Origin of the sequence: Nosocomiicoccus sp. HMSC09A07 (genome assembly GCF_001808485.1) — a bacterium.
GTDB lineage: Bacteria > Bacillota > Bacilli > Staphylococcales > Salinicoccaceae > Nosocomiicoccus > Nosocomiicoccus ampullae_A.
The window spans coordinates 226,444-307,305 of the sequence record NZ_KV793634.1; the positions used below are offsets into that span (position 1 = coordinate 226,444).

General features: G+C 37.6%; 84 protein-coding genes and 1 pseudogene. 72 read left to right on the forward strand and 13 right to left on the reverse strand.

The window, feature by feature from the left end; translation table 11 throughout:
* Positions 1 to 243: 243 nt before the first annotated feature.
* A complete protein-coding gene (gene folD, locus HMPREF3177_RS05405; protein WP_040929293.1) occupies positions 244 to 1,095 on the reverse strand; it encodes a bifunctional methylenetetrahydrofolate dehydrogenase/methenyltetrahydrofolate cyclohydrolase FolD in 852 nt (283 codons plus the stop codon).
* Positions 1,096 to 1,249: 154 nt separating this feature from the next.
* Between folD and purD the strand changes: the two genes are divergently transcribed.
* From purD to HMPREF3177_RS05450, 9 genes are all read left to right on the forward strand, one after another.
* The gene (gene purD, locus HMPREF3177_RS05410; protein WP_070457520.1) at positions 1,250 to 2,545 is read left to right on the forward strand and encodes a phosphoribosylamine--glycine ligase; all 1,296 of its coding nucleotides are present in this window, start codon (positions 1,250 to 1,252) and stop codon (positions 2,543 to 2,545) included.
* A 63-nt stretch (positions 2,546 to 2,608) separates the two neighbouring features.
* Complete coding sequence (gene auxA, locus HMPREF3177_RS05415) at positions 2,609 to 3,856, forward strand: lipoteichoic acid stability factor AuxA (protein WP_070457523.1); 1,248 nt, start codon at positions 2,609 to 2,611, stop codon at positions 3,854 to 3,856.
* The gene (gene hutG, locus HMPREF3177_RS05420; protein ID WP_068127990.1) at positions 3,849 to 4,733 is read left to right on the forward strand and encodes a formimidoylglutamase; all 885 of its coding nucleotides are present in this window, start codon (positions 3,849 to 3,851) and stop codon (positions 4,731 to 4,733) included. The genes auxA and hutG overlap by 8 nt, the downstream gene beginning before the upstream one ends.
* 15 nt (positions 4,734 to 4,748) lie before the next feature.
* A complete protein-coding gene (locus HMPREF3177_RS05425) occupies positions 4,749 to 5,186 on the forward strand; it encodes a hypothetical protein (RefSeq protein ID WP_068127995.1) in 438 nt (145 codons plus the stop codon).
* An 89-nt stretch (positions 5,187 to 5,275) separates the two neighbouring features.
* Positions 5,276 to 5,548 (forward strand): phosphocarrier protein HPr, encoded by a 273-nt coding sequence (locus HMPREF3177_RS05430; RefSeq protein WP_070457525.1) that lies wholly within the window; start codon positions 5,276 to 5,278, stop codon positions 5,546 to 5,548.
* A complete protein-coding gene (ptsP, locus tag HMPREF3177_RS05435; protein WP_070457527.1) occupies positions 5,541 to 7,229 on the forward strand; it encodes a phosphoenolpyruvate--protein phosphotransferase in 1,689 nt (562 codons plus the stop codon). The genes HMPREF3177_RS05430 and ptsP overlap by 8 nt, the downstream gene beginning before the upstream one ends.
* A gap of 109 nt (positions 7,230 to 7,338) precedes the next feature.
* A complete protein-coding gene (locus tag HMPREF3177_RS05440; protein WP_070457529.1) occupies positions 7,339 to 8,703 on the forward strand; it encodes a cytochrome ubiquinol oxidase subunit I in 1,365 nt (454 codons plus the stop codon).
* Positions 8,703 to 9,716, forward strand: coding sequence for a cytochrome d ubiquinol oxidase subunit II (locus HMPREF3177_RS05445; RefSeq protein ID WP_070457531.1), 1,014 nt, complete (start codon positions 8,703 to 8,705; stop codon positions 9,714 to 9,716). The genes HMPREF3177_RS05440 and HMPREF3177_RS05445 overlap by 1 nt, the downstream gene beginning before the upstream one ends.
* Before the next feature lie 3 nt (positions 9,717 to 9,719).
* The gene (locus HMPREF3177_RS05450; RefSeq protein WP_070457533.1) at positions 9,720 to 10,382 is read left to right on the forward strand and encodes a potassium channel family protein; all 663 of its coding nucleotides are present in this window, start codon (positions 9,720 to 9,722) and stop codon (positions 10,380 to 10,382) included.
* Between the two features lie 39 nt (positions 10,383 to 10,421).
* On the opposite strand, the gene rnjA is transcribed toward HMPREF3177_RS05450, so the two are convergent.
* On the reverse strand, positions 10,422 to 12,107 hold the full coding sequence (rnjA, locus tag HMPREF3177_RS05455) for a ribonuclease J1 (RefSeq protein ID WP_070457535.1): 1,686 nt from the start codon (positions 12,105 to 12,107) through the stop codon (positions 10,422 to 10,424).
* Positions 12,107 to 12,322: an RNA polymerase epsilon subunit gene (locus HMPREF3177_RS05460; protein WP_068128017.1), complete on the reverse strand. Its 216-nt coding sequence runs from the start codon at positions 12,320 to 12,322 to the stop codon at positions 12,107 to 12,109. The genes rnjA and HMPREF3177_RS05460 overlap by 1 nt, the downstream gene beginning before the upstream one ends.
* A gap of 248 nt (positions 12,323 to 12,570) precedes the next feature.
* Between HMPREF3177_RS05460 and HMPREF3177_RS05465 the strand changes: the two genes are divergently transcribed.
* A complete protein-coding gene (locus HMPREF3177_RS05465) occupies positions 12,571 to 12,837 on the forward strand; it encodes a hypothetical protein (protein ID WP_070457537.1) in 267 nt (88 codons plus the stop codon).
* Here the strand turns inward: HMPREF3177_RS05465 and def are convergent.
* On the reverse strand, positions 12,834 to 13,388 hold the full coding sequence (def, locus tag HMPREF3177_RS05470) for a peptide deformylase (RefSeq protein WP_068128020.1): 555 nt from the start codon (positions 13,386 to 13,388) through the stop codon (positions 12,834 to 12,836). The two genes, HMPREF3177_RS05465 and def, sit on opposite strands and share 4 nt — an antisense overlap.
* Positions 13,389 to 13,585: 197 nt before the next feature.
* Here def and pdhA point away from each other — a divergent pair, with 197 nt between their 5' ends.
* The 6 genes from pdhA to HMPREF3177_RS05500 all read left to right on the forward strand — a co-directional run bounded on the left by pdhA (position 13,586) and on the right by HMPREF3177_RS05500 (position 19,492).
* The gene (gene pdhA, locus HMPREF3177_RS05475; RefSeq protein WP_070457539.1) at positions 13,586 to 14,692 is read left to right on the forward strand and encodes a pyruvate dehydrogenase (acetyl-transferring) E1 component subunit alpha; all 1,107 of its coding nucleotides are present in this window, start codon (positions 13,586 to 13,588) and stop codon (positions 14,690 to 14,692) included.
* A 3-nt stretch (positions 14,693 to 14,695) separates the two neighbouring features.
* On the forward strand, positions 14,696 to 15,673 hold the full coding sequence (locus HMPREF3177_RS05480; protein WP_040929276.1) for an alpha-ketoacid dehydrogenase subunit beta: 978 nt from the start codon (positions 14,696 to 14,698) through the stop codon (positions 15,671 to 15,673).
* Positions 15,674 to 15,693: 20 nt separating this feature from the next.
* Complete coding sequence (locus HMPREF3177_RS05485) at positions 15,694 to 16,977, forward strand: dihydrolipoamide acetyltransferase family protein (RefSeq protein ID WP_070457541.1); 1,284 nt, start codon at positions 15,694 to 15,696, stop codon at positions 16,975 to 16,977.
* Positions 16,978 to 16,981: 4 nt separating this feature from the next.
* Complete coding sequence (lpdA, locus tag HMPREF3177_RS05490) at positions 16,982 to 18,391, forward strand: dihydrolipoyl dehydrogenase (RefSeq protein ID WP_070457543.1); 1,410 nt, start codon at positions 16,982 to 16,984, stop codon at positions 18,389 to 18,391.
* A 49-nt stretch (positions 18,392 to 18,440) separates the two neighbouring features.
* Entirely contained in the window at positions 18,441 to 18,710 is a 270-nt protein-coding gene (locus HMPREF3177_RS05495; RefSeq protein WP_070457545.1) for a UPF0223 family protein, read from the forward strand.
* 80 nt (positions 18,711 to 18,790) lie between these two features.
* Positions 18,791 to 19,492, forward strand: coding sequence for a DUF4064 domain-containing protein (locus HMPREF3177_RS05500; protein ID WP_070457548.1), 702 nt, complete (start codon positions 18,791 to 18,793; stop codon positions 19,490 to 19,492).
* 51 nt (positions 19,493 to 19,543) lie between these two features.
* Here HMPREF3177_RS05500 and HMPREF3177_RS05505 read toward each other — a convergent pair whose 3' ends face one another.
* A complete protein-coding gene (locus HMPREF3177_RS05505) occupies positions 19,544 to 20,167 on the reverse strand; it encodes a YktB family protein (protein ID WP_070457550.1) in 624 nt (207 codons plus the stop codon).
* Between the two features lie 77 nt (positions 20,168 to 20,244).
* Here HMPREF3177_RS05505 and HMPREF3177_RS05510 point away from each other — a divergent pair, with 77 nt between their 5' ends.
* On the forward strand, positions 20,245 to 21,054 hold the full coding sequence (locus HMPREF3177_RS05510; protein WP_070457552.1) for an inositol monophosphatase family protein: 810 nt from the start codon (positions 20,245 to 20,247) through the stop codon (positions 21,052 to 21,054).
* Between the two features lie 33 nt (positions 21,055 to 21,087).
* Here the strand turns inward: HMPREF3177_RS05510 and HMPREF3177_RS05515 are convergent, their stop codons facing one another.
* The gene (locus tag HMPREF3177_RS05515; protein ID WP_068128930.1) at positions 21,088 to 21,276 is read right to left on the reverse strand and encodes a DUF5325 family protein; all 189 of its coding nucleotides are present in this window, start codon (positions 21,274 to 21,276) and stop codon (positions 21,088 to 21,090) included.
* Between the two features lie 103 nt (positions 21,277 to 21,379).
* Here HMPREF3177_RS05515 and typA point away from each other — a divergent pair, with 103 nt between their 5' ends.
* On the forward strand, positions 21,380 to 23,212 hold the full coding sequence (typA, locus tag HMPREF3177_RS05520; protein ID WP_070457554.1) for a translational GTPase TypA: 1,833 nt from the start codon (positions 21,380 to 21,382) through the stop codon (positions 23,210 to 23,212).
* A 27-nt stretch (positions 23,213 to 23,239) separates the two neighbouring features.
* The gene (locus HMPREF3177_RS05525; protein ID WP_070457849.1) at positions 23,240 to 23,599 is read left to right on the forward strand and encodes a YlaH-like family protein; all 360 of its coding nucleotides are present in this window, start codon (positions 23,240 to 23,242) and stop codon (positions 23,597 to 23,599) included.
* 43 nt (positions 23,600 to 23,642) lie between these two features.
* Here HMPREF3177_RS05525 and HMPREF3177_RS05530 read toward each other — a convergent pair whose 3' ends face one another.
* Positions 23,643 to 24,113: a hypothetical protein gene (locus HMPREF3177_RS05530; RefSeq protein WP_083286884.1), complete on the reverse strand. Its 471-nt coding sequence runs from the start codon at positions 24,111 to 24,113 to the stop codon at positions 23,643 to 23,645.
* A 116-nt stretch (positions 24,114 to 24,229) separates the two neighbouring features.
* Between HMPREF3177_RS05530 and HMPREF3177_RS05535 the strand changes: the two genes are divergently transcribed.
* Together HMPREF3177_RS05535 and HMPREF3177_RS05540 are read left to right on the forward strand one after the other, a co-directional pair.
* A complete protein-coding gene (locus HMPREF3177_RS05535) occupies positions 24,230 to 24,532 on the forward strand; it encodes an Fpa/YlaN family protein (protein WP_040929268.1) in 303 nt (100 codons plus the stop codon).
* Between the two features lie 11 nt (positions 24,533 to 24,543).
* A complete protein-coding gene (locus HMPREF3177_RS05540; protein ID WP_070457851.1) occupies positions 24,544 to 25,740 on the forward strand; it encodes an FtsW/RodA/SpoVE family cell cycle protein in 1,197 nt (398 codons plus the stop codon).
* Positions 25,741 to 25,799: 59 nt separating this feature from the next.
* Here HMPREF3177_RS05540 and HMPREF3177_RS05545 read toward each other — a convergent pair whose 3' ends face one another.
* Positions 25,800 to 26,714: a COX15/CtaA family protein gene (locus HMPREF3177_RS05545; protein ID WP_336619816.1), complete on the reverse strand. Its 915-nt coding sequence runs from the start codon at positions 26,712 to 26,714 to the stop codon at positions 25,800 to 25,802.
* A 299-nt stretch (positions 26,715 to 27,013) separates the two neighbouring features.
* Here HMPREF3177_RS05545 and cyoE point away from each other — a divergent pair, with 299 nt between their 5' ends.
* The 7 genes from cyoE (at position 27,014) to HMPREF3177_RS05580 (ending at position 33,565) form a co-directional block, all read left to right on the forward strand.
* On the forward strand, positions 27,014 to 27,925 hold the full coding sequence (gene cyoE / locus HMPREF3177_RS05550) for a heme o synthase (RefSeq protein WP_068128924.1): 912 nt from the start codon (positions 27,014 to 27,016) through the stop codon (positions 27,923 to 27,925).
* A 28-nt stretch (positions 27,926 to 27,953) separates the two neighbouring features.
* Positions 27,954 to 29,102: a cytochrome c oxidase subunit II gene (coxB, locus tag HMPREF3177_RS05555; RefSeq protein ID WP_083286886.1), complete on the forward strand. Its 1,149-nt coding sequence runs from the start codon at positions 27,954 to 27,956 to the stop codon at positions 29,100 to 29,102.
* A gap of 2 nt (positions 29,103 to 29,104) precedes the next feature.
* Positions 29,105 to 31,036, forward strand: a complete 1,932-nt coding sequence (locus tag HMPREF3177_RS05560; protein ID WP_070457556.1) for a cytochrome c oxidase subunit I — start codon at positions 29,105 to 29,107, stop codon at positions 31,034 to 31,036.
* Entirely contained in the window at positions 31,036 to 31,662 is a 627-nt protein-coding gene (locus HMPREF3177_RS05565; RefSeq protein WP_070457558.1) for a cytochrome (ubi)quinol oxidase subunit III, read from the forward strand. Before HMPREF3177_RS05560 ends, HMPREF3177_RS05565 begins: the two co-directional genes overlap by 1 nt.
* The gene (locus tag HMPREF3177_RS05570; protein WP_070457560.1) at positions 31,663 to 32,010 is read left to right on the forward strand and encodes a cytochrome C oxidase subunit IV family protein; all 348 of its coding nucleotides are present in this window, start codon (positions 31,663 to 31,665) and stop codon (positions 32,008 to 32,010) included.
* A 113-nt stretch (positions 32,011 to 32,123) separates the two neighbouring features.
* Positions 32,124 to 33,086: a cytochrome c oxidase assembly factor CtaG gene (ctaG, locus tag HMPREF3177_RS05575; protein WP_246827398.1), complete on the forward strand. Its 963-nt coding sequence runs from the start codon at positions 32,124 to 32,126 to the stop codon at positions 33,084 to 33,086.
* A gap of 14 nt (positions 33,087 to 33,100) precedes the next feature.
* Entirely contained in the window at positions 33,101 to 33,565 is a 465-nt protein-coding gene (locus HMPREF3177_RS05580; RefSeq protein WP_070457562.1) for a DUF420 domain-containing protein, read from the forward strand.
* A gap of 36 nt (positions 33,566 to 33,601) precedes the next feature.
* Here the strand turns inward: HMPREF3177_RS05580 and HMPREF3177_RS05585 are convergent, their stop codons facing one another.
* Positions 33,602 to 33,958, reverse strand: coding sequence for a YugN family protein (locus HMPREF3177_RS05585; protein WP_068128914.1), 357 nt, complete (start codon positions 33,956 to 33,958; stop codon positions 33,602 to 33,604).
* 115 nt (positions 33,959 to 34,073) lie between these two features.
* Between HMPREF3177_RS05585 and HMPREF3177_RS05590 the strand changes: the two genes are divergently transcribed.
* Entirely contained in the window at positions 34,074 to 34,511 is a 438-nt protein-coding gene (locus tag HMPREF3177_RS05590) for a YlbF/YmcA family competence regulator (RefSeq protein WP_068128913.1), read from the forward strand.
* 40 nt (positions 34,512 to 34,551) lie between these two features.
* Here the strand turns inward: HMPREF3177_RS05590 and HMPREF3177_RS05595 are convergent, their stop codons facing one another.
* Positions 34,552 to 35,451 (reverse strand): glycerophosphodiester phosphodiesterase family protein, encoded by a 900-nt coding sequence (locus HMPREF3177_RS05595; RefSeq protein WP_070457565.1) that lies wholly within the window; start codon positions 35,449 to 35,451, stop codon positions 34,552 to 34,554.
* A 76-nt stretch (positions 35,452 to 35,527) separates the two neighbouring features.
* Between HMPREF3177_RS05595 and HMPREF3177_RS05600 the strand changes: the two genes are divergently transcribed.
* A complete protein-coding gene (locus HMPREF3177_RS05600) occupies positions 35,528 to 35,767 on the forward strand; it encodes a DUF2129 domain-containing protein (RefSeq protein ID WP_070457566.1) in 240 nt (79 codons plus the stop codon).
* On the opposite strand, the gene HMPREF3177_RS05605 is transcribed toward HMPREF3177_RS05600, so the two are convergent.
* Complete coding sequence (locus HMPREF3177_RS05605; RefSeq protein ID WP_070457569.1) at positions 35,768 to 36,136, reverse strand: DUF7147 family protein; 369 nt, start codon at positions 36,134 to 36,136, stop codon at positions 35,768 to 35,770.
* Positions 36,137 to 36,199: 63 nt separating this feature from the next.
* Here HMPREF3177_RS05605 and rsmD point away from each other — a divergent pair, with 63 nt between their 5' ends.
* Together rsmD and coaD are read left to right on the forward strand one after the other, a co-directional pair.
* A complete protein-coding gene (gene rsmD, locus HMPREF3177_RS05610; protein ID WP_068128903.1) occupies positions 36,200 to 36,748 on the forward strand; it encodes a 16S rRNA (guanine(966)-N(2))-methyltransferase RsmD in 549 nt (182 codons plus the stop codon).
* Positions 36,741 to 37,238 (forward strand): pantetheine-phosphate adenylyltransferase, encoded by a 498-nt coding sequence (gene coaD / locus HMPREF3177_RS05615; protein ID WP_070457571.1) that lies wholly within the window; start codon positions 36,741 to 36,743, stop codon positions 37,236 to 37,238. Before rsmD ends, coaD begins: the two co-directional genes overlap by 8 nt.
* Here the strand turns inward: coaD and HMPREF3177_RS05620 are convergent.
* Positions 37,219 to 38,349 carry a nucleotidyltransferase gene (locus HMPREF3177_RS05620; RefSeq protein WP_070457573.1) on the reverse strand — a complete coding sequence of 377 codons (1,131 nt, stop codon included), beginning with the start codon at positions 38,347 to 38,349 and terminating at the stop codon, positions 37,219 to 37,221. The genes coaD and HMPREF3177_RS05620 overlap by 20 nt on opposite strands.
* Before the next feature lie 148 nt (positions 38,350 to 38,497).
* Here HMPREF3177_RS05620 and HMPREF3177_RS05625 point away from each other — a divergent pair, with 148 nt between their 5' ends.
* The 27 genes and pseudogenes from HMPREF3177_RS05625 to pyrE all read left to right on the forward strand — a co-directional run bounded on the left by HMPREF3177_RS05625 (position 38,498) and on the right by pyrE (position 64,514).
* Complete coding sequence (locus HMPREF3177_RS05625) at positions 38,498 to 39,019, forward strand: YceD family protein (RefSeq protein ID WP_040929247.1); 522 nt, start codon at positions 38,498 to 38,500, stop codon at positions 39,017 to 39,019.
* A gap of 2 nt (positions 39,020 to 39,021) precedes the next feature.
* A complete protein-coding gene (gene rpmF / locus HMPREF3177_RS05630; RefSeq protein WP_040929246.1) occupies positions 39,022 to 39,195 on the forward strand; it encodes a 50S ribosomal protein L32 in 174 nt (57 codons plus the stop codon).
* Between the two features lie 110 nt (positions 39,196 to 39,305).
* A complete protein-coding gene (bshC, locus tag HMPREF3177_RS05635) occupies positions 39,306 to 40,883 on the forward strand; it encodes a bacillithiol biosynthesis cysteine-adding enzyme BshC (protein WP_070457575.1) in 1,578 nt (525 codons plus the stop codon).
* A gap of 121 nt (positions 40,884 to 41,004) precedes the next feature.
* Positions 41,005 to 41,436 carry a division/cell wall cluster transcriptional repressor MraZ gene (gene mraZ, locus HMPREF3177_RS05640; RefSeq protein ID WP_070457577.1) on the forward strand — a complete coding sequence of 144 codons (432 nt, stop codon included), beginning with the start codon at positions 41,005 to 41,007 and terminating at the stop codon, positions 41,434 to 41,436.
* A gap of 12 nt (positions 41,437 to 41,448) precedes the next feature.
* Positions 41,449 to 42,375: a 16S rRNA (cytosine(1402)-N(4))-methyltransferase RsmH gene (gene rsmH, locus HMPREF3177_RS05645; protein ID WP_070457580.1), complete on the forward strand. Its 927-nt coding sequence runs from the start codon at positions 41,449 to 41,451 to the stop codon at positions 42,373 to 42,375.
* Positions 42,376 to 42,390: 15 nt separating this feature from the next.
* Positions 42,391 to 42,765 (forward strand): cell division protein FtsL, encoded by a 375-nt coding sequence (ftsL, locus tag HMPREF3177_RS05650; RefSeq protein ID WP_070457581.1) that lies wholly within the window; start codon positions 42,391 to 42,393, stop codon positions 42,763 to 42,765.
* Positions 42,755 to 44,932 carry a penicillin-binding transpeptidase domain-containing protein gene (locus HMPREF3177_RS05655; RefSeq protein ID WP_210388788.1) on the forward strand — a complete coding sequence of 726 codons (2,178 nt, stop codon included), beginning with the start codon at positions 42,755 to 42,757 and terminating at the stop codon, positions 44,930 to 44,932. Before ftsL ends, HMPREF3177_RS05655 begins: the two co-directional genes overlap by 11 nt.
* Positions 44,933 to 44,941: 9 nt before the next feature.
* Positions 44,942 to 45,901, forward strand: a complete 960-nt coding sequence (gene mraY, locus HMPREF3177_RS05660) for a phospho-N-acetylmuramoyl-pentapeptide-transferase (RefSeq protein WP_070457584.1) — start codon at positions 44,942 to 44,944, stop codon at positions 45,899 to 45,901.
* Between the two features lie 3 nt (positions 45,902 to 45,904).
* Positions 45,905 to 47,236, forward strand: coding sequence for a UDP-N-acetylmuramoyl-L-alanine--D-glutamate ligase (gene murD / locus HMPREF3177_RS05665; protein ID WP_070457586.1), 1,332 nt, complete (start codon positions 45,905 to 45,907; stop codon positions 47,234 to 47,236).
* Between the two features lie 15 nt (positions 47,237 to 47,251).
* Positions 47,252 to 48,385: a cell division protein FtsQ/DivIB gene (locus tag HMPREF3177_RS05670; RefSeq protein ID WP_070457589.1), complete on the forward strand. Its 1,134-nt coding sequence runs from the start codon at positions 47,252 to 47,254 to the stop codon at positions 48,383 to 48,385.
* Positions 48,386 to 48,483: 98 nt separating this feature from the next.
* On the forward strand, positions 48,484 to 49,923 hold the full coding sequence (ftsA, locus tag HMPREF3177_RS05675) for a cell division protein FtsA (protein ID WP_070457591.1): 1,440 nt from the start codon (positions 48,484 to 48,486) through the stop codon (positions 49,921 to 49,923).
* Between the two features lie 25 nt (positions 49,924 to 49,948).
* Positions 49,949 to 50,903: pseudogene (ftsZ, locus tag HMPREF3177_RS05680) on the forward strand (cell division protein FtsZ); the annotation flags it as partial.
* A 274-nt stretch (positions 50,904 to 51,177) separates the two neighbouring features.
* The gene (locus tag HMPREF3177_RS05685; RefSeq protein ID WP_083286889.1) at positions 51,178 to 51,942 is read left to right on the forward strand and encodes a purine nucleoside phosphorylase YfiH/LACC1 family protein; all 765 of its coding nucleotides are present in this window, start codon (positions 51,178 to 51,180) and stop codon (positions 51,940 to 51,942) included.
* Entirely contained in the window at positions 51,943 to 52,572 is a 630-nt protein-coding gene (locus HMPREF3177_RS05690; RefSeq protein ID WP_070457595.1) for a YggS family pyridoxal phosphate-dependent enzyme, read from the forward strand.
* A gap of 9 nt (positions 52,573 to 52,581) precedes the next feature.
* Complete coding sequence (locus HMPREF3177_RS05695) at positions 52,582 to 53,097, forward strand: cell division protein SepF (protein WP_070457597.1); 516 nt, start codon at positions 52,582 to 52,584, stop codon at positions 53,095 to 53,097.
* Between the two features lie 12 nt (positions 53,098 to 53,109).
* On the forward strand, positions 53,110 to 53,415 hold the full coding sequence (locus tag HMPREF3177_RS05700; RefSeq protein ID WP_083286890.1) for a YggT family protein: 306 nt from the start codon (positions 53,110 to 53,112) through the stop codon (positions 53,413 to 53,415).
* 50 nt (positions 53,416 to 53,465) lie between these two features.
* Complete coding sequence (locus tag HMPREF3177_RS05705; protein WP_070457599.1) at positions 53,466 to 54,248, forward strand: YlmH family RNA-binding protein; 783 nt, start codon at positions 53,466 to 53,468, stop codon at positions 54,246 to 54,248.
* Positions 54,249 to 54,508: 260 nt separating this feature from the next.
* Positions 54,509 to 57,247, forward strand: a complete 2,739-nt coding sequence (ileS, locus tag HMPREF3177_RS05710; protein ID WP_070457601.1) for an isoleucine--tRNA ligase — start codon at positions 54,509 to 54,511, stop codon at positions 57,245 to 57,247.
* Between the two features lie 8 nt (positions 57,248 to 57,255).
* Positions 57,256 to 57,735, forward strand: coding sequence for a signal peptidase II (gene lspA / locus HMPREF3177_RS05715; RefSeq protein ID WP_070457603.1), 480 nt, complete (start codon positions 57,256 to 57,258; stop codon positions 57,733 to 57,735).
* Positions 57,716 to 58,630 carry an RluA family pseudouridine synthase gene (locus HMPREF3177_RS05720; RefSeq protein ID WP_070457859.1) on the forward strand — a complete coding sequence of 305 codons (915 nt, stop codon included), beginning with the start codon at positions 57,716 to 57,718 and terminating at the stop codon, positions 58,628 to 58,630. Before lspA ends, HMPREF3177_RS05720 begins: the two co-directional genes overlap by 20 nt.
* Before the next feature lie 205 nt (positions 58,631 to 58,835).
* The gene (gene pyrR, locus HMPREF3177_RS05725; protein ID WP_070457604.1) at positions 58,836 to 59,351 is read left to right on the forward strand and encodes a bifunctional pyr operon transcriptional regulator/uracil phosphoribosyltransferase PyrR; all 516 of its coding nucleotides are present in this window, start codon (positions 58,836 to 58,838) and stop codon (positions 59,349 to 59,351) included.
* A 45-nt stretch (positions 59,352 to 59,396) separates the two neighbouring features.
* Positions 59,397 to 60,314, forward strand: coding sequence for an aspartate carbamoyltransferase catalytic subunit (locus HMPREF3177_RS05730; protein ID WP_070457606.1), 918 nt, complete (start codon positions 59,397 to 59,399; stop codon positions 60,312 to 60,314).
* Positions 60,280 to 61,542: a dihydroorotase gene (locus HMPREF3177_RS05735; RefSeq protein WP_070457609.1), complete on the forward strand. Its 1,263-nt coding sequence runs from the start codon at positions 60,280 to 60,282 to the stop codon at positions 61,540 to 61,542. The genes HMPREF3177_RS05730 and HMPREF3177_RS05735 overlap by 35 nt, the downstream gene beginning before the upstream one ends.
* A 13-nt stretch (positions 61,543 to 61,555) precedes the next feature.
* The gene (locus HMPREF3177_RS05740) at positions 61,556 to 62,305 is read left to right on the forward strand and encodes a dihydroorotate dehydrogenase electron transfer subunit (protein WP_070457611.1); all 750 of its coding nucleotides are present in this window, start codon (positions 61,556 to 61,558) and stop codon (positions 62,303 to 62,305) included.
* Positions 62,302 to 63,204, forward strand: a complete 903-nt coding sequence (locus tag HMPREF3177_RS05745; RefSeq protein WP_068128860.1) for a dihydroorotate dehydrogenase — start codon at positions 62,302 to 62,304, stop codon at positions 63,202 to 63,204. The genes HMPREF3177_RS05740 and HMPREF3177_RS05745 overlap by 4 nt, the downstream gene beginning before the upstream one ends.
* A 9-nt stretch (positions 63,205 to 63,213) precedes the next feature.
* Positions 63,214 to 63,906, forward strand: a complete 693-nt coding sequence (pyrF, locus tag HMPREF3177_RS05750; RefSeq protein WP_070457614.1) for an orotidine-5'-phosphate decarboxylase — start codon at positions 63,214 to 63,216, stop codon at positions 63,904 to 63,906.
* A complete protein-coding gene (pyrE, locus tag HMPREF3177_RS05755; RefSeq protein ID WP_068128856.1) occupies positions 63,906 to 64,514 on the forward strand; it encodes an orotate phosphoribosyltransferase in 609 nt (202 codons plus the stop codon). The genes pyrF and pyrE overlap by 1 nt, the downstream gene beginning before the upstream one ends.
* 478 nt (positions 64,515 to 64,992) lie before the next feature.
* On the opposite strand, the gene HMPREF3177_RS05760 is transcribed toward pyrE, so the two are convergent.
* On the reverse strand, positions 64,993 to 66,693 hold the full coding sequence (locus HMPREF3177_RS05760; RefSeq protein ID WP_070457617.1) for an Rqc2 family fibronectin-binding protein: 1,701 nt from the start codon (positions 66,691 to 66,693) through the stop codon (positions 64,993 to 64,995).
* Between the two features lie 127 nt (positions 66,694 to 66,820).
* On the opposite strand from HMPREF3177_RS05760, the gene gmk reads away from it, so the two are divergent.
* The 13 genes from gmk to HMPREF3177_RS05825 all read left to right on the forward strand — a co-directional run bounded on the left by gmk (position 66,821) and on the right by HMPREF3177_RS05825 (position 80,455).
* Positions 66,821 to 67,444 (forward strand): guanylate kinase, encoded by a 624-nt coding sequence (gmk, locus tag HMPREF3177_RS05765; RefSeq protein ID WP_040929233.1) that lies wholly within the window; start codon positions 66,821 to 66,823, stop codon positions 67,442 to 67,444.
* Positions 67,444 to 67,647 carry a DNA-directed RNA polymerase subunit omega gene (gene rpoZ / locus HMPREF3177_RS05770; protein WP_068128850.1) on the forward strand — a complete coding sequence of 68 codons (204 nt, stop codon included), beginning with the start codon at positions 67,444 to 67,446 and terminating at the stop codon, positions 67,645 to 67,647. The genes gmk and rpoZ overlap by 1 nt, the downstream gene beginning before the upstream one ends.
* A gap of 54 nt (positions 67,648 to 67,701) precedes the next feature.
* Positions 67,702 to 68,889 carry a bifunctional phosphopantothenoylcysteine decarboxylase/phosphopantothenate--cysteine ligase CoaBC gene (coaBC, locus tag HMPREF3177_RS05775; RefSeq protein WP_068128848.1) on the forward strand — a complete coding sequence of 396 codons (1,188 nt, stop codon included), beginning with the start codon at positions 67,702 to 67,704 and terminating at the stop codon, positions 68,887 to 68,889.
* A complete protein-coding gene (gene priA, locus HMPREF3177_RS05780; protein ID WP_070457620.1) occupies positions 68,889 to 71,264 on the forward strand; it encodes a primosomal protein N' in 2,376 nt (791 codons plus the stop codon). Before coaBC ends, priA begins: the two co-directional genes overlap by 1 nt.
* A gap of 8 nt (positions 71,265 to 71,272) precedes the next feature.
* A complete protein-coding gene (gene fmt / locus HMPREF3177_RS05785) occupies positions 71,273 to 72,211 on the forward strand; it encodes a methionyl-tRNA formyltransferase (RefSeq protein WP_070457622.1) in 939 nt (312 codons plus the stop codon).
* Positions 72,208 to 73,500: a 16S rRNA (cytosine(967)-C(5))-methyltransferase RsmB gene (rsmB, locus tag HMPREF3177_RS05790; protein WP_070457625.1), complete on the forward strand. Its 1,293-nt coding sequence runs from the start codon at positions 72,208 to 72,210 to the stop codon at positions 73,498 to 73,500. Before fmt ends, rsmB begins: the two co-directional genes overlap by 4 nt.
* Before the next feature lie 12 nt (positions 73,501 to 73,512).
* Positions 73,513 to 74,241, forward strand: a complete 729-nt coding sequence (locus HMPREF3177_RS05795; protein WP_068128840.1) for a Stp1/IreP family PP2C-type Ser/Thr phosphatase — start codon at positions 73,513 to 73,515, stop codon at positions 74,239 to 74,241.
* Between the two features lie 2 nt (positions 74,242 to 74,243).
* Positions 74,244 to 76,172, forward strand: coding sequence for a Stk1 family PASTA domain-containing Ser/Thr kinase (gene pknB / locus HMPREF3177_RS05800; protein ID WP_070457627.1), 1,929 nt, complete (start codon positions 74,244 to 74,246; stop codon positions 76,170 to 76,172).
* A gap of 81 nt (positions 76,173 to 76,253) precedes the next feature.
* The gene (locus tag HMPREF3177_RS05805; RefSeq protein WP_070457629.1) at positions 76,254 to 77,522 is read left to right on the forward strand and encodes a cytochrome P450; all 1,269 of its coding nucleotides are present in this window, start codon (positions 76,254 to 76,256) and stop codon (positions 77,520 to 77,522) included.
* A 100-nt stretch (positions 77,523 to 77,622) separates the two neighbouring features.
* On the forward strand, positions 77,623 to 78,486 hold the full coding sequence (rsgA, locus tag HMPREF3177_RS05810; RefSeq protein ID WP_070457631.1) for a ribosome small subunit-dependent GTPase A: 864 nt from the start codon (positions 77,623 to 77,625) through the stop codon (positions 78,484 to 78,486).
* Positions 78,486 to 79,130: a ribulose-phosphate 3-epimerase gene (gene rpe / locus HMPREF3177_RS05815; RefSeq protein WP_070457633.1), complete on the forward strand. Its 645-nt coding sequence runs from the start codon at positions 78,486 to 78,488 to the stop codon at positions 79,128 to 79,130. Before rsgA ends, rpe begins: the two co-directional genes overlap by 1 nt.
* 3 nt (positions 79,131 to 79,133) lie before the next feature.
* Positions 79,134 to 79,739, forward strand: coding sequence for a thiamine diphosphokinase (locus tag HMPREF3177_RS05820; protein WP_070457635.1), 606 nt, complete (start codon positions 79,134 to 79,136; stop codon positions 79,737 to 79,739).
* Positions 79,740 to 79,750: 11 nt separating this feature from the next.
* Positions 79,751 to 80,455: a DUF554 domain-containing protein gene (locus HMPREF3177_RS05825; RefSeq protein WP_070457637.1), complete on the forward strand. Its 705-nt coding sequence runs from the start codon at positions 79,751 to 79,753 to the stop codon at positions 80,453 to 80,455.
* Positions 80,456 to 80,862 lie beyond the last annotated feature (407 nt).

Below are 80,862 nucleotides of genomic sequence, written 5' to 3' on the forward strand. Positions count from 1 at the left end.
AACAGTGGTGTTGAGGCGAAATATGTTAAATAAACCACGATATCTAACAAAATCGCGATTTTTTTGTTAAATAAAATCCGAAGAAAAACACCAAACCCCTTTAAAGAGTAAAAACACACCAACAACCACGCCGCCTCACTATTACCAAGAGAAAAAACCACCCACTGACGCGACACACAGTGGCGTCACATTAACAGTGGGGTCACTTCCATAAAAAAGTCCAGCAGAGTGCTGGACATTTTTTTATTCTACATTGTTTAAGCGTTTTGCTGCGATGAGTGCGTTGTTTAATACCATTGTGATCGTAAGTGGGCCAACACCGCCTGGTACTGGTGTGATGTAGCTAGCGACTTCTTTTGCAGATTCGAAATCGACGTCTCCGACGAGTTTTCCGTCGACGACTGTGTTTCCTACGTCAATCACGATTGCGCCTTCTTTAAGGTCTTTTCCGTGAACGAGTCCTGGTTTTCCTACTGCTGATACTACGACGTCATAGTCTTTTAATTTTTCGACCATGTTTTTTGTGCGTGAGTGCATCAGTGTGACTGTTGCGTTTTCGTTTGTTAATAGTTTAGAAACTGGTTGTCCGACGATATGTGAACGTCCAATTACTGCAACTTCTTTTCCTTCGAGTGATCCTGTATGTTTTAATAACTCCATAATTCCAAGTGGTGTACATGGAATGAACGTTTCTTGTTCTGTGTACATTCGTCCGATGTTTACTGGACTAAATCCATCGACATCTTTCTCCGGAGCGATTGCTTCGAGGACTTTGTTTTCATCTACTTGTTTTGGAAGTGGTACTTGAACTAAAATACCGTGTACGTTGTCGTCTTCATTTAGGCGACGAACTGTGTCTAGTACTTCTTCTTCTGTTGCGTCTTCTTCTAAGTGAATAATACCTGACGACATACCGATTTTTTCTGCGGCTTTATTTTTAGATTTTACATATGATAATGAAGCACCATCGTTACCAACGATAACGACTGTTAAGTTTGGTGTAATTCCTTTTTCTTTTAATGCTTCAACTTGTTCTTGTAAACCTGCTCGGTAATCTTTCGCGATCTCGCGACCGTCTAATAATTCTGCTGTCATGAAATATCCCCCTATATTCGTGTTACTGTTATTATTACAAATTTTTTCAAAAAATTCTACTAAACAAAGGAGGATTAAAAACGTGATAATATTTTCAAATTGAAAGCGTTTTTTGTATAATGGAAGTACAACAGGTAACTTAGGAGAATGTAAAATGAATGTAGCAGTTATAGGTAGCGGCGGAAGAGAACATGCGATCGTTAAAATGTTAGCGGACTCGAAAGTTGCAGATAATATCATTGCAATACCTGGTAATGCTGGCATGAATGATATTTGTGAAGTGATGTATAGAGTAGACCCAAATGACTTTGATGCAATTGCAGGTATTTGTATCGAAAGACAAATCGACTGGGTCATTATCGGACCGCCAGAACCACTCGAAAAAGGTTTAGCAGACTTTTTAATCGATGAGTACGGTTTAACTGTTTTTGGCCCACGTAAACACGAGGCTCAAATAGAAACTTCTAAAATATTTACGAAGCAATTACTTAATAAATACAATATCCCAACTGCGGATTATAAAATATTTACAAACTACAACGAAGCAAAAAACTTTTTAACAGAATCTGAATATCCAATCGTTATTAAACATGATGGACTCGGTGACAACACGAAAGTTGTCGTCGCACAGTCACAAGATGAAGCGTATGAAGCACTCGATTATATCGCTCAATTTAAAGGAGAAGACACACCTAAAATCGAGCCGATTATTATCGAAGAATATTTAGACGGAGAAGAGTTTTCGTTAATGGTACTCGTCAATGAAGATGTATTTCATCCGTTTGAAATTATCGCTCAAGACCATAAATCTGCGTATAAGCGTGGAGTCGGACCGAATACAAACGGTATGGGAGCATATGCTCCAATCACACACCTTGACGATTCAGTACGCCAAGAAGCGATTGATACACTTGTAAAACCTACAGTTGACGCGATGGTTAAAGAGGGGATGAAATACTTCGGGGTCCTATTTTTAGGAGCGATGCATACAAAAGACGGCGTAAAAGTGTTAGAGTATAACGCACGTTTTGGTGACCCGGAAGCACAAGTGTTAATGAGTATGTTAGAAAACGACTTTTTAAATATGCTTGAAAAGTTAAAACGTAAAGAGTCTTTTGAAATGAAGTGGAAAAAAGGCTTTATGGCAGGTGCTGTACTTGCGACAAAAGACTATCCATATAAAGAAAACGTCGGTCTCGAGTTAGATTTCCCTGAATCTTTAAAAGAGCATATGTACGTTAGCGGTCTATCTCAAAAAGAAGATGGCAGTTATATATCAAGTAAAGGACGCGTCCTCATGGTGTGTAACCACGGTAATACGATCGAAGAAGCGTTAAACAAAGTATATAAACACATGAAACAAATCAAATACAATGACGGAGATTTTTACTACCGAGAAGATATCGGTCACCGTGCATTAAATAGCAGTAAAGAGAAAGGCGAGCAGTAGCTCGTCTTTTAATTTGATGATTTACACGTCTCTTTTCTGTATAATACTTAAAGAGGTGAAGTCATGTATAAACGATTTAATGACCACAAAGAAACGATTGCTTGTACGCTACTTGGCGTATTTTTTCTTATACAAGGATTGTTTATATTAATTAACTTTAAAAGTATTACAAATAAACAAGATATTTCCGGGGAAAAGATTAAAAACGTATTTGATTTTATCAATATATTTTTTATAGAGCTTAAAAATATTTTAGGTATTGTATTTCAGCATTCTTTACTGATTACGTTACTGTCAGGTGTTGTCCTTGTCGGACTCGGACTACTGATGTTTAAGTTTGCGAAAGTAATGAATAGAACGACAGCCTACGACCGTCGTTTTATCGTATTCTTTTTTAGTTTAACGTTTGTCATGTTTTTATGGTCGACATTTTTAATGTCACACGTATACGGATGGAGCAGTATTTTATTTTTACTCGCGTTTAGTGTACATATGATTTATAACGTCTTTAACGAATATTTCGATAAAACATATCGTAAAGCGCAATATTTAGTCATTTTATTCTTTTACAGTGTGGCATATTTTGTTACGCAAAATAGCGTGTACTCTAATATCGATTCTGGGCTTCGTCCAACAGACGTATTATCGATCAACATGTACTACACGATGACGTGGACACTCGCATTACTCACACTATCAGTCGGTGTCTTTTTATCTAAATCAGAAAACATTTTAAAACGACCAGTGAAAGATGAAGAACGAGAAATGTCACGTGTTCACGCGAGACGTAAAATTAAGTTAAACGTAGACGTCAACAAATACTTTACGTTTATGCATGCTGTATACCGTGTGCGTGACAAAGTAATTAACGCTTTTTATAACTTTTTTGAAATTAAGCCGATCCGCTGGGTAAAAGTGAATTACTTTGAACTCGTCTTTGGATTCTTGACGTTAATCGTTATCTTTTTAGAGTTTAACAACCGTAACAATGTCGTATTTGAAGGGCTATTTAAAATTTCAAATGTAAAATATATGTACGAGTGGTTTAACTTAGCGTTAACGTTTCTGCTTGCGGTACTGTATATTTTATTTACAGTGCTTAATACGTTAAAAGATAAAGCATACAACAGACAAATGATTATCATCGTCGCTTTATGGCTAAAAGTAACGACGAGTCTCTTTATAACATTATTTAGAGATGTCGAGTTAAGCATTTTTATATTACCTTTGAATATCTCGCTCGTGTTACTGACAACGCCACTTCTTTTAATGAGTATATTTAAAACATTTAGAGGTGAGAGAAATGATTAAACACGAATATACAGGTCGCATTGATTCAGATCGTAAAGAACGTTTCCACCAAGTCGTTCAGTCGTATACGAATGAAACAAAGTCAGACGTCATCGTCGGATTTATGTCTGACGAAGGTGTGAAACGAAATAAAGGAAGAGTCGGTGCGAAAGAAGCACCGACTAAAATTCGTGAGAGAATGTCGTCAATGGCGTACATGAATGATGTTTATGACATTGGTAGTATTGAGGGTACCGAAGATTTAGAAGCGTCCCAACAACAACTCGGGAATGTCGTATCAAAACTTCTTCAAAATGATAACTTCACTGTCATCTTAGGTGGCGGTCACGAAACAGTTTACGGGCATTACCTAGGCGTAAGAGATGCGTTTAAAGAAGAAAAAATTGCCGTTTTAAATTTAGATGCCCACTTTGATCTTAGAAAAGAACGTAAAAGTTCCGGCACGATGTTTTATGAAATGCTTTCTGAAGACGACAATATCGATTATTACGTCATCGGAATACAACAACTCGGAAACACGTTAACATTATTTGAAACTGCAGATGAATTCGGTGTGAAATACTGGACGCTCGACGAAGTACGACAAAACGAATCACTACTTGACACAATTAAGGGTGAACTCGAAAACTATGATCACGTCTTCATGACGCTATGTATGGATAGCGTTCAAGAAGGAGTGGCACCTGGAACGAGTGCGCCGTCACCAAACGGATTTACTGCTGAAGAAGTCGTTTCGACAGTGAAATATTTCGGAACGTTAAACAATTTAACGTCATTTGACGTTTCAGAAGTATCACCACCACTTGATATCAATGAGCGTACTTCAAGTTTAGCTGCATTCATTGTGTTAACATTACTCACAGAGAAGAATAAATAACATGGAGGAATTTACATGTACGAATATAGTGAACAATTATTAAATGAAAAAATAGAAATCGCACGTGAACTCGTTAAAAAGAAAGCAATTAAATCTGGAATTGCAGCAGCTTTACCTGTCCCTTTACTCGATTTAGGAACAGACGTTAAATATATGACAGAAATTGAAGACGAAATTAACGAAGTATTCGGTGTGACGAAAGAAGAAATCGAAAATAATGCAGACTCTATAAAAACACGTATTATGATTATGTTCTCAAGTGGAGTCGGTGACGTCGTATCTAAGTTTTCTACAAAAGCAATTTTAAAAGTAATCTCTAAAAAGAATAATAAACCGTCGCTTGCAGTTTCTAAAATTGTTACGCATAGTGTAAACGGTGCAGTGAGTTACTTCTTAATGAAAAAACTCGGTGACAACCATATCGATTTTGTCGTTCAACAATTAAAAAAATAAAAAATTAAAGTCTCAGATGAATTTTTTTATGAAATCGTGTACAATTAGTTTAATTCAGATGTTTAAACGACTTGTAAAGGAGAGAGATTATGCAACAAAAGACTTTTTCTATTGTCGATGAAACAGGTATTCATGCGAGACCTGCGACAAAACTTGTGCAAACAGCAACGAAGTTTAAAGCAAACATTGACTTAGAATATAACAGTAAAATAGTAAACTTAAAGTCTATCATGGGCGTCATGTCACTTGGTGTTGGCAAGGGTGCTGAAATTACGATTCACGCAGACGGTGATGATGAAACAGAAGCGCTTGAAGCAATTCAAAACACATTAGTTCATGAAGGTCTGATAGGTGATGAGTAAACTCACAGGTATTACAGTTGAACCAGGGATCGTTAGTGGAAAAGTTGTCGTCATAAGAGACGTCAACTTTGATATTAACAAGAACGAGGTAGACGCTGCTTCTATTTGGAGAGAGCATCAAAGACTCGATATCGCAATAGAGACATCTAAAAGAGAACTTCGTGTTATTCAAGATAATAGGGAGTTCTCTATTTCTTTAGGTGATGAAGCGATATTAGAAGCACAAATTATGATGCTCGAAGATCCGTACTTTATCGAGGATATTCGAGATGTTATTAACAAAGGGAAGACGGCAGAATACGCGGTTAACTTTGTAAAAGAAGCACTGACGGAATCATTTAACGCAATTGAAGATGCGTATTTACGTGCACGTCGTAATGACGTCATTGACTTAACAGAACGTATTATTGCAAATCTTTTAGATACGCCACGTGTAGACTTTTCACAACTAAATTCTGATACGATTATCGTTGCAAAAGAATTGCCACCGTCTATTACGGCAAGTCTCGATAAAAAGTATATTAAAGGCGTCGTGTTAGAATCCGGTGCAAAACATTCTCACACAGGCTTACTCTTAATGTCAAAGGGAATCCCTGCGTTATTTAACGTCGGTGACGTTTTAAGTTACGCAGAGGACAGCCATTATGCGATTTTAAACAGCGCGGACGGTGTCGTTAATTTCTCTCCGACAAAAGAAGAACTAGAAGCAATTTTTCTTATGAAAGAAAAGAATGAACAAATCGAACTGACGAAAGATACGTATTCAAAAGATCACGTAAAAATCCGTGTATCTGCTAACGTTTCTGTTCAGTCATCCGTAGAAGAAGCCATTCAATATAAAGCTGATGGCGCGGGGTTAATGCGCACGGAATTCATGTATATGAGTCACAATGATTTCCCAAAAGAGACAGATGAAAATAGAGTTTATGAATCCGTCGTAAAAGCACTAGATGACGTGACGTTTCGATTACTCGATATCGGTGGGGATAAGTTTTTACCTTATCATCCTGAAGAGTTGCTCGATGAAGTCAACCCAGCACTCGGTACCCGTGGAGTAAGATTTTTAAAACTACATGAACGTACACTTCGTCAACAAATCCGTGCGATCATTCGTGCGAGTCGATTTGGTACGGTTAAAATTATGGTGCCGATGGTCACGTCCGTCGAAGAGTTTTTATGGATTAAAAACATCTTAAATGAAGAAAAAATTCATTTACGAATGACAGACAAAATCGATCTCGGTGCGATGATTGAAACACCGGCTGCAGCAATACATGTCGATAGTTTCGCTAAACATGCGGATTTTTTAAGTATCGGAACGAACGATTTAACACAGTTTTTACTTGCGTTTGATCGTACGAGCCCGAACTTTGATTTACTCGCTCAATCGATGCATCCTAGTATTTTTAAAGTGATTCGTAACGTCGTTATGAGCGGGAAAAAATACGATATCCCTGTGTCAATATGCGGTGTGCTCGGCCAAAATTTAGAAGCATTACCGATATTACTTGGACTTGGTATTCGTCATATTAGTATCGATCCTAATAAAATGGTAGAAGTGAAAACTCGTATTTCACAGTTAAAAATTAAACAGCTGCAAAGACTGCGTCCTTTACTCGCACAAATTGAAACAGAAGAAGAACTGCTGTCTATCGCACGCAAACTCGATAAATCAACCTAAATACACTCGTATTTAGGATTTTTTGATTTTAATTATGAATCTTTTGTGAAAGTCTGAACATGTGTACTATACTAGATACAAGAAGTGTTAATAATAGAGGAGGAAAAGTATGGAAGATGTTTTAATTGGTCGAATATTGACTGGTTTAACGTTAGGTGTACATATTCTGTATGCGACAGTAGGAGTAGGAATTCCGTTACTCATTATGGTACTGGAATTTCTAGGCATTAAAAAGAATGATTATCACTACTTAACGATGGCACGTAGAATTGCGATGGGATACACAGTCACTGTTGCCGTAGGTGTTGTTACCGGTACAATTATCGGTCTTCAATTATCATTAATATGGCCACAGTTTATGCAACTTGCCGGTCATATTATTGCGTTACCACTATTCATGGAAACATTTGCGTTTTTCTTTGAAGCGATATTTTTAGGTATTTACTTATATACGTGGGATCGATTTAAAAATCGCTGGCACCACTGGTATTTAACAATTCCAGTCGTACTTGGTGCAGGAATTTCCGCGGTGTTTATTACGATGGTAAATAGCTTTATGAACTCTCCAGCAGGCTTTAAAATCGTTGACGGTGTGTTAAAAAATGTCGATCCTTTAAAAGCGATGTTTAACCCGTCGATGCCAGAACGAGTGTTCCACGTACTCGTTACAGCGTATATGACAGCAGCGTTTATTATGGTGACGATCGCAGCGTTTAACTTATTAAAGTCTAAATTCGATGAAGATCGTGAGTATCACAAAAAAGGCTTAAAAGTGATGATGGTCATTGGTTTAATTATGTCTGGACTTACTTTACTCGCAGGAGATTTATCTGCAAAGTATTTACACAATCATCAACCAGAAAAACTTGCTGCAATAGAGTGGCATTTTGAAACAGAAGGTAACGCAGATTTAATATTATTTGGTGTACTCGATGAAGAAAACCAAGAAGTGAAAGGTGCACTCAGAATTCCGAGCGCGTTAAGTATTTTATCGGACTGGAAACCGAGTACTGAAGTGACAGGGTTAAACGATATCCCTAAAGATGAATGGCCACCACTTGTCATTCACTATTTCTTTGACGTCATGGTATTCTTTGGAATGTTTGGATTCGGAGCGAGTCTTTTATACTTTATCTTAAAATGGTTAAAACCGGAGTTACTACACAGTAAGTTGATGTTGTATATATTTGTTTTAACGGGGCCGTTATCATTTTTAGCAATTGAAGCGGGTTGGTTTACAGCTGAACTTGGTCGTCAGCCATGGATGGTACGTGGATATATGCGCGTCAGTGAAGCGATCACCGAGGCGAGTGGTTTAGGGTTAACGCTAATCCTATTCGGTGTTTTATACTTCGTATTAGTAACGACGACTATTCTCGTTTTAACGCGTATGTTTAAAGATAAATCAGCAAAAGATAGCCAAATTCAATATTATGGTACTGAAAGTTTAGATGAGACTGGAGGTCGATTCTAATGGATTTTGCAACACTAGGTATTACAGTACTTTGGACGTTTTTATACGGATACGTCGTCATTGCATCGATTGACTTTGGTGCAGGGTTTTATAACTTCTATGCAAAATTAACGAATCAAGATAATATTATTACACCGATTATTAACCGCTATTTAAATCCTGTATGGGAAGTCACGAACGTATTCTTCGTATTCTTCTTCGTTGGGATCGTCGGATTTTTCCCGGACTCGGCATACTATTTCGGTACGGTATTGTTGATTCCAGCGTCCATTTCGTTAATCATGTTAGCGATTCGCGGAAGTTATTATGCTTTTAACCAATATTCACAAGGAACGAATATGGTTTGGACGTTTTTATACGGTGTAACAGGGTTATTTATCCCAGCGTCGCTTTCAGTCGCATTAGTCATAGCAGAAGGTGGTTTTATAGAAGAAACTGCTGCTGGACTTGATTTAGACTATGTCGAACTATTTTTTAGCGGATATACGTGGTCCGTCGTATTTTTAGCAGTCATTTCTGTGTTATATATTTCGAGTGGATTTTTACTTTTCTATTCGAATCGTGCAAAAGCAAAGCAAGCAGTAGAGTTAACACGTACATGGTTTTTAACATGGACAATTCCAATGCTCGTCATTTCTCAATTTGTGTTCCTAGAGCTTCGCGCAATTAATAGAGAGCACTTTGACAATGCCACACAAAATTACTGGTACTTCTTCTTATGTAGTATCGTATTTATGGCAATTGCTGTGTACTTAGTTTATAAAAAGAAAAATTACGGTGTCGCGTTTGTTATGGTGATGTTACAGTTTGCGTTCGCATTTTTCGGTTATGGAATTAGTAAATTACCATATATTTTATATCCGTTTATAAAACTCGATGCGGTCGTTAACGACTCGATGGCCATCGCACTCGTCATTGTGTTCGTTTTAGGTTTACTATTACTTATTCCAAGTCTTATAATATTAATGAGATTATTCTTATTCGACAAAGATTACGTACAAGGTAAGGAGTAAGTTATGAAAAAAGAATTTGCGGTAATCGGACTCGGAAGATTCGGTTCGAGTATCGTTAAAGAATTGCGAAAGTTAAATGTGAACGTTCTTGCGATTGACAAAGATGAAGCGGTTATTAACGAATATAAGGATCTCGTCACTGAAGCTGTCATCGGGAACACGATGGACGAAAACGTCTTAAAAAGCGTCGGTATTACTAACTTCGACCACGTCATCGTTGCGATTGGCGAGAGTATTCAAGGCAGTATTTTAACGACGCTTATATTAAAAGACCTCGGATGCGAAAAAGTGACGGTTAAAGCTCAAAATGATTATCACGGTAGAGTGTTAGAAAAAATCGGTGCAGATGCTGTGATTCACCCTGAAAGAGATATCGGACGACTACTAGCACACCGACTCGTGTCTACGCATACGCTCGATATACTCGAGATTTCAGACAACCACTCAATTGTAGAGTTCAAAGCAGTTGAAGCTTTTACAAATCGTACGTTAGATGAGTTAGATTTTAGAAACAAATTTGGAGTATCCGTATTAGCAATTAAACGACATGAGCATATTATCGTGTCACCAGATTCACATACACCAATTCTTGAAGATGATATTTTAATTTTAATAGCAAGCGATGAAGATCTCTCACACTTTGAAATAGTGATGGGGGACGATTAAAAAACACCCGTTACAATTTTGTAACGGGTGTTTAGTATGTTATTTATCTTCTAATGTCTCGTCGTTTACTCTCATAATCATTGGTAAAATCATCGGTTTACGATGTGTCTTTTTGTATAAGTAATTCGATAAGTCTTGAATGATGAGTTGTTTGACGTTAAACCATTCGACGTTGTCTTCTTCTAATAATTCTTCGATAGATTCTTTTAGACGTTTTTCTGCACTACGTATCAGTCTAAATGATTCTCTCATATACACAAATCCTCGAGAAATAATGTCTGGACCTGAAAGTAGTGTCTGTGTTTTAAAGTCGATAGATACGACGACGACTGCTAGACCTTCTTCTGAAAGTTCTTTACGGTCACGTAGTACGATATTTCCGATATCTCCAATTCCGATACCGTCTACAAATACTGTTCCAGCTGGTACTTTTCCTGAAATCTCTGCACCGTTTCTATCGATAGATAAGACGTCACCATTTTCCATTAAGAAGATTTTATCTTTATCGACACCTGTGTCGATACCGAGTTCTTTATGGATTTTTTGCATACGGTATTCACCGTGAATAGGCATAAAGTACTCTGGGCGAATGAGTCTAAGCATTAGTTTTTGTTCTTCTTGTGAGCCGTGTCCAGACGTATGGATGTTTGACAACGGTCCATGAATTACGTCTGCACCTGCTTTATAAAGAGCATTAATTGTTTTATTGACACTCATCGTGTTCCCAGGAATAGGTGAGCTACTAAAGACGACTGTATCATCTGGAATGATTGAAATTTGTCTATGTGTACCGTTTGCGATACGAGACAATGCTGCCATCGGTTCACCTTGAGATCCTGTACAAAGGATCATAATTTGGTGTTTTTCGTAACGGTTAATTTCTTTTGCTTCTATGAATGTGTCTACTGGCGCTTTAATATAACCGAGTTCTTGACCGATTTTAATGTTGTTTTCCATACTTCTTCCGAAAACGACAATTTTACGGTTGAATTTTACAGCAGCATCGATTGCTTGTTGAACTCTATAAATGTTAGATGCAAATGTCGCAAATATAATACGACCAGAGCATTGTCTAAAAATATCTTCAACGTTTTGACCGACTTCTTTTTCACTCATTGTGAAATTTGGTACAGTCGCGTTCGTTGAGTCTGATAGAAGTAAAAGTACGCCTTCTTCACCTAAATTGGCCATTTTTGTAATGTTCGCAGGCTCTCCAACCGGTGTAAAGTCAAACTTAAAGTCACCCGTATGGACGATGTTACCTTCAGGTGTTTTTACAACGACACCGTACGCTTCAGGTATAGAGTGCGTCGTTAAGTAAAATTCTACTGACATATGTTCAAACTCTAAAACGTCAGATTCCGTAATCGGATTTAATGATGTACGGTGCATTAACTTATGTTCTTCTAGTTTGTTTTGAATAAGCCCAAGTGCTAGTGGGCCAGAGTATATAGGCACTGAAATTTCTTTTAATAAAAATGGAATTCCACCGATATGGTCTTCGTGACCATGTGTGACGACGAGCGCTTTAATTTTATGTTCGTTTTCTTTTAAATACGTATAATCCGGTATGACGTAGTCAACGCCAAGTTCATCGTCACTTGGGAATTTAATCCCCGCGTCAATAATAATAATTTCGTCTTTGTATTCCACACAGTAAGTGTTTTTCCCGATCTCCCCAAGTCCACCTAGGGCGAACACTTTTACTTTGGATGTTAGAGTCATTATAGTTTCGTAACCTCAAAGTCTTCGTTATGTTCTTTTTCGTATGCTAAATGATCGGGAGTTAACGCTTCAATGTGCTCTAAAGTGACTTCTTTGTCACCGAAATACTTTCTTACTTGTTCTAAATTTTCTGCTTCAACGTACATTGATTTTGTTTCTTCACGAATAATACGTTGCGTTTTATGATTTTGATAAAATACTTTAAAAATTTCCATTTCAAATAAACTCCTTAAATGTTTTATAAAAAATAAGATGTGCTCGTTCATGAAAGCACATCTTCAACCGGATAGATATCCTTTTATACTAAGTTGCCAACTGCCATTTCGGCTTTTAGATGTTATTGAACATGTCAATTTGTGCTCATTTTCATAAACACAATTCGTACCTTTATACTTAAGTTTATTCTACCTCATAGACGAATGTGTTGCAAAGACTTTATAATAATAATAAAGGGGGTAAGGCAATGGATGCTTTACAAATTTACGAAACGATTCGTCGTGAAATGTCGCGTGAAGATAAACGCGTCGAATTCATTGAATTTAACATAAGAAATGACATGTATATTATGAATTTAATTTATGATTATGTGACTTCAAATACGTACGAACATCACTTTATACCACATGAGGCAGATCCACTTATTTTAAACGAAGAGACGTACGAACAACTCATCGATATTTTAAACGATAAAGGAATTCGTTACGTCACTAGAAATGACGATTTTATTTAATCTTCAAATGGTACTGCACCTTCATGCGGCTCGTTTGGATTTTCTTGATCGATATGATCATAGAACATCACACCGTTTAAGTGGTCCATCTCGTGTTGAAGGACGATTGCAAGTAATCCTTTTGCTTTAATTTCAATTTTATTGCCGTCAATATCTAATGCAGATACTCTAAAACGTTTATAGCGGTGGACGATTCCGTCGATATCTTCATCGACACTTAAACATCCTTCTCCACCTGGAAGATATGTCTCTTGTACAGAGTGACTCACTAATTTCGGGTTAATGAGCATATAATCATACACTGGTTCGTTCATTTCGTCTGTAATGTAAATCGCGATCATACGTTTATCGATATTGACTTGCGGTGCTGCAAGTCCAACGCCTGCTCTTAAATTATATTTTTGAGCGGTTTTTTCATCTTGTGACATCACTAAATACTCGCGCATTTCACGTAATTGACGTTTTGTCTCCTCGTCAATTTCAGTGACTTCTTTTACTTTTGTTCTTAATATTGGATGTCCATCTCTAACAATATCATCCATTGTAAGCATAAAATCTCTCCTAAGCTAAAATTCATTTTTTAATTATACATTATATTATAGAAGTATGACAAAAAGAGTTACTGATACGTCCAAAATACTATATAATGAAACAGAAGTACCGTTTAAAAGTCGATATCTTTTAAATGCGTGAATACTTTATGTTATTATTACTGTAAGCATTTTTATGAAAGGTATGGTGAAGAAGTATGGCACCGAAGAAAAAAGGATTCGATCCGGTTGCTCAATTACAAGATATTGAGGCGTCATTTGAACTTTTTCAAATTTTAGATGAGGAAGGTAAAGTCGTAAATAAAAACGAAATGCCTGAACTCTCTGATGATGAATTAGTGGAGATTATGACGCGAATGGTGTGGACGAGAGTATTAGACGAGCGTTCTACGTCTTTAAACCGTCAAGGTAGACTTGGGTTCTACGCACCAACAGCTGGACAAGAAGCATCACAAATTGCAAGTCATTTTGCAATTGAAAAAGGGGACTATGTTTTACCAGGGTACCGTGATGTCCCACAATTAATTTGGCATGGTTTACCGTTATACAAAGCATTCTTATTCTCAAGAGGGCATTATGAAGGTAACCAGTTCCCAGAAGGTGTAAATGCTTTAAGCCCGCAGATTATTATCGGGGCACAGTACGTGCAAACGGCTGGTGTCGCTTTAGGTCTTAAAAAGAGAGAAAAAGAAAACGTCGTAATTACGTATACTGGTGACGGTGGTACGTCTCAAGGTGACTTCTATGAAGGTATTAACTTTGCAGGCGCTTATAAAGCACCAGCGATTTTCGTCGTTCAAAATAACCAATATGCAATCTCAACACCGAGATCTTTACAAACAGCTGCTAAAACGTTAGCACAAAAAGGAGTTGCAGCAGGTATTCCATCTGTTCAAGTGGACGGAATGGACGCACTTGCAGTTTATAAAGTAACAAAAGATGCACGTGACCGTGCAATTAAAGGTGAAGGACCAACTCTTATCGAAACAGTATGTTACCGTTACGGTGCACACACACTGTCAGGAGATGACCCAACACGTTATAGAAAACAAGATGAAGACGATGCATGGGCGAAAAAAGACCCAATCGTTCGTTTCAGAAAGTTCTTAGAAGAAAAAGGATTATGGAACGAAGAGAAAGAAAAAGAAGTGATTGAGCGTGCGCGTGAAGAAGTTAAAGAAGCGATTAAAGAAGCAGATAAAGTAGCGCCACAAACGATCACAGGTTTAATGGATTTAATGTATGAAGAAAATCCATCAAACGTTGTAGAGCAATATGAATACTACAAAGGGAAGGAGTCATAATCAATGGCTGAATTAACGATGATTCAAGCGATTACTGAAGCGATGCGTACAGAACTTAAAAATGACGAAAACGTACTCGTGTTTGGAGAGGACGTTGGAGTTAATGGTGGTGTATTCTTAGCGACTCAAGGATTACAAGAAGAGTTTGGAGTCGACCGTGTATTTGACACACCACTTGCAGAGAGTGCAATCGCATCACTCGGTTTAGGTTTAACATTAGAAGGATATCGTCCGGTTGTTGAAATCCAGTTCTTCGGATTCTTATTTGAAGCGATGGATGGAATTGCTGGACAAATTGCACGTCATAGATACCGTTCAGGCGGTTCTAAAAAGACTCCTATCGTAGTTCGTGCACCATTTGGTGGTGGAGTAAACACACCAGAATTACACGCAGACTCACTTGAAGGTCTCATGGCACAAACGCCTGGTTTACGTGTAGTAATTCCATCAACACCAAGCGATGCAAAAGGACTACTCATCTCAGCAATTCGCTCAGATGACCCTGTAATTTTCTTAGAGCATATGAAGTTATACCGTTCATTCCGTGAAGAAGTACCTGAAGAGGCTTACGAAGTGGAAATTGGTAAAGCAGCGGTTCGTCGTGAAGGTGACGATGTGACATTAATCGCTTATGGTGCGATGGTTCACGAAGCACTTCATGCTGCTGAAGAGTTAGAAAAAGAAAATATTTCTGCAGAAGTGATCGACTTAAGAACAGTATCTCCAGTCGACTACGAAACACTTGTTAAATCTGTAGAGAAAACAAATCGTGCAGTCGTGATTCAAGAAGCTCAGCACCAAGCAGGTGTTGGTGGACAAGTCACAGCTGAGTTACAAGAACGTACAATTCTTTCGTTAGAAGCACCTATTTTACGTGTAAGCGCGCCAGACACAGTGTATCCATTCACTGCAGCTGAAAAAGTATGGCTGCCTGGAAAAGATGAAATTATCGAAAAAGCGAAAGAAGTTATCAATTTCTAAAACTTAGGGGGGGGAAATTCATGGCTTATGAAGTGAAACTTCATGATATCGGTGAAGGAATTCATGAAGGTGAAATTGCGAAGTGGTTCATCAATGAAGGTGACCAAATTGAAGAGGATGATACGCTCGTAGAGATCGCAAACGACAAAGCAGTCGTAGAAATGCCATCTCCAGTATCAGGTACAATTCAAAAGATTCACGTCGCAGAAGGAGAAGTGACGACAGTCGGGACAGTACTTGTAACGATTGATGACGGTAGTGAAGATACGCCGTCAGAAGACACATCTTCTGACTCAGAAAAAGAAGAAGATAAAAAAGAAGAGCCTGTAAAAGAAGAAAAAGAAGAGAAAACTGAAGAAAAATCAGAATCTAAAGAGGAAGGTTCTACAGATAAACGATTCGTAAAAGCGATGCCTTCAGTTCGTAAATTTGCTCGTGAAAACGACGTAGATATTACGAAAGTAACAGGTACAGGAAAACACGACCGCATTACTAAAGCGGACGTTGAAGCATTTATGAATGGTGGCGCTGAAGAAGCAGCAGATACTGCAGAAACTAAATCTGAAGAAACATCTAAACAAAGTGTAACGACAGTAACTAAAGACCGTGAAACACGCGAGAAGATGACGTCGATTCGCCGTACAATCGCTAAAGCGATGGTGAGTAGTAAACAGACGTCTCCACACGTTACAAACATCGACGAAGTAATCGTAGACAATCTATACGAACACCGTCAGAAGTTTAAAAGTTACGCTGAAGAGCAAGGTACGAAATTAACGTACTTACCATATGTCGTTAAAGCACTTGTATCTGCACTGAAGAAATATCCTGAGTTAAACACATCAGTAGATAGTGAAACGGATGAAATTATCCATAAACACTACTATGATATCGGTATTGCTGCTGACACTGACCGCGGGTTAGTCGTTCCAGTAATTAGAGATGCAAATGCAAAATCTATTTTTGAAATCTCAGATGATATTATGGAACTTGCAACAAAAGCGAGAGATGGTAAACTAACAATGGAAGAAATGCAAGGTGGAAGCATGTCGATTTCTAACCTCGGATCTGAAGGAGGTAAATGGTTTACTCCAGTAATTAACCAACCTGAAGTTGCGATCTTAGGAATTGGACGCATTGAAGAGCAACCTGTCGTTGTAGACGGTGAAGTTGTTCCTGCACGCGTACTTGCGATTTCTATTAGTTACGACCATAGAGTAATCGATGGTGCAGTAGCGCAAAGAGCATTAAATCACATTAAGAAATTACTAAATAATCCTGATTTACTATTAATGGAGGGGTAAAATAATGGTTGTAGGAGATTTTGCAATCGAAGTAGATACAGTCGTCATTGGTGCTGGTCCAGGAGGATACGTAGCAGCAATTCGTGCGGCTCAGTTAGGACAAAAAGTTGTACTCGTTGAGAAAGATACAGTTGGAGGCGTATGCTTAAACGTTGGTTGTATTCCATCTAAAGCATTAATCGCTTCATCACACAGATATCAAGATGCTAAAAACTCTGAAGATATGGGCGTTAAAGTTAAAGACGTAAAATTAGATTTCTCTAAAGTACAAGAATTTAAAGGTAAAGTCGTCGACCAACTTGTTGGTGGTGTAGAATCACTACTTAAGGGTAACAAAGTTGAAGTTGTTAAAGGTGAAGCTTACTTCTCTGGTAAAAACAGCATTAAAGTTGCGACTGAAAACCAATCACAAACGTATGAGTTTAAACATGCGATTGTAGCGACAGGTTCTCGTCCGATTGAAATCCCAGGATTTGCATTTGGTGATCGTGTACTCGATTCAACAGGTGCACTTAACCTAGAAAAACTACCTAAAAAACTTGTTGTTATCGGTGGAGGATATATCGGTACTGAACTTGGTACTGCATATGCAAACTTAGGTACTGAAGTAACAATTTTAGAAGGTATGAAAGATATCTTAGGTGGTTTTGAAAGAAACATGACATCACTCGTTAAACGTAACCTTAAGAAAAAAGACGTTAAAGTTGTGACTGAGGCGATGGCAAAATCAGCTGAAGAAACTAAAGACGGCGTTAAAGTTACGTATGAAGATAAAAAAGGTAACACTGAGACAATCGAAGCAGACTACGTATTAGTTACTGTAGGTCGTCGTCCAAATACAGACGAACTTGGTTTAGAAGGTATCGGTGTTAAATTAACAGACAGAGGACTTGTTGAAGTTGATAAACAAGGTCGTTCATCTGTTGATTCAATCTTTGCAATTGGTGATATCGTACCTGGTTTACCACTTGCACATAAAGCAAGCTACGAAGCAAAAGTTGCTGCTGAAGCAATCGCTGGTGAAAAATCTGAAGTAGATTACATCGGTATGCCTGCAGTATGCTTCACAGAACCTGAACTTGCATCAGTTGGTATTAACGAAACTGAAGCAAAAGAAGAAGGTCTCGACATCGTTACAGGCCGTTTCCCATTTGCAGCAAATGGTCGTGCGATCGGTTTAAACAAAACAGATGGTTTCGTAAAACTCGTTGCGCGTAAAGAAGACGGATTAGTAATCGGTGCTCAAGTAGCTGGTGACGGCGCGTCAGACATCATTTCTGAACTTGCATTAGCAGTTGAAACAGGAATGACATTAGAAGACGTTGCATTAACAATTCACCCGCACCCAACATTAGGTGAAATGCCTATGGAAGCGGCTGAAGCAGCACTTGGACGTCCAATTCACTCATTATAATTAACAAAAGCGCTCATCTGAGCGCTTTTTTCTTTGGAGGTTTTTATATATGGAATATAGTTATCCACTAGATTTAGACTGGTCAACAGATGAAATGATTGCAGTAACTCATTTTTATCAGACGATAGAAAAGGGGTATGAATCAGGTGTGACTTATAATGAGTTACAGACTGCCTATCAATCTTTTAAAGAAATTGTACCGAGTAAAGCAGAAGAAAAAACATTATTTAACGCGTTTGAGAAAGCATCAGGTTATCATCCTTGGGGACTCGTTAAACAACTTAAAGATACGAGTTCAAATGATATTATAAAAAAATAATTCGATTTAAATAATATGTCTAAAAAAATAATAAATAGGGTATAATCAAAGAACGACAGAAACATATTGGAGTGAAGATTATGGCAAAACGAGATTACACAGTGAGAGTTGAACCGATCTCACGCGTGCCTGAAAAAGTTATCGGTTGGATTGGTTGGATTGCGTTACTCGCAGTCGTAGTATTAATTGCTTACGTGTCTTATGTGTTTGGTAACGATCCACAATTTATGAATATTATTGAACAAGAAGCGAGACAAGCAGCAGTAGAAGAGGGCGTTAATCCTCAAGAGGTAACAGATCTGCTTGTAGGAACACTCAGCAAATTATGGCTACTTAGCTTAGTTGGAGTCATTCCGTTAATTATTTCATTTATCGGCTTAGTGAAAATGAAAAAAAGAATCTTAGCAGGTTCATTACTCTTAATTACAGCAATTATTATTGCACCATTTGTCGTAACATTATTCTCATCATTAATGTTCGTCATTGCAGCGGTATTACTATTTGTTCGTAAAGATAAAGAAACAATTATTAACGACTATAACGACAGTCATACTAGACCATCTTATGAAGATGATACGCGTGTCGCTAAAAGACCGGAAACACGTCCGGTACCAGTAGTTACTGAAGACGAAGATCTAGAAAAAACACGCATGTTTACGGCAGTAGACGAAGAGGATTATAAAGACATCAGCTACGACGAAGACTTATCTCCATTAGACGATGTAGATAACGATGCAAAACGTACGAGAAGAGAAAACCTCGATAAGAGAAATGAAGAGTAATCTATAAGCAACTACTTTTGTAGTTGCTTTTTAATTTTAAAAAAGAGCCGGTTAGACCGACTCTTCTTCAATATAAAATGTATGCAGTGTATTGAACACGTTTTTTAGTTCTTCTAAGAAAGCTTCGTCTGATGTTAATACTGGATCATTTTTATCGTAAAACTTACCGATCATTAACTCACCAGATTTTACCGTTTTTAAACGGTCGATTGCTTTTTCAACGTCGTCTTCTTTTAAATCTTTTATAAACATCTTTTCAGGTTTCATATGATTTTTTGTAATAAAATATCCGTCACCTAAATTTAAAATATCATCGACTTGATTTATTAAACGGTCGGCCATATATTCTTTTGACGGTGCTTCATAAATAATACCGTACTGACAAAACGCATGGTCTTTAAATAGTCCAATTTGAAAGTGCGGTAACATTTTATATCCACGTTTATTCGTACTAAACGCAACCCAAGAATCAATCGGTGGGTTCACTTTACGGCGTGCATGTTGTGCGACGTGTGTAAAATGTGTGTCATCCGTCATTTCTGTTAAGTAATCACTAAAATATTCACCTAAATTTTCAAGCTTAACTCGTGCGTGCTTTTTTAGTTCAGACATTGTTTTTTCGAGTGTATCATGTGTAAATACATCGAAATCTTCTTCAGTAAATGTGTAGTTCATCGTCTCTTCCTCCAACAATTCGTTAGCTTTATGATAAAATAATAATGAGTAATCATCAAATAATTGAGGTGAAGTAAATGGATGTATATGAATTTGCGAAATCGTTAATTAAAGATGCTGGAGATTTTATTGAAACGAGACGACTTGAAGGCTTTGAAGTAATGAGAAAGACTGGACCACATGATTTAGTGACGCCAGTCGATAAAGAAACAGAAGAATTTATTTATAAGCGTATTAAAGCACAGTTCCCTGAACACAATATCGTTGGTGAAGAGACATATGGTAAAGACGTTAAAACGTTAAAAGGGTTTACGTGGATTGTCGACCCGATTGACGGTACAGTAAACTTCATTAACCAAAACGATAACTTTGCGATTTCTGTCGGTATATATAAAGACGAAGAACCGTATTGTGGACTTGTGTATGACGTAGCGAATAAAGTACTCTATCACTCAAAAGTTGGTGAAGGCGCTTATAGAAATAGCGAGAAAATTAAAGAAGTTGACTATCAGCCATTAGACGATACAATCGTCGGCGTGAGTCATAAATGGTTATTAAAAGACGACGTGAGACATTTCTTTATCGAACTAGTCGATAAAGCACGATCTGTACGAAATAGAGGAAGCGCAGCACTCGACTTTACGTCAGTCGCTGATGGGAAATTTGGAGCTGTCGTATTTTACGAACTCTTCCCATGGGATTATGCCGGGGGTAGAATTTTAACAAATGAACTCGGACTAAAATGTGTGACGTTAACAGGTGAAGACGTTCCAGAACTTGAAGCATCGAGTGTCGTATGTGGGCATGAGAAATTAGTCGATGAAATACTCGAGATATTTGATCACGAATCATTTAAAGAAGTACACGACAAATTCTTTAATAAATAAAAAATTCCCCGCTCGTATGAGGGGGAATATTTATTATAGCCAATCGTTTTCGCGATATTTTTTCTTTAATGTAAAACCAATACCAAAAATTGCAACAAATCCAATTGCGAGCAGTATTGCGAATCCCCACATCTCTTCAGCGAGTGTGACTGATAATAAAACGAGTAAAACGATTGCGAGTACCGCAAGTATGAAAAAAATCCCTTTCGATTTTTTCTCCATGTATATCGACTCCACATATAAATTTTCTCAATTATATCATAGAATAAGTACGATATGATATAATTGTACAGTTAAATAACCTAAATACGAAGGGAACTTTTGAATGACAGTAAGAAAAGATTTAAGAAATATAGCGATTATCGCCCACGTAGACCACGGTAAAACGACGTTAGTCGACCAATTATTAAAACAATCTGGTTTATTTAGAGACAACGAACACGTTGAAGACCGTGCGATGGACAGTGATGATATTGAAAAAGAACGCGGTATTACAATTTTATCTAAAAACACTGCGATCGATTATGAAGATGTAAGAATTAATATTTTAGATACACCAGGACACGCTGACTTCGGTGGAGAAGTAGAACGTATTTTAAAAATGGTCGACGGAGTAATACTCGTCGTTGATGCATTTGAAGGTACGATGCCACAGACGCGTTTTGTACTTAAAAAAGCTTTAGACGTCGGTGTGACGCCGCTTGTTGTCGTCAATAAAATCGATAAACCACAAGCACGACCTGAAGCGGTTGTCGACGAAGTACTTGAACTATTTATCGATTTAGGAGCAGATGATGACCAACTTGAATTCCCAGTCGTATACGCTTCAGCGATGAACGGAACTGCAAGCTTAGATCCAGAAACTCAAGACGACAATATGAAAGTGCTATACGATACGATTTTAGAGCGCGTTCCTGCACCTGTAGATAATAGCGATGAACCGTTACAATTCCAAGTATCATTATTAGATTATAATGATTACGTTGGACGTATCGGTATCGGTCGTGTATTTAGAGGGTCAATTTCAGTTGGAGAAAATGTATCACTCGTTAAATTAGATGGTACAGTAAAACAATTTAGAGTCACTAAAATGTTTGGATTTTTAGGTCTGAAACGTATTGAAATTGAACATGCGAAAGCTGGAGACATTATCGCATTAAGTGGTTTAGAAGATATTAACGTCGGTGAAACAGTCACAGACCGTGAAACAGTAGAAGCACTCCCTGCACCAACTATTGATGAACCTACGTTACAAATGACGTTTTCAGTAAATAACTCACCATTTGCTGGGCGTGAAGGTAAATTTGTAACAGCACGTCAAATTAAAGACCGCTTAGATATTCAACTAGAAACGGACGTATCGTTAAGAGTCGACCAAGGAGCAACGCCAGATCAGTTTATCGTTTCTGGACGTGGAGAGTTACACTTATCCATCTTAATTGAAAATATGAGACGTGAAGGATACGAGCTTCAAGTATCTAAACCAGAAGTTATTATTCGTGAAATTGATGGTAAAAAACATGAACCGTTTGAGCGCGTACAAATTAACGTACCAAGTGAACATGCAGGAAGTGTCATTGAGTCGCTCGGCCAACGTAAAGGTGAAATGTTAGATATGGCGACTGAAGATGGTCAAACGAAACTCGTGTTTTTAGTACCATCTCGTGGTTTAATAGGATATACGACAGAGTTTATGACGATGACTCACGGTTATGGTATTTTAAACCATACGTTTGAAGATTATCGTCCAGTAATCCAAGGTAAAATTGGTGGACGTCGTAACGGTGTACTCGTTTCTATTAACAAAGGTCCAGCGAGCGCATTTGCAATTATGAACTTAGAAGACCGTGGAACGAACTTCACTGAACCTGGTACAGAAGTGTATGAGGGAATGATCGTCGGTGAGAACTCGCGTGAAAATGATTTAGGTGTAAACATTACGAAAACAAAAGCACACACAAATATGCGTTCAGCAACAAAGGACCAAACAGAAACGATGAAACGTCCAAGAATTATGACGCTAGAAGAAGCGTTAGAATATATTAACGTCGATGAGTTAGTAGAAGTGACGCCAGAATCGATTCGTTTACGTAAAAAGATTTTAAACAAAAGTGAACGCGACCGTGCGCTAAAGAATGCTAAAAAGCAAGAGGAGTAGAAGGCAATGTTTTTTTCGTTCGTCTTAATGACAGCGGCACAAACAGACGAGAGTAGTTTATATAACCGATTGTCGATGTTTGGTAAGCTATATGGCGCAGATCAAAATCCAGATACTGCGATGTGGTTATTGTTTATTACTGTATACGTACTATCCGTTCTCGCATACGTACTTGGTTTTGCGAAAAAGTTAAAACTTTGGCAAAATATCGTGATTTATATCATCATGCTATTATTCTCATTACCACTGACATTTTTTGCAGCGTTTTACCCGGTTGCAGAGTGTTTAATCGTCATCGTATTTGTAATGGGAATGTACCGATATAGACTGTATAAGGAAAAGAAAAAAGGTACGATATCGTTTGATAATAAAGAAACGAATAAATAAAAAACGACCTGTCACATATATTAAAATGTGACAGGGCTTTATTTTATACGAACGTAAATGCTGTAACGTATTCGTATCGTTCGATGATTTCTCCGTCTTTAATGACGAGTAGGTCGATCATACCGTCGTCGTATAATCTCTTACCATTATTAGAAAACTGTGCGTAATGATCGTAACGGTCTTTATATGCGAGTGTTGTTGTCCCGTTTTTATGTGTAATTTCATAGTTTACACTGTTTGGTTCAGCGTATTCTAAAAATGGGTCGAGTGCCATAATAAACGTTCCGTTTAGCAGTTCTTCTTTTTTATTTTTATATCTCTTTTCTGATTTTAATGTCGGTGGAAGTGTGTCTCCTTCTATAATTTGACGGTTCCACTCTTCACTATCCTCAAATTCAATGTGTTCTTCATCATGTACTAAATCTTCTATATGTATTTTACGATCGTCGAAAATCCATGCGCTCGAGTCTAATGTAATGACGAAGTTTACGTTTCCTTTAATTTGTAGCAGCATGTAACCCCTCCTAAGCTTAAATTATACCAAATTATACATAATTGAACATAGCCACTCACTTGAAAAATGTAATACTGTAGAGTAGTATTTAGTTGTAATGAAAAGGGGGAAGGGCCTTGTCTAGTGAAGAAACTTTAAAAAGGCTTGCATTAGAAACACTCGAGCAAGATGCAGATAGAATCGTACAACTGATTCGTGTTCAAATGGATAATTTGACAATGCCTCAATGCCCGGTATATGAAGAAGTGTTAGATACTCAAATGTTCGGGTTATCTAAAGAAATTCATTTTGCAGTGAGACTAGGGTTAATAGATAGAGAGCATGGACGTTCGATATTAGCAGATTTAGAAAAGCAAGTATCAGACGTACATGAAGCGTATTATGAGCATAGAGAACAACTAAAAAAGGCAAATAAGTAGTGGGTGATCCAATGAAGAAAGCAAAACGCTTAAACTACCCGATTAGTAAGACAAATCAGCACATTGATTATGTCATTATATTTGCATACATAGCACTTGCAATTATTGGCCTTGTCATGATTTATAGTGGGAGTATGGTTAAATCATCACGCAGTGAGATGACGAACTTTAATCCAAAGTTTTTCTTTGATTCGCAGTTACGTTTTGTCATATTTGGGATGACGATATTTGTAATTATTACATTTTTTACGAGCTCTCGATTATTTAGAAAGCCGATTATTCCAATTGCGTTAATTGCTGGAAGTATTCTTTTACTTCTTGCGACTCAAATCTTTGGTATTGAAGCAAACGGTGAGAAGAACTGGATTCGTCTCGGATTTATAAATTTACAAACATCTGAGTTCATTAAAATTGTCGTTATTATGTATTTAGCATATGTCTATGACAGGCGACTACGTATAAAAACAGAGCTTATTCCTACAGATGGGAAGCACTTGATGCCATTTGCACTCGTACTCGTAATGACGTTATGGATTGGTAGAAATGACTTCGGAACGTCGTTAATCATTTTAGCGATTATTATCTCGATGTTTTTCTATTTAAACTTCGAGCGGAAATTTACGTTTATGATATTTTCAGGAATTGTTGGAATTATCGTCCTTGTCGTCGGTGCATTTATCATGTTTGATGGGCAATTTTTAAGTTCGTATCAGCTCGCGAGAATCGATACGTTTTTCCATCCGTTTAACGACCCGTATGGTGACGGTTATCAGCTTACGAACAGCTTAATTGCGATAGCCAATGGAGGACTAATTGGGCAAGGTATCGGAAACGGTATATTAAAACTCGGATTTTTACCTGAAGCACAGACGGACTTTATATTTTCAGTTATCGCTGAAGAACTTGGGCTCATCGGGGTACTTGTCGTACTCGGGTTGTATGCAACAATTGTCGTAAAAGCATTTTATTATTCATATCATACTGGAGATTTATATTTAAGACTCATCACGTTTGGAACTGGTATTTATATTACGATTCAATGTTTCTTTAACATTGGAGGCGCAACGAAAACTATTCCATTAACGGGTGTTCCGTTACCGTTACTCAGTTACGGTGGATCAAGTTTCTTAAGTATATCGATTGCATTAGCAGTATTATCTGTGGCTATTAAAGAAATTAGATATCGTAAAGCAATCAATCGTGATTAAAGACGTTGTTATAACGTCTTTTTTTAATATAAAAAAACGTGAGGGGAAACCCTCACGTTTTATGGTTCATAGTCCGGTCGACTAATGAGTAAGATGTAATAGCATAGTATACCGAATATTAAAGTGATAAATAATGCATGGAATAGTGCGATGAAAATATTTGCGTACGTAAATATCGTTAAAGCACCTGTGATGATTTGTAATACGAGTAAAGTCATCATGATAATCCAACCGTTCTTAATGACTCGGTAGTTGCTGTAATGTTTTAATACATGAATTAAAGCAATAACCATCCAAATAAATAGTATGAGTACTAAAAAGCGGTGTCCCATTTGAACGGCTTGATAAAAGTTCGTTGGTAAAATTTGGTTTGGCATACAGTGTGGCCATTTTGTACATGCGAGTGATGCATCAGCATGTCTAACGAGCGCACCACTATATATTACGAAGTAAATATAAATAATAATACCAATCGTATGACGTCTCAATCCTTTATGTATGATAAGACCTTTCGTATCATACTTTAAGTCAACGTGGAAGACGAGTAATGTTAACACGAACACAGCTGCAAAACATATTAACGAAATTCCAAAGTGTGCAGCGAGAACAAACTCACCGTGCCATAAACCAACAACTGCCGCGGCACCAATTAAACTTTGGATGAGAATAAAACTAAGAGATACACAGACGAGAAACTTCGTTTCTCTAATATGTGAGAGTTGTTTCCAAGCCATAACTCCAAAGATGATTAAAAAGATAATTGCGATTCCAGATACACCTCTATGTGCAATCTCAATTATCGTATCTAATGGCCAGTCTTTAGGGATAAGTTGACCATGACATAGTGGCCAAGAATCTCCACACCCTTCAGCAGATCCAGTTTTTGTCACGAGTGCTCCACCGATTTGAACAAAAACCATGATGAGTGTAGTGATCACCGCCACTATTTTCAATTTTTTATACAACCAAAACACCTCATTAAAAAAATCCGTACAAATGTCTGTTCAATTAATAAATATAAACCATCACATAGAATCATGCAATAATTAAAGTTATAAGAAAGACTTAACAAAATTGTAAACTGTGGTAGAATCTATATGTAAACAATAGCGTCTATAGTGGTACTTTCCATAGATAAATGTTTAAATTGTAAATTATTTGAACAATTTTTGAACAATCTGTGAAAAAAAGGTGTTAACACTATAGATTCTCGGTCTGTTTTCCTATATCATTATAGTAACTAGAAATGTTGGTGAAAGGGGGCGAAGGTTAAATGCAGAGTCATGTGTCTAGTGAAAGGCATACGATGACGTTTATTGAAAAACAACAAGCATTTCGAGTGTTAATTAAAGAAGGTATCATAAAAGCGAACTTGATCCCAGCATTTGCTGCTGGTTTTCTAGCTGTTATGTATTATGGTCATTCTTTTTTCAGCTCGCTTCCATTGTTGTTAATCATGCTATTAGGTGTTGGTCTTTTAATTGGTGGCGTTGCTGCACTGAATAACTATTATGACCGGGATATTGATTCAGTTATGAAGTCTAAGCAACAACGACCAAGTATCGACGGCACGTATAGTGGGAAAGACATCCTATGGATTGGTTTTTCAATGGTTGTTATAGGAGAAATTCTCTTATATTCAATTAATATGACTGCAGGTACACTTGGCCTCTTAGCTGGTTTTGGCTATGTAGTCCTATATTCCATCTACTCTAAAAGACATTATGTTGTCAATACAGTAGTTGGAGCATTACCAGGAGCAGCACCTCCCTTAATTGGATGGGCGGTTATAGACCCAAACTTACATACACTCGCGTTTGCGATGTTCTTTGTAATGTTTATATGGCAACCACCGCACTTTTACGCTTTAGCAATAAATCGTAAAGATGAGTACAGCACCGCTAACATTCCAATGTTACCGAGTGTGAAGGGAGAAAAACGTACGGTTAGGTCGATTGTGATGTGGATATCACTACTCGTCATTACCCCGTTTTTCATGACTGATTTAGGGATTTGGTTTGTCGTATTAATCACACTGCTGAACTTAAGTTGGTTAATACTTTCCTTAAACATGTTTAAGCCAATCACCGATTACAAGCGCTATGCAAAAACAGTGTTTGTATTTTCTTTAAATTACATTCTTATTTTTTACGTTATGATTATAGTCGCCGGTCTATTAATCTAAACTTATTTTTGAAAGAGGGGTCTATTAGATGAAGAACAGTTGGACTAAAACAAAATTTTATATGTTAATGTCTGTTCTTGCTATTTTCTTAGCAGGCTGTGGTAAAGAAAACTTAAGTGCTTTACAACCTGCTGGTGAAGTTGGGAGACAACAATTTTTCTTAATTATTCTTTCAATTTCAATCATGTTACTTGTCGTTGGAACAGTAGCAATCGCATTTACAATCGCAGTTGTAAAGAGTCGTAGAAGTAAAGTGGGAGAAGATTTCGTACCAAAGCAAGTTGCGGGTAACCATACACTTGAAGTAATTTGGACGACTATCCCAATTATTTTACTTATCATCTTAGCAATCCCAACAGTTTGGGTAACATTTACTCTAGCAGACGTTGAGGATATGGTAACTGAAGATGGTGTAGCGAACAAAGATTCAGTAATCGTTAACGTAACTGCTTACCAATATTGGTGGGAGTTTGAATACGTTCATGAAAATGTTGTTACGAGTCAAGACTTAGTCGTTCCAACGGATGAAAAAGTATTCTTCAACTTAAAAGGTGCTGACGTAAAACACTCGTTCTGGGTACCTGCAGCGGGTGGTAAACTCGATACAAACGTTGACGGAATCAACAGCTTCTACTTAGTGTTTGATGATGACAAAGCAGAAAACGCAGATCGTTTATTCTATGGTAAATGTGCGGAATTATGTGGTCCTTCACACGCACTAATGGACTTTAAAGTAGTTGCATTACCAAGAGCAGAATTCGATCAATGGTTAGCTGATATGAAAGTTTACGAAGAAGAGGCAAAAGTTGCATCAGCTGACGATGCAAAAGAAGGTCAAGAAATCTTCAACAACTCTTGTATAGGATGTCACGCAGTTACACCAACTAACCCTGGTGCTGCTGGACCAAACTTAACTAACTTTGGTGATAGAGAACTTATCGCTGGTATTTTAGAGCACAACAAAGAAAACTTAGTAAGCTGGATCAAAGATCCAGAAAAGATTAAACCAGACAACAAAATGACTGGTGCTTATCAATTAAACGATGAAGAAATTGACAAAGTAGCTGCATACTTAATGGAGCTAAAACTAGATAAAAACTCTGGCGATGTCGAAAAAATGAAAAAAGAGATTGAATCAGAGAAAAATGAGGACAATGATGAAGGGGGCGACAAATAAGCATGGCAACAGTTAATGGGCAAAAAGTTGGCTTTGGGCGTTTAATATGGGAATATTTAACGACAGTAGACCATAAGAAGATTGCAATCCTTTACTTAATTGGCGGTGGATTCTTCTTCGTCATGGGTGGTATTGAAGCGATGCTTATTCGTATTCAGCTCGCGGTACCAAATAACGATTTCTTATCAGCTGGATTATTTAACGAAATGATTACGATGCACGGTACTACGATGATATTCTTAGCTGCGATGCCAATTATATTCGCATTTATGAACGCAGTAGTTCCATTACAAATTGGTGCACGTGACCTAGCGTTCCCATTCATGAACGCTTTAGGTGTTTGGATGTTTATTTTCGGAGGTATCTTCGTTAACATTTCTTGGTTATTCGGAGATGCGCCAGACGCTGGTTGGACAAGTTATGCGTCACTATCTATTGCATCACCTGGACACGGTATTGACTTCTACGCAATTGGTTTACAGATTGCAGGGGCTGGTACGTTAATGACAGGTATTAACTTTGTAACGACAATTATTACGATGAGAGCACCGGGTATGACTTACATGAGAATGCCATTATTCACATGGACATCATTAGTTGCCTCAATTCTTATCGTATTTGGTTTCCCACCATTAACAGTAGGACTTTTCCTATTAACGTTTGACCGTATGTTCGGTTCGAACTTCTTCATAGTTGAAGCTGGTGGTAACACAATTATTTGGGAACACTTATTCTGGATCTTTGGACACCCAGAAGTATATATTTTAATCTTACCGGCATTCGGTATTTTCTCAGAGATTTTCGCAGTATTCTCTAGAAAGAGATTATTCGGTTACTCAGCGATGGTATTCGCGACAGTATTAATCGGATTCTTCGGATTCATGGTTTGGGCGCACCACATGTTTACAGTAGGTTTAGGTGCAACAGCGAACGCAATTTTCGCATTAGCGACGATGGCAATCGCAGTACCAACAGGTATTAAGATATTTAACTGGATTGCTACAATTTGGGGCGGTAGTATTACATTTACTACACCAATGCTTTATGCATTAGCGTTTATCCCTTCATTCGTAATGGGTGGGGTAACAGGTATCATGCAAGCGGTAGCTCCAGCAGACTATCAGTATCATGACTCATACTTTATCGTAGCTCACTTCCACTACGTAATCGTTGGTGGGGTAGTATTCGCGATATTAGCTGGGCTTCACTACTGGTGGCCTTTAATGTTCGGTACTAAGCTAAACGAAACATTAGGTAAAATCGAAATGGCAATCTTTGCTATCGGTTTCCACATGACATTCTTAGTTCAACACTGGTTAGGTTTATGGGGAATGCCACGTCGTGTATTCACATACTTAGACGGCCAAGGCTTTAACTTAGCGAACTTAATCTCAACAATCGGTGCATTACTCATGGCAGTTGGGGTAATCGTACTTGTAATTAACATCATTATGACAGTTGTTAAAAACGATAGAGTCGTTAACGTCGACGTTTGGGACGGTCGTACACTTGAGTGGGCAGTTGCTACTCCAACTCCAGATTACAACTTCTTCCAATCACCACTTATCCGTGGTTTAGACGTATTACATTTAGAAAAAGAAGAAAACAATGGCGTAATTCCATCAGCTGGTCCAGTTGAGGATATTCATATGCCAAACAACTCAATCATTCCATTCATCTTAACAGCTGGTTTATTCATTGCAGGATTTGGTGCATTATTCCATGCATCTGGTCAAGAGTGGGCGATTGCAGCAGTTAAGGATTTACCAAGTATGAGACCTTGGTCTATGATTTTACTCGTTGGTGGTTTAACGATCACATTCCTTTCAATGATGGCAAGATCTTGGATTGATGACCATGGTCACTACGTTAAGAAAGAGCGTATTGAAAAAGAAATGCGTGAATATGAAGAAAGAAAAAGAGGTGCGAACTAATGGCAGAAGTTAAATATAATGTTGATAATGCTAATTGGCCGAAGCACCCTGAAACAGCTACTTCAGAAGGTAAAAACAAGTTTGTCGGTTTCTGGACATTCTTAGCGGGAGAGACAGTATTATTCTCATGTCTCTTCGCAACTTACCTCGCACTTAAAGACTCAGTGCCAAGTAGCGATCACTTATTAGCAGCTGACCTATTCCACTTAGAGTTAGCGTTCGTAATGACGATGTTCTTATTAACATCATCATTAACGAGTGTTTTCGCAGTACACCATATGAGAAATAACAACTTCGCGAAAATGCAATTATGGTTAGGAATTACAGTTCTTTTAGGTGCTGGGTTCTTAGCACTTGAAATCTACGAGTTCATTGAATATGTACAACTCGGTCACACGTTTAGATCAAGTGCGTTCGGTAGTGCATTCTATATCTTAATCGGTACACACGGATTCCACGTTATTATCGGTTTAATTTGGATTACATTACTCATCATCCGTAACTCTGGACGCGGATTATCAGTATACACAGCTGCGAAAGTTAATACAGCTTCATTATACTGGCACTTCATTGACGTTGTGTGGGTGTTCATCTTCACAATCGTTTATCTGTTAGGGGTGTTATAAATGGCGAACGTAGAAACTGAATCATTAACAAGAAAAGAGTTAGACGCACTTTACAAAGCACGTGCAAAAGAAATGAGACTTCAGCTAACATCTTTTGCTCTTATGATTTTCATGACATTTATAGCATTTGGATTAGTAGCATTAGACTTTAACAAATACTTTGTTGGAGCAATCATTATTACTTTAGCGTTTGTACAAGTTATTCTACAATTCTTCTACTTCATGCACATGAAGGACAAAGGACATGATTTTGCGAAGCTATTTATCTTAGTTGGTATGTACTTTGCAATTGCGTTTATTATCACATTTGTGTTCATTGTATGGATTGGAACAGGTGGGATTCAATAAACTTCAATGGACTAGCATTGCTAGTCCATTTTTTTTGTTGGAAAATTGACATATTAAAATATGTTCGTTTCATTAAAAATAGTCTATAATGGTATGTAGCTTATATTAAAAGGGTGATAAATTTGGATCGTTTAATGTCGATACGAATTTTTGGTTTCATCGGAAATTGGAGTCCATTTTTAATTGCGTTTATTATTGTAGCGTCAGTAGTGTACTTCTTAATTACGATGAAATGGTACAAAGATATACCAGGTGGTCGAAAACTAACTAAATTAGAGTTTTGGATGTCAATTACAGTTATTTTATTATTTTATATAACGTTCGGATCACCAATTGATATATTAAGTCATATTTTATTTACGTTTCATATGGTGCAAATGGCACTTGGGTTGTTACTCATTCCGCCGTTACTATACTTTGCAATACCAGATTACTTATGGGCATACATGGTAAAACTACCTGTATTACGATTTTTCCATAAGATTGGTCAGAAACCGTTACTAGCGCTCATACTTTTCTGTGGTGCGTTTTCGCTTTACCATATCCCTACAGTTATGGATACGTTAAAGTTAAATCAGTCATTACACTTTATGTCATTAGCGATTTTATTTTTACTTGCAACAATCGCATTTTGGCCAGTATTAAATAAAGTGGATCCTCAAGAAAAGCATATGAACTACTTATTTAAGACATTATATGTATTTGGTATTGGTGGATTATTATTACCAGCATGTGCTTTAATCATCTTCTCAGAGACACCTATGTTTAAGACGTACACTGAAAGTGCGGCATGGTTAAAATCGATGGAGCTTTGTGTTCCAGTAGGTGTTCTTGATACGCTAAAAGATCAAAATATGATTAGTGGACCGGAATACTTCAGTCATATGACGCCACTGTCTGACCAACGTACAGGTGGAATCATTATGAAGATTCTTCAAGAAGTGTTCTTTGGATTTATCATTGCGTACTTATTTGCAAACTGGTGGAAACAAGAGTCTAGAGATCCAGATGAAATTACGCGTGAATCATTAGAAAGAGCAAATGAGCGTAAAAAGTTAGAAGAATTATATAGATAATAGAGGGTTGAATTATGAATTTGCATTTTATACTACCAACGATTAGTACGTCATTTATCGTATTAAGTGCGATAATGATGGCAATTGGACTTTACAAAATGTTTAAGAAAAGAGACCTTGCTGGTCACGATAAGTTTATGACATTAAGTGCATGGTTTGCGTTAATTTTCTTTATCATTTACTTATCGAAGACAGTATTTTTAGGAAGTACGAAGTTCGGTGGACCTGAACATCTCGTAACATACTATGTTGTATTTTTAATTTCTCATATTATCTTATCTACGACAGGTGGTGTACTTGGAGGATTCCAAGTATTTACAGGTAAGAAGAGAATTTTATCGAAGCATAGAAAAGTTGGAATCTTTGCAGCAGTGATTTGGTTCTTAACAGCAATTACTGGAGTAACTGTGTATATTTTATTATATGTGTTATATCCAGGTGGAGAAACTTCTGGATTACTCGATGCGATATTCCATTAAAAAATCCCGTTACTTTTAAAGTAACGGGTTTTTTTATTAAGCGTGAACAGCTAAGTCGCTGTGTAATGCTCTAATTTTTTGAATTGCATGTTCAACAATTCTTTCTGGGAAATGTTCATCTTTTCCGTATTCAATACCTGTTGGGAAATACCACTTACCAATGTAAGGATCCATAAGTTGAAGTACAGCGTCGTTCGCACCGACGTCACCACTTACTGCATATGCAGGGAAACGTAGGTAAAACACACCTTCAGGAACTTTGTACTGGAAGTCGAACGTCATACGTTCGTAATCCCAACTTCCACCTAAAACACAGCCATGTTCGTTCATGACCTCTTGTAATAAGTTTTGTTCAATTACTAATTTTTCAAGACCAGAATTTTCAAATACCATCCGAGTAGACCTCCCTATTCCAATATCTTTATTTTAATCGAAAAGAGCGAGAAACACAAATACAATTTTATGTACTACAATAGTATGGTATCATATTCTCAGTAGGAGGATGCGTATGTTTTCTACAAATCAAACAATCGAAATTTTAGATCATCTCGATCACATTAACGATATGGTAAAATCTTCTGAGGAATTTAAATCATATATATATTACAAACATAAATTAGAACAAGATAATGATACACAAATGCTCATCAAACAATTCAATAGATTAAAAGAAGACTTTGAAGAAGTTGAACGTTTTGGGAGATATCATCCAGACTATAAAGAAAAACGTAAAGAGATTCGTTTATTTAAAAAGAAAGTAGATATGGATGAAAACGTCATAGAATTTAGACGGGCAGAGTATGTACTACAAAGTTTACTCGACGAGATTTTATATATTATCGGTAAGTCTGTCAGTGATCATGCCAATGTCGTTAGTACGAATCCATTTTTTGCAAGTGGAGAGTCAAACTGTATGACGGGTGGCGGATGTAGTTGTGCGAGTTAAATAAAAACGGATTCGTATTTTACGAATCCGTTTTTTGTTATTAATAATTAATGAGTAGATTTGCTTTGTCTGGATAATCTGTAACGATCGTATGTGCACCTAAGTTTAGTAAGCGTGTCATTTCATTTGTATCGTTGATGACCCAATATCCGACTTTAACGTTTAAATCATCTAAGTAACGAATGAATCCAGCGTTATCGAGCTTAACAGACGATAAATTAATCGGGATTTGGAATGTGTCTCTTGACGGTTGGTATAGGTGACCAAGCCCACTATGGTAAAGCGTGTATGCTTTTGTCACTTCCTCAGTGCCAGCACCTAACGCAATTAAATCTCCACTAAAACTCGTGAAGCGACGAATTTGTTCATCTTCAAAACTTGTCACAATGACGCGGTCTGTTGCTTTCTCATCTAGTATAAGCTCGAATAGTAGAGGTGCAATTTTTTGACCTGCTTCTGTATCGATCGAATCTTTCATGTCGATATTAATAATTTGGTGTGGATATTCTTTAAATAATTCACGTAAAGTAACGATACCGGCATCAGGATGCCCACGATATGCGTAGTTTTCTCTCACATCTTTAAAGTTGTATCCAAAATCTAATTTTCGTAATTCGTCGAGCGTATAGTCTGAAACTTTTCCACTATATTCAGTAACTCTATCTACATATAAATCGTGGAGTACGACGATTTCATTGTCTTTTGTGAGTCGTACGTCGATTTCAAAACCGTCGACGTTTTGATTTACTGCATTATTAAACGCAAGTCTCGTATGCTCTGGATAATTTCCTTTACCCCCACGATGAGCGAATATGTATGGTGCAGGTCTTTTAAAGACAGGTTTCATTTCGTTTACTCTTCGCTCTGCTTGGATTTTACTATAAATATAAGCACTAGAAAGGCCAGCAGTCAGAAGAAGAAGTTTTGTACGTAATTTCATAATTGTCCTCCTAATGTGTCTAGTATACTAAAAGTTAAATGTGTTATCATGTGTTTAACGAAGAAGGGTGATATATATGCTAAAGGAGCGCATTGGAATATATATTTATTTTAAACATAATAAATTTATTAGACAGTTAAAGCGTCATGGTCATGTCGTTTACGTCAATACGAACAAGCAATATATGCTTATATATATCGATGAGAACGAGCTCGAAGACACGTTAAAACGCTTATCTAACTTAAAATACGTGACAGAAGTACTCGTCAGTGAATATAAAAACATTAAACTATCATATCCAAAAGGAACAGTTTAATTATTTTAACGGTGGTATGAGATGGTTGAGTCGTAATACACCGATTATATATTGGAAGAATAATTCCTCTTCATGGAAATCTTTCGGATCGCGTGCTGTCATCTCGACGACTTGTATATCGTATAATTCACATAATTCGCGAATCATTTCGTACATTTTACCTTCCGGACCGTTTCTTAGCCCTCGGAGGATTGTATAGAGTGCTTGGAAGTCTTTTTCGACAGGGTTCATGATTAAACTAAACGATGACGGCGCATCTTCATGGTGAAAGAAGATCGCTTTATTTACTCGTTTGTGATTGTATTCGAGTAACGCTTTTAACTCGAAAATCTCGCTGTAGCCATGTCCTAAGACGATAAATTTTTGCATGAAATTTCAACCTCTCATTATTGTTTCTTTAATTATAGTATAAATAGAAAATGAGGTGTATACGTGAGAGTAATTACTGGTAAATATAAAAAAAGACGTATCGAGACGCTCGAACATAATGACACGCGTCCGACGAGTGAAAAAGTAAGAGAAAGTATGTTTAGCGCAATCGGCGAAAGAGTCAGTGGGGACGTGCTCGATTTATTTGCAGGATCTGGTGCGCTTGGAATCGAGGCATTATCTCGAGGCGGAGAACGCTGTATATTTGTCGACGGTGCAAAAGACGCCATTCGTATCATTCATAACAATACAAAAGGATTAGATGAACCTGTTGAAATTTACCGAAATGATTTTAGACGCGCGTTAAAAGCACTCAGCAAACGCGATAGACAAATGGATTTAATATTTTTAGATCCGCCTTACAATAAAAAATTGATCGATGAAGCACTTCATCTCATTAAAACGTACGACATAATAAAAAAAGACGGAATCATTATCGTTGAAGCGGGTGCGAATGAAACGATAGACTTAAATGGTTTTGTTGAATTAAAGCATAACGAAGTTGGAACGATTCAATATAAAGTGTTAACAACGGAGGAAAATTATGACTAAGAAAAAAATTGCAGTATGCTCTGGATCATTTGACCCGATTACATATGGACACATCGACATTATTGAACGTGCGTCAAGAATCTTTGACGTCGTCTATGTGTGTGTATCACATAACCAAACAAAAAAAGGATTATTTACACCAGACGAACGTGTACACCTCATCGAAAAAACGATTTCTCATATTGACAATACAAAAGTTGATAAGCATGAAGGGTTGTTAATAGATTTTTGTAAAAAAGTCGATGCAGATGCAATCGTCCGTGGATTACGCGCAGTTTCAGATTTTGAATATGAAATGCAGATGGCGTCGATGAATAGAAAGCTCGCTGAAGAGATCGAGACGTTATTTATTATGACAAATAACAAATATTCGTTTATTTCGAGTTCAATCGCAAAAGATGTGGCAAAACACCACGGTAAAATTAGTGATGTCGTGCCACCAGTAGTCGAAGAAGCTCTCGTAGAAAAGTTTAAGACTTTAGAATCATAACAGGTTGATTAAAATCATTCACACGTCCTTGCGTTAACGTGTTATATATATGCGTCGCTTTTATCGTTTCGTAAAAGTCTGGCGCATCTTTTTTTGTTAAATTTGTTATAAAGCGACCATCTTGGATTGTCGATAAGTATTGTTGACCAGTATGATTCATTGCAAGCACTCTTAACTTATTCACCTCATAGTTACGAAAATCTTCTTCTGTAACGTTTAAAAGAACGTATAAGAGTAGACGTTGAAGACGTGTTCTCGTATAGCGTTTCGTTTTAATAGAATCGATAAACGATTCGTAATTATTTGATAGACGAATATTCTTTTTAAGACGATGTTCGAGACCTTCAGTCATCATGTATATGTCTTTTAAATCGTTTAAAGAACTGCGCTCGATAATTACTTTTAACGTATTAAACATGTGCTCATTTGTAATGACCTTATCTTCCATAATCACTTTTGCGAGAGTTTCTGGCATAAATTGAATCGCATGTTCGAGTTCTCCATTTAATAATGACTCGCGTATACTCGTCGCACTTGAAAACTGACTATGAGAGAGTGTTTTATCGTTATAATTGTTACCTGTACGTTTAATCGTGTGCATAGAGACGTCAAAGTTTAAATCGTCGCGTGCTTTTAAATAACTCATGCCGAGCGTGTTGTTTGGAGATTGAAATGCATCTTCATTTGTTAAGTCGTACATTGCACGTGGATACGAATATCCTTTTTTAAAGAGCGGTGCGAGGTCTTCTTTCGTAATACGCTTTGCTTTTAAGTATGCACTATGGAGTTTCTCGATATCATCGAGTTCACTTCCAAATACGATATCAGTAGTTTGTAGCATCTTTGCAGCAAGAAGCCCCCCATATGCAAAGTCATCCGCGTAACTGATCGCATATAGCGTCGGTAACTCAACGACTAAATCAACGTGTTTAATTGCTTCTTGTGCACGGTTAAATTTATTCGTCACAGCGAGTTCTCCGCGCTGAGTAAAGTTACCAGACATGATCGCAATCGTCACGTCCGGTTGAATTAATTGTTTGGAAGACTCGATGTGGTAAATATGACCGTTATGAAACGGGTTATACTCTGTAATTAAAGACAAAACTTTCATATCGCAACACTCCGTTTATTATTCGATATCATTATATCAAAATAGATAATAAATCTTAATTTTATTCGGTGATATGTTAAGAAAATAACTTGACACTTTCACTGAAAATCGGTAGAATGTTTGTTGTGCTTATAAGAGGTGGGTAAATATGAAGTGGTCATTATCGGAACTCAGAAAGTTTCAAAATACCGCATTTACTTTTGAAGAACACTTATCACTTGAAGATGTTTCGAATCGTCAAGACGTTCTAGATGTAAGTGATATTTTCACAGAAGGCTCAATCAAAAATAGTGGTCATGAATTTTATGTCGACATAACAATTCAGGCACGTGTTAAAATGGTTGATAGTCGTTCTGGAGAGGATGTTTTTTACGATTTAAGCGTAAATTCGTTTGAAACGTATGATGAGACGCTTGAAGCGGATGAAAAGCTAGAGGATCCGTCATTACATCCGGTGCTACATGAGCTCGACTTAGAACCAGTCATTCGTGAGTTAATAAATGTTAGCATTCCTGAAGTGTATTCTGAAAGTAATGAATTACCGGACTCATCAAACACTGATAATTGGAACGTCTACGGCAGTATCGAAGCGTACGAAAAAGATAAGCCTGTAGACCCAAGATTAAAAAAATTAGAAACGCTGTTTAAAACAGACGAAACGGAGGATTAGCAATGGCAGTACCTAAAAGAAGAACTTCGAAAACTCGTAAAAATAAACGTCGTACACACATTAAGTTAAGTGCACCAGGAATGGTTGAGTGCCCTGAGTGTGGAGAAATGAAATTAAGACACCGCGTTTGCCCGAACTGTGGGTCATATAACGGTGCAGAAGTTGTAAACAACTAACATGGACATAGAAATGTCCATGTTTTTTTATTTATAAACTATTTATTTGTGTCATACGGATAAATTCCATATAATTTTATTTAACTATGACGATTGTTAGGAGACACATTATGAGGTATCTGTTTAATGATGAATTTAATGATGACATTCACTGTATAAGCGAAGAGGATTATAAGTTCTTTCATCATAATAAGTTTGATGATGAATCGCTTCATCGATTAATTAAAAGAGCACCACATGAACATACAGAAAGACTCGCGTCTATAATCGAAAAAGATATGCTCGAAATTGTTGGTGATCTTACAGAAAGTCAAAGAAATAATATTAAAAAATTAAAAAATGGCCATAAAGTCGTCATCGGTGGACAACAAGCAGGTCTGTTTGGCAGTCCAGCATATATTTTGCATAAAGTGATTTCGATTTTAGTCGTCGTAAAAGATATTAAGGAAAAAGTGAATTACGACGCGGTACCTGTATTTTGGGTCGCGTCTGAAGATCACGATTACGATGAAATTAACCATACTCATGTTTACGATAGTTTGCATAAACGTATTAAAAAAGTGTCATATAAACCAAATCTCGATATACAAATGAGTATCGGCTTTTATGAATACGATAAAAAAGAAATGTTAGACGTTCTCGATGAAGTATTTAATTATACAGAGGACAGAAAGCAAAATATCGAAATTAAAAATACAATCGAACGAGAAATTAATGCACACACATACTGGTCAGAGCTCTTTACAGCACTAACAAATAAAGTGTTCAGTGAGCATGGCTTACTCATATTTAATGCGCACAGCAAAGACGTTAGACAGTTAGAAAAAGAGATTTTTCAACGAATAATCGAAAAATCAGAGGAAATTGACGCAGCGTTTAGCTCTGGTCAACAGTCATTTAATCAACACTTCGATATCAGCCCGACGATTCAAACGGACACGAATGTTCATTTATTTATTCATTCTGAATGGAACAGAGAGCTACTTCACCGTGACGGTGACGTCTTTAAAACTGAAGACAAAACATATACGAAAGAAGAGTTGTTAAACTATTTAAATGAATCACCAGAAACATTCAGTAACAACGTCGTCACACGACCGCTAATGCAGGAGTTACTATTTAATACAATTGTCTTTTTAGGTGGAGGCGCAGAAGTAAAATATTGGGGAGAACTTCACGAAGTATTTAAAGTAATGGATAGAGAAATGCCGATCGTCTTAAAACGTATGTCTTTCCTCCACGTTCCACCACAATTAGAAAAACGATTAAACGAATACGATTTATCGTTAACACCGAATTTAGTTGAACATATTGAAAAAGAAAAAGATAAACTTATAGATAAATCGACGAATGAAAAGTTGTTACAACGTATTCAAACTCTAAAAGACGTGATTGAACAACAATATGAGTCTCTTGGAGAAGTAACTGAAACTAAACATGAAGAGACACTCATCGATATTAACGAATCTCGTATGTTAAAAGAAGTCGATTATTTAGAACGAAAATATCAATACGATGTCAAACGACAAGTGAGAAATAAACTCAATCAATTAGATGAACTTCTAATGTTATTACTTCCGAAAAATGCACTGCAAGAGCGTACGTTCCACCCAACAGTATTTTCAAATGCGTTCATTGATTTTACACCATTAACTTATACGGATCAGTTAATCATTATTATGGATTAACCCTTAAAAACGGCTCAAAAAGTTGAGCCGTTCTTTTTTTGCAATTTTTTAAGAAGAAAGTGGTGGAAAGTGGTAGAATATGGTAAATTATTAATATAGTAGGTGGGAGGAGGTAGTTCGGGTGTTTATTGGCGAGTATCATCATAATTTAGACGCTAAAGGACGCATGATCGTCCCGAGTAAATTTCGAGATGAATTACAAGCGCAATTTGTCATTACTCGCGGATTAGATAAATGCTTATTTTGTTATACAGTCGACGATTTTAAAGCGATTGAACAAAAGACAAAACAACTACCACTCACAAAACGTGATGCAAGACGTTTTACACGACTATTTTTTTCTGGCGCAGCGATTGTTGACGTCGATAAGCAAGGACGTGTAAACATCCCACAACATTTAAGAGATTACGCAGATTTAAGTAAATCGTGCACAGTCATTGGTGTTTCAGATCGTGTGGAGATTTGGGATACAGACAGCTGGAACGATTTTTACAGTGATTCAGCAGATAACTTTGAAATGATTGCAGAAGATTTGATTGATTTTGATTTATAAGAGGGTGACAAAATGTTTAAACATGACACAGTATTACTAAAAGAGACAATTGATGGTTTAAACATTAAACCTGACGGCATCTATGTAGACGCTACACTTGGTGGTGGCGGACATACATCTTATTTACTAGATCAATTGACGACAGGTCGAGTGATTTCATTTGACCAAGATATTCTTGCAATTAATCACGCAAAAGAAAAATTTGATGACGACCGATTAACGCTCGTTCATAGAAATTTTAAATATTTAAAAGAAGAATTAAATAAACTTGGCATCGAAAAAATCGATGGCATTTTATATGACTTAGGCGTATCGAGTCCTCAGCTTGATTTAGTAGAACGTGGCTTTTCACATTCGAAAACAGCGCGACTCGACATGAGAATGGATCAAACACAAAGTCTAGATGCTTATGAAATTGTAAATACATATAGCTATGACGATCTCGTACGCATTTTCTTTAGATATGGTGAAGAGAAATTCTCAAAACAAATCGCACGTGAAATCGAAAAACGACGTGCGGAAAAGCCAATTGAAACGACGACAGAGTTAAGCGACTTAATTAAGTCGAAAATTCCTGAAAAGTTTAAACGCATGAAAGGCCACCCAGCACGCCGAGTCTTTCAAGCATTACGTATCGCAGTAAATAACGAACTTGAAGTATTTGAAAATAGCTTACAAGATGCGATCGAATTGTTAGATAAAGGTGGTAGAGTTTCGGTCATTACGTTCCACTCACTCGAAGATAGAATTTGTAAACAAATTTATTTAGAGTATGAACGCGGACCCGAACTACCTAAAAACATGCCAATTATCCCTGAAGGATACGAGCCAATTTTAAAAAGAGTCAATAAAAAGCCGATACTAGCGAGTGACGAAGAACTTGAACATAATAGTCGTGCACGTAGCGCTAGACTTAGAATCGCAGAAAAGTTAAAGTGATAGGGAAGTGAAACCATGGAAGCAGCACGCGTAAGACAAACTGTTCAAAAAGAACAAAATCAACAAAATCATGTACATAACGTAGCGCCAAAGAAAAAACGCTACCTCGTAAGTCTGAAGTTAAATGAGCTTCTGTTATATGTCGCTTTAATGATTGTTTTATCGGCAGCAGTAGTATTTGTACTCAACACAAAATTAGAAGCGCATGAATATGAGAGAGAAATATCTCAAATCAACTACGAAATTAACGCTACAGAAAAAGAGATAGACGAACTAACAACAGAAGTTACACATTTATCTTCATACGAACGCATTTATCAAAAAGCAAATGAACTTGGGCTAAAGCCAAACAATGATAATGTAAAGGTTGTTAGGAAGTATGAAAAGTAATTTTAAGTCTAATATCTTTAAGTCGCTAAAGCAGCGACGTAAAAATCAATTTACTTTTTCAATACCGATTATTACACTCCTGATTTATATTAGTTTAGGAGTGTTTTTTGCTTTACTCGTTTTTAATATCATTACGATTATGTTGTTTAAAAATGTGGATGACGTCAATTTAAAAGATCAAGCGCGCAGTAAATATGAACGTCACACCGTTAACCGTGCTGAACGTGGTAAAATTACTGACCGCGATGGGAATGTTTTAGCAAGAGATACGGAAGCTTATAATATCGCGGTCATCGTCGGACAAGATTTTGATAATCATATCGAAGATAAAAACGAAGTAGCAAAAGTCTTATCTGAAATTATGAATATGGAAGAAAAAGAAATTTTAAAGGTAATCGATGATGGTATTAAAAATAATAGATATCAAGTTGAATTCGGTAGTAAAGGAAGAAATATCGATTATAAAGCAAAAAGATTAGTAGAAGAAAAAGAATTAAAAGGAATTGTTTTTACTCCTGTTGTCAAACGCTCGTATCCTAACGGAGTGTTTGCTTCACATTTAATTGGAATGGCTGAGTTAAATGAAGACGGAGATATGAATGGTGCTGTAGGTATTGAAAAAGAATACAATAAAGAATTAACTGGAAAAGACGGCTTTAAAGATTATAACGTCGATAGTTGGAACTATATCGTTCCTGGAACGATGGAAAGTGAAGAAGCGGTCGATGGGTTAGACGTTGAATTAACGATTGATTCTAACATCCAACTTTACTTAGAAGACTCATTAGATGATATGCAAGAACACTTCGAACCTGAAGAGTTATTTGCTTTTGTTGCAGATGCAAAAACAGGCGAAATTTTAGGTGCAGGTCAACGTCCTTCATTTAACCCAGATACTCGAGAAGGTTTCGGAACGAGCTGGTTAAATATGCTTTACGAATATCAATTCGAGCCAGGAAGTACGTTTAAAGTATTTACGTTAGCGGCAGCAATTGAAGAAGGTAAGTATGATCCAAATCAGTACTACACGACAGGGAATAGACAAGTGATGGATGCGACGATTTACGACTGGGAAAAGTCAGGTTGGGGTACAATTACTTATAACGAAGGGTTACAATATTCTTCGAACACTCTAATGATGGATTTACTCGATTCAGTCGGACCTAAAAAGATGCTCGAATATTATCAGTCATTTGGATTTGGGGCAGCTACAAAATCTGAATTTAACACAGAAGCAAGTGGTCAAATCGTGTGGGACAATGAACTCCAACAAAAGACGAGTTCGTTTGGACAAACGATTAGTGTAACTCCAATTCAAATGATTCAAGGATTTACTGCGTTACTAAACGACGGGATGATGAAAAAACCATACGTCGTTCAGTCAGTTGTCGATCCAGAAACGAACGAAGAAATATATCGAGGTCAAGAACGTAATCTCGGACAAGTCATTAGTAAAGAAACAGCCGAGAAAACGATGGAAGAAATGAGCACACTCGTCGCAGGTTCGTTAGATAGAAACAGTATGTACGCACTCGATGATTATCAAGTCACAGGTAAATCTGGTACAGCACAAACATATGACGAAAAAACGGGCGGATATTTAACAGGAGAGTATGAATTTATAACGTCATTTATCGGATATGCACCAGTTGAAGATCCACGAATTATCGTCTATTACGGTATTAAACGCGCATCAAAAAATAAAAGTGAGACATGGGACTTCGGTGTGTCGAGAGGATTTAATCCGTTAATGGAACGCTCACTGAAATATTTAGACGTTAAAGACGTTCAAAACAGTCAAGAAATTAAAACGATTAAAATGGAAGACATTACAGGTCAAAACATTGAAGACGTCGACGTATTACAAAATGATTTATTAAAACAAGTGTATGTCGGTGAAGGAACGAAAGTTGAAGACTATTATCCAAAAAATGAAGAAATGTTGCCGTCTGAAGTGCTCGTCATCGTCACAGACGGTGAACGTACGATGCCGGACTTACGTGGGTTTTCTAAGCGTGACGCATTACTCATCATGGACTATTTAGGACTCAAATCGAACTTTAAAGGTGAAGGTTACGTCACAGCACAAACGATTAAACCAGGTGAACCACTTGGAGATAAACAAAAAGTCAACTTTACGTTACAAATGAAAGACCCAAACAATTAGGAGGTAACGATGAGTATTATATTATTAATCATTTCATTTATATTGTCTGCAACATTAATGAAAATGATGATACCAAAATTAAAACAATTAAAATTTGGCCAAGCAATTCGTGAGGAAGGTCCGGAAAGTCATTTAGCGAAAACAGGCACACCGACAATGGGTGGTATTTCATTTATTTCTGTAACGGTCGTGTTATCGATAATATGTATGTTCTTCGTTGAAGACGTTTCGAAATTACTCATCCTCGTCATCGTAACGCTAGGATTTGGGTTAATTGGTTTTATTGACGATTACATCATCGTTGTAAAAAAAGATAATAGAGGATTAACATCTAAGCAAAAAGCGCTGGCACAAGTAGTCGTGTCAATTATCGTCTTTTTCATTATGATGAAATTCATACCTTCTATTGAGCTTGGTGTTTCGATACCAATGACAGATATTACAATTCCACTCGGTGTGTTTTTCATCGTTTGGATCGTATTCTGGCTCGTTGGTTTTAGTAACGCTGTAAACTTAACGGACGGTTTAGACGGGTTATCAACAAGTACGACGATTATTGCGAACGGTGCATTTTTAGCCATTGCGTGGTTACATTCAGAAAAAGAAATTATTTTATTTTTATCGATACTAATTGGAGCACAACTCGGATTTTTACTATTTAACAAATATCCAGCGAAGGTATTTATGGGAGATACTGGATCTTTAGCACTCGGTGGGATTGTCGGTATCGTATCAATTATGTTAAACAACAGTTTATTACTTCTTTTAATCGGTATCGTATTCGTCATCGAAACAGCATCCGTCATTATACAAGTCGTATCATTTAAAACAACAGGTAAACGTGTATTTAAAATGACACCGATTCACCACCACTTTGAATTGTCTGGATGGAATGAACGTAAAATTGTATTCGTATTTTCATTCGTCGGTTTAGTTTTTGGTCTAATTGGTATTTTAATCGGAGGCTAAGTTATGAAAGAAATCGAATCATTTAAACATAAGAAAGTGCTCGTTTTAGGATACGGACGAAGTGGTCGTAGTGCGATAGAAGCACTGTTTAAACTCGGTGCAGATATCACACTTACTACGAGTGAGGTTCTCGTTGAAGAGAGTGTTTTAAATCATTTAAAACAAATGAACGTGAAAGTCGTAGATGGTCATCATCCAGAGCATCTATTAAACGACACAGAGTTGATCGTTAAAAATCCAGGTATTCCGTATACGATTCCTTTTTTACAGGAAGCCTTAAAACGCAATATTAAAATTATTACTGAAGTAGAACTTGCGTATTTAATCACAAATAATGAGATTATTGGTATTACCGGAACGAACGGAAAAACGACGGTGACAGAACTCGTTGGAAGACTACTTACTGATGGAAACCGCACACCAATTTTATGTGGGAACATCGGATATCCAGCAAGCCAAGCGGCGCTTGAAGAACAGTCAGACGAACTCGTAATGGAATTATCTAGTTTTCAGTTAATGGGCATCGATACGTTTAGACCGAATATCTCAGTATTTACAAACATATATGAAGCACATCTCGATTATCATAAAGATTTAAACGAGTATCAATCAGCGAAACTATCTCTTATGAAAAATATGACAGACACGGACATTGTTATATTTAATCAATCTCAAAGACATTTTGTCGAACATAAAGATGTGAAGAGTAACGTTTACTTCTTCAGTATCGATGAGGAAGCAGATGCATATGTAAAAGATAATTGGATATATGTTTTTGGTAAAAAAATAATAAATATCGAAGAGATTCTGTTAAAAGGTCCACATAACTTAGAGAATATCCTTGCAAGTTTACTCGTTGCACATTTAAAAAATGTACCGATCGAGCATATGAAATATGTTTTAACGACGTTTAAAGGTATCGAGCACCGTATGGAATTCGTCGATGAAAAACTCGGTATGAGATTTTATAACGATTCAAAAGCGACGAACGCGCTCGCGACGACATTTGCATTAGATAGCTTTAATACGCCGACGATTTGGATCGCTGGTGGATTAGACCGTGGACAAGATTTCAAAGAACTTCTTCCACATTTAAAGCATGTAAAACTTGGTATCGTATTTGGTGAAACGAAAGAAAAGCTAAAACAATTTTTAAATGAAAACAATATCGAAGTGATTGAAACAGATAATCCATTCACAGCTGTCGACATTGTCAAAACACATGGTAATGCTGGAGACAAAGTGCTATTTTCACCAGCGTGTGCGAGTTGGGATCAGTATCCTGATTTTGAAACGCGTGGCAGACATTTTAAAGAAGCAGTTCATCAATTATAAAAAGGAGGGGACACGATGAGTGAAGATTTTAACGTAGATGATTTAAAAAAGAAGTTAAAAAAGAATTGTACGACTAAAAAAGATAAGAAGCATACACACACTGACGATGTCCCCTCATTTAAAACGGAACTTGAAGTCATAGAAGCGCTCGTTCAGGAAGGTGTTATAAAACTACAGCAAGAAGAAGTGGCAAAGAGTGACGATGACACGTTAGATCCATCTTTAATTGAAGACTATCGCGATGAAGAAAAAGATGCACCTTCAATAGAATATGAGTCTGAAGAAGATGAAAAAGAGACGCTAAAAGAGCGATTTAAATCGGTTAAAAAGCCACAGTTATCACTGCCAAATTTAAATTATAAAAAACTTATATTTCTTATTGGAATTGCGCTCGTTTTAATTACGATAGCTACATATTTAATATCCAGTCTATCTGATATTAAAGAAATTGAAATTGTCGGTAATGAAAACATCACCGACAAAGAAATACTAGATAGAAGCGGTATAGACACAGGACAAAAAATGTACTTGCTTCAGTCAAATAAATCTGAAGATAAAGTAAAAGTGTTACCGATTATACAGTCAATTGACATCGAACGTGAATGGCCAAATAAAGTCATTATAAATGTTAAAGAACATAACGTCGTTGGTTTTATTGAAAGCAACCGAAACTATTATCCAGTACTCGAAAATAAACGCGTATTAAGAGGATTTCATATGGAACCTGTAGATGCACCGATTATCCATTTCTTTGAAGGTAAAGAGTTCGACGCACTTGTCGATAGTTTAAACGATGTCAATCCAGAGATGTTACGAATGATATCTGAGATATATTATCGACCGTATGATGAATCATATACGAGAATTCAAGTACTTATGAATAACGGTCAGGAAATTATCGCAGACTATACGACATTTGGTGAAAAGATCAATTACTTTAATGGAATGCGCGAATCTATTGGAGATAATGAGGGGATTATCGATTTAGAAGTGAGTAATGCGTTTATTCCGTATAATACTGAAGAAGCAAGGCGTGTGAAGCGCGACATGTCAAGTATTCCAAGACATGTACCTTATATCGATGATATAAACGAAAGCCTAGATGTGATTAAGAAATCACTTGAAAAAATCGAAACATCAACAGATTAGTGAAAAGTTTCATTTATTTAACTGATTTAGTTCACAATTCGCTTTATATAAGGTAAACTATAGGATAGATTATTCTGAAAAGATTGGGAGGCATTCAGGTGAAGGAACAATATTATGTTGCCCTAGATGTAGGGTCCTCGAGTGTTAAAATCGTGATTGGAGAGAAATTTCACGATGGTGTAAATATTATTGGTACTGGCCAAACCTTCACTGATGGCGTATCAAAGGGTATGATTCGAGATTTTGATCTCGCTAAAAGTGGAATTATAGATACAGTGAAAAAAGCAGAACTAATAGCAAATATAGATATTGACGAAGTATTTTTAAAAGTTCCAATAACGAATTCTGATGTCATATTTACAACAGAAACGTTAAGATTCTCTGGTAAAGATACAGAAATCGATGGAGAACTCATCGAAGAATTACTTGAAAATATTCGCTTTAAAGAAATTTCAATAGATCAAGAAATTGTCACAGTATTCCCTGTGTCATTTGTCGTTGATGATTTACATGAAGTCGAAGATCCAAAAGGGATTATCGCTAGAGAAAGTCTCACTGTGAAAGCTGGTATCATCGCTGTAGATCGTACGCTATTCTTAAACATGGGTAACTGTGCGGCAGAAGCAGGTCTAGATATCGTAGACGTCACTTCAGACGCATATAACTACTCACATATTTTAACAGAGGCTGAAATTGAACTCGGCGCAGTCGTTATGGATATCGGAGCTGACTTAACACAGTACGCATACTATAAAGATGGATCGTTAAAATATGCAGGTGTTATCCCTGCAGGTGGTAACACGATTACTGAAGTCATTGCGAGAGAGTTTAATACAGACTTCCATTATGCAAACCGTGCAAAAGAGCAATATGGTCACGCATTTTACGAAAGAGCACCAGAAGGTGAACGCGTCGTCTTCCCACAAAATAACGGTGATAAAGACGTAGAAGTGAGTGCGAAAGACTTATCTGACGTCATCGAAGTGACTCTTGAAGATATGTTTATGGAAATCTTTAGAGAACTCGGTGAAGCGAATATCGACGATATTAGCGGTGGATTCGTCATTACAGGTGGTACTGCAAACATGAGAGGAATTAGAGATTTACTACTCGATATTGTTTCTGAAAAAGTACGCGTTCATATCCCAACACAAATGGGTGCGAGAAAACCTGAATTCACGAGTGCAATCGCTACAGTTGAAAGCGGTATTCGTTTTGATGAACTCCTCGATTATGTTACAATTGATAATCATGAAGATGATTATGACAGAGATGACAACGAACCAATTGTAGAAGAAGAAAAACAGTCGATTTTCCCTTCTCTATTTAGAGAAAGAAAAGAGAAAAATCAAAGTGTTGAAGTCGAAGAAGACGTTGAATATGAGTCAGACGACGACCGATACGAAGAAGACAAACATGACGATTACGAACGTGAAATCGTTGAGACGTCAGATGTTAAAAATGCCCCGCCAAAAGAAAAAGAGAAATCTGACTTTGGTGGATTTATGAAAAAAGTATTTAAGAATTTATTTGAGTAATTAAAATTTGGGAGGATATGGTGAGATGTTAGAATTTGAAACTGGTTTTAACCATCAAGCATCTATTAAAGTAATCGGTGTCGGTGGCGGAGGAAACAACGCAGTAAACCGAATGATCGATGAAGGTATGCAAAACGTTGAATTTATTGCGGTTAACACAGACGGACAAGCTTTAAACTTATCAAAAGCAGAATCTAAAATCCAAATCGGAGAAAAATTAACACGTGGTTTAGGTGCTGGAGCGAACCCTGAAATTGGTAAAAAAGCTTCAGAAGAATCACGTGAACAAATTGAAGACGCAATCCAAGGTGCGGACATGGTATTCGTCACTGCTGGTATGGGTGGCGGAACTGGTACTGGAGCAGCACCAGTCGTTGCGAAAATCGCAAAAGAAATGGGAGCTTTAACAGTTGGTGTTGTAACACGCCCATTCTCTTTTGAAGGTAGAAAACGTCAAACACAAGCAGCTGCAGGTGTAGAACAAATGAAAGCTGCTGTAGATACATTAATCGTTATCCCAAATGACAGATTACTCGATATCGTTGACAAATCAACACCGATGATGGAAGCATTTAAAGAAGCGGATAACGTATTACGTCAAGGGGTTCAAGGTATTTCAGACCTCATCAGCGTAAGCGGTGAAGTAAACTTAGACTTTGCGGACGTTAAGACGATTATGACAGACAAAGGTTCTGCATTAATGGGTATCGGTGTCGCAAGTGGTGAAAACCGTGCGGTTGAAGCGGCTAAAAAAGCAATCTCAAGTCCATTACTTGAAACTTCAATCGTCGGTGCACAAGGTGTGTTAATGAACATCACTGGTGGCGAAAACTTATCACTATTCGAAGCTCAAGAAGCTGCGGACATCGTTCAAGACGCTGCAGACGAAGATGTAAACATGATCTTCGGTACAGTAATCAACCCTGAGCTTGAAGATGAGCTAGTAATTACAGTTATCGCAACAGGCTTTAACGAAAAGTCAGTATCAAGAGGTCCTGAACGTCCAGTTCAACAAGAACGTAGACAAGCACCTTCATTCGAAGAAAAAGAAAGAGAAGATTCATTCATCAACTTAGATGATCGTTCAAATTCTGAACAATCATTTGATAGCTCTGATAGAAAATCTTCATTAGATAACGAGCCAGACGTACCATCATTTATTAGAGGTCGTCGTAGTCGTAGAAGATAAGACATTCACTCACGGAGATATTGACATCAATATCTCCGTTTTTGTCTATTAGGAGATAGATACGCGTGTTTAAAAATTATAATCATTATGTAGGATACAGTTCAGACGATTTAGTGTTTGGGTATACGAAACGTACAAACGGTCAAAGCGACTATCCAAAAAATGCATTTAACATGGCGCTATATATCGGAGATAATCCGGACAATGTACACCACCATCAACAACTTTTAAGTGAAGAAATCGGATTTGAACGTTCAGATTTCGTGATCCCAATACAAACGCATGAAAACAAAGTGTATGAAGTAAAAAAAGCGGATGCCGGGACAAATGTAGATGCGTTAACAGATAACATATATGGTATAGACGCTCTATATACATATGAAAGAAATATCGTACTCGGTATGAATTACGCAGACTGTACACCAATTTATGTGTACAGCGTAGCGAATAACTTTATCGGTTTAGTGCATGCAGGATGGAAGGGAACGCGTGGGAACGTATTAAAAAACCTATTAGATCATTACGACGGAGATATCGATGATTTACGCGTCGTCATTGGAGTTGCGATTAACGGCGATTATTATGAAGTCGATGATGCGGTCGTCAACGATTCGTTTTTAGTTGCTAAAGAGGCAGTCACTCCATTAGGTAACGATAAATTCTTACTCGATTTAAAAACTGCAAATAAACACCAAGCACTCGATTATGGTATAAAAGAATCGAACATTCACGTCACACCAATCGGTACGGAAAGTGAAGAATTCTTTTCATATCGGTTAGATGATCAACCGACGGGACGTGCTTTAGGGTTTATTGGAAGGAGATTATAATTGAATAAAGATAATTATTTAAAAGTAAAAGAAGAAGTCAATAATCAAGCGACGATTATCGCTGTGACTAAATATCACACTGTTGAAGATGCGCTAGAAGCATACGACGCTGGTGTGAGAGACTTTGGAGAGAATAGAATTGAAGGATTTAATGAAAAAAGAGCCGCACTTCCTCAGGATGCGAATGTGCACTTTATCGGAACACTTCAATCGAGAAAAGTTAAAGATGTCATAGATAATCTATATTACTTACACTCATTAGAACGAGAATCTATCGCGAAACGTATTGAACAATATAGCTCGCATGATGTAAAATGTTTTATACAGGTAAATGTGTCAGGAGAAGAGACGAAACATGGTTTAAAACCTGAAGACGTCAAAGATTTTGTAACGAAAGTATCAAAATATGATCACGTTAAAGTGATCGGGCTCATGACGATGGCACCTGAAACAGACAACGTTGAAGAAATTAGAAATGTGTTTAAACAGTTAAAAGAACTTAGAGATGATTTACAAAAGGAATTTAAAGATATTATTGAGTTAAGTATGGGAATGAGTAACGACTATAAAATTGCACTTGAAGAGGGTGCGACATTTATTAGACTCGGTAGTAAAATTATGGGAAAATAGGTGATTCAAATGGCTCTACAATTTTTAAAAGATTTATTCGTAATCGAATCTGAAGATATGGATGAAATCGAAACAGAACAAAAGCAAGTTGCTGAAGTTAAAGAACAGCCAAAAGTAGAAAAGAAAAGTAAAGTTACAGCAGTCGATTTTTCTGAAAAAACAAAGAGAAGCCGTAGACCAAAAATTGAGGCAAGAGAGCACCGTGAAGTGAGTGAGCCAGTAGTGAAACAAGGGGGACACGTTGACATGAGTAAAATTAATACGAAAGTATGTCTGTTTGAACCATATGTATTTGGTGAAACTCAAGATATCGCGGATCAATTAAAAAATAATCAAACAGCACTTGTGAACTTATCAAAACTCGATAAAGTATCAAAAAAGCGAATCATCGACTTTTTAAGTGGAACAGTGTATGCTTTAGAAGGCGATATTCAAAAAGTTGGAGCTGACATTTTCTTATGTACACCAAACTCTGTTGGTGTGGAAGGTGTTATTTCGGAGAAGAATGACTCTGACTTAATGTAAGGAGTTTTTACTGTGGACCAATCAACAGCTATAAATATACTGACAACAGTAGTTAAAATATATTCGATATTATGGCCAATCTTTACTTGGGGGTTCATCATTTACATACTATCTAGTTGGATTCCAGGTTTAAGAGAGTCATCATTTGGTGAGTTACTCGGTAAAATATATGAACCGTTACTTTCACCACTGAGAAATATAATTCCGCCAATTGGTGGTATGATCGATATTTCACCGATCTTTTTAATTATTATATTCCAGTTATTTAACTTTGGAATGCGTCAAATATTTGTATCGTTATATAATATGTTAATGTAAGAGATATTGTTACAATATCTCTTTTTTATTTCGCCATTAGGAGTTATATTATGGAATCCCTATTTCAACATTTTAGACAAGAAGAAAAAGAAAAGATTATTTTTTACTACAGTAAATTTGAAATCGCTTCGAGAGATTATTATCCTGTACTGCTTGATTTTACCGACCCGAGAGAACGTAAAATTATCGAAAGTATTAGCGGACGTTTCCCTGATATAAAAATCGAATATTACGGTGGGGGTCTTGAAGATAACCATGAACGAAAACGTGTGTTACTCGTTCCTGAAATGTTAGAAGTGTCTCGAGATGATTTTGAAATTGAGACGGTAGAGTTACATTATCCAGAAAAATTTGTGACGCTCACACATCGTAATATTTTAGGTGCGATGATGAATGTCGGCGTCGACCGTAGTAAACTCGGTGACATTATACTTTCAGATCACATTCAGTTTGCGATCGATAAAAACTTTTTTGATTTATTTAAATCAGAACTTACGACGATTAAACACGCACCGATAGAACTCGTTAAAATTCCTAACGATGAATTTTTAAGTGCAGTCTCGAATACGACGAAACATTCGATTATCGTATCATCATTTCGTTTAGATGTGATCGTATCAGAAGTATTAAAAGAAGGACGAGCAAAAAGTAAAAATCGTGTCACGCGAGAGAAAGTTAAAGTCAATCATGCACTCGTGACAGATCCGAGTTTCCAAGTCGAACTTGAAGACGTAATAAGTGTAAGAGGTTTTGGAAGATTTATCGTCAGTGAATTTATTCATGAAACGAGAAAAGGGAAATCGAGAATCGAAGTTTTAGTGTATGAAGACTAGTTTCAATATAGTTTGACAATAGTCTGAAATTTTTGCATAATGTTATTAATGTATTAGACACGCAATATATTGGCATTTTTTAAAGCGACTAGAGGACGGTGAAAGCTCTAGAAAATAAATATATTGATATCACTAATATGATAATTATATAAATATATAAATGAGTGGGCTCTTTATGAGTCAATTAGGGTGGTAACACGGTGAAATCGTCCCTTTTTGACTTGTAAAGAGTTTTTAATTTATTAGGAGGAAATATAAGAATGGATTACAAAGACACGCTACTTATGCCGCATACGGATTTTAAAATGCGCGGTGGATTAACACAAAAAGAGCCAGAAATGCAAAAGCGCTGGCACGAAATGGATTTATATAATAAAAAATTAGAATTAAATAAAGGGAATGAACCGTTCGTATTACACGACGGACCACCATATGCTAACGGTGCAATTCATACGGGACACGCGTTAAATAAAATTGTAAAAGATATCATTAACCGTAACAAACAAATGCAAGGATACTACACACCATATGTACCTGGATGGGATACGCACGGTTTACCAATCGAGCAAGCACTGACGAATAAAGGTGTCGACCGCAACAAAATGTCTGTGAGTGAATTCCGTAAAAAATGTGAAGCATTCGCAAACGAACAAGTACAAGGTCAAAAGGCTGGATTTATGCGTATGGGTATCGACGGAGAGTGGGATAACCCGTATTTAACATACAAACCAGAATTTGAAGCATCACAAGTACGTGTCTTAAAAGATATGGTAGAGCGTGGCTTAATTTACCGTGGTAAAAAACCAGTGTACTGGTCACCTGTATCAGAATCGAGTTTAGCTGAAGCGGAACTTGAATATAAAGACAAACGTTCACCGTCAATTTACGTGACGTTTAAAGTAGAAAACGGTAATGACGTAATTGAAAAAGGCGTAAACTTAGTCATTTGGACGACAACTCCGTGGACGATCCCTTCAAACTTAGCAATCGCTGTTCATCCTGAATTGAATTATGTACAGTTTGATTATGAAGGTGAAGCGTACGTTATTGCTGAAGAATTACTTGACGCGTATTTAGAAGCTGTTGAGTGGGATAAAGAAAAAATTACTCGTACGAAAGAATTTAAAGGTTCTGAAATCGAACGCGTCGAAGCAAAACACCCATTATTTGATCGTATGAGTCTCGTTATTTTAGGAGATCACGTAACGACTGACGGCGGTACTGGACTTGTCCATACAGCACCTGGTCACGGGGATGACGACTATAAAGTGGCACAAAAATATGATCTTGAAATTTTATCTCCAGTAGATAACAAAGGTGTATTTACTGAAGAAGCGGGCAAATATGAAGGATTATACTATGACGATGCAAACAAAGTAATCGGTGAAGACTTAGATGAAGCTGGCGCATTAGTTAAACTACAGTTCATTACGCACTCATATCCACATGACTGGCGTTCTAAAACACCGGTAATCTTCCGTGCAACACCACAGTGGTTTGCGTCAATCGAAAACGTACGTGAAGAAATTTTAGAAGCATTAAACAACACGAAATTCCAAGTTGAGTGGAATAGAGAACGTATGTATAACATGATTAAAAACCGCGGAGACTGGGTCATTTCACGTCAACGTGTTTGGGGTGTACCACTTCCATTCTTCTATGCTGAAAATGGTGAAGCAATAGTAGACCCTGAAGTAATGGAACACGTTGCAACTCTATTTGAAACACACGGAAGTAACGTTTGGTTTGAATGGGATGCAAAAGACTTATTACCAGAAGGATTTACGCACGAAGGTTCTCCAAACGGTACGTTTGAAAAAGAAACAGATATTATGGACGTGTGGTTCGACTCTGGGTCAACACATAGAGGGGTACTCGATTATAGAGATTACTTAACGTATCCATCAGACTTATACTTTGAAGGTTCTGACCAATATAGAGGTTGGTTCAACTCTTCACTTATTACAAGTGTCGCAACGCGTGGAGTATCACCATACAAAGAGTTATTATCACACGGATTCGTCATGGACGGAGAAGGTAAGAAGATGTCGAAATCACTCGGTAACGTTGTAGATCCAACGAAAATTATGAACCAAATGGGTGCAGACATCATTCGTCTATGGGCATTCTCAAGTGACTTTGAAGAAGACGTACGTATTTCTGACGACATTTTAAAACAAGTGTCAGACGTATACCGTAAAATCCGTAACACGATGAGATTCCTACTCGGAAACTTAAGCGACTTTAACGTTGAAACAGACAAAGTTGCATATGACGATTTATACGACGTCGATAAATATATGTACAACAAATTTAGTAAGTTTTATAACGAAACGAGAGACAACTACGACGCATATAACTACATTACGATTTACCAGTCGTTACAGAACTTCATCAACGTAGACTTATCAAACTTCTACTTAGATTATGCAAAAGATATTTTATATATCGAAAAAGAAGATTCTCTAGTAAGACGTAGTGTACAAACAGTGTTACACCGTATTTTAGAAGATTTAACAAAAGTGTTAGCACCAGTGCTTGTTCACACAGCTGAAGATATTTATGACCATACACCAAACCGTACAGCTGAAAGTATCCACTTAACACACTTTAGTGACAAAGAAGATGTCGATGAGAAAGTATTAGAACAGTGGGCTCAAATTATGGCGGTACGTGATGACGTTTATAAAGCGTTAGAAGTAGCACGTAACGAAAAAGTCATCGGTAAATCACTCGATGCGAAAGTGACGTTAACATTACCTGAAGGATTAACAAAAGACAGCATCAATTCAGAGTTCACACAGCTCTTTATCGTTTCGCAAGTTGAAATCGTCGATGAGTTAACAGATGGTACAACATATCAAAACACGACAGTTAAAGTAGAGCATGCTGAAGGCGAAAAATGTGCACGTTGCTGGAACTATAAAACAGACAGAAACCTCGTGAGCGGTAAAGATGATATTTGTGATCGTTGCCGTACTGTTGTTGGAGAAAACTAGGTGAGACGATGAAAAACTATCGAATTATTCCGATGAGTATTTTCGGTATCGGTATATTGGCGCTTGACCAAATTACAAAATTCCTCGTAGTTAAATTTATGGACTACGGGGAATCGATACCAATCATAGAGAACTTCTTATCGATAACGTCACATAGAAATAGTGGCGCAGCGTGGGGGATGTTACAAGGTAAGATGTGGCTCTTCTACATCATTACCGTATTCGTCATTATTATGTTGGTATATTTTTATAAAAAAGAAGCGACGGATAATTTACTACTACAATTATCACTGACAATGCTAATCGCAGGAGCGTTAGGGAATTTTATCGACCGTGTACTATTTCAAGAAGTGGTCGATATGATCGATACGATGATTTTCTCATATGACTTCCCGATATTTAACGTTGCAGATTCGAGCTTAACGATTGGAGTCATACTCATGCTATTTCAATTCTTTACAGAGCGTGGTGAACAAAGTGGAAATTAAAATCGAAGAAAAAGATGTCAACGTACGAATCGACAAACTACTACTTGATTACGTCGAAAATAGTTCTCGTACTGAAATTCAGAACCGTTTAAAAGAAGGTAATATTGTCGTCAATGGTGACGAAGTGAAACCGAACTATAAAGTGAAACTCGGTGACGTGATCAAAGTGTTTGAGCGAGAAGTAGAAGACGTCGATATTATACCTGAAGATTTAAATTTAAATATCGTATATGAAGATGATAATGTCGCAGTCGTTTATAAACCGTCTGGGATGGTCGTTCATCCGTCAGCTGGACATAAAAGCAACACGCTCGTTAACGGTTTAATGTATGCACTTGATTCGCTATCAGGCATTAACGGAGAATATCGTCCGGGTATCGTTCATAGAATCGATAAAGATACGAGTGGACTGTTAATGGTCGCTAAAAACGATGTCGCACATCGCGATTTAAGTGAACAGTTAAAAGATAAAACAGTCGACAGACGATACGTCGCACTCGTTCATGGAGAGATTCCACATAACAAAGGAACGATTGACGCTCCGATTGGACGTAACAAAGAAAAGCGTCAACAAATGGCAGTCGTCGACGATGGAAAAGATGCAGTCACGCATTTTAACGTATTAGAACGTTTTAATGGCTACACGTTAATCGAAGCGATTTTAGAGACGGGGCGTACACACCAAATTCGTGTGCATATGGATTATATCGGATATCCAATCGTTGGAGATCCCGTCTACGGTAGAAAAACAAAATTTATTACAGATGGGCAATTATTACATGCGAAAACAATCGGTTTTACGCATCCTGTTTCAAAAGAGAGACTGAGCTTTTCATCTGAATTACCAGAACAATTTAAAACAGTACTAGAAGAATTACGTTTAGAAAAAAGTTAATGGATTGTGTTGACAAATATTTTAAATAAGACTATAATAATAAGCAACATAATTAAATACTTATGTGTCTTTAAAATTGGTCCCGTGAGGCCAAAAAGACATGATGAAACGTATATATAACGCTCGCTTTATGTGCGATTTTACTGACGCGTATACTCATGTCTTTGGCATGAGTATTTTTTTATGATTATTAGGAGGATGCCAAATGGCAAGAACTGTTTTAGATGAACAAGGAATCAATAGAAGTTTAACGAGAATGTCACATGAAATACTCGAGAGGTATAAAGGAAGTAATGACGTCGTACTACTCGGTATTCGAAGACGCGGTGAGTACCTCGCAAACCGAATGCGAGACAAGATTGAAACAATCGAAGGAGAAGCGGTTGCAGGCGGTACGATCGACATTAAAAACTTTAGAGATGACACAGCGAGAAGTGAAAACACTGAAGGGTTAGACACTGACAGTGATTTAAATGATAAACACGTCGTCTTAGTAGATGATGTCATGCAAACTGGTCGAACGATTCGAGCAGCAATAGACGCAATTATGTTCCACCATAGACCAAAGACGATTTCACTCGCAGTACTCGTTGACCGAGGTCATAGAGAGTTACCGATACGACCAGATTTCGTCGGTAAAAACATTCCGACACGAAAAGAAGAAGAAGTCGTCGTACAAATCGAGGAAATCGACGGTGAAAACTCAGTTTCAATTTCTTAATCTAAAACTACTCCTACAATAATCTTAAAACCGGAGGCATGTACTATGAAAAACTTATTATCAATGGACAACGTATCACCAAGAGAGATTTACGAAATTATTTCACGCGCACAAGAAATCAAAAAAGGCGACTACAAAAAATTCGACACAGACAAAACGGTATGTAACTTATTTTTTGAAACGTCAACACGTACAAAATCAAGCTTCGAAATGGCTGAATTTAGACTTGGTATGCACGCAATTCCTTTTGAAGTGTCACAATCAGCAGTTCAAAAAGGTGAATCGTTATACGACACGTGTAAAACACTTGAAGCAATCGGTGTAGATGCACTTGTCATTAGACACCCTGATAATAAGTACTACGAGCAATTAGAAGGCATTAACATTCCAATCGTAAACGGTGGAGACGGAAGCGGAAGTCACCCATCACAATCTCTACTCGATATGATGACAATTTACGAACACCACGGTAGAATCCACGGGTTAAAAATCGTAATCGTTGGAGACATCGTACACTCACGCGTAGCGAAATCAAACGCAACAGCACTTCGTAAAATGGGCGCAGAAGTTTACTTCTCAGGTCCAGAAGAGTACCAAGATCACTCACTCGGAGTCCCTTACATGGAATTAGACGAAGCGATTGAAGTATGTGACGTCGTCATGATGTTACGTGTACAAAACGAACGTCACGACAGAAAAATGTTATTATCAAACATCGAGTACAACCAAAGATACGGTATTAACCAAGCACGCGTTCGACGCATGAAAGATGATGCAATCTTAATGCACCCAGCACCAATGAACCGCGGTGTAGAAATTACTGACGAATGTGTAGAAGGAGATAAGAGTGTTATCTTCGAACAAATGGCAAACGGTGTATTTATCAGAATGAGTATTTTAGAAAGAGTTCTTGAAGGAGAGAAATCTAGTGCTTTTAACACAAGCGAAGTTATTGTTAGATAATGACTTCATCACTAAAGATGTATTAATCGAAGACGGTATTATCACAAAAATTGCGGATTCAATCGAGCAAGAAGGTCACGACGTAATCGACTTAAACGGTAAGTTATTAACACCAGGACTCGTCGATGTTCACGTTCACTTTAGAGAACCAGGATTTGAACATAAAGAAACGATTAAAACAGGATCTTTAGCAGCAGCACGTGGAGGATTTACGACAGTATGTCCAATGCCAAATACAAATCCGATTATCGATAGCGTTGAAACACTCGACAAAGTAAACGAAATTATCGAGCGTGACGCAGTCATTCGCGTATTACCTTACGTATCGATTACTGAAGGGTTAAGCGGAGAAAAGCTCGTCGACTTTGACGGGTTAAAAGCACACGGTGCATTCGCATTTACTGATGACGGTGTCGGTGTCCAAACAGCAAAAGTTATGTATGAAGCTATGAAAAAAGCAGCAGCGATTAATATGCCGATCGTTGCACATACTGAAGATAACTCACTTGCAGGGTCTGGTGCGGTTCATGAAGGTGACGTATCAGAAAGGCTCGGCGTCGAAGGAATTCCAAGCCTTGCAGAGTCAACACAAATTGCACGTGACGTATTACTTGCTGAAGCAGCAGGGTGCCATTACCACGTATGTCACGTTTCAACAAAAGAATCAGTTCGTGTCATTCGCGACGCAAAACGTGCAGGCATTAAAGTGACAGCAGAAGTGACACCACACCACTTAGTGTTAGATGAAAGTGACTTTACTGAACTCGATCCAAACTTCAAAATGAACCCACCACTTCGTGGTAGCGATGACCGTGAAGCATTAATTGAAGGCCTGCTCGACGGTACGATTGACTTTATCGCAACAGACCATGCACCTCATCATAAAGATGAAAAAGCAGCTGGTGTCGAGAAAGCTCCATTTGGAATCGTCGGCATTGAACATGCGTTCCAATTACTCTATACGAAGCTCGTTAAAACAGGTGTATTCACGTTACAACAACTTGTAGATTTCATGACAGTTAAACCAAGTAACGTCTTTAACTTAGATAGCGGTGAGATTAAAGAAGGAAAAGCTGCTGACTTAACAGTGATTGATTTAGAAGATAACGTGACGATTACTGAAGATGGATTCGTATCTAAAGCAAGCAACTCACCATTTATTGGTGAGGAATTAAAGTCAGATATTTTCATGACAATTTGCGACGGTAAAATCGTCTACGAAAAATAATAGGAGTGTCGACATGAATCACTTACTCAGTGTAAAATCTCAAGAAGAAATTGCACATAACATATACAAGATGGTGATCCATGGCCCGATTACAAGTAAAATGAAAACGCCAGGTCAGTTTGCACATATTCGTGTAAACGAGACTTCGGCGTTTATGCTGAGACGTCCGATATCTATATCGGACGTTGATGCTGTCAATGAGACTTTTACAATTGTATATCGTGCTGGTGGAAAAGGGACTACAGAATTATCGAAATTAAAAGCTGGAGACAACGTAGATGTGTTAGCACCTCTTGGAAATGGTTTCCCAGTTGAAGATGCGAATCACGTATTAATCGTCGGTGGAGGTATCGGGGTACCACCACTACTTGAGTTAACAAAGCAATTACATAAACGCGGCGTAAAAACGACACACGTATTAGGCTTTAGTTCTAAACGTGAAGTCTTTTACGAAGAGGAATTTAGTCGTTACGGAGACACATATATCGCAACAGTCGATGGCAGTTACGGAACGAAAGGTTTTGTCACCGACGTCATCGACATGTTAGATACAAAGTTCGATAAATTTTATTCTTGTGGACCAAAAGTGATGTTAAAAGTGTTAAGTGACACGTTAGATATGGATGGATACATTTCATTAGAAGAGCGTATGGGATGTGGATTTGGTGCATGTTACGCATGTGTTGCTGATAAAGAAGACGGGACACAAGTAAAATTATGTGTCGACGGTCCAGTATTTAAAAAAGGAGAGATCATTTTATGAGTTTAAACGTAGAATTACCAGGTCTCTCTTTAAAAAATCCGATTATGCCAGCTTCTGGTTGCTTTAGTTTTGGCGAAGAGTACAGTCAGTTTTATGACCTTTCTAAACTCGGCGCGATTATGATTAAAGCGACAACAGTTGAACCACGTAAAGGGAATCCAACACCGAGAGTAGCTGAAACAGATTCAGGCATGTTAAATGCGATTGGACTACAAAATCCAGGCTTAGATCACGTATTAGAACATGAGCTTAAATATTTAGAACAGTTCGATGTTCCGTTAATCGCTAACGTAGCTGGAACGACAATCGAAGACTATGTGGAAGTTGCAAAACGTATTTCAAAAGCGAAAAACGTGCATGCTTTAGAGTTAAACATTAGTTGTCCAAACGTTAAAGCAGGTGGAATCCAGTTCGGTACGAACCCTGAGATGGCGTATAACTTAACTAAAGCAGTTTACGAAGTGTCAGAAGTGCCGGTATACGTTAAACTTTCACCAAACGTCACGTCAATCGTCGATATGGCGATGGCAGTTAAAGATGTATGTGATGGTCTTACGATGATTAACACACTCGTCGGTATGAGACTTGATAATAATGGCCAACCGATTATTAGTAATATTACGGGTGGTTTATCTGGCCCAGCAATTAAACCGGTTGCGTTAAACATGGTATACCAAGTGAAAAAAGCATTACCAGATATGCCGGTCATCGCGATGGGTGGCGTCACGGACGTGCAAGACGTCATCGACTATATTTCAGTCGGAGCAGATGCGGTCGCAGTTGGTACAGCAAACTTCACAGATCCGATGACTTGTCCGAAATTAATAGACGGACTTGAAGCATACTTAAAAGAACACAACATTAAACATATACACGACTTAAAAGGGAGAACGCTCTAGGAGGATACAATGAATACACCAATTATTGCACTTGACTTTAATCGTTATGAAGAGGTCGAAAACTTCTTAAAACAATTCGATGAAAAACTATACGTTAAAGTTGGAATGGAATTATATATGCTTGAAGGGCATAACGTCATTAAAGAAATTCGCGCGATGGGACATGATTTGTTTTTAGATTTAAAACTTCATGATATCCCGAACACTGTGTCACGTACGATGGCAGGACTTGGACGTTTAGACGTACAGATGGTAAACGTACATGCACGCGGTGGAAGTGAAATGATGAGACGTGCAAACGAAAGCTTTAAAGAATATAATCCAGACGGAATTTGTATTGCGGTTACTGAGTTAACGAGTACGAACGAACATATGGTTGAACACGAACTTCAGTCAAAATTATCGTTAAGAGATTCAGTGCTAAACTTAGCACAACTCACATACGACGCTGGTTTAGATGGAGTTGTTTCATCTCCATTAGAAAGTCAAATGCTACACGAAAAAATTGGTCCAGACTTTTTAACAATTACACCGGGGATTCGTCTAAAAGAGAGTCAAACAGACGACCAAGTACGTATCGTAACACCAGACGAAGCGAGACGACTCGGTTCAAACTATATCGTAGTAGGTCGCCCGATTACTCAGTCAGATAATCCAGTTGAAAGTTATCATAAAATCAAAGCAATGTGGGAGGGGAAATAATGAGTAAACGTGTATCAGAAATTTTATTAGATATCGAAGCGGTTAAAATTCAACCGAACGATCCATTTACATGGGCAAGTGGCATTAAATCTCCAATCTATTGTGATAACCGTAAAACGATAGGATTCCCGAAAGAGAGAAAAGAACTTATTACGTTATTCATTGAAAAGATTAAAGAAAACTATAGCGACGTTGAAGTTATCGCTGGTACAGCAACAGCTGGCATTCCGCACGCAGCATTTTTAGCAGCAGGCCTCGACTTACCGATGGTGTACGTGCGCGGTGAAAAGAAAAAGCACGGTGCAGGAAAACAAATAGAAGGCGGCGACGTCGAAGGTAAAAAAGTGATCTTGATCGAAGACCTATTCTCAACAGGTGGTTCTAGCCTAAAAGCAGCAGACGCTTTAAAAGAAGCAGGCGCTGAAGTCATATCCGTGATGAGTGTATTTAGTTATGAACTAGACGTACTAAAAGAAAACTTTGAAGCAGCAGGATTAGAATACAGAAGTTTAAGCACAATCGATGAAATGCTTGAACTATGCGAAGAAACAAACAGACTCAGTGAAGCGGACATCGAAGTCGTTAAAAACTTTAGAGATAACTTATAAAATGAAAGAACTCGGCCATTGCGCCGAGTTCTTCTTTTTTGTGGGTTTTGGTGCGTATTGATGGGGGGTTGATGTGATTTCGTACGTTTGGATGCGGGAATCGTCGGTGAAAGATCGGTCTCGCCGTCGATAAGCTGAATCGTCGGTGAAATGAAAAGTTAACCGTCGCTAATAAGGAAATCGTCGGTGAAAATTCAGTTCGCCGACGGTAACGGTCGAATTGTCGGTGAAATTTTGAGTTTCGGGTTTTTCGCCGACGATACTGTCTTTCCCGTCGGTGAATAAAAAATTCGCCGACGATAATCTGTTCTGCGACGGTGAAAAAATCGATTCGCAGGCGATAATCCGAATCGTCGGCGAAACTCCAATCTCACCGACGCAAATCACTAAATCGTCGGTAGGTTCTTCATCTCGCTGACGCAAACTACACAATCTCAGACGATGAAGTACCTAAAAATCCACTCAGACAGATAATCATCTACTCCGAGTCTTCCATTAGACGGATTTCTCGTTCTACCGGTGTGACGTACACTGTTTTTTGATCGGTGTACGTGACGAACCCGGGTTTTGTGCCTGGGATGTTTTTGACATGTCGGATTTCTGTGTAATCGACTGGGACTGATTGTGATTCTTTTCCTTTTGAGTGATACGCAGCGATTTTCGCAGCTTCCATTATATCGTCTTCAGTGATCTCGTCGGCAACATGCATAATGACGACGTGACTTCCTGGCATATCTTTGACGTGGAACCACAGATGATTTTTACTCGCATGACGGTTTGTTAAATAATCATTTTGCGTATTATTTTTACCGACGAGGACCGTTAAACCGTTTGACGTTTTATATTTATTAAGATGAACCGCATGCTTCTTCTTACGCTTTCTGCGCTTCTTCTCTTTGATGATTCCTTCTGACATCAGTTCCTCACGGATATCTTCGACCTCTTCGGTAGTTGAAATACTCTCCATTTGATGTAGTAACGTCTCGAGATAATTTAAATCCACCTTCGCAATTTCGAGTTGCTTTTCCGCTTCAATTTCTCGGTTTTTCATCTTATTGTATAAGTGATAATATCTTTGTGCATTATCCGCAGGTGATAAGTGCACTTTTAGCGGAATCGTAATTTCTTTATTTTCATAGTAATCGAAGACTTTCGCTTCCTCGCTATACGATTTTAACTCGTGCATGTATGCCGTCAGCAATTCACCATACTTTTGATAGTCCTCTTTACGGTGAGACTCTTCGATATCTTCATTTAACTTTTCGATTTTACGCTTTGTTTTGTCATAATTTTGCTCGATGACATACAAGTAATCGTTCGCTTGTCGTTTTATATTTTGTTTAATATATCTTGAATGATAAAATTCATCGAGTAATTCTGAGAGCGTATCGAAGTGGATTTTTTCATCATATTGATGATTTAAAGTCTCGAGTTCACTATAGTAAAACGCATCTCTATTACCGATGTACAATGTCGGATTTAAAGATAAAGTACTCAGTGTCTCTTCAATACCACTCACGATATTTTTGATGTTCCAGAACTTTACACGGTGCTCAGCTTCTTCAATAAATTGTAAACTCACACCTTCGACGTTATTTAAAATTTGTCGATTCAGTTTCCCACCGTTAAAGTCAATATATTTTGGTAAGTCGTTAATTTCTTCAGTTCTAGGATTTAACTTCTTTTTCGTTGGCGGTGCCTCGTACTGTATCCCTGGTTGAATCGGGCGCTCGTTTTCAGAGAGCGATATGTGCTTCATCGCAAAAATGATTTTTTTATGTTCATCCGTTAAAATGATGTTCGAGTGTCTACCCATAATTTCAATGATGAGCTCTCGTTCGATTTCGTCACCGATTTCGTCGCGATTCGTAACCCTCATATGAATGCGGCGGTCATTACCGATTTGCTTAATATCTCTAATAAATCCAGACTCTAAATCACGACGTAACATGCGTAAAAACATCGGCGGTTCAAACGGTGTTTCGTAAGATTCATTTGTAAAATGAATACGTGCTAAACTTGGGTGGCAACTCACTAAAAGTGTTTGTGTTTTACGTTCTGCACGTATTTTTAATATAATTGTATACGGATCGATTTGATGAATTTTATTAATACGTCCACCTTTTAGTGGAGTAAATTCGTTCATGAGTTCATGTATAAAATTTCCGTCAAGTGCCATGATTATTGCACTCCTATCTTTCAGAAAATGTACTTTATCTATTATAACACCGTCTAACTTATAGTGAAATTATCTCATGATTATGGTAAAGTTAAGAATAATCACTTTAATGAAAGGTTTACTGCGAATGACAAACGATAAAGGATTGCTGATTGTTCTTTCTGGGCCTTCTGGGGTCGGAAAAGGAACAGTGCGTAAAGCATTGTTTGAAGATGAAGAAACTAACTTTAAATACTCAATTTCAATGACGACACGTGATAAACGTGAAGGGGAAGTGGACGGTGTCGACTACTTCTTTAAATCGCGTGAAGAATTTGAGCAATTAATTGAACAAGATAAATTTATTGAATATGCGGAATACGTTGGAAATTATTACGGTACACCAGTTGATTTTGTTCATCAAACGATGGAACAAGGCCACGATGTATTTTTAGAAATCGAGGTTGAAGGTGCAAAACAAGTGCGCGACAAATTCCCTGAAGCGCTATTTATCTTTTTAGCACCACCGTCAATCGAACAGTTAGAGTCGCGTCTTGTCGGTCGTGGCACAGACTCTAAAGAAATTATCGAACACCGTATTAGCGAAGCAAAAAGAGAATTAACACTTATGAATTTATATGACTTTGTTGTCGTCAATGATTCTATCGAAGAAGCAAAACGAAAAATTCGATGCATTGTAGAAGCAAATCATTTAAGACGCTCAAAAGTAGAAAGACATTTAAGAAAATTACTGTTGGAGGTAGAGGAGTAATGTTATACCCGTCACTTCATGAATTAAAAGAAAACGAAAATTCAAAATATATGATCGTCATTATGGCGGCAAAACGTGCAAGAGAATTACAAGACCATCCTGAATATGCGGTGTTCGGTGGAGACACAGGATATAGGTCTAAAAAGACTGTCGGTATGGCACTCGAAGAAATCGCAGATAAACACGTAACACGTAAGGACTAATGTGAAGCTGACAATGTATGTTGTCAGCTTTTCTTTACTATTAGAGGTGATCTTATGGCAAATATTTTACTCGGAGTAACTGGTGGAATCGCGAGTTATAAAGCAATTGATGCAACGAGCAAACTCACGCAACTCGGTCATAACGTTAAAGTTGTTTTAACAGAAAATACGTTACAATTCGTCTCACCACTCGCATTTCAAGCGATTGGTCGAAATCACGTATATACGGATACATTTAAAGAAGAAAATCCAGCTGAAATTGCGCATATTAAACTTGGTGAATGGGCAGACATTATTTTAGTGTTACCCGCAACGGCAAATACGATCGGTAAACTCGCAAACGGGATATACGACAATATGTTAACGAACGTCCTCGCGGCAAATACGAAACCCGTCATGATTATGCCGGCAATGAACGTTAATATGTTAAATCATCCGGCGACGCGACGTAATATCGACATCTTAAAAAAAGACGGTTATCATTTTGTCGATAGCGAAACTGGCTTTTTAGCATGTGGATATAATGCCGACGGTAGACTAGCGAGTATTGAAACGGTCATCGCGGAGATGAATCGTATTTTATCTTTAAATGAAGATTTAAAAGGAAAACGCGTATTAGTAACAGCAGGCCCGACAAGAGAGAGAATAGATAGCGTTAGATATTTAACGAACTATTCGAGTGGAAAGATGGGTTACAGTATCGCTGAAGCGTTTAAAAATCGAGGTGCGACTGTAACAATCGTGAGTGGGCCAGTCAGTATTGACCCGCCGAGCGGTGTCAATGTCATTCGAGTTGAATCGACAGAAGAAATGTTTGAAGCGGTCAAAAATAATTTAGACAACGATATCGGTATATTTTCTGCAGCAGTATCTGATTACACACCAAAACACGTAGCGACAAAAAAGCTTAAAAAAGAGACAGATGCACTTGACGCTATTGAGTTAAAAGAAACGACAGATATTTTAAAATATGTCGGGCACAATACGGACGATATGTACGTCGTCGGATTTGCTGCTGAGACGGATAACGTCGAAGAAAATGCGCTAAAAAAACTAAAGAAAAAGCAAATTGACGCGATTTGTTTAAACGACGTATCGAACTCGTCAATCGGTATGAATAGTGACTTTAACGAGATTACGATGTTCTTTAAAACGGGTGATAAAACACAGTTAAACTACGGGACGAAACAAGAAATCGCAGACAAAATCGTCGACGAAATCGTAAAGCGAGTGGACCTATAATGTACGCATCAGTCATCGTCGCGATTAGCAATAAGAACGTCGATCGTCTCTTTACGTATAAAATTCCTGAACACTTAGAAGATAAAATACAACCAGGATCTAGAGTATTCGTTTCATTTGGACCGAGAATGATTCAAGGATTTGTCGTCGAGGTTAAAAATGATACCGACTTAGACCCTTCTAAAATTAAACCGATTCAAAAAGTTATGGACGTCTACCCAGTCCTTACGAAAGAACTTATTCATTTAAGTAAAAAGCTCGCAGATTATTACGTCGAACGACATATAAAAGTCATTGAAGCAATACTCCCTGCAGCGTTAAAAATGAAATCGAGATCTGTATTAAAACTAAGTGATGACGCGTCCACAATTGCTAGAGAAACATTTAAAAAGTTTGACGATGAAAAAATCGACGTTAAACTGCTCGATATGAACGACTTAAAACAATTAATGCCGTTTATTAACTCTAAAGAAATTATCGAAGAAAAAGAATTTTCTCAGCATACGAAAAAGAAGACACGTCGAGGGATTGAGTCAAACTATTTAGATATAAAACCATCGAGTCGAGCAGTGAAACAAATCGAGTTACTCGAACTCGTCGAAGACCGTGGTCCGTTAACGTATGAACAAATCGAAGAAGAAGGATACTCTATAGGAGTCATTAACGCACTCGTCGATAACGGCTTTTGTAAAAAAATCGATATATTAGTCGAGCGCGATCCATATGAAGGGCGAGTATTTTATCAAGATGAAAAAAAGATACTCACGCCTGAACAACAACACGCGTTTGACACGATTAAAAAATCGATTGATGACGATACACACGAAACATTTTTACTACACGGAATCACTGGCAGCGGAAAGACAGAAGTATATTTACAAGTGATTGAGGAAGTATTAAATCGTGGTGAAAATGCGATTATGATGGTCCCAGAAATTGCACTTACTCCACAAATGGTGCAGCGTTTTAAATCGAGATTTGGTGACGACGTTGCAGTGATTCACTCGATGTTAAGTCACGGTGAACGATATGATGAGTGGCGTAAAATACGTGAAGGGCGTGCTCGAATTTCTATTGGCGCACGAAGTAACGTGTTTGCGGCATTTCAAAACGTCGGGTGTATTATTATCGATGAAGAACACGAGTCGACTTATAAACAAAACGAACGCCCGTATTATCACGCACGACTCGTTGCTAAGTGGCGCGCGGAGTATTATAACTGTCCGTTAATACTTGGATCTGCAACACCGAGTATCGAGTCATACGCCCGAAGTGAAGTCGGCGTGTATCAGAGACTTGAACTTACAGAAAGACCGACGGAACAAACCGTTCCAACTCCAGAAATCGTCAGTATGGTTAAAGAGCGAGAAGACGGCAACACGTCAATCATTTCACGTAAACTCGACATGAAAATTCGAGACCGAATAAGTAAAGATGAACAAATGATCCTGCTACTCAATCGAAGAGGATATGCGAACTTTTTAGTCTGTCAAAACTGTGGTCACGTTCCGATGTGCCCAAACTGTGACATCAGCTTAACGTATCATAAATCTAACAATTCACTGATGTGTCATTACTGTGCATACGAAGAGCCGATGCCAACAAAATGCGGAGCGTGTGGTGAACACGATTTAAGTCTTCGCGGGACAGGAACACAAAAGATAGAAGAAATATTGCGCGATACGTATAACGTCGACGTCGTACGAATGGATATCGACACGACGCGTAACAAAGGTGCACACGAAAAGCTATTAAGCACGTTCGAAAAAGAAAATATTCCGATACTACTCGGCACACAGATGATTGCGAAAGGGTTAGATTTTAAAAACGTCACACTCGTCGGAGTGTTAAATGCAGATACGATTTTAAATCTACCGGATTTTAGAGCCAATGAACGTACGTTTCAACTCCTCACTCAAGTATCCGGGCGCGCAGGACGCGGAGACGTTGAAGGAGAAGTGATATTCCAAACGTATAACGAAGATCATTACGCGATCCAATTCGCAAAAGAAAATGACTATCGTTCGTTTTACTTAAGAGAAATGGAATATCGAAAACTCGCACGGTATAGCCCGTATTACTTCCACGTATTATTTACAATTTCAAGCGAGTATCAAGACCGCGTCATTAAAGCAGCGAGTGACATTCATACAGTCATTCAAAAAGACGTGTCGAATCGTTCGATTTTAATTGGACCGAGTCCATCTCCAATCGAGAGAATCCAAAACAAATATAGGTTCCAAATAATATTAAAATATAAAAGTGAGCCAGAACTGTTTAAAGTACTCCATGAACTGGATAATAAGTATAGTAAGGAATATCAAAAGACACAAACATCGTTAAGAATCGATGTTGATCCAGAATATATTATGTAGGTGAAACTATGGCAAATATAATTTTTATGGGAACGCCAGATTTCTCTGTTCCCATTTTAAGAGCGCTACACGAGACGTTCGAAGTTGATCTCGTCGTATCTCAGCCCGATAAAAAGGTCGGCAGAAAACAAATTTTAACGCCTCCTGCAGTCGCAAAAGAAGCGGCAACGCTTGGCATAGAAGTATTCCAACCGGAGGCTATCGGTAGTACTTCATCGATTGAAAAAATAAAATCATACGACCCAGATATTATTGTTACAGCCGCATACGGTCAGCTGTTAAGTGAAGACGTGTTAAACATACCAAAACTCGGGTGTGTTAACGTTCACGCGTCACTCTTACCTAGACATAGAGGGGGCGCACCGATTCACCGTTCGATAATTGAAGGCGATGAAAAAACTGGCGTCACATTAATGTATATGGCAAAAGCGTTAGACGCGGGAGACATCATCGCGCAGCAAGAAACAGTCATCGAAGATAGTGACACAGTCGGTACGCTTCATGACCGTTTAAGTGAAATTGGTACGGAATTACTGATAAATGAGTTACCAAATATTTTAAACGAAACAAATTCACGTACACCTCAAGACGACGCATTAAAAACGTTTAGTCCAAACATCGAAAAAGAAGATGAGTTCGTTACGTTCGACCGTCCGTCTAGAGAAGTGTTTAACCATATCCGGGGTTTAAACCCGTTCCCGGGAAGTTATACATTGTTAAATGGTAAACGACTGAAGTTATATTTATCGAAATTGACAGAAAAACAGTCGACAGAAAAGCCGGGAACGATTGTCAAAGAAACGAAAGACGGATTTTTAGTTGCGACAAATGATTTTGACTTAGAAATTACAGAAGTACAACCTGCAGGCGGAAAACGTATAAACGCAGGTCAATATATTCGTAATAATAGTGATTTAATTGGCTACGTGCTCGGTGAAGACGTATGACAGTAAGAGAATTAGCACTCGATGCGTATTCAAACGTCATTCATGACGGTGGGTATTCAAATATCGTTTTAAATCGAATCATCGAGGAAAACGAATTATCACAAAAAGACCGTGCGTTACTCACAGAGATTTTGTACGGTTCGATTTCGAGGAAATTAACGCTCGAATATTATTTACGCCCACTCATACAAACGAAAATAAAACGTTGGCAACGCGATTTACTCGTCATCAGTCTATATCAATTAGAATATCTCGATAAAATACCGAGTTACGCAGTGATCAATGAAGCGGTTGAAATTGCTAAAGAGCGTGGTGGACTACAGAGTTCACGTCAAATTAACGGTATTTTACGTAGTTTCTTACGTGAAGAAAAACCAAAAATCAGCGATATTAAGAACGACGCGACGAGGCTATCAATCGAGTACTCACTACCGAAGTGGATCGTCAAACATCTATTAAAACATCATTCAGTCGAAAACACAGAAAATATCGCAAAAAGTCTACTCGAAAGACCAAACATGTACGTCCGCGTAAACAAGAAACAAACGACGCGTGAGACACTAATTAAACAGCTACAAGACGAAGGAGTGACTGCTAAGAAAAGCTCTATTCATGAAAATGCAGTCATCGTTTATGGTGGAGGGCTAACGGAAACGAAAGCCTATAAAGATGGATTATTTGGTATTCAAGATGCGAGTTCGATGTGTGTCAATTATGCATTAGATCCAACTGGAAAAGAAGCGATACTCGATGCATGTAGTGCGCCTGGCGGGAAAGGATTCCACGCACTAGAAAATATGAATGGACACGTCGATTTTTCAGACGTATTTGAACATAAACTGACATTAATCAAAAATGAAAGCAAACGTTTAAAACATACGAATTTAAATGTAATGCTAAAAGATGCAACAAAAGACGAGTATGATACGATGTACGATAAAATAATTGTAGATGCACCGTGTTCAGGGCTCGGCGTATTAAAACGTAAACCTGAAATTAAGTACAACGTCCGTGAAGAAGATATCAACACACTTGTTGACATTCAACTATCGATTTTAAATCACGTCAAACAGTATTTAAAACGTGGCGGTACACTCGTTTACTCGACATGTACACTGCATCAAATGGAAAATGAAAACGTCGCATATACGTTTAAAAAACAGTCGACGGATATAGAATTTGACGAATTTGAAATTCCACCGTTTAAATTTAAAGGAAACATGCGTCAAATTCTCCCCCATGAACTGAATACAGACGGTTTCTTTATCGCTAAATTTAAGAAACTGTGAGGGAGGACAGCTATGAAATTTTATGAGAAAAGTATTTGTGGGAGTTACCGTAATTTAAACGAAGATACGGCCTACGTATTTCAAAATAAAACCGGTCAAAAAATCGCGTTAATTGCCGACGGTATGGGTGGCCATGAGCATGGTGAAGTCGCTTCAAAATTTGTCGCTTCTAAAATTAAAGAAGCGTTCGAAGAGACGAACTACTTTAAACCAGACGACGGCAAAGATTTTTTAAGAGATTTAATTATTCAAACGAACCGCGAGTTATATGACTATTCAAACGAAAATACGGAGTCTAAAAATATGGGAACAACACTCGTTTTAGCAGCATTTTTAGATGAAATGATTTACGTATTTAACGTCGGAGATTCTAGAGCGTATGCACTTAAAAAGTTAGAAATACGCCAAATCACAAACGACCATACGTTTGTTAATATGCTCGTCAGTTCAGGTGAAATTACAAAAGAAGAAGCAAAATCTCATCCTCAAAAAAATATCGTAACGAAAGCACTCGGTACAACACGACTCATTCAGCCAGATTTATTTCGTTTAAAAAATCATCTGTATGATTATATCGTTTTAACGAGTGACGGCGTGACAGATGTCGTGGACGATGAAACGATTCATAAAATTGTGTATGAAAACGAAAGTAAAGCAGATGAAATTGTAGCTAAAGCTGAAAAAAATGACTCGAAAGATAACATCAGCGTTATCGTCGTCGACTTAAAGGCGGGTGAATAGTAATGGAAGGAAACATCATTTCAGATCGTTATCGCCTTAAAAAATATTTAGGCGGTGGGATGAGTTCAGTTTATTTGGCCGATGATATTATATTAGACCGTGAAGTCGTCGTAAAATTGATAAAATCAGATCCGTATAACAAAGAAAAGATGATGCAACGCTTCCAGCGTGAAGTACAAAACACAACACGATTAAACCACCCAAACATCGTTACAGTGATCGACGTCGATGATACGAGTGAATACCACGTACTCGTCACGGAATACATTAAAGGTCCGAACTTAAAACAATATATCGATGAAAATAAGCCGCTACCATATGATAAAATCGTAGAACTGTCACTTATGACGCTTCGTGGTATCGAACACGCGCATAACCGTGGAATTATCCATAGAGATATTAAGCCGCAAAATATTTTAATCGATGAAGATGGTCAGTTAGAAATTACGGACTTTGGTATCGCGAAAGCTTTATCTGAAACAAGACTTACTGAAACGAACCAAGTGATGGGTTCTGTTCAGTACATTGCACCAGAACAAGCAAAAGGAAAGCATGCGGATGAACGTGCGGACCTTTACAGCTTTGGAATCATGTTATACGAAATGATTACGGGAGAATTACCATTCCAAGCTGAAACTCAAGTATCCGTAGCGCTTCAACATATACAGTCACCAATGCCAAACATCGACGATAAGCGTGAAGGTGTACCACTAGGACTTAAAAACATCGTCTATAAGTGTACCGAAAAGGAACCGAACGACCGTTATAGTGACGCGTCAGAAGTAATTCGTGATTTACTTGACTACAAAAATATGACACATGCGTATAAAGCGAATAATGAACCTAAAATAGTCGATAAGGACAAAGTGAAAGTAGCACCTGTTGCACCAGTTCCGGTAAAACCTAAAAAGACAGAGCCACAAGCAACACAACCACCAAAAGAAGAGACTAAAAAGAAACGTCGTATATGGCCGATTATCGTTATTTTATTACTTCTTTTAATCGGTGGAAGTGCGCTAGGGGCGTTATTCTTAAAATCAACACCGAAAGAAGTCACGGTCGAAGACGTTCAAGGTATGCATGTTGACGAAGCCGTTCAAAAATTCGAAGAAGCAGGCCTCGTGATCGGTGATATTACACGTGAACATAACGAAAAGATTGAAAAAGATCACGTCATTAATACGTCTCCAAAATCCGGTGCTATCTTAAAAGAAGGTGACACGATCGACTTAAATGTGTCTGACGGTGAACCACCATATGAAATGGAAGACTTTACGAAAAAATCAATCGATGACGTTAAAAAGAAATTAGAAGAACTTGGATTTAATTCTGTTAATATCGAAGAGGAATATTCAAGTGAAATCGATAAAAATAAAGTTATCGAACAATCGATAAAACCAGGCACAAAAATTATTCCAAAAGAAGAATCGATTACGTTAACGGTATCTCAAGGTCCTGAACCGATAGAAATAGAGAACTTCGTCGGAAGACCGTTCGAGGAAGCGAAACAAGTACTCGAAGGCAACGGATTTATAATTAACAGTGTGAATGAAATCCATAGTGACGAATACGGCGAAGGGATCGTAGTGTCTCAAGACCCAAGTTACGGTGCGTTTTTACCAGGCTCTCCAATTAATTTAACAGTGTCTAAAGGTAAAGCGCCAAAAGAAGCAAAAGAATATCAATTTAAAGTGACGATTCCATTTGGAGAGGATACTTCTAAAGATAAAGACAAGAAAGAAAAAACGAAAAAAGTAAAAGTCTATATCGAAGATAAAACACGAAACATCGATGACGTCGAGGAAGAGTTTGTGATCTTTGAAGACACACCGTACACGATTAACCTCGTCCTAGAAGAAGGTGAATCAGGTGGTTATCGTATCGAAGTCGATGGTAAAAAAGTGTTAGAAGAAAAAATCAAAAATGATTAAATAAATTTATTGAAATATTGGCGTTTATAAAAAATGTTATTTATAATAAAAAGGAAGACTTCAATTTGGAGGATGAAAACAATGGCAAAAATTAAAAGAGATAAAGGTCTAGATAATACGTTAAAAGTATTTAAACAAGGGTACCTTTATACTACAAATCAAAGAGAACGCCTAGGTGCAGAAGTGTTTGAAACACGTGCACTCGGTGGTAAAAGCTACGTCGTTTTAAGTGGAAAAGAAGGGGCAGAACTATTCTACGATAACGACAAAATCGAACGTGAAGGTGGTTTACCTAAGCGTGTTGTAAACACTTTATTCGGTAAAGGTGCGATCCACACGACAACTGGTAAACAACATATCGACAGAAAAGCGCTATTCATGTCATTAATGACTGAAGGAAACTTAGAGTATGTACGTAAATTAACACGTAACTACTGGAAAGCTAACACAGCGCGTATGGAAGCGATGGGAGACGTTAACGTTTACCAAGAATCTATCGTTCTATTAACACGTATTGGTATGCGCTGGGCGGGAGTAACTGCTCCAGAAGAAGAAATCGAAAGAATCGCAGAAGACATGGATATCATGATCGACTCATTCAAAGGTCTCGGTAATGCGTTCAAAGGTTACAAATCATCTAAAGATGCGCGTAAACGTGTTGAAGACTGGTTAGAAGATCAAATCATTAAAACACGTAACGGTGAAATTAATCCTCCAAAAGGCTCATCATTATATGAGTTAGCACACTGGAGAGACTATGAAGGTAATCAAATGGATTCACGTCTTGCAGGTATCGACCTCATGAACACGTTCCGTCCATTAATTGCAATTAACCGTTTCGTATCATACGGTGTACTTGCACTTTACGAACACAGAGAAGCAATTCGTAAAATGAGCACGGTAGAAGATTATCCGTACATGTTCGCTCAAGAAGTAAGAAGATTCTACCCATTCGTTCCATTCTTACCTGGTAAAACGAAAGTAGAAGTGGAACATAAAGGTGTGACGATTCCTAAAGACCAACGTCTCGTAATCGACGTTTACGGTACGCTTCACAGTGAAGAGTTATGGGATCAACCAAACAAATTCATTCCAGAACGTTTTAGAGACTGGGACGGATCACCATTTGATATGATTCCACAAGGTGGCGGAGACTACTGGACTAACCACCGTTGTGCAGGTGAGTGGATCACAATCATCATCATGGAAGAAACTATGAAATACTTCGCAAACGAAATCACTTGGGACGTTCCAGAGCAAGACTTAACAATCGACTTAAACAGTATCCCTGGTTACATTAACAGTGGTATGGTCATCAACAACGTTAGAGAAAAAGTGGATCGTTTCTAATATATTTCCCTCTAAACAAAAATGTTTAGAGGGATTTTTTATGTTTCTTAAATATAAACGTTTGTTATAATTTATTTAGATGAAAATTTTAGGAGGCATTATGCAAACAGGTAAAATTGTAAAAGCGCTTGCCGGTTTTTATTACGTTAAAAGTGACGGCATAGTATATCAAACAAGAGCGCGTGGAATATTCCGTAAACGTAAAGAGAGTCCATTAGTTGGAGATATTGTCGATTTTGAAGCGGACAACGTACAAGAAGGAACGATTACTCATATACATCCACGTAAAAATAGTTTAGTCCGTCCGCAAGTTGCTAACGTCGATCAACTACTCATTACAGTGAGCATAAAAAATCCGGACTTTAGTTTTTATTTAACAGACCGATTTTTAGCATATAGTGAATCTAATCATATTACGCCAATTTTAATCGTTACTAAAAACGATTTAAATGACGATGAAGAATTAATCAAAAAAATAAAAGAAACATATGATATGTATGACGTGTACTTTACAGAAAAAGACACGGTAAATGAATCATTAAAAGATATATTCCCAGATAAGTTATCGGTCCTTGCTGGACAAACGGGTGTCGGGAAAAGTACGTTATTAAATACGTTACTTCCAAACTTAAACTTAGAAACAAATGAAATTAGTGAAAAGCTAAATCGCGGAAAACATACGACACGTCATGTTGAATTGATCGATAAAAACAACGGTCAAATCGCAGACACTCCAGGATTTTCTACGATTGATTTTACACATATCGATAAAGAAGACTTACGTTTTTATTTTAAAGAATTTAACGTTTTTCTAGACGACTGTAAATTTAGAGGATGCGTCCATATTAACGAACCGAAATGCGCCGTAAAAGATGCTTTGAATAATGGTGATATAAAAGAAAGTCGCTACAACAGTTACTTACAAATATACGAAGAAATGACGAATTACAAGGAGAGATATTAATGGTTAAAGTATTACCATCATTACTAGCGAGTGATTTTTTAAATTTAGAAAGTGAAATGAAGAGAATGGAAGAAGCAGGTGCGGATATTTTCCATTTAGATATTATGGATGGACAATTTGTGCCGAATATTTCATACGGTATTCCTGTTTGTGAAGCGATTAGTAAAAAAACGAATATTCCACTAGACGTTCACTTAATGACAGAAGATCCAGAGCAGTTCGTCGAAGAGTTTCGCGATATGGGTGTTGAATATTTATCGTTTCATATTGAAGCAACGCCGCACGCACATCGCTTAATCACGCATATCCAAAACAACAACATGAAAGCAGGCATCGTTTTAAACCCACAAACGCCAGTGAGAGATGTTGAGTATCTGTTAGACATCGTAGACTTCGTTCTCGTCATGACAGTGAATCCAGGATTTGGTGGGCAGTCGTTTATCGAATCTGGTGTTAAAAAGATTGCAGAACTCGATTCTATTCGTACGAGGGAAAATTATGACTATTTAATTGAAGTAGACGGCGGAGTGAACGATGAAACCGCACGCGTGTGCCGTGAAGCGGGTGCAGATTTACTCGTGAGTGGATCGTACTTATTTAAAGCAGATAATACAAAAGAGACGATTGATAAACTTAGAGGTTAATATATGAAAGCTAACGTAGTGATGAGAGAAGTGAGCGTTCCAAAAATTTCTGGAGATTATGTCGGGGTCGACCGCGGAGTGTATCAGTTACTTAAACTTGGTATTACACCGAAATTTTGTTACGGTGATTACGATTCAGTGAATGATAAAGAACGCGACTTCATTGAATCAAAACTTAAAATCCATGCAGTCAACAGTGAAAAGGATTATACGGATAGCGAGCTTGCGTTATTTGATCTTGTCGATAAAGGTTACAAAAAAATCGACGTATACGGTGCATTAGGTGACCGTATTGATCATGAGTTAATGAATATTCAACTACTTTTAAACGAGAAATTTAAAGACGTCGACGTCAGGCTGATCAATGATTTAAATATTATATTTAAAGTTGAAGGTAGTCGTGAACTACAAAATCTCGGGTATAAGTACATTTCTTTTATACCAATTTTTAACGATACAGTTTTAAAATTAGTCGGATTTAAGTATGATGGAGAAGTCACTACGTCTATTGGAAGTACGTTAACAGTATCTAATGAATTTGCAAGTGACGTTGCGACGGTTGTAACGAATCAACCTGTCATTGCGATTTATTCAAACGACAGAAGTTAGGAGATGAAAGTATGATATTACTTGGTGCACTCGTCAACGGGCTCGCCATAATCATCGGTGGTTTACTCGGGTTAATATTTACTTTTATCCCCGAACATGTGAAAGATTCAATTTTAAAAGCACAAGGGCTCGTTATTATTGCGCTCGGAATTCAGATGATTTCCTCATCGACAGACGTCATTGTTACGCTGTTAAGTTTAATCGTCGGGGTGACGATCGGTGAATACTTAAAGCTAGAAGACAAACTAAACGGTATTGGGCACTGGCTGGAATTTAAGCTAGGCGATAAAAACGCAGGAAACATCTCGCAAGGACTCGTCTCTGGAACGATGATATTTATAATCGGAGCGATGTCAATCGTCGGGTCACTCGACGCAGGGATGCGCGGTGACAATACGGTCTTATATACGAAATCATTTATGGATTTCTTTATCGCACTCGTCATGACAACGACATATGGACTCGGCGTCATCATTGCTGGTATTCCTACATTTTTATATGAAGGACTCATTACACTCGGCGCAAAAGGATTTGCGCACTTCATACCAGAAGACGTATTAAAAACGATGACAAAACAAGTCAGCGCAACTGGAGGAGTCATTATCTTTGCGATCGGTTTAAACATGATGAACATCACAAAAACACGTGTCGGAAACATGATCCCAGCGATATTTGTCGCGATGATCGTCATATATATCATGAGTTTCTTTAGATAAGACGAACTATAATTCAGAGTTCGTCTTTTTTCATCTTGTGGCGTGGTGGTTGGGTTGGTTGAGAGCGTAATTGTACACGAAATAGGTAGGGTGTTTACACAAAAGGGATTTGCGTAAAAAGATTTTAAATAATTTAACATAACTTCGATTTCTGTAAACGACCATCTCGTTACGTTGACAATTAAGCGTTTTGCGTTAAACTAACACGAACTCTTTTAACGCAAACAGCATTTGCGTTAAATTAAACCGAAAACGATCTTGCCGCCACTATTTTTTAAGATGAAAAGCTGTTAAACAGCAGCTCGGTTTTTCATCTTGTTAAATTAACGAGGGTATCTTTAACGGAAACGCCCGTTGCGTAAACGAAATAAATTTAATTTTACACAACTCTCGAATACGTCAAAGGG

Excerpts from the sequence above, each read along its gene's own strand:
- ftsL (WP_070457581.1), top strand. The coding sequence starts at position 42,391 with ATGGAAGCAGCACGCGTAAGACAAACTGTTCAAAAAGAACAAAATCAA.
- coaD (WP_070457571.1), top strand. The coding sequence starts at position 36,741 with ATGACTAAGAAAAAAATTGCAGTATGCTCTGGATCATTTGACCCGATT.
- priA (WP_070457620.1), top strand. The coding sequence starts at position 68,889 with ATGTACGCATCAGTCATCGTCGCGATTAGCAATAAGAACGTCGATCGT.
- HMPREF3177_RS05525 (WP_070457849.1), top strand. The coding sequence starts at position 23,240 with ATGACAGCGGCACAAACAGACGAGAGTAGTTTATATAACCGATTGTCG.
- HMPREF3177_RS05425 (WP_068127995.1), top strand. The coding sequence starts at position 4,749 with ATGTACGAATATAGTGAACAATTATTAAATGAAAAAATAGAAATCGCA.
- HMPREF3177_RS05620 (WP_070457573.1), bottom strand. The coding sequence starts at position 38,349 with ATGAAAGTTTTGTCTTTAATTACAGAGTATAACCCGTTTCATAACGGT.
- purD (WP_070457520.1), top strand. The coding sequence starts at position 1,250 with ATGAATGTAGCAGTTATAGGTAGCGGCGGAAGAGAACATGCGATCGTT.
- HMPREF3177_RS05465 (WP_070457537.1), top strand. The coding sequence starts at position 12,571 with ATGGATGCTTTACAAATTTACGAAACGATTCGTCGTGAAATGTCGCGT.
- HMPREF3177_RS05705 (WP_070457599.1), top strand. The coding sequence starts at position 53,466 with ATGGAATCCCTATTTCAACATTTTAGACAAGAAGAAAAAGAAAAGATT.
- HMPREF3177_RS05825 (WP_070457637.1), top strand. The coding sequence starts at position 79,751 with ATGATATTACTTGGTGCACTCGTCAACGGGCTCGCCATAATCATCGGT.
- HMPREF3177_RS05480 (WP_040929276.1), top strand. The coding sequence starts at position 14,696 with ATGGCTGAATTAACGATGATTCAAGCGATTACTGAAGCGATGCGTACA.
- pknB (WP_070457627.1), top strand. The coding sequence starts at position 74,244 with ATGGAAGGAAACATCATTTCAGATCGTTATCGCCTTAAAAAATATTTA.
- pyrE (WP_068128856.1), top strand. The coding sequence starts at position 63,906 with ATGAGTAAACGTGTATCAGAAATTTTATTAGATATCGAAGCGGTTAAA.
- HMPREF3177_RS05760 (WP_070457617.1), bottom strand. The coding sequence starts at position 66,693 with ATGGCACTTGACGGAAATTTTATACATGAACTCATGAACGAATTTACT.
- HMPREF3177_RS05505 (WP_070457550.1), bottom strand. The coding sequence starts at position 20,167 with ATGAACTACACATTTACTGAAGAAGATTTCGATGTATTTACACATGAT.
- rnjA (WP_070457535.1), bottom strand. The coding sequence starts at position 12,107 with ATGACTCTAACATCCAAAGTAAAAGTGTTCGCCCTAGGTGGACTTGGG.
- lpdA (WP_070457543.1), top strand. The coding sequence starts at position 16,982 with ATGGTTGTAGGAGATTTTGCAATCGAAGTAGATACAGTCGTCATTGGT.
- HMPREF3177_RS05625 (WP_040929247.1), top strand. The coding sequence starts at position 38,498 with ATGAAGTGGTCATTATCGGAACTCAGAAAGTTTCAAAATACCGCATTT.
- HMPREF3177_RS05580 (WP_070457562.1), top strand. The coding sequence starts at position 33,101 with ATGAATTTGCATTTTATACTACCAACGATTAGTACGTCATTTATCGTA.
- HMPREF3177_RS05695 (WP_070457597.1), top strand. The coding sequence starts at position 52,582 with ATGGCTCTACAATTTTTAAAAGATTTATTCGTAATCGAATCTGAAGAT.
- rsmH (WP_070457580.1), top strand. The coding sequence starts at position 41,449 with ATGTTTAAACATGACACAGTATTACTAAAAGAGACAATTGATGGTTTA.
- HMPREF3177_RS05820 (WP_070457635.1), top strand. The coding sequence starts at position 79,134 with ATGAAAGCTAACGTAGTGATGAGAGAAGTGAGCGTTCCAAAAATTTCT.
- HMPREF3177_RS05510 (WP_070457552.1), top strand. The coding sequence starts at position 20,245 with ATGGATGTATATGAATTTGCGAAATCGTTAATTAAAGATGCTGGAGAT.
- HMPREF3177_RS05585 (WP_068128914.1), bottom strand. The coding sequence starts at position 33,958 with ATGGTATTTGAAAATTCTGGTCTTGAAAAATTAGTAATTGAACAAAAC.
- rsgA (WP_070457631.1), top strand. The coding sequence starts at position 77,623 with ATGCAAACAGGTAAAATTGTAAAAGCGCTTGCCGGTTTTTATTACGTT.
- murD (WP_070457586.1), top strand. The coding sequence starts at position 45,905 with ATGAAAGAAATCGAATCATTTAAACATAAGAAAGTGCTCGTTTTAGGA.
- HMPREF3177_RS05460 (WP_068128017.1), bottom strand. The coding sequence starts at position 12,322 with ATGGAAATTTTTAAAGTATTTTATCAAAATCATAAAACGCAACGTATT.
- HMPREF3177_RS05430 (WP_070457525.1), top strand. The coding sequence starts at position 5,276 with ATGCAACAAAAGACTTTTTCTATTGTCGATGAAACAGGTATTCATGCG.
- lspA (WP_070457603.1), top strand. The coding sequence starts at position 57,256 with ATGAAAAACTATCGAATTATTCCGATGAGTATTTTCGGTATCGGTATA.
- HMPREF3177_RS05565 (WP_070457558.1), top strand. The coding sequence starts at position 31,036 with ATGGCAGAAGTTAAATATAATGTTGATAATGCTAATTGGCCGAAGCAC.
- auxA (WP_070457523.1), top strand. The coding sequence starts at position 2,609 with ATGTATAAACGATTTAATGACCACAAAGAAACGATTGCTTGTACGCTA.
- HMPREF3177_RS05590 (WP_068128913.1), top strand. The coding sequence starts at position 34,074 with ATGTTTTCTACAAATCAAACAATCGAAATTTTAGATCATCTCGATCAC.
- HMPREF3177_RS05485 (WP_070457541.1), top strand. The coding sequence starts at position 15,694 with ATGGCTTATGAAGTGAAACTTCATGATATCGGTGAAGGAATTCATGAA.
- coxB (WP_083286886.1), top strand. The coding sequence starts at position 27,954 with ATGAAGAACAGTTGGACTAAAACAAAATTTTATATGTTAATGTCTGTT.
- HMPREF3177_RS05745 (WP_068128860.1), top strand. The coding sequence starts at position 62,302 with ATGAGTTTAAACGTAGAATTACCAGGTCTCTCTTTAAAAAATCCGATT.
- folD (WP_040929293.1), bottom strand. The coding sequence starts at position 1,095 with ATGACAGCAGAATTATTAGACGGTCGCGAGATCGCGAAAGATTACCGA.
- fmt (WP_070457622.1), top strand. The coding sequence starts at position 71,273 with ATGGCAAATATAATTTTTATGGGAACGCCAGATTTCTCTGTTCCCATT.
- gmk (WP_040929233.1), top strand. The coding sequence starts at position 66,821 with ATGACAAACGATAAAGGATTGCTGATTGTTCTTTCTGGGCCTTCTGGG.
- typA (WP_070457554.1), top strand. The coding sequence starts at position 21,380 with ATGACAGTAAGAAAAGATTTAAGAAATATAGCGATTATCGCCCACGTA.
- ptsP (WP_070457527.1), top strand. The coding sequence starts at position 5,541 with ATGAGTAAACTCACAGGTATTACAGTTGAACCAGGGATCGTTAGTGGA.
- HMPREF3177_RS05560 (WP_070457556.1), top strand. The coding sequence starts at position 29,105 with ATGGCAACAGTTAATGGGCAAAAAGTTGGCTTTGGGCGTTTAATATGG.
- HMPREF3177_RS05500 (WP_070457548.1), top strand. The coding sequence starts at position 18,791 with ATGGCAAAACGAGATTACACAGTGAGAGTTGAACCGATCTCACGCGTG.
- rpoZ (WP_068128850.1), top strand. The coding sequence starts at position 67,444 with ATGTTATACCCGTCACTTCATGAATTAAAAGAAAACGAAAATTCAAAA.
- pyrR (WP_070457604.1), top strand. The coding sequence starts at position 58,836 with ATGGCAAGAACTGTTTTAGATGAACAAGGAATCAATAGAAGTTTAACG.
- HMPREF3177_RS05795 (WP_068128840.1), top strand. The coding sequence starts at position 73,513 with ATGAAATTTTATGAGAAAAGTATTTGTGGGAGTTACCGTAATTTAAAC.
- HMPREF3177_RS05540 (WP_070457851.1), top strand. The coding sequence starts at position 24,544 with ATGAAGAAAGCAAAACGCTTAAACTACCCGATTAGTAAGACAAATCAG.
- HMPREF3177_RS05605 (WP_070457569.1), bottom strand. The coding sequence starts at position 36,136 with ATGCAAAAATTTATCGTCTTAGGACATGGCTACAGCGAGATTTTCGAG.
- HMPREF3177_RS05440 (WP_070457529.1), top strand. The coding sequence starts at position 7,339 with ATGGAAGATGTTTTAATTGGTCGAATATTGACTGGTTTAACGTTAGGT.
- HMPREF3177_RS05655 (WP_210388788.1), top strand. The coding sequence starts at position 42,755 with ATGAAAAGTAATTTTAAGTCTAATATCTTTAAGTCGCTAAAGCAGCGA.
- HMPREF3177_RS05570 (WP_070457560.1), top strand. The coding sequence starts at position 31,663 with ATGGCGAACGTAGAAACTGAATCATTAACAAGAAAAGAGTTAGACGCA.
- hutG (WP_068127990.1), top strand. The coding sequence starts at position 3,849 with ATGATTAAACACGAATATACAGGTCGCATTGATTCAGATCGTAAAGAA.
- HMPREF3177_RS05515 (WP_068128930.1), bottom strand. The coding sequence starts at position 21,276 with ATGGAGAAAAAATCGAAAGGGATTTTTTTCATACTTGCGGTACTCGCA.
- def (WP_068128020.1), bottom strand. The coding sequence starts at position 13,388 with ATGCTTACAATGGATGATATTGTTAGAGATGGACATCCAATATTAAGA.
- rsmB (WP_070457625.1), top strand. The coding sequence starts at position 72,208 with ATGACAGTAAGAGAATTAGCACTCGATGCGTATTCAAACGTCATTCAT.
- HMPREF3177_RS05445 (WP_070457531.1), top strand. The coding sequence starts at position 8,703 with ATGGATTTTGCAACACTAGGTATTACAGTACTTTGGACGTTTTTATAC.
- HMPREF3177_RS05600 (WP_070457566.1), top strand. The coding sequence starts at position 35,528 with ATGCTAAAGGAGCGCATTGGAATATATATTTATTTTAAACATAATAAA.
- HMPREF3177_RS05730 (WP_070457606.1), top strand. The coding sequence starts at position 59,397 with ATGAAAAACTTATTATCAATGGACAACGTATCACCAAGAGAGATTTAC.
- HMPREF3177_RS05450 (WP_070457533.1), top strand. The coding sequence starts at position 9,720 with ATGAAAAAAGAATTTGCGGTAATCGGACTCGGAAGATTCGGTTCGAGT.
- cyoE (WP_068128924.1), top strand. The coding sequence starts at position 27,014 with ATGCAGAGTCATGTGTCTAGTGAAAGGCATACGATGACGTTTATTGAA.
- rpmF (WP_040929246.1), top strand. The coding sequence starts at position 39,022 with ATGGCAGTACCTAAAAGAAGAACTTCGAAAACTCGTAAAAATAAACGT.
- HMPREF3177_RS05740 (WP_070457611.1), top strand. The coding sequence starts at position 61,556 with ATGAATCACTTACTCAGTGTAAAATCTCAAGAAGAAATTGCACATAAC.
- pyrF (WP_070457614.1), top strand. The coding sequence starts at position 63,214 with ATGAATACACCAATTATTGCACTTGACTTTAATCGTTATGAAGAGGTC.
- HMPREF3177_RS05530 (WP_083286884.1), bottom strand. The coding sequence starts at position 24,113 with ATGCTGCTACAAATTAAAGGAAACGTAAACTTCGTCATTACATTAGAC.
- HMPREF3177_RS05670 (WP_070457589.1), top strand. The coding sequence starts at position 47,252 with ATGAGTGAAGATTTTAACGTAGATGATTTAAAAAAGAAGTTAAAAAAG.
- HMPREF3177_RS05495 (WP_070457545.1), top strand. The coding sequence starts at position 18,441 with ATGGAATATAGTTATCCACTAGATTTAGACTGGTCAACAGATGAAATG.
- bshC (WP_070457575.1), top strand. The coding sequence starts at position 39,306 with ATGAGGTATCTGTTTAATGATGAATTTAATGATGACATTCACTGTATA.
- mraY (WP_070457584.1), top strand. The coding sequence starts at position 44,942 with ATGAGTATTATATTATTAATCATTTCATTTATATTGTCTGCAACATTA.
- coaBC (WP_068128848.1), top strand. The coding sequence starts at position 67,702 with ATGGCAAATATTTTACTCGGAGTAACTGGTGGAATCGCGAGTTATAAA.
- HMPREF3177_RS05805 (WP_070457629.1), top strand. The coding sequence starts at position 76,254 with ATGGCAAAAATTAAAAGAGATAAAGGTCTAGATAATACGTTAAAAGTA.
- pdhA (WP_070457539.1), top strand. The coding sequence starts at position 13,586 with ATGGCACCGAAGAAAAAAGGATTCGATCCGGTTGCTCAATTACAAGAT.
- HMPREF3177_RS05595 (WP_070457565.1), bottom strand. The coding sequence starts at position 35,451 with ATGAAATTACGTACAAAACTTCTTCTTCTGACTGCTGGCCTTTCTAGT.
- ileS (WP_070457601.1), top strand. The coding sequence starts at position 54,509 with ATGGATTACAAAGACACGCTACTTATGCCGCATACGGATTTTAAAATG.
- rpe (WP_070457633.1), top strand. The coding sequence starts at position 78,486 with ATGGTTAAAGTATTACCATCATTACTAGCGAGTGATTTTTTAAATTTA.